The organism is Vibrio atlanticus, assembly GCF_024347315.1.
Taxonomy (GTDB): Bacteria; Pseudomonadota; Gammaproteobacteria; order Enterobacterales; family Vibrionaceae; genus Vibrio; species Vibrio atlanticus.
In genome coordinates this window covers 1,730,147-1,845,489 of the sequence record NZ_AP025460.1, presented here as the reverse complement: position 1 = coordinate 1,845,489, position 115,343 = coordinate 1,730,147, and the positions used below count along the sequence as shown (strand labels likewise).

115 protein-coding genes and 6 pseudogenes (1 of these 121 cut by a window edge) are annotated in these 115,343 nt (G+C 43.2%); 87 read left to right on the top strand and 34 right to left on the bottom strand.

Going from position 1 to position 115,343, the window contains the following annotated elements; all coding sequences use genetic code 11:
- The first annotated feature begins 34 nt into the window (after positions 1-34).
- Positions 35-3,331 (top strand): type I restriction endonuclease subunit R, encoded by a 3,297-nt coding sequence (locus tag OCV30_RS08215; protein ID WP_065679651.1) that lies wholly within the window; start codon positions 35-37, stop codon positions 3,329-3,331.
- Between the two features lie 85 nt (positions 3,332-3,416).
- Here OCV30_RS08215 and OCV30_RS08210 read toward each other — a convergent pair whose 3' ends face one another.
- Entirely contained in the window at positions 3,417-4,676 is a 1,260-nt protein-coding gene (locus OCV30_RS08210) for an adenylosuccinate synthase (protein WP_065679652.1), read from the bottom strand.
- 368 nt (positions 4,677-5,044) lie between these two features.
- Here OCV30_RS08210 and OCV30_RS08205 point away from each other — a divergent pair, with 368 nt between their 5' ends.
- From OCV30_RS08205 to OCV30_RS08175, 7 genes are all read left to right on the top strand, one after another.
- On the top strand, positions 5,045-5,956 hold the full coding sequence (locus OCV30_RS08205; RefSeq protein WP_065679653.1) for a LysR family transcriptional regulator: 912 nt from the start codon (positions 5,045-5,047) through the stop codon (positions 5,954-5,956).
- A 277-nt stretch (positions 5,957-6,233) separates the two neighbouring features.
- A complete protein-coding gene (gene dmeF / locus OCV30_RS08200; RefSeq protein ID WP_065679654.1) occupies positions 6,234-7,244 on the top strand; it encodes a CDF family Co(II)/Ni(II) efflux transporter DmeF in 1,011 nt (336 codons plus the stop codon).
- Positions 7,222-7,638 carry a MarR family winged helix-turn-helix transcriptional regulator gene (locus tag OCV30_RS08195; protein WP_017099853.1) on the top strand — a complete coding sequence of 139 codons (417 nt, stop codon included), beginning with the start codon at positions 7,222-7,224 and terminating at the stop codon, positions 7,636-7,638. Before dmeF ends, OCV30_RS08195 begins: the two co-directional genes overlap by 23 nt.
- A 613-nt stretch (positions 7,639-8,251) precedes the next feature.
- Positions 8,252-9,976, top strand: coding sequence for a methyl-accepting chemotaxis protein (locus tag OCV30_RS08190; RefSeq protein WP_065679681.1), 1,725 nt, complete (start codon positions 8,252-8,254; stop codon positions 9,974-9,976).
- 282 nt (positions 9,977-10,258) lie between these two features.
- Complete coding sequence (locus OCV30_RS08185; protein ID WP_065679655.1) at positions 10,259-11,257, top strand: acetyltransferase; 999 nt, start codon at positions 10,259-10,261, stop codon at positions 11,255-11,257.
- Positions 11,258-11,476: 219 nt separating this feature from the next.
- On the top strand, positions 11,477-12,397 hold the full coding sequence (locus tag OCV30_RS08180; protein WP_065679656.1) for a LysR family transcriptional regulator: 921 nt from the start codon (positions 11,477-11,479) through the stop codon (positions 12,395-12,397).
- A gap of 253 nt (positions 12,398-12,650) precedes the next feature.
- Complete coding sequence (locus OCV30_RS08175; protein ID WP_065679682.1) at positions 12,651-14,645, top strand: TonB-dependent receptor domain-containing protein; 1,995 nt, start codon at positions 12,651-12,653, stop codon at positions 14,643-14,645.
- A gap of 140 nt (positions 14,646-14,785) precedes the next feature.
- On the opposite strand, the gene OCV30_RS08170 is transcribed toward OCV30_RS08175, so the two are convergent.
- Positions 14,786-15,529, bottom strand: coding sequence for a class I SAM-dependent DNA methyltransferase (locus OCV30_RS08170; protein WP_065679657.1), 744 nt, complete (start codon positions 15,527-15,529; stop codon positions 14,786-14,788).
- Positions 15,530-15,825: 296 nt separating this feature from the next.
- Between OCV30_RS08170 and OCV30_RS08165 the strand changes: the two genes are divergently transcribed.
- From OCV30_RS08165 to OCV30_RS08135, 7 genes and pseudogenes are all read left to right on the top strand, one after another.
- The gene (locus tag OCV30_RS08165) at positions 15,826-16,284 is read left to right on the top strand and encodes a GNAT family N-acetyltransferase (protein WP_065679658.1); all 459 of its coding nucleotides are present in this window, start codon (positions 15,826-15,828) and stop codon (positions 16,282-16,284) included.
- Between the two features lie 14 nt (positions 16,285-16,298).
- The gene (locus tag OCV30_RS08160; protein WP_065679659.1) at positions 16,299-16,895 is read left to right on the top strand and encodes a LysE/ArgO family amino acid transporter; all 597 of its coding nucleotides are present in this window, start codon (positions 16,299-16,301) and stop codon (positions 16,893-16,895) included.
- A gap of 284 nt (positions 16,896-17,179) precedes the next feature.
- Positions 17,180-17,835: pseudogene (locus OCV30_RS08155) on the top strand (glutathione S-transferase family protein).
- A gap of 217 nt (positions 17,836-18,052) precedes the next feature.
- Positions 18,053-19,306, top strand: a complete 1,254-nt coding sequence (sbcD, locus tag OCV30_RS08150) for an exonuclease subunit SbcD (RefSeq protein WP_065679660.1) — start codon at positions 18,053-18,055, stop codon at positions 19,304-19,306.
- Between the two features lie 5 nt (positions 19,307-19,311).
- Positions 19,312-23,028, top strand: coding sequence for an AAA family ATPase (locus OCV30_RS08145; protein WP_065679661.1), 3,717 nt, complete (start codon positions 19,312-19,314; stop codon positions 23,026-23,028).
- 385 nt (positions 23,029-23,413) lie between these two features.
- The gene (locus tag OCV30_RS08140; RefSeq protein WP_076671818.1) at positions 23,414-23,557 is read left to right on the top strand and encodes a DUF2256 domain-containing protein; all 144 of its coding nucleotides are present in this window, start codon (positions 23,414-23,416) and stop codon (positions 23,555-23,557) included.
- An 89-nt stretch (positions 23,558-23,646) separates the two neighbouring features.
- Entirely contained in the window at positions 23,647-24,531 is an 885-nt protein-coding gene (locus OCV30_RS08135) for a PA4780 family RIO1-like protein kinase (RefSeq protein WP_280136710.1), read from the top strand.
- 201 nt (positions 24,532-24,732) lie between these two features.
- On the opposite strand, the gene OCV30_RS08130 is transcribed toward OCV30_RS08135, so the two are convergent.
- The 4 genes from OCV30_RS08130 to OCV30_RS08115 all read right to left on the bottom strand — a co-directional run bounded on the left by OCV30_RS08130 (position 24,733) and on the right by OCV30_RS08115 (position 29,026).
- The gene (locus OCV30_RS08130; RefSeq protein ID WP_065679662.1) at positions 24,733-25,473 is read right to left on the bottom strand and encodes an SDR family oxidoreductase; all 741 of its coding nucleotides are present in this window, start codon (positions 25,471-25,473) and stop codon (positions 24,733-24,735) included.
- The gene (locus tag OCV30_RS08125; RefSeq protein ID WP_065679663.1) at positions 25,473-27,032 is read right to left on the bottom strand and encodes a cryptochrome/photolyase family protein; all 1,560 of its coding nucleotides are present in this window, start codon (positions 27,030-27,032) and stop codon (positions 25,473-25,475) included. Before OCV30_RS08125 ends, OCV30_RS08130 begins: the two co-directional genes overlap by 1 nt.
- On the bottom strand, positions 27,029-28,411 hold the full coding sequence (locus tag OCV30_RS08120) for a DASH family cryptochrome (RefSeq protein ID WP_065679664.1): 1,383 nt from the start codon (positions 28,409-28,411) through the stop codon (positions 27,029-27,031). The genes OCV30_RS08125 and OCV30_RS08120 overlap by 4 nt, the downstream gene beginning before the upstream one ends.
- A 192-nt stretch (positions 28,412-28,603) precedes the next feature.
- Positions 28,604-29,026 (bottom strand): universal stress protein, encoded by a 423-nt coding sequence (locus tag OCV30_RS08115; protein ID WP_012604051.1) that lies wholly within the window; start codon positions 29,024-29,026, stop codon positions 28,604-28,606.
- 235 nt (positions 29,027-29,261) lie between these two features.
- On the opposite strand from OCV30_RS08115, the gene OCV30_RS08110 reads away from it, so the two are divergent.
- From OCV30_RS08110 to OCV30_RS08075, 8 genes are all read left to right on the top strand, one after another.
- On the top strand, positions 29,262-30,392 hold the full coding sequence (locus OCV30_RS08110; protein WP_065679665.1) for a PcfJ domain-containing protein: 1,131 nt from the start codon (positions 29,262-29,264) through the stop codon (positions 30,390-30,392).
- 24 nt (positions 30,393-30,416) lie between these two features.
- Positions 30,417-30,551, top strand: coding sequence for a hypothetical protein (locus OCV30_RS08105; RefSeq protein ID WP_017107965.1), 135 nt, complete (start codon positions 30,417-30,419; stop codon positions 30,549-30,551).
- A 67-nt stretch (positions 30,552-30,618) separates the two neighbouring features.
- Complete coding sequence (locus OCV30_RS08100) at positions 30,619-31,071, top strand: GNAT family N-acetyltransferase (protein WP_065679666.1); 453 nt, start codon at positions 30,619-30,621, stop codon at positions 31,069-31,071.
- A gap of 317 nt (positions 31,072-31,388) precedes the next feature.
- Positions 31,389-32,168, top strand: a complete 780-nt coding sequence (locus OCV30_RS08095) for an ABC transporter ATP-binding protein (RefSeq protein WP_065679683.1) — start codon at positions 31,389-31,391, stop codon at positions 32,166-32,168.
- Positions 32,165-33,103 (top strand): ABC transporter substrate-binding protein, encoded by a 939-nt coding sequence (locus OCV30_RS08090; protein WP_065679667.1) that lies wholly within the window; start codon positions 32,165-32,167, stop codon positions 33,101-33,103. Before OCV30_RS08095 ends, OCV30_RS08090 begins: the two co-directional genes overlap by 4 nt.
- Positions 33,100-35,076 (top strand): Fe(3+)-hydroxamate ABC transporter permease FhuB, encoded by a 1,977-nt coding sequence (gene fhuB, locus OCV30_RS08085; protein WP_065679668.1) that lies wholly within the window; start codon positions 33,100-33,102, stop codon positions 35,074-35,076. Before OCV30_RS08090 ends, fhuB begins: the two co-directional genes overlap by 4 nt.
- A gap of 399 nt (positions 35,077-35,475) precedes the next feature.
- On the top strand, positions 35,476-37,677 hold the full coding sequence (locus tag OCV30_RS08080; RefSeq protein ID WP_065679669.1) for a TonB-dependent siderophore receptor: 2,202 nt from the start codon (positions 35,476-35,478) through the stop codon (positions 37,675-37,677).
- A gap of 246 nt (positions 37,678-37,923) precedes the next feature.
- Positions 37,924-38,178 (top strand): DUF3297 family protein, encoded by a 255-nt coding sequence (locus OCV30_RS08075; protein WP_029223190.1) that lies wholly within the window; start codon positions 37,924-37,926, stop codon positions 38,176-38,178.
- Between the two features lie 105 nt (positions 38,179-38,283).
- Here OCV30_RS08075 and OCV30_RS08070 read toward each other — a convergent pair whose 3' ends face one another.
- Positions 38,284-38,784 carry a hypothetical protein gene (locus OCV30_RS08070; RefSeq protein ID WP_065679670.1) on the bottom strand — a complete coding sequence of 167 codons (501 nt, stop codon included), beginning with the start codon at positions 38,782-38,784 and terminating at the stop codon, positions 38,284-38,286.
- A gap of 177 nt (positions 38,785-38,961) precedes the next feature.
- A complete protein-coding gene (locus OCV30_RS08065; RefSeq protein WP_065679671.1) occupies positions 38,962-39,681 on the bottom strand; it encodes a membrane lipoprotein lipid attachment site-containing protein in 720 nt (239 codons plus the stop codon).
- A 511-nt stretch (positions 39,682-40,192) separates the two neighbouring features.
- Between OCV30_RS08065 and OCV30_RS08060 the strand changes: the two genes are divergently transcribed.
- The 6 genes from OCV30_RS08060 (at position 40,193) to OCV30_RS08035 (ending at position 43,955) form a co-directional block, all read left to right on the top strand.
- On the top strand, positions 40,193-40,657 hold the full coding sequence (locus OCV30_RS08060; RefSeq protein ID WP_065679672.1) for an ASCH domain-containing protein: 465 nt from the start codon (positions 40,193-40,195) through the stop codon (positions 40,655-40,657).
- Positions 40,658-40,753: 96 nt separating this feature from the next.
- Positions 40,754-41,698, top strand: coding sequence for a D-2-hydroxyacid dehydrogenase family protein (locus tag OCV30_RS08055; RefSeq protein ID WP_065679673.1), 945 nt, complete (start codon positions 40,754-40,756; stop codon positions 41,696-41,698).
- Between the two features lie 28 nt (positions 41,699-41,726).
- On the top strand, positions 41,727-42,242 hold the full coding sequence (locus OCV30_RS08050) for an HAD family hydrolase (protein WP_065679674.1): 516 nt from the start codon (positions 41,727-41,729) through the stop codon (positions 42,240-42,242).
- Positions 42,235-42,831 (top strand): class I SAM-dependent methyltransferase, encoded by a 597-nt coding sequence (locus OCV30_RS08045; RefSeq protein WP_065679675.1) that lies wholly within the window; start codon positions 42,235-42,237, stop codon positions 42,829-42,831. The genes OCV30_RS08050 and OCV30_RS08045 overlap by 8 nt, the downstream gene beginning before the upstream one ends.
- A gap of 113 nt (positions 42,832-42,944) precedes the next feature.
- On the top strand, positions 42,945-43,325 hold the full coding sequence (locus OCV30_RS08040) for a SpoIIAA family protein (RefSeq protein ID WP_017057365.1): 381 nt from the start codon (positions 42,945-42,947) through the stop codon (positions 43,323-43,325).
- A 228-nt stretch (positions 43,326-43,553) separates the two neighbouring features.
- The gene (locus tag OCV30_RS08035) at positions 43,554-43,955 is read left to right on the top strand and encodes an NUDIX hydrolase (protein ID WP_065679676.1); all 402 of its coding nucleotides are present in this window, start codon (positions 43,554-43,556) and stop codon (positions 43,953-43,955) included.
- A gap of 53 nt (positions 43,956-44,008) precedes the next feature.
- Here the strand turns inward: OCV30_RS08035 and OCV30_RS08030 are convergent, their stop codons facing one another.
- Positions 44,009-44,410, bottom strand: coding sequence for a YkgJ family cysteine cluster protein (locus tag OCV30_RS08030; protein WP_004733901.1), 402 nt, complete (start codon positions 44,408-44,410; stop codon positions 44,009-44,011).
- A 208-nt stretch (positions 44,411-44,618) separates the two neighbouring features.
- On the opposite strand from OCV30_RS08030, the gene OCV30_RS08025 reads away from it, so the two are divergent.
- The 29 genes and pseudogenes from OCV30_RS08025 to OCV30_RS07885 all read left to right on the top strand — a co-directional run bounded on the left by OCV30_RS08025 (position 44,619) and on the right by OCV30_RS07885 (position 61,199).
- A complete protein-coding gene (locus OCV30_RS08025) occupies positions 44,619-44,780 on the top strand; it encodes a hypothetical protein (protein ID WP_017059212.1) in 162 nt (53 codons plus the stop codon).
- Entirely contained in the window at positions 44,780-45,478 is a 699-nt protein-coding gene (locus OCV30_RS08020) for a pseudouridine synthase (RefSeq protein ID WP_065679677.1), read from the top strand. Before OCV30_RS08025 ends, OCV30_RS08020 begins: the two co-directional genes overlap by 1 nt.
- A gap of 58 nt (positions 45,479-45,536) precedes the next feature.
- The gene (locus OCV30_RS08015) at positions 45,537-45,911 is read left to right on the top strand and encodes a VOC family protein (RefSeq protein ID WP_065679678.1); all 375 of its coding nucleotides are present in this window, start codon (positions 45,537-45,539) and stop codon (positions 45,909-45,911) included.
- Between the two features lie 305 nt (positions 45,912-46,216).
- The gene (locus tag OCV30_RS08010) at positions 46,217-46,630 is read left to right on the top strand and encodes a GFA family protein (RefSeq protein ID WP_065679679.1); all 414 of its coding nucleotides are present in this window, start codon (positions 46,217-46,219) and stop codon (positions 46,628-46,630) included.
- A 234-nt stretch (positions 46,631-46,864) separates the two neighbouring features.
- Positions 46,865-47,116, top strand: coding sequence for a hypothetical protein (locus tag OCV30_RS08005; protein WP_065679680.1), 252 nt, complete (start codon positions 46,865-46,867; stop codon positions 47,114-47,116).
- Positions 47,117-47,444: 328 nt separating this feature from the next.
- On the top strand, positions 47,445-47,792 hold the full coding sequence (locus tag OCV30_RS08000) for a hypothetical protein (RefSeq protein ID WP_244499049.1): 348 nt from the start codon (positions 47,445-47,447) through the stop codon (positions 47,790-47,792).
- A gap of 78 nt (positions 47,793-47,870) precedes the next feature.
- Entirely contained in the window at positions 47,871-48,632 is a 762-nt protein-coding gene (locus tag OCV30_RS07995) for an IS5 family transposase (RefSeq protein WP_102552608.1), read from the top strand.
- Between the two features lie 45 nt (positions 48,633-48,677).
- Entirely contained in the window at positions 48,678-49,076 is a 399-nt protein-coding gene (locus OCV30_RS07990) for a hypothetical protein (protein WP_244499014.1), read from the top strand.
- Between the two features lie 118 nt (positions 49,077-49,194).
- Positions 49,195-50,055: an NAD-dependent epimerase/dehydratase family protein gene (locus OCV30_RS07985; RefSeq protein ID WP_065678034.1), complete on the top strand. Its 861-nt coding sequence runs from the start codon at positions 49,195-49,197 to the stop codon at positions 50,053-50,055.
- Positions 50,056-50,318: 263 nt separating this feature from the next.
- Positions 50,319-50,945: an RraA family protein gene (locus OCV30_RS07980; protein WP_065678033.1), complete on the top strand. Its 627-nt coding sequence runs from the start codon at positions 50,319-50,321 to the stop codon at positions 50,943-50,945.
- A gap of 68 nt (positions 50,946-51,013) precedes the next feature.
- Complete coding sequence (locus tag OCV30_RS07975; protein WP_065678032.1) at positions 51,014-51,502, top strand: GNAT family N-acetyltransferase; 489 nt, start codon at positions 51,014-51,016, stop codon at positions 51,500-51,502.
- Positions 51,503-51,520: 18 nt separating this feature from the next.
- Complete coding sequence (locus tag OCV30_RS07970; RefSeq protein ID WP_065678031.1) at positions 51,521-52,366, top strand: MBL fold metallo-hydrolase; 846 nt, start codon at positions 51,521-51,523, stop codon at positions 52,364-52,366.
- A gap of 40 nt (positions 52,367-52,406) precedes the next feature.
- Complete coding sequence (locus OCV30_RS07965; protein ID WP_065678030.1) at positions 52,407-52,964, top strand: nucleotidyltransferase family protein; 558 nt, start codon at positions 52,407-52,409, stop codon at positions 52,962-52,964.
- A 138-nt stretch (positions 52,965-53,102) separates the two neighbouring features.
- Complete coding sequence (locus OCV30_RS07960) at positions 53,103-53,516, top strand: nucleotide triphosphate diphosphatase NUDT15 (protein WP_012604024.1); 414 nt, start codon at positions 53,103-53,105, stop codon at positions 53,514-53,516.
- A 49-nt stretch (positions 53,517-53,565) separates the two neighbouring features.
- A complete protein-coding gene (locus tag OCV30_RS07955) occupies positions 53,566-53,973 on the top strand; it encodes a bleomycin resistance protein (RefSeq protein WP_065678029.1) in 408 nt (135 codons plus the stop codon).
- Between the two features lie 77 nt (positions 53,974-54,050).
- Positions 54,051-54,485 carry a GNAT family N-acetyltransferase gene (locus OCV30_RS07950; protein ID WP_065678028.1) on the top strand — a complete coding sequence of 145 codons (435 nt, stop codon included), beginning with the start codon at positions 54,051-54,053 and terminating at the stop codon, positions 54,483-54,485.
- 89 nt (positions 54,486-54,574) lie between these two features.
- On the top strand, positions 54,575-54,931 hold the full coding sequence (locus OCV30_RS07945) for a hypothetical protein (protein ID WP_065678027.1): 357 nt from the start codon (positions 54,575-54,577) through the stop codon (positions 54,929-54,931).
- A gap of 59 nt (positions 54,932-54,990) precedes the next feature.
- Positions 54,991-55,335 (top strand): VOC family protein, encoded by a 345-nt coding sequence (locus OCV30_RS07940; protein WP_065678026.1) that lies wholly within the window; start codon positions 54,991-54,993, stop codon positions 55,333-55,335.
- Positions 55,336-55,390: 55 nt separating this feature from the next.
- On the top strand, positions 55,391-55,837 hold the full coding sequence (locus tag OCV30_RS07935) for a GNAT family N-acetyltransferase (RefSeq protein WP_065678025.1): 447 nt from the start codon (positions 55,391-55,393) through the stop codon (positions 55,835-55,837).
- Positions 55,838-55,922: 85 nt separating this feature from the next.
- Positions 55,923-56,267: pseudogene (locus OCV30_RS07930) on the top strand (VOC family protein).
- 119 nt (positions 56,268-56,386) lie between these two features.
- The gene (locus OCV30_RS07925) at positions 56,387-56,803 is read left to right on the top strand and encodes a VOC family protein (RefSeq protein ID WP_009846821.1); all 417 of its coding nucleotides are present in this window, start codon (positions 56,387-56,389) and stop codon (positions 56,801-56,803) included.
- 52 nt (positions 56,804-56,855) lie between these two features.
- Positions 56,856-57,278 carry a GNAT family N-acetyltransferase gene (locus tag OCV30_RS07920; RefSeq protein ID WP_065678024.1) on the top strand — a complete coding sequence of 141 codons (423 nt, stop codon included), beginning with the start codon at positions 56,856-56,858 and terminating at the stop codon, positions 57,276-57,278.
- 85 nt (positions 57,279-57,363) lie between these two features.
- A complete protein-coding gene (locus OCV30_RS07915; protein ID WP_065678023.1) occupies positions 57,364-57,771 on the top strand; it encodes a GNAT family N-acetyltransferase in 408 nt (135 codons plus the stop codon).
- 66 nt (positions 57,772-57,837) lie between these two features.
- A complete protein-coding gene (locus tag OCV30_RS07910; RefSeq protein ID WP_065678022.1) occupies positions 57,838-58,419 on the top strand; it encodes an HD domain-containing protein in 582 nt (193 codons plus the stop codon).
- A 122-nt stretch (positions 58,420-58,541) separates the two neighbouring features.
- Positions 58,542-58,934: a hypothetical protein gene (locus OCV30_RS07905; RefSeq protein ID WP_065678021.1), complete on the top strand. Its 393-nt coding sequence runs from the start codon at positions 58,542-58,544 to the stop codon at positions 58,932-58,934.
- A 199-nt stretch (positions 58,935-59,133) separates the two neighbouring features.
- The gene (locus OCV30_RS07900) at positions 59,134-59,391 is read left to right on the top strand and encodes a hypothetical protein (RefSeq protein WP_017080543.1); all 258 of its coding nucleotides are present in this window, start codon (positions 59,134-59,136) and stop codon (positions 59,389-59,391) included.
- Positions 59,392-59,572: 181 nt separating this feature from the next.
- Positions 59,573-60,031, top strand: a complete 459-nt coding sequence (locus tag OCV30_RS07895) for a DUF302 domain-containing protein (RefSeq protein ID WP_029222242.1) — start codon at positions 59,573-59,575, stop codon at positions 60,029-60,031.
- 266 nt (positions 60,032-60,297) lie between these two features.
- Entirely contained in the window at positions 60,298-60,813 is a 516-nt protein-coding gene (locus tag OCV30_RS07890; protein WP_065678020.1) for a P-loop NTPase family protein, read from the top strand.
- Positions 60,814-60,956: 143 nt separating this feature from the next.
- On the top strand, positions 60,957-61,199 hold the full coding sequence (locus OCV30_RS07885) for a hypothetical protein (RefSeq protein ID WP_065678019.1): 243 nt from the start codon (positions 60,957-60,959) through the stop codon (positions 61,197-61,199).
- 105 nt (positions 61,200-61,304) lie between these two features.
- Here the strand turns inward: OCV30_RS07885 and OCV30_RS07880 are convergent, their stop codons facing one another.
- Positions 61,305-61,637: a PBPRA1643 family SWIM/SEC-C metal-binding motif protein gene (locus tag OCV30_RS07880; RefSeq protein ID WP_004733856.1), complete on the bottom strand. Its 333-nt coding sequence runs from the start codon at positions 61,635-61,637 to the stop codon at positions 61,305-61,307.
- 253 nt (positions 61,638-61,890) lie between these two features.
- Here OCV30_RS07880 and OCV30_RS07875 point away from each other — a divergent pair, with 253 nt between their 5' ends.
- From OCV30_RS07875 to catB, 4 genes are all read left to right on the top strand, one after another.
- On the top strand, positions 61,891-62,607 hold the full coding sequence (locus OCV30_RS07875; RefSeq protein ID WP_065678018.1) for an HAD family hydrolase: 717 nt from the start codon (positions 61,891-61,893) through the stop codon (positions 62,605-62,607).
- A 96-nt stretch (positions 62,608-62,703) separates the two neighbouring features.
- Positions 62,704-63,087: a nuclear transport factor 2 family protein gene (locus OCV30_RS07870; protein WP_017087144.1), complete on the top strand. Its 384-nt coding sequence runs from the start codon at positions 62,704-62,706 to the stop codon at positions 63,085-63,087.
- A 106-nt stretch (positions 63,088-63,193) separates the two neighbouring features.
- Entirely contained in the window at positions 63,194-63,925 is a 732-nt protein-coding gene (locus OCV30_RS07865; RefSeq protein ID WP_004733853.1) for a glucose 1-dehydrogenase, read from the top strand.
- 93 nt (positions 63,926-64,018) lie between these two features.
- On the top strand, positions 64,019-64,645 hold the full coding sequence (gene catB / locus OCV30_RS07860) for a type B chloramphenicol O-acetyltransferase (protein ID WP_065678017.1): 627 nt from the start codon (positions 64,019-64,021) through the stop codon (positions 64,643-64,645).
- A gap of 69 nt (positions 64,646-64,714) precedes the next feature.
- On the opposite strand, the gene OCV30_RS07855 is transcribed toward catB, so the two are convergent.
- Complete coding sequence (locus OCV30_RS07855) at positions 64,715-65,893, bottom strand: BamA/TamA family outer membrane protein (protein ID WP_065678016.1); 1,179 nt, start codon at positions 65,891-65,893, stop codon at positions 64,715-64,717.
- A gap of 118 nt (positions 65,894-66,011) precedes the next feature.
- Positions 66,012-66,377: a c-type cytochrome gene (locus OCV30_RS07850; protein ID WP_065678015.1), complete on the bottom strand. Its 366-nt coding sequence runs from the start codon at positions 66,375-66,377 to the stop codon at positions 66,012-66,014.
- 232 nt (positions 66,378-66,609) lie between these two features.
- Here OCV30_RS07850 and OCV30_RS07845 point away from each other — a divergent pair, with 232 nt between their 5' ends.
- The 3 genes from OCV30_RS07845 (at position 66,610) to OCV30_RS07835 (ending at position 67,620) form a co-directional block, all read left to right on the top strand.
- Positions 66,610-66,861 carry a Rho-binding antiterminator gene (locus OCV30_RS07845; RefSeq protein WP_065678014.1) on the top strand — a complete coding sequence of 84 codons (252 nt, stop codon included), beginning with the start codon at positions 66,610-66,612 and terminating at the stop codon, positions 66,859-66,861.
- Between the two features lie 8 nt (positions 66,862-66,869).
- On the top strand, positions 66,870-67,103 hold the full coding sequence (locus tag OCV30_RS07840) for a hypothetical protein (RefSeq protein WP_004733848.1): 234 nt from the start codon (positions 66,870-66,872) through the stop codon (positions 67,101-67,103).
- 67 nt (positions 67,104-67,170) lie between these two features.
- On the top strand, positions 67,171-67,620 hold the full coding sequence (locus OCV30_RS07835; RefSeq protein WP_065678013.1) for a GyrI-like domain-containing protein: 450 nt from the start codon (positions 67,171-67,173) through the stop codon (positions 67,618-67,620).
- Positions 67,621-67,770: 150 nt separating this feature from the next.
- Here the strand turns inward: OCV30_RS07835 and gltS are convergent, their stop codons facing one another.
- The 3 genes from gltS to OCV30_RS07820 all read right to left on the bottom strand — a co-directional run bounded on the left by gltS (position 67,771) and on the right by OCV30_RS07820 (position 70,180).
- Positions 67,771-68,994 (bottom strand): sodium/glutamate symporter, encoded by a 1,224-nt coding sequence (gene gltS, locus OCV30_RS07830; RefSeq protein WP_065678012.1) that lies wholly within the window; start codon positions 68,992-68,994, stop codon positions 67,771-67,773.
- Positions 68,995-69,195: 201 nt separating this feature from the next.
- Positions 69,196-69,384: a hypothetical protein gene (locus OCV30_RS07825; RefSeq protein WP_065678011.1), complete on the bottom strand. Its 189-nt coding sequence runs from the start codon at positions 69,382-69,384 to the stop codon at positions 69,196-69,198.
- 205 nt (positions 69,385-69,589) lie between these two features.
- Positions 69,590-70,180, bottom strand: a complete 591-nt coding sequence (locus tag OCV30_RS07820) for a glutathione S-transferase (protein ID WP_065678010.1) — start codon at positions 70,178-70,180, stop codon at positions 69,590-69,592.
- 173 nt (positions 70,181-70,353) lie between these two features.
- Here OCV30_RS07820 and OCV30_RS07815 point away from each other — a divergent pair, with 173 nt between their 5' ends.
- Positions 70,354-72,609 (top strand): peptidase U32 family protein, encoded by a 2,256-nt coding sequence (locus OCV30_RS07815; RefSeq protein WP_065678009.1) that lies wholly within the window; start codon positions 70,354-70,356, stop codon positions 72,607-72,609.
- Positions 72,610-72,736: 127 nt separating this feature from the next.
- Here the strand turns inward: OCV30_RS07815 and OCV30_RS07810 are convergent, their stop codons facing one another.
- Positions 72,737-73,201, bottom strand: a complete 465-nt coding sequence (locus OCV30_RS07810; protein WP_065678008.1) for an acyl-CoA thioesterase — start codon at positions 73,199-73,201, stop codon at positions 72,737-72,739.
- A gap of 172 nt (positions 73,202-73,373) precedes the next feature.
- Positions 73,374-75,209: an ABC transporter ATP-binding protein/permease gene (locus OCV30_RS07805; RefSeq protein ID WP_065678007.1), complete on the bottom strand. Its 1,836-nt coding sequence runs from the start codon at positions 75,207-75,209 to the stop codon at positions 73,374-73,376.
- 543 nt (positions 75,210-75,752) lie between these two features.
- Between OCV30_RS07805 and artP the strand changes: the two genes are divergently transcribed.
- The 7 genes from artP to OCV30_RS07770 all read left to right on the top strand — a co-directional run bounded on the left by artP (position 75,753) and on the right by OCV30_RS07770 (position 82,719).
- Entirely contained in the window at positions 75,753-76,481 is a 729-nt protein-coding gene (artP, locus tag OCV30_RS07800) for an arginine ABC transporter ATP-binding protein ArtP (RefSeq protein ID WP_141678265.1), read from the top strand.
- Positions 76,482-76,601: 120 nt separating this feature from the next.
- A complete protein-coding gene (locus tag OCV30_RS07795) occupies positions 76,602-77,333 on the top strand; it encodes a lysine/arginine/ornithine ABC transporter substrate-binding protein (protein ID WP_065678005.1) in 732 nt (243 codons plus the stop codon).
- Positions 77,334-77,336: 3 nt separating this feature from the next.
- The gene (artQ, locus tag OCV30_RS07790; protein WP_065678004.1) at positions 77,337-78,023 is read left to right on the top strand and encodes an arginine ABC transporter permease ArtQ; all 687 of its coding nucleotides are present in this window, start codon (positions 77,337-77,339) and stop codon (positions 78,021-78,023) included.
- On the top strand, positions 78,020-78,688 hold the full coding sequence (gene artM / locus OCV30_RS07785) for an arginine ABC transporter permease ArtM (RefSeq protein ID WP_012603999.1): 669 nt from the start codon (positions 78,020-78,022) through the stop codon (positions 78,686-78,688). Before artQ ends, artM begins: the two co-directional genes overlap by 4 nt.
- A 376-nt stretch (positions 78,689-79,064) precedes the next feature.
- Positions 79,065-79,922, top strand: coding sequence for a tyrosine-type recombinase/integrase (locus OCV30_RS07780; protein ID WP_065678003.1), 858 nt, complete (start codon positions 79,065-79,067; stop codon positions 79,920-79,922).
- On the top strand, positions 79,919-81,010 hold the full coding sequence (locus tag OCV30_RS07775; RefSeq protein ID WP_065678002.1) for an IS91 family transposase: 1,092 nt from the start codon (positions 79,919-79,921) through the stop codon (positions 81,008-81,010). Before OCV30_RS07780 ends, OCV30_RS07775 begins: the two co-directional genes overlap by 4 nt.
- A 314-nt stretch (positions 81,011-81,324) precedes the next feature.
- Positions 81,325-82,719 (top strand): hypothetical protein, encoded by a 1,395-nt coding sequence (locus OCV30_RS07770; protein WP_065678001.1) that lies wholly within the window; start codon positions 81,325-81,327, stop codon positions 82,717-82,719.
- A gap of 362 nt (positions 82,720-83,081) precedes the next feature.
- Here OCV30_RS07770 and OCV30_RS07765 read toward each other — a convergent pair.
- A pseudogene (locus OCV30_RS07765) lies at positions 83,082-84,107 on the bottom strand (IS110 family RNA-guided transposase).
- Positions 84,108-84,344: 237 nt separating this feature from the next.
- Here OCV30_RS07765 and OCV30_RS07760 point away from each other — a divergent pair.
- Positions 84,345-86,156 (top strand): hypothetical protein, encoded by a 1,812-nt coding sequence (locus OCV30_RS07760; protein ID WP_065678000.1) that lies wholly within the window; start codon positions 84,345-84,347, stop codon positions 86,154-86,156.
- A 28-nt stretch (positions 86,157-86,184) separates the two neighbouring features.
- On the opposite strand, the pseudogene OCV30_RS07755 reads toward OCV30_RS07760, so the two are convergent.
- Both OCV30_RS07755 and OCV30_RS07750 read right to left on the bottom strand, forming a co-directional pair.
- Positions 86,185-86,459 (bottom strand): annotated as a pseudogene (locus tag OCV30_RS07755) (transposase); the annotation flags it as partial.
- Positions 86,448-86,599: pseudogene (locus OCV30_RS07750) on the bottom strand (IS110 family transposase); the annotation flags it as partial. The pseudogenes OCV30_RS07755 and OCV30_RS07750, both read right to left, overlap by 12 nt.
- Before the next feature lie 108 nt (positions 86,600-86,707).
- Here OCV30_RS07750 and OCV30_RS07745 point away from each other — a divergent pair.
- Positions 86,708-87,388, top strand: a complete 681-nt coding sequence (locus tag OCV30_RS07745) for a hypothetical protein (protein ID WP_065677999.1) — start codon at positions 86,708-86,710, stop codon at positions 87,386-87,388.
- A 545-nt stretch (positions 87,389-87,933) separates the two neighbouring features.
- On the opposite strand, the pseudogene OCV30_RS22940 reads toward OCV30_RS07745, so the two are convergent.
- A pseudogene (locus OCV30_RS22940) lies at positions 87,934-88,092 on the bottom strand (IS110 family transposase); the annotation flags it as partial.
- Between the two features lie 80 nt (positions 88,093-88,172).
- Here OCV30_RS22940 and OCV30_RS07740 point away from each other — a divergent pair.
- The 11 genes from OCV30_RS07740 (at position 88,173) to OCV30_RS07690 (ending at position 95,644) form a co-directional block, all read left to right on the top strand.
- Positions 88,173-88,982 (top strand): class I SAM-dependent methyltransferase, encoded by an 810-nt coding sequence (locus OCV30_RS07740; protein WP_009846786.1) that lies wholly within the window; start codon positions 88,173-88,175, stop codon positions 88,980-88,982.
- Positions 88,983-89,085: 103 nt separating this feature from the next.
- The gene (locus OCV30_RS07735; protein WP_083994552.1) at positions 89,086-89,424 is read left to right on the top strand and encodes a hypothetical protein; all 339 of its coding nucleotides are present in this window, start codon (positions 89,086-89,088) and stop codon (positions 89,422-89,424) included.
- A gap of 143 nt (positions 89,425-89,567) precedes the next feature.
- Positions 89,568-90,263, top strand: a complete 696-nt coding sequence (locus OCV30_RS07730; protein WP_065677998.1) for an HAD family hydrolase — start codon at positions 89,568-89,570, stop codon at positions 90,261-90,263.
- A gap of 213 nt (positions 90,264-90,476) precedes the next feature.
- A complete protein-coding gene (locus tag OCV30_RS07725; RefSeq protein ID WP_065680110.1) occupies positions 90,477-91,814 on the top strand; it encodes an IS4 family transposase in 1,338 nt (445 codons plus the stop codon).
- 94 nt (positions 91,815-91,908) lie between these two features.
- Entirely contained in the window at positions 91,909-92,406 is a 498-nt protein-coding gene (locus tag OCV30_RS07720) for a DUF2867 domain-containing protein (protein WP_065680417.1), read from the top strand.
- Between the two features lie 207 nt (positions 92,407-92,613).
- Positions 92,614-93,150: a GNAT family N-acetyltransferase gene (locus OCV30_RS07715; RefSeq protein ID WP_065680416.1), complete on the top strand. Its 537-nt coding sequence runs from the start codon at positions 92,614-92,616 to the stop codon at positions 93,148-93,150.
- Positions 93,151-93,346: 196 nt separating this feature from the next.
- Entirely contained in the window at positions 93,347-93,799 is a 453-nt protein-coding gene (locus OCV30_RS07710; protein WP_065680415.1) for a hypothetical protein, read from the top strand.
- A gap of 110 nt (positions 93,800-93,909) precedes the next feature.
- Positions 93,910-94,242, top strand: coding sequence for a hypothetical protein (locus tag OCV30_RS07705; protein ID WP_065680418.1), 333 nt, complete (start codon positions 93,910-93,912; stop codon positions 94,240-94,242).
- Between the two features lie 60 nt (positions 94,243-94,302).
- Entirely contained in the window at positions 94,303-94,584 is a 282-nt protein-coding gene (locus OCV30_RS07700; protein ID WP_009846780.1) for a hypothetical protein, read from the top strand.
- A 474-nt stretch (positions 94,585-95,058) separates the two neighbouring features.
- Positions 95,059-95,391: a YnfA family protein gene (locus OCV30_RS07695; RefSeq protein WP_004733816.1), complete on the top strand. Its 333-nt coding sequence runs from the start codon at positions 95,059-95,061 to the stop codon at positions 95,389-95,391.
- 34 nt (positions 95,392-95,425) lie between these two features.
- The gene (locus OCV30_RS07690) at positions 95,426-95,644 is read left to right on the top strand and encodes a DUF6434 domain-containing protein (RefSeq protein WP_065680414.1); all 219 of its coding nucleotides are present in this window, start codon (positions 95,426-95,428) and stop codon (positions 95,642-95,644) included.
- A 103-nt stretch (positions 95,645-95,747) separates the two neighbouring features.
- On the opposite strand, the gene OCV30_RS07685 is transcribed toward OCV30_RS07690, so the two are convergent.
- The 4 genes from OCV30_RS07685 to OCV30_RS07670 form a co-directional block, all read right to left on the bottom strand.
- On the bottom strand, positions 95,748-97,268 hold the full coding sequence (locus OCV30_RS07685) for an efflux transporter outer membrane subunit (RefSeq protein WP_065680413.1): 1,521 nt from the start codon (positions 97,266-97,268) through the stop codon (positions 95,748-95,750).
- Positions 97,269-97,270: 2 nt separating this feature from the next.
- A complete protein-coding gene (locus OCV30_RS07680; protein WP_209439712.1) occupies positions 97,271-100,390 on the bottom strand; it encodes an efflux RND transporter permease subunit in 3,120 nt (1,039 codons plus the stop codon).
- Positions 100,391-100,400: 10 nt separating this feature from the next.
- Entirely contained in the window at positions 100,401-101,534 is a 1,134-nt protein-coding gene (locus OCV30_RS07675) for an efflux RND transporter periplasmic adaptor subunit (protein WP_065680411.1), read from the bottom strand.
- Positions 101,535-101,634: 100 nt separating this feature from the next.
- On the bottom strand, positions 101,635-102,513 hold the full coding sequence (locus tag OCV30_RS07670; RefSeq protein ID WP_065680410.1) for a LysR family transcriptional regulator: 879 nt from the start codon (positions 102,511-102,513) through the stop codon (positions 101,635-101,637).
- Positions 102,514-103,032: 519 nt separating this feature from the next.
- Between OCV30_RS07670 and OCV30_RS07665 the strand changes: the two genes are divergently transcribed.
- The gene (locus tag OCV30_RS07665; protein WP_065680409.1) at positions 103,033-104,715 is read left to right on the top strand and encodes a methyl-accepting chemotaxis protein; all 1,683 of its coding nucleotides are present in this window, start codon (positions 103,033-103,035) and stop codon (positions 104,713-104,715) included.
- A 148-nt stretch (positions 104,716-104,863) separates the two neighbouring features.
- Here the strand turns inward: OCV30_RS07665 and OCV30_RS07660 are convergent, their stop codons facing one another.
- The 9 genes from OCV30_RS07660 to OCV30_RS07620 all read right to left on the bottom strand — a co-directional run.
- On the bottom strand, positions 104,864-105,523 hold the full coding sequence (locus OCV30_RS07660; RefSeq protein ID WP_017097829.1) for a sugar transferase: 660 nt from the start codon (positions 105,521-105,523) through the stop codon (positions 104,864-104,866).
- A gap of 9 nt (positions 105,524-105,532) precedes the next feature.
- Positions 105,533-106,720, bottom strand: coding sequence for a glycosyltransferase family 2 protein (locus OCV30_RS07655; protein ID WP_065680408.1), 1,188 nt, complete (start codon positions 106,718-106,720; stop codon positions 105,533-105,535).
- Positions 106,717-107,817 (bottom strand): glycosyltransferase, encoded by a 1,101-nt coding sequence (locus OCV30_RS07650; protein WP_065680407.1) that lies wholly within the window; start codon positions 107,815-107,817, stop codon positions 106,717-106,719. The genes OCV30_RS07655 and OCV30_RS07650 overlap by 4 nt, the downstream gene beginning before the upstream one ends.
- A gap of 377 nt (positions 107,818-108,194) precedes the next feature.
- On the bottom strand, positions 108,195-109,619 hold the full coding sequence (locus tag OCV30_RS07645; protein ID WP_065680406.1) for a GumC family protein: 1,425 nt from the start codon (positions 109,617-109,619) through the stop codon (positions 108,195-108,197).
- Positions 109,616-110,734 (bottom strand): glycosyltransferase, encoded by a 1,119-nt coding sequence (locus tag OCV30_RS07640; RefSeq protein WP_065680405.1) that lies wholly within the window; start codon positions 110,732-110,734, stop codon positions 109,616-109,618. Before OCV30_RS07640 ends, OCV30_RS07645 begins: the two co-directional genes overlap by 4 nt.
- On the bottom strand, positions 110,727-111,512 hold the full coding sequence (locus OCV30_RS07635) for an acyltransferase (RefSeq protein WP_009846767.1): 786 nt from the start codon (positions 111,510-111,512) through the stop codon (positions 110,727-110,729). Before OCV30_RS07635 ends, OCV30_RS07640 begins: the two co-directional genes overlap by 8 nt.
- Before the next feature lie 92 nt (positions 111,513-111,604).
- Positions 111,605-112,981, bottom strand: coding sequence for an O-antigen ligase family protein (locus tag OCV30_RS07630; protein WP_065680404.1), 1,377 nt, complete (start codon positions 112,979-112,981; stop codon positions 111,605-111,607).
- A gap of 239 nt (positions 112,982-113,220) precedes the next feature.
- On the bottom strand, positions 113,221-114,327 hold the full coding sequence (locus tag OCV30_RS07625; protein ID WP_065680403.1) for a glycosyltransferase family 4 protein: 1,107 nt from the start codon (positions 114,325-114,327) through the stop codon (positions 113,221-113,223).
- A protein-coding gene (locus tag OCV30_RS07620; RefSeq protein WP_065680402.1) for a sigma-54-dependent transcriptional regulator crosses the window boundary here: on the bottom strand, positions 114,308-115,343 show its 3' portion. Its footprint extends 476 nt past the window's final position; only the last 1,036 of its 1,512 coding nucleotides appear in the window; its start codon lies beyond the right edge, outside the window — the gene reads right to left on this strand; the stop codon is at positions 114,308-114,310. Before OCV30_RS07620 ends, OCV30_RS07625 begins: the two co-directional genes overlap by 20 nt.

The following is a 115,343-nucleotide window of genomic DNA, read 5'->3' as shown; positions in this document are numbered from 1 at the left end:
AACAAACAACGTCAAACAGCAGTAGGAAAAGGCGATGAGCTTAAAATTTACTGAAGCCAAACTCGAACAAGCCATTATTGAGCTATTGGGTGAGCAAGGCTACCCACACGTAGTGGGTGAACAAATAGCGTGTGAAGACAAAGAACAAGTACTCATTGTCGATGACTTACGTAGTTACCTTGCCAAGCAGTACCGAGGTGACAGTATTACCGAGAGCGAAATCGACACTATTGTCCGTGTGATCTCAACGTTGCCTGCCAGTGATTTGTACCATAGCAATAAAACCTTCTGCCAATGGCTAACCAATGGCTTCTTATTTAAGCGTGAAGATCGCTCAAAGAAAGACCTCTATATTGAGTTAATCGATACAAGACATTTGGCACAAGCCTTACGCTTGATGTTTGTGCCGTTGCTAGAGAATAAATCTAAACCTGATAATACTGATAGAGAAGTTGCTGAAGGTAAGGTTACGTACCTAGAAACAAATCGGTTAAAAGCGACTGACACCAATATCTATAAAATCGTTAACCAGCTAGAGATTGAAGGTGTCGATGAACAAGTTCGAATCCCTGATGGCATCCTTTATGTGAACGGCTTGCCGCTGGTGGTGTTTGAATTCAAGAGTGCCGTGCGAGAGAAAGACGCGACCATTTTTGATGCATGGAAGCAAATCTGCGTGCGTTATCGCCGTGATATTCCCAAGCTGTTCGTCTACAACGCTATGTGCATCATCAGTGATGGTGTGAACAACAAAATGGGTAACTTGTTTGCGCCGTATGAGTTCTTCTACGCATGGCGAAAAGTAACGGGCAACGAGTCTACCGAAAAGGATGGTATTAACTCCCTCTATACCATGATTACTGGGTTGTTTAACCAAACCAGATTACTTGATGTGGTGAAGAACTTTGTCTTCTTCCCTGATACATCAAAGAAAGAGATAAAAATCTGTTGTCGTTACCCGCAGTACTACGCAGCGCGTAAGCTTTACTACAACATCGATAAAGAACGTAAGCCATACGGTAGTGGTAAAGGCGGTACTTACTTTGGTGCTACAGGGTGTGGTAAGAGCTTTACCATGCAGTTTCTATCTCGCCTATTGATGAAAAGCATCGATTTTGAAAGCCCGACCATTGTACTTATTACCGACCGCAATGATCTTGATGATCAGCTTTCTAAACAGTTCTGTAATGCCTCTGATTACATTGGTGATGAGATGGTGGTGCCAGTTAAAAGCCGTCAAGATTTAAGAGACAAGCTACAAGGCATCAAGAGTGGTGGTGTGTTCCTGACTACCATTCATAAGTTCACCGAAGACATCGAACTGCTTTCTGAGCGTACTAATATCATCTGTATTTCGGATGAAGCGCACCGTTCACAGGTCAACCTCGATAAGAAAGTGGTGATCAAATATCAAGATGGTGTAGCCGTCGATGTGAAAGAGACATACGGCTTTGCTAAGTATCTGCACGACTCTCTACCAAGCGCGACTTACGTTGGCTTCACCGGAACGCCGATCGATGCCACCCTTGATGTATTCGGTGATGCAGTAGACAGCTACACCATGACAGAATCTGTTAATGATGAAATTACGGTTCGTATTGTTTATGAAGGCCGAGCAGCCAAAGTCATTCTTGATAACAGCAAGCTTGAAGAGGTAGAGAAATACTACCAAGCGTGCGCAGAAGCAGGCACCAATGAACATCAGATAGAAGAGAGTAAGAAAGCTTCTGCCAATATGAACGCGATTCTTGGTGACCCTGATCGTATTGAAGCTTTGGCGAAAGACTTTGTTGAACATTATGAAGGGCGAGTTAAAGAAGGTTCTACGATAAAGGGCAAGGCGATGTTTGTCTGTGCGAGTCGTGAAATCGCGTTTGATTTTTATAAGCAAGTCAAAATATTAAAGCCAGAATGGTTCGAGGAAAAGCTATCAATTGATGGCGTCGAGCTAACTGATAAAGAGAAAGAAGAGTTAAAGCCACTTGCGATGGTGCAAATGGTGATGACGCGCGGCAAAGACGATGACCCTGATCAGTACAGCCTGCTAGGGACAAAGGAACATCGAAAATCGCTCGACCAGCAGTTTAAAAGTCCCAAGTCGAATTTCAAAATAGCCATTGTGGTCGATATGTGGCTAACAGGCTTTGACGTGCCTGAATTGGATACTATCTACATTGATAAGCCGTTGCAGAAACACAACCTGATTCAAACTATCTCACGTGTTAACCGTAAGTTTGAAGGCAAGGCGAAAGGGCTCGTTGTCGATTACATTGGTATCAAGTCACGTATGAATCAAGCCTTAGCGATGTATTCAAAGGCTGATGAGACTAACTTTGAAGATATTCGCTTTTCCGTGATTGAGGTGAAGAACCATCTCGATCTGTTAAGGCAGATGTTCCACAAGTTCGATACGTCCGGTTATTACACAGGAGAGCCGTGCAAGCAGCTTGAGTGCCTTAATCAGTCGGCAGAATACATTCTTCAAACCAAGAAAGGCGAAACCCGATTCATGGCTTTAGTCGGCCGTATGAAGGCTGCTTATGATGTTTGCTGTGGTAGTGAATTGTTATCTCAGCAAGAGCGTGACCAAATTCACTTCTATATCGCAGTTCGCTCCATCATCTTTAAGTTAACCAAAGGTGATGCACCAGACACGGCACAAATGAATAAGCGCGTTCGAGAGTTAGTGGCAGAAGCACTCCGTGCCGATGGAGTAGAAGAGATCTTTACCATTGGTGATGAGCACGCCGAAGCTATCGATATTTTTGACGAAGATTACCTAGCTCGAATCAACAAAATTAAGTTGCCTAACACCAAGATTCAGCTACTTCAAAAGCTACTAGAGAAGGCGATAAGTGACTTTAAAAAGGTCAATCAACTACAAGGCATGAATTTCTCTAAGCGCTTCCAATCGCTGGTGGAGCAGTATAACGAACGTCGTGAAAATGATGTGTTGAATGGTGAGGAGTTCGATACCTTCTCTCAAGAAATGACGGACATTATCTTTGATATCGTGAAAGAAATGGGCTCGTTTGAAGACCTAGGCATCGACCTAGAAGAGAAAGCGTTCCTCGATATCTTGAACCACATGCGCAAGAAGTACGATTTCACTTACGACGATGACAAGATGCTCGAACTGGCGAAGGAGATGAAAACTACCGTAGACAATGTCGCCCAATATCCAGACTGGGCAGGGCGCGATGATATCAAAGCCAAGTTGAAAGTGGATTTAATCTTACTGCTACACAAATACGGCTTCCCACCAGTCGCCAATGATGATGTTTACAAAGGCGTGCTAGAGCAGGCTGAGAATTATAAGAAGAATGTGTAGTCGCTTTAAATTTGATGACATTTGATTTTATCAATGAGTATTTCAGCTAAAACAACCGCTTTAGCTGAAAGATTTGAGTAGAGCTCTAACCTCGAATGATCATTTGCTCGCGCTCTGGACCTACCGATACCATTACAATTGGAACACCCATCAACTCTTCGATACGAGTTACGTAATCTTGTGCTGCTTGAGGAAGACTCTCAAACGTGCGGCAGCCAGTGATGTCTTCATCCCAACCTGCCATATCTTCATATACAGGCTTAAGCTCAGCCGTTTGTGGCCAAATCGGGTTTTCAGTGTGTTCACCTGAGTAAGCCGTACAGATCTTAAGTTCAGACAAACCAGACAGGCAGTCTATCTTAGTCAGTGCGATTTCAGTCGCGGCTTGTAGGTCAACGCCGTTGCGAGTTGCTACCGCATCAAAGTAACCCATATCACGTGGGCGACCCGTGGTTGCACCGTACTCGTTAGAGCTTTCACGGAAGCTGTCTTGCTCTTCCATTGCTGTTACTAGCGTGCCAGTACCAACAGACGAGCTGAACGATTTAGCAACAGCAATAACTCGCTCGGGGCGAAGGGCAGGTAAGCCACTACCGATACCCGCGTAAGCTGCGGTTACATTAGAAGATGTCGTCCAAGGGTATTCACCGTAAACAAGGTCACGGCCTGCACCTAGCTGAGCTTCAAACAGTAGGTTCGCGTCTTGTGATTGCAGTGCTTTAAGCGGCTCAGTTACGTTGCAAATGAACGGGCGCCACGTTTTAGTTACTTCAAGTAGCCATTCTGTCATTTCAGAAGCTGTTTGAGTGAAATCACATTGAGGGTATAGAGCCTTAAGTTGAGGCATCTTCCAATCAAGCAGGAATTGAATGCGTTGCTCTAAAATCTCAGGTTGATTCAGCCAACCCACAAGAATACCTTTCTTCATCACACGATCGCCGTACGCTGGTGCAATACCTTGACGTGTTGAGCCATAAGCGCCATCGCCTAAACGTTCTTCTTCAAGTGTATCTTCAAGCGCGTGCAAAGGTAGACACAGTGTTGCGCGATCTGAAATCGCCATCTTCACTTTGATGCCCGCCGCTTGTACTTCTGCGATCTCTTCAGTTAGCGCTGCAGGGCTGATCACCATGCCAGGGCCAAGAACCGCTGTACAGTCAGGGTTAAAAATACCACTTGGTAGTTGGTGCAGTTTGAATGTACCGAAGTCGTTTACTACGGTATGGCCGGCATTGTTTCCGCCTTGAAAGCGAATGCTAGCAGAAGCTTGGTCTGCTAAAAAATCAACGATACGGCCTTTGCCTTCGTCGCCCCAGTTTGCGCCTACAACAACAATAGATGGCATAATTTTTCTCCTGACTGATTGAGAAATCATGTTAGGCCTACAAAGTGGATAAGAGAAATTAATTATCTTTATTATCTTGATAAGGATTTCATATATATTTAAAGTCTTAACCTACAAGCGAGATTCCCTATCATGTTCGTTCCTCTTTGTAGGGAATGACAGGTTGGGCTAGTCCCTCACTTTAGGGAATGATGATAATTAGTAGAGAAACTTCAAAATAACCGTCATTCCAGAATCGAGGAACGAGGTATCAGGAATCTCAAATCACAAACGAGATTCCCTATCATGTTCGTTCCTCACTGTAGGGAATGACGGGTGGGGTAGTCCCTCACTGTAAGGAACGATGTGAGTAACATGAGAGAGAGAAAATGATGCTCGATATTAATTTGTTGAAGACGTTTGTGACGCTAGCGGAATATAAGCATTTCGGAAAAGCAGCCAACGCACTGCATATGACACAACCCAATGTGAGTTTGCACCTAAAACAACTGGAACAACAAACACGCATCAAGTTGATAGAGCGAAGTCCGTTTCAACTGACTCAAGCAGGTGAAAGGTTACTAGAGACAAGTCAAAGAACGTTACTCGAACTGCAGATTTGTCAGGCCGATCTCAACGCCATTAACGACCTCAAAATAGGCACGTTAACTATTGCCGTGAGCGACATCATTTCTCGATTCTTGCTAATTCGTCCTTTCCAGAAGTTCAAAGCGCAGTATCCCGGTATTGACCTTACGCTCTTGAATACCACCTCATCTCAGGCATCGAGTTTAGTTAAGAATGCTCAGGCGGATCTTGGCTTTGTTATCGCAAAAGAGCAGCACAATGAGTCGTTGTATTTCACAAAGCTTCAAGAGCTTTCATGGTGTGCGTTAGGCGATGGCCTAGACATGCAATACTCTGATAGCAAGACAGGAAACGAGGTTAAAGGTGACGATATAGAGACAGAACTCACCTTGATTCTACTTGGCCACGATACGAGAACCCGTGACTTCATTGATGAAGGTTTACCAAGCCTTAATCTACCCAATCATAGAGTCATGGAAGTAGGGAGTGTCGATGCTCAAATCGACTGGGCAGAAGCTGGGTTTGGTGTCGCCATCATTCCTGAGTTTGCGATATCCACCAAGCAGCATTTGAATTCAAAGGTTACGCCATTGACCAATTTCTCTAGCACCAGCCTTGGCTATATCGTGAGGCAGAACCAAGTCTTGTCTAAAGCGACCAAGCAGTTATTAGGCTGGGTGAATGATGAGATTATTTCATTACAAAACAAATAAATACAATCATTAAGTTTGATTCAATTAGCCCACCTCGCGTGGGCTTTTTTGTCCCTGCAAAGCCCATTTTTTTACTGAATCAATAAGTTCTGAAACGACCTAGAGCGCACCATCAACTATTCGTCACGCAAATCAGAGTTTCAAAATTCATCGTTGACAAAGTTTGATGATCAAACTAAATTTCAATCAATTGCTTTGATTGTCAAATTACTTGTCAATCAAAGGGCTTTTATTAACAACGATCATCTAACCGCAAACATCAGCTAAGGACGCCATTTTGAGTTTTCCAACACGTCACCAACACAACTTTTCTTCACATAACAGCCAAGGTGAGAAACGCACGCTTTATGTCTTGTTATTGACCGTCGTTACTATGGTTGTCGAGATCGTTGCGGGTACTATTTATGGTTCAATGGCATTGCTTGCCGATGGTTGGCACATGGGAACGCATGCTGCAGCGTTTGGTATCACCTTATTTGCATACCGATATGCGAAGAAACATGCCGAGAGTGAACGTTTCTCGTTTGGTACTGGCAAAGTCAGCGTGTTAGGGGGCTACACCAGCGCGATTGCATTGGGTATTGTGTCATTATTGATGCTGGTGGAATCAGTGCATCGTTTATTTAACCCACAAGCGATTCAGTTCAATGAAGCGATCATCGTTGCCTGTATTGGTTTAACTGTGAATGTGGTGAGTATGTTTTTACTCAGCGATCACCATCATGATCACGGACACGAGCATGGCCACGATCATAGTAACAATCATAGTAACAATCATAGTAAGAATCACGGTCATTCACATAGCCATGATCACGACAGCGACCATAATCATAAGCATGGTGAGCACCATCATGACCATAACCTACGCGCAGCCTACATGCATGTGTTGGCGGATACGTTGACTTCACTGTTGGCCATTGTTGCGCTGCTGTTTGGTAAGTTTTACGGTTGGAACTGGTTAGATGCAGCAATGGGAATGGTTGGCGCATTTGTGATTGCTAAGTGGACGATGAACCTTATGAAACAAACCAGTCCAATCCTGCTTGATGAGAATATCGACCAAGATTATCGCGACTCAGTGACCGAAACCTTAACGCCTTATGCGTCGGTCACCGATTTCCATATGTGGAAGGTGAGTGGGCATCACTATTCAGCAGCAATTACTCTTGAATCAAACAGTGATAAAACCGTGTCTGAATATAAACAAATGCTCTCCAAGTTTGATAAGATTAATCATCTTACTCTTGAAGTGCATTCAAACGACCATGCGAAATATAGAACAGCTTAACCAAATACTGACTGAGTTCTACGATAAAATGTCTTCGTGGGAGCAGTCTGTTGTCAAAGAGACGGGTTACTCCCTGGCTCAAGTACACACTATTGAAGTACTTGGTATGCATGGCGCGTTAAGAATGAAAGAGCTCGCTGAAAAGCTGGGCATCACCACGGGTACATTGACCGTTCAAATCGAAAAGCTGGTTAAAGCCGAATTGATTGAACGCCATGAACACCCAACGGATCGTCGTGCAATCGTGGTTGCTCTAACTGATGAGGGGCAGAAGATTCATGTTCACCACAATCAGCTTCACTTGAACCTAGTTAATGAATTAACGCAAGACATCGAAGAAGATGAGAAAGTGGTATTACTGAAGTGCCTATCTAAGATGGTAAAAGCGTTTTAGTCAGCCTTAAGTTAGAACCCTAACTTATTAGCTGCAAAGCAATTGATTAAGAAATCTAAAAATGGACCTGACTCGAATTGAGTAGGTCCATTTTTTCGCCGTTTTCTCTCGACTATACAATCACTAATCGATGGACTCACCGTTTCAAAAACAAGTCAAAACCTCCCAATATTGCTCTTCGTTCTTGCTCCGCTGATGAGCCAAAAAAATGTCATTCACAGCCGTCAGATCAATAATTGCCCAAACTGTTTTAATTCAAAGCCTTAATAGCAAGGCGTTCAGCTATTTATACCCCGTCAAATATCTGTCTCTCAGTTTTATAATTCTATTAATGTACATGTAGCGAAAATGTGTTATTGATTAATCTGTCGTTAATGGGTTGGGTCTTCTTTGTTTGAATGTATTGATGATGTCACTACTGGCGGGCAGGGCCGATGCAAAAACTCAACCCCATTACTGATAAAAAATCATAACAATAACTCGATCGCACTAGCCGTATATCCATGCTTTGATGCGATCAATTAGATACTTATAGTTAATTTAGTAAAGACGAGCCATGTATATGAATATAAAGAAAAAGCTCTATTCGTTGGGGGTGTTCTCCATCTTCGGCATGATTTCATTGTTGTTTACCACATCTCAATTTGCGGACACCACCGCTAAAATGAGCGAAGCCAAACAAATTACCAAAGAACTTGAAGTGCGACTGCTAAACCTTCGTCGTAACGAGAAAGATTTCTTACTTCGCAGTGATCTGAAATACCTCGACAAGTTCGACGTAAATTACAAAAAATTCTTAGCGTCTGAATCTGAGCTTAATGCTGTGCTGAATGATCTGGGTTTGGCCAACAGTACGCATTTGCGTGAAGATATCGAAACGTACCACACAAGCTTTGTTAACCTTGTTAAAGCCAGCCAAGTGTATGGACTAGCACGAGACAAAGGATTGTTAGGGGAATTTCATGCTGTACTCGATAACATAAGTGCTTCAGCAAGCGCCGAGCAAAAAATTGAGCTGTATCTCTTCAATGATTTGATCGAGAAGGGTGAGTTCGACCCAAGTGTTCTGTCTATTACTTCTAATGCGGGTGGCTCAGCTGCTTTGATAGAAGCAGCTCGTCAAGTCGTAGATCAGAAACGAGTGATAGGGTTAAAACATAACGAAGGGTTACTAGGACAAGCGCGTACAGGTTCGCACGTTATCGAGACTCAATTCAAAGAATTCTCGGCCGTGTTAGATCAACAGGCACAGCAAGAGATGGATAAACTATCGCTGATCAACAACACCCTTTGCGTCACACTGTTAGTGGCGATCATTCTATTCAGCTGGTTAATCGTACGTTCAATCATCGGTAAGATTGAATCTCTACTTACTGTGATCCGTAATATTGTCGATTCGAACGACGTGTCTATTCGTGCGACGGAGAATGGCAAAGACGAACTCGGTAAGCTAGGCGAATACTTCAATCAACTGCTAGATCAGCTTGAAGGGTTGATTGCAACGTCTCAATCTAAGTCACATCAATTGACACAAAGTACGTCGAGCATGCATGACGAGCTAGAATCGGTCATCAAACAGTTCGAAGTTCAAGCAAACCACACCTCAACAATGACAACTTCAGTGCAAGAGATGGTACTGACTATTGGGGAAATATCAGAAAGTACATCGGTTGCGGCTGAAGGCGTTCATCAAGCGAAAGTGAATGCCGACAAAGGTCGTGAAGTGGTGGTTGATACCATCAATAACATTACCCAGTTGTCTGAACGCCTTTCAAGTAGCCAAGAGTCGATTAGTTCTTTGAATCACCATGTCGATCAAATTGGGAGTGCCGTTAACATTATCCAAGGTATAGCGGAACAGACTAATCTATTGGCACTGAACGCAGCCATTGAAGCCGCTCGTGCTGGTGAGCAAGGTCGTGGCTTCGCAGTTGTTGCGGATGAAGTCCGAGCGTTAGCAAGCAGAACGCACCAATCAACCACTGAAATCACCAGTGTAGTCACTGCAATCCAGAGCCAAATGAATGCTTCTATGACAGAGATTGGCGAGTGTAACCAGCAAGGCCAGCTGACACTTAAAGATTCAGAAGAACTGGATGCAAGCTTGCAACTGATCTTGAGTGATATGGAAAGTATTCAAGGCAACTCAGAACGTATTGCTTCAGCGATTGAAGAGCAGGGCGCTGTAATGACGCAAGTGAGTGACTCAATTACTGAGTTGAATACCATCTCGAATGATAACAACGCTTCGGCGCAGCATTGCTTGGTCGAAGTCGATAAAGTAGCTGAGCAAGCGAACGATATGGATCAAGCGGTAGCACAGTTCAAGACGTCATAAGACTGCTAGAGCAAGTTAGAAACCAAATATGTTAAGTATTTGAAACCCAAGGCGTGAGTTCATAGAAAACAAAGGCGTGAATTATTCGCGCCTTTTTTGTGCCTGAAGGATAGGCAAGTTCCTGAATCGATAGAAATAAGAATAAGGCATTACAAAATAGACTTAAGTATCTGTGGAATAAAACTAAAATAATGACAGACTAACGATGAACGAACGCGTTGACGTGATCCATGTCTTTGGCGCGTTTCGAATAAACGTTAAATCTTACGGAAGAGGAACAGCATGCACTACGACGTATTCAATGGAGACGCAGACGGCATCATCGCGTTGTTACAACTGCGATTAAGTGAACCGAGAAAAAGCGTGCTCGTCACCGGTGTAAAGCGTGATATTAAGTTAGTTTCTCGAGTTGCCAGTCAAATCATAGATCCGGGCACTCCAAATGATGTATCTTCCGTTACCGTTCTTGATGTGTCGATGGAGAAGAACCTGCCAGCATTGCACTCACTGTTAGATGCCAACATCGATGTGTTTTACTGCGATCACCATCGAACAGGGGACGTGCCAACCTCTGAGTATTTAAACACTCTGATAGATACCTCGGCAGAGAGTTGCACGAGTTTATTGATTAACCAGAAGCTAAATGGTGCACACGTAGCTTGGGCAATCGCGGCGGCCTTTGGTGATAATTTAAAAGTAGTGGCCGCACAGTTAGCTGATGAAAATGGATTCGAACAATCACAAATTGAGTTCTTAGAAGAGTTAGGTACCTTGGTTAATTACAACGGCTACGGTACATCATTGAGCGATTTGCACTTCACGCCAGCTGAGCTCTACCAAAACCTTTATCAATATCCGAACCCGTTCGATCTTATGGATGACAAAGACTCGGTGTTCTATCAATTACGAGCGGCTTACCAGAATGACCGCCAGCAATTATCAAACCTTGCCCCTGCGTATGAAAGTGCGTTCGCACGTGTGTTTGAACTGCCCGGTGAGACTTGGGCAAGACGTATCAGCGGTGTATTTGGCAATGAGATCGTGAATCAAGATCCAAACCGAGCGCAAGCAGTATTAACGAAAAACCAAGATGGCGAATCTTATACTGTTAGCCTAAGAGCACCACTATCCAATAGAACAGGCGCAGATGAAATTTGCTCTAGCTTTGTAACTGGCGGAGGAAGAAAAGCAGCGGCTGGCATTAATCAACTTAGCGAACTTGATAGAGGGAATTTCATTTCACTGTTGGACGCTTATTATTCGCCGAGTGTTGAGCGCTAACGAAAATAGTAGCGAGAGTGAATAGGGTAAAGAGAGGCCATTTGGCTTCTTTTTTTGTGTCTAAAGTCACCCAAATAAGCCTTTCAAAAACTTAGTTAGCATCAAATTCGGCACTTCACATTGTATGACATCAAAGTAAGAGTGATTATCAATTGTATTAATTCTGGGGAAATAGCACTATACGCATATTGAATCTTCAGTATTTTGAATATCCTTATAATGAATCTTGCCCAGGTCGACCTTAACCTACTCGTTATTCTTAAACACCTTCTTGAAGAGAAGCACGTATCAAACACAGCCTTGGCGTTGGACATGAGCCAACCGACGGTGAGTCGTTCACTACAAAAACTACGAACGGTATTCAACGATGACTTGTTAGTCCGCGCAGCCTATGGTTATGAGCTAACCCCGAAAGCAGAAGTCATCAAGCAAGACCTCAATTCTGTGCTCACACGCCTTGAGAAATTGGTCCATGGAGACGTATTTGAACCGGAGACGAGTAATAGTACCGTTCGGTTCTTTGGCTTGGTTCCTCAGGTTTCACACCTTTTGCCAAAAGTCGTGGCACAAATCCGCCAACAAGCGCCGAATATGGTTGTCGATATCGACTCGATTCCTAAACGACACTTTGAACCTCTGTTATCAGGTGATGCGCACTTTGTATTGTCGACGCATGAACCATTAAGTTCTGAACAAAACCTGTATCGAATGTTCGTAATCAGTCGCGATTATCGGTTATTAATGAGCAAAGACCACCCTCTGGCGGATAAAGAGATCACCGTTGATGATTTATTGAGTAGCCAACTCGGCCAGATCTCACTGCAAGGGGATAAGAAGCTCTCGATTGAAAGTCGTTTCAAAGATTTGGGCTTGATCGATAAGCAGCGTCAGCTATCGATACCGATTCAACTGTCTAACTTTAACGTCGCTCCAGATATGGCTGAAGCGACCGATATCATCTTTCACCTACCGACACCTTTCGCTCAACAAGCAGCAAAACAGAGAAACCTTGTTTGTAAACGCGTACCCAAAGCGATCAGGAGCCCATCAGAAGACGTATATCTCTACTGGCATAAACGTTTCCACAATGACCCTATGTGTCGTTGGATTCGTGAACTATTTAAAGAGACATACTCCTAAGTTATCTGACACATGAATGTCACGGGCTCAATGCTAATGAATTGAATATATTTCGTCTGCATTATTTGATAAATGAATAATCATAATGAATTTTCAGCATGAAACTTTCGTTGATTGGAGTGATAACTGGCTGTTTAATGCAAACCATTATCATTACTAATTACATATAAGAATAAATATCATGTCTGAGAAATCTCTTTTGATTCGCAAGCCTCTTTTAGTTCGCAAATCCCTTATAGTTCGCAAACCTCTTATGATTCGTAAACCCCTTTCGGTCGCAGTAGCTGTTATTTGCACCTCACTATCGGCTAACGTGTTAGCGCAAAAAGAAGCGCAAGCGACAGATGAGCAAATGGTTGTTACGGCAACTCGTACTGAAATGGCTCTAAAACAAGTGCCAGCTTCAATGTCGGTTATCACCGCTCAAGACATCGAAGACAGCCCTGGAATCACTTTGGCTGACATCGTTGCAGAATCAACGAGTGTGGAATCTGATTTTGATAGCACACGTGCTGGCCGTCAGATGATCTCTATTCGTGGTATGGATTCAGACTATACGCTTATCATGGTGAATGGCCGTCGCTTAAGCTCTGCAAGTGCCATCATTCGTGGTAACGATTTCGATCTCTCGACTATTCCAGCTGAGTCAATCGAACGTGTTGAAATCATCCGCGGCCCAATGTCTGCACTTTACGGTTCAGATGGTATGGGTGGCACAATCAACATCATCACCAAAGCTCCAGAAAATGATTGGAGCTCAACGATTAACATGGACACTTCATCTCCATTAGACGGAGATGGTGGCGAAGAATATTCTGTTGGTTTTACCACGTCCGGTGCATTGATTTATGATGAGTTATTTGCGCGTTTTTCTTTAAATCAAACCTCGCGTGACGCATGGCAACCATATACAGGTAATGGTCGTGAGAATATTACCGCTCTAGAGGAACGCGACACTTTAAGTTTGCTTGCCAACCTGACATGGAATATGACAGACAATCAGACGATTGATTTGGACCTTGGCTATAGTGACGATAAACGTGATGGTTTAGCAGAACACGCTACAGGTTCGAACCTAGTGGATAGTAATGTTGTACGTAACAGTCAAGCGATTACACACAGCGGTTTTTGGAACTGGGGTGACACACAAGTTCGTTACTCTCGTGAAAACGTGACAGACAACGATGCCGCTGATCTAGGTAACAATTACAGTAGCGATGTAGAAGAGCTAACTCAAATAGTAGAAGCGTCAGCAACGACTTATCTCGGTGATAGTCACACCGTAACTTTTGGTATGGACTACCAGTTGAGCGAATTAACCAACAAAGAAAACTTGATCAACGGTACATCAGAAGCGTATCAAGGTGCTTTGTTTGTTCAAGACCAGTGGTTGATGACTGAACAACTCACCGCAACCATTGGTGGACGTTTAGATAAACACGAATTGTACGGTGAAGAATTCAGCCCGCGTGTGTACTTGGTTCACCAAACGACTGATGACCTCATCATCAAAGGCGGCGTGGGTAAGGCGTTTAAAGCGCCTTCGTTGACTCAAAACCAAGCCGACTACACAGTTAATAGCTGTAAGGGAGCGTGCGATTTATATGGCAACGAAAACCTGAAGCCTGAAACGAGCTTGAACTATGAAATTGCAGCAATATACAACCAACCACGTTGGAATGTTGAAGGTGCCTTGTTCCGCAACGAAATCAATGATCTTATTGATCGCGATGAAACGTACTGCGAGAACGGCGGAGTGTTTGAATCGGGTAAAGGGTGCGCAGACACTTCTAGCTCTACTGGCTATGTGAAAGGGAAGCGTACTTATACCAATGTATCTGAGGCGGTGGTTCAAGGTGCTGAACTTACGGGTCAATTCCAGATTACCGATGAGTGGGGCGTGTCTGGTAACTACACGTTCTTAGACACAGAAGATAAGTCAACGGGTGAAGAACTGCTTGAGCGTTACAAGCATTCAGGTTTAGTTAAACTGAACTGGAGCCCAACTTTCGATCTGAATACCTTTATTAGTGCGCGTTACCGTGGAGAGCGCAATATCGAAAGCGACTTAACGCAAGACGCATACACAACACTGAATATCGGTACGGTGTACAACGTTAATGATTCTGTTCGACTGCGCGCTGGTATCACTAACTTGACTGATGAAGCTGTATCACAAGAGCTAGAGAGTATGGGTTATGTTGAAGAGCCACGTACTTACTACGTAGGTATGACAGCGGACTTCTAATCAATCTGTGTTTGATTTGGTAGCAAGATACATATATAAACGAAGAACCCACATTGGCTCGATACTCTATAAAGAGAACGGCGAGTGTGGGTTGTTTTTTGTGTGCTTGTATCGGTTTAATTCGTTTGGAATTGGCTTACCTAGATTTTTACACAAGTGACCAAAGCATTACCTGATTTGGTATCCCAAGGCAGCAGCTTGTCATAATCGTGCTCAAAAATATGAACCTCAAAGTAGGGCTTCAATATCTCGATCAATTCCTTAAACGAGAATGCCACCATAGGGTGTACGTCATTCCATACTTGAGTTTCACCCGCAGTCGTTTTTTCGATACTTAGCTTTAACATTTGCTTACTACCTTCGCCGGAGTAGTACCAACCTGAGCGAAAGGTAAAGTCATCATTTTCTTTGTTGGCTGTATGTCGAACAAACAAGTCATTGCTTATCTTCTCTTTATCAACCACGTTGAAGCAGAAGACACCTTCGGGTTTCAAAGCTCGGTGCACGCTTGCAATGCACTCTTTTAGTCTCTCAATACCGTCGTTGTAATGGATGGAATACAAGAAACAAGTGATAAGATCGAGCGGTTCTGAGACCTCAAAGTTACTCATGTTTTGTACTGAAAAGTTAGCTTCAGGGCAACGAACTTGAGCAATGTCGAGCATTGGTTTATTCAGATCAAGGCCACTACTTTGATAGCCGTAATCAATAAAATGGCGAACGTGTGGTCCAGTGCCACATCCAAGGTCGAGGTGTGTTTTTCCTTTATTTCCAAAAATCTGATGTAACCTACGAACGCAGTCACTCTGCGCTTGGTAGTCAATATCGACACACATTAAATCATAGTAACCGGATAGGCCGGTATAGAGTGCGTTGGCGGACATGTTTGCCTGCAGCATTTGCTGAAAAAATTGGGGTGGCGCATAGTAAACTAGAACTTAAAAATAACAAGAAAATCTTGAAGATTAATATAGACTCTCATCGGAAGGAAAATTGGTGTTAGTGTAAACTTCAGAGTTTGCCAGTGCTCCCAATGTATTCTTTGTTGGTTACTGTAAGCTCAGTGTAATAAAGGATGCGAACCTAAGGAAGCTAGGTATGATGTTCACGGTTTCCTGAGAGTAGAGCCAGTAACTGTATCTACAATGGATTAAAAATTATTAAGGATAATTAAAGAGTTATGGAAATAAAAATTGATGATTTGTCGGGTGGAGAGGTTATTGAGCTACTCGAAGAGCATTTAGCTGATATGTATGCGACATCGCCAGTCGAAAGCGTTCATGCATTGGATCTAGAGGGGCTCAAGTCGCCAGAGATTACTTTTTTCAGTGCTTGGAAAGACAGCCAACTGCTTGGGTGTGTCGCCATTAAAGAGCTGAATACCCAACACGCTGAACTCAAATCGATGAGAACCTCGCAGTTTGCAAGAAAGTCCGGTGTCGCAAGCAAGCTATTGCAACACGTTTTGGATACGGCAACCGCTCGCCAATATCGAGGTATTAGCCTAGAAACGGGATCGGAAGACTACTTTAAGGCCGCACGTAACCTGTATGAAAAGTTTGGCTTTGGATACTGTGAACCCTTTGCTGATTATGTGTTGGATCCGCACAGCCAGTTTATGCGTATTGAGTTGCGTTAAGAGGCTAGCCTTAGATGTCGACTTACTTTGCAGGTTTCTCCCTTGGCCTTTCGTTGATTCTTGCGATTGGCTCTCAAAATGCGTTTGTTTTAAAGCAAGGGCTTAAGAACCAACACGTATTGGCAGTTTGCGCTGTATGTGCCATTTCTGACGCCATACTCATTAGCTTTGGTGTGATGGGCTTTGGTGCAATCGTTGAGCAGTTCCCTCAAGTTGAGCAGTTTGCTCGTTACGGTGGGGCTATCTTTTTAGGCGTTTACTCATTCTTGAGCTTTCGCTCAGCATTTACCGAAAATCATGCCTTAGAAGCCGGTGTCGAAACCAAAAACTCTTTAACCAAAGCAGTTACCATGTGTTTAGCGTTTACTTGGCTTAATCCGCATGTGTATCTGGATACTGTGGTATTGCTTGGTTCTATCTCTACACAATATCAACCAAATCAAATGTTGTTTGGTGCAGGTGCAGTATCGGCTTCATTCGTGTTCTTTTTTTTACTAGGCTATGGCGCTCGCTTCTTAGCTCCAATGTTTAAGAACCCGAGATCATGGAAGATGTTGGAGTTTGTTGTAGGAGTGATCATGGCATCTATTGCACTATCTTTGGTTGTTTAGTTTTACTCTGCTTTCGTTAACTTCTCCTCATCAGTTGAACGCTGTTGAGGAAAGTACGGCTTGTTAGCTTGCTAAATTAGTAATTAGTACTGTATCCCTCTGTCTTGCCTCCCTAGCTATTAATTATTCTTTGCAAAGATTTCGCATTTCTCTGTTGGTTTTAAACGTCTTGATAACAACAAATTAAATTATTTCGTGAAATAACGAATTATTCTTCGTCTTTTGGATTTTGGGTTCGTCTTAGGGGTGTAACAAGAAATTATTAACCCGATTCGGAGGCAAAAATGATTAAATTGATTAGCTTTAAAAACTGCCCATTTGTTCAACGTGTAATGGGTTCACTAGTAATGAAAAACGTCCCGTTTGAAATTGAGTATATTGAGCTGAATAACAAACCACAGTGGTTTTTGGATATCTCACCGAACGGGCAGGTACCTGTATTAATTACAGAGAACGACACCGTCCTTTTTGAATCTGATGCAATTGTTGAATACCTAGACGATAAATATACGCCGATTGAAGAGGTTTCACCCGAGCAGAAAGCACTCGACCGTGCTTGGTCTTATCAAGCGAGCAAACATTACATACCACAGTGCGGCACCATGGCGAGTAAAGACAAAGAGACATTTGAAACACGCTTAGCCAATTTACAAAAGGCGTTCCTAAAGGCAGAGAAAAAACTGGGTGATACTGAGTTCTTTAAAGGGGACTACATCTCTAACGTCGACATCGCTTGGTTACCACTGTTACACCGAGCATTTGTAATTAAAGAGCGTTCAGGCTCGATATGCTAGAAAGCTTCCCGAAAGTACAGAGGTGGCAAGCGGCGCTGATTGAATCTGGATTGACCGATAAAACCGTTCCAGCGGACTTTATTGACAAGTTCAGCGGCTTTTATTTAACGAATAACTACTTGGCTAGTCTAGCAGAAGCTCGCTAAATAAAGATTAGGTAATTTATGGCGTATAGTTTAGGCCACAGACAACTATAACCGCTCTAACGTTGAGCGGTTTTTTATGTCAAAAATAACGATTGGTCACGCTATGGGCGGAGTTGGTCCAAAGCCTGAAATTAGTTGGTTTTCACAAGCTTATAAAAGGGAATTATGTCGACTATTTTGGTAGATTAAAGGTATTACCGACTTCCAGTGAGCAGCAATGAAGATTCTTCACACGTCCGATTGGCATCTTGGCCAAAACTTCTACAATAAAAGCCGTAAGAATGAACATGAACGGTTTTTACAATGGTTACTTGAGCAAGTTACAGAGCACGACATCGACGCGATCATTGTTGCTGGCGACATTTTCGATACCAGCACACCGCCGAGTTACGCTCGTGAGATGTATAACAAGTTCGTGGTCGACTCGAACAAGATCGGCTGTCAATTGGTGTTGTTAGGTGGAAATCACGATTCGGTGTCTGTGCTAAAAGAGACACAACAGCTGCTCAAATACATGGGCGCAGACGTGATTCCTAATACCAATGAAGATCATGCGACTCAGGTTGTTGAACTAAAAGGCAAGAACGGCGATGTAGAAGCGCTGGTTTGTGCCATTCCTTTTATTCGCCCTCGCGATGTGTTGACCAGCCAGGCGGGTGTCACCGGTGTTGAACGCCAAAAACAACTCGGCGAAGCGATTAAACAGCACTACCAAAGTGTTTATGATGCCGCTTTAGAAAAACGTGCGACGTTTGAAAACAGCGAGCACATGCCGATTATCGCTACTGGTCATTTAACGGCGATGGGTGTTCAACAATCGGATTCTGTACGCGACATCTATGTCGGCAACCTTGATGGTTTTGCCGCTGATGGCTTCCCAGACGCAGACTATATTGCACTTGGTCATATCCACCGTCCACAAGTGGTGGCAAAGCGTGAATACATTCGTTACTGCGGCTCACCAATACCATTAAGCTTTGATGAACTTAAATCTCAAAAGCAGGTATGTGTGGTTGATTTTGTTGAAGGCGAGCGCACCATTTGTCAATTGCCAGTTCCAACGTTCCAACCCCTAGCTGAAATCAAAGGCGACTTGAACGAGATCGAATCTCAGCTGAACCAATACATAGGTTTAGATAGCGAACAAAGCGTGTGGTTATCGATAGAAGTGCAAGCGCAAGATTACTTGTCGGATCTACAAGAACGTATGCGTTCATTGACTGACGGTTTGAATGTGGAAGTACTTCAACTGCGCAGAGCAAGAGAGCGTCGCAATCAAGCATTAGAGCAAGAGTCGGCAGAAACCTTATCTGAACTGAGCCCGATGGACGTGTTTACGAAGCGTATTGCCTTAGAAGAGTTTGAAACCGATTCTGAAAAAGCACGTTTAGAGCGAATGACGGTGAAGTTTAAACAAGTAATGGTTGAAGTGTCTGAAAGCGCTCAAACACCAAACAAAGTAGAAGAGTAACCAGTATGAAGATTTTAAGCCTAGAATTTGAAAACCTGAACTCTTTGAAAGGACGTTGGAAGCTCGATTTTACCCAATCACCGTTTGCGGAAAATGGCTTGTTTGCGATTACTGGCCCAACAGGGGCGGGTAAAACCACCATTCTTGATGCGATTTGTTTAGCATTGTTCCACCGCACACCGCGTTTAAAGAGCATCGCTAAAGGCAACAATGAATTAATGACGCGTGGCACGGGTGAGTGTTTTGCTGAGCTGGAGTTTGAAGTACAGGGCAAAACCTACCGCTCGAACTTCCACCAAAAGCGAGCGCGCGGAAAACACGATGGCGCATTACAAACGCCAACGTGTGAATTTGCCGATGCTGACACCGACAAAGTCTTAGAGACCATGCTGACCAAGAAGACAAAGTTGGTGGAGCAGGTAACCGGTCTCGATTTTTCGCGCTTCACTAAATCCATCATGTTGTCTCAGGGTGAGTTTGCAGCGTTCTTAAACGCCAATGCTAACGACCGTGCCGAGCTACTTGAAGAGCTGACGGGCACAGAAGTATATAGCCTGATCTCTGAGCGCATCTACGATCATTTCAAGTCGAGTGAAGAGTCGCTTAATCACCTTAAAGCGAAAGCAGAAGGTGTGAGTTTACTGTCTGAAGAGCAAATCAAAGAGCTAACCGCAGAACGAGAAACGCTAGAAGCCGAGCAGAAGCGTTTAGCCGAGCAATTAAAAGAGTGGCAAGCGCATCTTAGCTGGTGGAAAGACGTGACCAAAGCTGAGCAAACTATTGCAACCAGTGAGCACGATTGTAAAACCGCTCAAGATGAACTAGGCCGTAACCAACCTTCATTAGAGCGCTTGGCAAACAGTGAGCCGGCTGAAAAGCTGCGCCCGTTGCATAAAGATTTAAAGCGTTGCGAACAAGAGGTGAACACTACTCAAGCTCACCTAGATAACAGCACCAAGTTACTTGCCGTTCGTGATGCAGAAAAGCAAGACGCGCAAACTAAATTGACTCAAAGCAGTGCAATTGTCGAACAAGTAAAAACCGAGCAACAAGATCAAGAGAAGATCATCGATCTTGTCCGTCCGCTAGATAACCGAATTGCCGTACTCAAAGATAAGCAAACTGCGGCCGTTAATGCAGCAAATACGCTAAACGAACAACATACGCAGCAGCGCAATCAACAGGTTGTTTTAGTCCAAAAAACAGATGCACTGAAGCAACAAGATCAACTCTGCACTGAGTACCTAAATACGCATCAAGCTGACCAACATCTGGAAAAATACCTAGGTCAGTGGCAAGCAAAGGTAGAGCAAGTTCGTACTCTAGAGCGTCAGCATGCAGAACAACTAAACTCAGCGAAGCAAGCTTTGTGTGCGGTTGATGCACAGCAAACGATCATCAAATCTGCGCAAGACGCTAAAGCAGCGCAAGATAAGGCCTTAGCTGAATTGGTGGTGCTAGAGAGTAGTGCAAAGCAACAGTGGGAAGCATTGCAAGGCAACACCAGTGAGCAAGTGCTGAATGCGCAAAAAGATCTGTTGGAGTTTTGGAACCGCAATACGCACTCATTACTCGAGATAAATCGTGGTTTCCTAAATGCCCAGCAACAGCTGCATGCAAAAACACAGGCACATCAAACTAACACTCAGTTGGTCGACAAGCTTTCGAAAGAACGTGAAGTGTTGGTGGAGCGATATAAAGAGAAAGAGACTTCGCTTGAGCGATTAACGCGTTTGATTGATCAAGAAGGCGAGTTGGCGAAATACCGTGCAGCTCTAGAATCAGGCTCTGAGTGCCCGCTGTGTGGTTCAACAGACCATTCGATTGAGCAGTCGCAAGATATTGCAAATTTGGTTGCTCAAAAAGAAACGGAAAACCTAGAGTTAACGGCCATCAAAAAAGAAGGCCAAGAGCATCGTCAGCAGTTGGATTCTCTTGCCCCTATGATTGCGGCGCTTAACGATGACATTCAACGTACGCAAGCGGATATTCAACAAGCTCAACTGAATTGGCAAGGCGTTGTCGGCAAGCTTCAACAGAGCTTATCGGATTTCGCAGGCACGGCTCCAGAGCTAGCACTGCTAACGGTAAACGATTTAGGCAATGAAGCTACAGTCGCGACCTTTGCTCAGCAGTGTGAACTTCAACTAAGTCAGTTCTCGCAGCAACTCAAAGCGTTGGGTGATGCTAAAGCACACTATGCAGAAGCTGAAAAACAACGTTTATCAGTGAGCGTTATGGCTGACAAAGCGCAATCTAATCTCGAGTTGGCCGAGCAACGCTTCGCTGATTTGAATAAGCAAAACCACAGCACAAATGAACAAGTGGCTCAGATTGCTCAAGCGAAAGAACAGCAATGGAACGCTCTGAAAGAGAGCATTGTTCAAACGGCTATTGAAGCGCCTGAACTTGAACATATTGATGATTGGTTTACTGCGAAATCGCAAGCATCAAACACATGGCAGCAAACTAAACAGCAACAGGCCGATATTGAGAAGCAACTGATTACTCAAAATGCCGAATTGAAAACTTTAGATGACAAGCTAAGTAGCGCAGAGAAAGAGCTCGCGACACTGACGCAACAGAGTGAGTCTCTAGCGTCAGAACTGACTCGTGTAGTTTCTGAAAGAACAGAGTTGTTTGGTGACAAAGACATTCAAGCCACCAGCAATGCGATGAAGCAAAAAGTCACTGAAGCGGTAAATGCATTTGATGCTGCGCAGTTAGTGCTTAACCGTTGCGAGCTGGAACATCGAACTGAGCAAACCAAACACATTAGCTTCTGTGAAGAGTTGACTAGCAAGCAGTCAAGTTACATACAAGCGTCGAATGCTTGGTTAGAAGCACTGAAAACGAGCCCATTCGAAGGTGAGGCTGATTTTGAAGCAGCATTGTTGGATGAAGAGGTTAGAACTCAACTTCAAATCCAGAAGAAGTCTTTAGACGAAGCGATTGTCAGTGCGAAAGCAAGGTTGAACACCGCCAAAGCGACGCAAGTGGAGCTACAAAACCACGCAAATGCTAAAGCATGGCAAGAGCAAGACCAACAGCAAGTTGAAGAAGCGACTACTGAATGCCAAAACGCACAACAAAGCCATGCGACAAAGATCGGTGCAATTTCTGCCAATCTTGAAACGGATAACCAGAACCGCAGCAACCAGCAAGATCTGTTCAAGCAAATAGACGAGCAACAGGTCGACTTTGATGATATTTCACGCCTGAATTCACTTATTGGTTCTAAGAACGGCGACAAGTTCCGTAAGTTTGCTCAAGGTCTAACACTGGAAAACTTGGTGTACTTGGCGAACAAGCAGCTACAGCGTTTGCATGGTCGTTACGAACTTAAACGTAAAGCCGATGATGGCTTAGAACTGCAAGTGCTCGACACATGGCAGGGCGATGTGATGCGTGATACTAAGACCTTGTCAGGTGGCGAAAGCTTCCTAGTGAGTTTGGCATTGGCACTCGCGCTATCTGATCTTGTAAGTCACAAAACCAGTATTGATTCACTGTTCTTGGATGAAGGTTTCGGCACGCTAGACAGCGATACATTGGATATCGCACTTAACGCGCTCGATAACCTGAACGCGTCAGGCAAGATGATCGGCGTAATCAGCCACGTTGAAGCACTGAAAGAGCGTGTGCCCGTGCAACTTAAAGTGACAAAACATTCAGGCCTTGGCGTGAGTGAGATGGAGAAGCAGTACAAGGTTATTGCTTAACTGGATTGAACGGACTTAGTTGAATTTGAGCAGAGTCAGTTCAGATAAAGCCGAATCCGTTTGGATAAAGCAGATCCCCGACTCAGTCGTTCCTCCTTCTCGAGGATGACGGAGTCGGGGGGCTGTTAGTAACCACACTGTCGTCACTCCCTAGAGTCAGGAACGATTAGAATACGACGTCATTCCCTAAGGCGAGGAACGAGCGTAATAGGGAATCTAGCTTTGTTAATATTACCTTCGTCATTCCCTCAAGCGAGGAACGAGCATAATAGGGAATCTAGCTTTGTTAGTATTACCTTCGTCATTCCCTAAAATGAGGGACGAGCGTAATAGGGAATCTTTCGTTAACGAATAGGTTAATGGATTCATCGACAAGGAAGCGGTCATGCACAAGAAACCACATTTACCCACCAAGACATGTCCCGTTTGCCTCAAACCATTCTCGTGGCGTAAAAAATGGCAGCGTTGTTGGGAAGAGGTGATTTATTGCTCTGAACGTTGTCGTCGCCATAAGACAAAACCCACATAATCTCCCTTCATTTAAGAATCTATTGAGAATAACCACTCATTTAACGAGTTAATATTTTATCTGTCAGGTAACTCATGTATAAAGACGACATGAAGATACCTAAAAGAATACAGCCTTTAGTTGACGATGGTTTAGTCGACGAGGTGAAAAGCCAACTCATGAGTGGCAAAGAAGCGTCAGTGTACATAGTACGCTGTGGTGATACGATCCGTTGTGCCAAGGTGTACAAGGAAATAAGCCAACGTAGCTTTAAAAAAGCAACGGCATATCGAGAAGGGCGAAAAGTCCGCAATAGCCGCCGCGCTAGAGCGATGGAAAAAGGCTCTGGTTTCGGTCGCGAGCAACAAGAAAAAGTATGGCAAAGTGCAGAAGTGGATGCCTTGTATAAGCTGGCAGAAGCAGGCGTTCGCGTGCCTGTCCCTTATGGCTGCTTTGATGGCGTACTTCTGATGGAGTTGGTCACTGATGACGAAGGTTATGTCGCGCCAAGATTGAATGATGTGGTGATGCCGCCTGAACAAGCGATTGAAGATCATGCGGTGATGATGACTTATGTCGTTAAGATGCTTTGCGTTGGTTTAATTCATGGCGACTTGTCTGAATTCAACGTATTGGTTGATGAATATGGTCCTGTGATTATCGATTTGCCGCAAGCGGTCGATGCATCTGCGAACAACAATGCCGAGTGGATGCTGACTCGTGATGTTAATAATATCCGTGACTATTACGCTCAGTTTGCCCCTGAATTGGCGACCACTGAGTATGCTAAAGAAATGTGGGCACTGTTTGAGAAAGGTGATTTGAAGCCTGACAGCAAGCTAACGGGTGAGTTTACCGAAAGTGACGCCTTGGCAGATATTGATGCCATTATGCAAGAAATTGACGCAGCCCGCGCTGAAGAGCAAAGCCGACGCGAGCGTGTTAAGGAAGAAAAAGAAGGTGTCGACGAGAGTAAGTTCAACTGGGCTGAGTAGCGGTAATAGTAAAGTAATGATCAGTGTTGATCCTTAGTTGAATCCTCAGAGTGCCCTTCGTTGAAACGACATTTTTAGTTTCAACCAACAGCGTCGCGTTAACTACTAAATCCAACAGAGTCACAGCTTTGTTGGGTTTTCTCTTTTTTTAGCTTTCATAAAATTTTACCATTCATCGAAGCCAGCGATTGGCATTACTCACTACCAAGTCAATTGCTCACCATCATACGCGTAGAAATGACCGCTTTTATCCGGCGTAGCAGTTCGAATGATATCCACCAACTGATGAGCTACATAACTAGACTCAAACAACTTACCTTGCGGCACATTGGTCTGAAAGGGCTTAGATAGAGCGGTGTCAGTTGTACCAGGGTGGAGCGCTAACACCGTGCCTTTTTTCAATGTACGTTGCCATTCAATCGACATGGTTTTGATGAACATGTTGAGTGCGGCTTTAGATGAGCGATAGCTATACCATCCACCTAATCGATTGTCTGAAATGCTGCCGACTTTGGCCGATACCACTGCAAATTTTGGATTGTCACTGGCTTTAAGAATTGGCGTGAAGTGCTTGGCCAGTAACAAGCTAGGTAGGGTGTTTACCGATATGTTTTTCAGAAAAAATTCTGGGTCGATAGAAGATAGGTTCTTTTCCGGCCCCAGATCTGGCGTATGAAGCATACCCACGCAATTTATTAACCAATCCAATCGCTCGAATTGAGTGCTTAGCTGCTCAATATCAGCTTCGTTGGTGGCATCGACTTGGTGCCAATTTAGACGGCTATCTTCTAATTCCGGTCGTTGTGAATGATAAGTCGCGTCGACATGGACATCGAGAAAATCAAAGCGAGACAGCTCAGACAATAGGTGCTTAACCACGGCGAACCCAATACCGCCGCTGCCACCAATGACCAATATGTGTAATCTGAGTTGTTCCACCATTATAAGTTCTCCAAGTTAGTCAGTCGTTGTTCTGCGGTATCGAGTATCGCTTGTTGGTCTTGCTCATCCATATTGTCCCAAGACCGATAAAGCATGCCCATTCGAGGGTTGCGATTTAAGGCCTCGCGATGTTTGTTCATGAAGCGCCAGTACAAGCTGTTGAATGGACAAGAACTCTCGCCACTGCGCTCTTTAATTTGGTAATGACAGCCTTTGCAGTAATCACTCATGCGATTAATGTAAGAACCGCTGGCAGAGTATGGTTTGGTTCCGACGATCCCGCCATCAGCAAAAAGTGCCATACCTCGCGTATTCGGCATTTCGACCCACTCAATCGCATCAACATAAATACCAAGGTACCAACTGTCGACTTGATCCGGAGCAATGCCTGTAATTAAGCAGAAGTTACCAGTGATCATGAGCCTTTGAATGTGGTGCGCATAAGCAAACTCGAGGGATTGATCAATCGCGTGCTTCATACAATTCATCTTGGTTTGCCCATCCCAAAAATAATGAGGCAACTGACGGTCTGCTGCGTAGTGGTTTTTGTTGGCGTAAGCAGGCATGTTCGACCAATAAACGCCACGTATGTATTCTCTCCAACCTAGAATTTGGCGTACGAACCCTTCAACTTGCGCAATATCGATAGTGGGTGCGTTTGGCTTAGAAGAGGACTGATAAGCCGACAGCGCTGCATCAATCACTTCTTGGGGGCTTAGCAGTTTACTGTTCAGCGAAAAGGAGAGGCGACTGTGATACAAACTCCATTTTGAATCGTGCTCGGTCGTCATTGCATCTTGAAACTGACCAAACAACGGTAAACAGACTTGGCAGAAGTGAGCGAGTAGAGACAGGCTTTGCGCTCGGTTGACTGGCCATAATAACTGATCACCAACTTCACCAATGGTTTGAACTTGATGATGCTCGATGCGTTTTAAAATCTCAGAAATGTCGTTGGCAAACATTAATGGTTGCGGCAAGTTCTCGATGTCTTGTTTCTTTAGCTTCTTGCGATTGTTTGCATCGTAATTCCATTTACCGCCAACCGGTTTGCCATCGTCGAGCAGGATGTCGAAACGCTTTCTCATTCGACGATAGAAGTGTTCCATCATGATGTGTTTGTCTTTTGGAAATTGGGTTTCAATCTCGTCAAACGGAAACAGGAAGTGCTCAGAATCGCTACAGCCTTTGGTTACTCCGGTTAACTTCAGCTTTGCCAATTGTTGGAGAAGTCGATATTCGTCTGGCCGTTGGTATTCAAACTTTTCAGCAGCAAACTCGTGGACGTAGTGTTGCAATAGAGCATCGAGGTTTTCAAATTGAGTGGTGTCATCCAGAGTTAGGTGGAGTACCTGATGACCTTGTTGTTTGAGCTCGTCGGCAAAGTAGCCCATCGCAGAGAAAAAAGCGGCCACCTTTTGGATGTGCGATGCAACGTAGTCAGTCTCTTGCTTGAGTTCGGCAATAATATAAATGACGTCGTCATCAACCTGTTGAAACCAAGAGTGCTGGACATTGAGTTGATCGCCTAAGACAAGGCGCACGGTTTTGAAGTTCATAACACATCCTGATTGTTAGTTAAGACAGGTTCTTTGCTGCTCGCATTCCATTTGTTGATAAACGCATGGTCTGGGTCATACATATCGGTCTGCTTAGCCAAGTCGAAATGGTGTGATTTAGGTTGTGCTTGGTTGGCATTCTTTTGTTTGTTGGTTTGGGTGTTTACCTGAGAGTTCAGGGCTCCGGCTATGTAAGCCCAATTACCCCAGTTTGATGCCACGTCATAGTCGATAAGTTGGCTCTCAAAATAGGCTGCGCCGTGTCGCCAATCGATCCCTAGTTCGTAGATCAAACAGCTAGCGGCCAGCTGTCTTCCTCGATTAGACATGTAGCCTGTTTCATTAAGTTGGCGCATACACGCATCGACAATCGGGTAGTTGGTATTGCCACTTTTCCATTTGGCGAAATTCAGGTTCGGCGTTGCTGAGGAGTTTGGGGTGTTGAGTTCTTGTTTTGAAGAATCATCGAATAACGATGAGCCCAGAGATAAACATTTCCAATAGAAATATTCACGCCACAACAACTCAAAGTAGATCCAATAGGTTGAATCGTTACTGCCATGTTCGGTTTCGAACTGTTTCAAATGGCGATAAATCGTTTTAGGCGAAACGCAGCCGAGTGCCAACCACGGCGAAAACTTGGTTGAGTTTTCGATGCCGTCAAATGCGTTTCGAGTCTGTTTGTAGTTAAGGGCGTAATCATGTGAGAAGTAGTTTTCTAAATGCGCTAGTCCTGCGTCTTCGCCACCCAAATATTCGTTTGTTACTGCTCTTTCTAAATTTGGAGAACTGAATAGTGGGGTTGCCGTTACTGGTGTTGGTGTCACTGCTGGTGGAAGGTGTGCAATAACCGTCTCGCCGCCATTAATGTTCAAGTGTTCGATTAGCTTTCTAAATTTGGTAAACGAGCTCGGGACTTTTGATAATTCAAACGGCAGCTCATGTAAGTCAAACAAGGTGGCGTGATGTGGCAAGCGTGTCATTAAGTCAGGGTGACCACTGTGTACTGTATGAATCAATTGACGCTCGTCGTAGCCGCAATGTGCATTGGCGAAAAAGTGGGTACAGTTTTGCGTAACAATGATTTTGTTGAGTGTTTGTTCAGCAGTGTCGGGTGCTAGATGGTTACTGCAGATCACAACCAGTTGCTGTCCAAGCTTCACTAAATTGGCTTCTAGATTGGCTATCGATTGTGAAATAAAGGTTTGGCGATGCGCTCCATAACTGTGCTCTTGTGCAAATTCAGCAGAGAAGCGAGAGAGCGTAGGTTCGACAATAACGCAAACGAGTTCATCGACCACCTGCGCGGCTTGGTGAAGCAACTGATTGTCGTTGATTCTTAAGTCGTTTGTAAAAAGATAGAGACCAATCTTTTTCATTGCTTACACTCGTGATTTGTTAATTATTAGACGCTTACGAGTTGATAAGCCGACAAGATCACAAATGATTTCAGCAAGTGGTTGATAGTTGGGTTGAGGTAAATAGGAAGATTGAATAGGGGATGTAAGCCAACCAATAATACCGATAGAGGTTGGCAATGCAGGAAGTTTTTAAAGTTCGAACGGCAGTATCTAATCCATTGGAACGATTAGAATATCGACTGGAGATGTGTCGATAATCTGTTTCGAATGGGAAATGATTTTATGCCAAAAATCGTGGTGATGGCCACATAGTAGTAGGTCAACGCCATTTACCTCGATGGTATTTTTGAGCTTATCATTCAAATCTCCCGTTCCCACGAATATGTGCTTGATTGGGTGTTTAGCGTAGGCCTCAAACTCTTTCAAATGTTTAACGGAATCTTCATTGATGGGTAGATCGCCTTCATTTCCCTGAATATCAACGAGTTCAGGGTAAATCTCTCCATGCGTGCCGTCGATATAAACAAACGAAATGCCAGCCTCTAGTTTGTTTGCGAAGAAGGTCGCTCGATCAATCAGAATCTTAGTGTCGTCGGACATTTCAACAGCGACCAGAATATGTCGGTATTCCATAATTAAAGCCTCGTGTTATCAGTTATATAACAAGCATAGTTTTTGCTAGCGCAAATGATATCGAAGAGATCTCATATTGCATAAAATCATCATTCAATGATCTTCTAAGCACTATCGTATTTATATCGCTTTGATTGATAAGAAATTTACAAAAGGTTGTTATAGTGGTTGAAGCGCTAGCTTATTCTGTTAGATAGGCTTTACGGTTTAATGCGCCAATAACGAAGAGGCATCAATGACAGCACTACTCACCATTCCCACTAGGACGTTAGGTTTCGACTACGATATTGAGATCCGAGATTGGTCTCAAAAGCTTGTCGGCTTTCATGTGTTTGAAGATGGTCGGCGACCGCTTGATGGGGGCATTGGGCTGAGCCTCAACCTTGTTGAGCAGTTTGACGTGAATGGTCGTTGGTTAGACTCATTGCCTGCGCGTTATCGTGAAATCACCGACGACTTTCCAGAGTATCAATACCAGATGCTTTGGCTTGCAGCAAATACCTATGAAGCCGCGCAATTGCTTGAATTAAGGCCAGTTATTTTGGCTTTGATCTGTATGAAATACAGTGTCGATAACAAGAAAGCATTGGAACTGAGTCGCCTAGGACAAAAGAGAATCTTAGCCAAACTGGGCTTAGATGGCAGTAAAGCGACCCTAAAATTCATCGATAAGCTAGAGCTTAACTACAACGTCGGTGATGAGCTCGACCACATTGTACGAATTCTTGAACCGCTACAAAGACGTGTTCTTAAATTCAAGCACTATTCCAAAGTTGGCTACACAGCGCTTCGTTTGGACCAAGTTCATCCATTTCTAACCGGCAGTCGATTGGGCATTGCGATGGTTGAAGAGGGAAGGCTCAATGCGCCTTCAAAGATGGCCATGTTCCAAGACGCGATTTTACTGGGTCAAGATTTGGAGATGGACGATCCATTACGCGCCATCACAAGTCAAAATTCCTTTGCTATGTTTGAGCAACTGCATGATAGGTGGACAGAACAGCGTCAGTTACGCCGTCTAGAAGGAAATCGGCCTATGGACATGGACATCCCTTATCCGGTTCCTTTACTCGGTAATGACAATATTCATCCGCTTACTGATTACTACGACCTTGAACAAGAGGGCGTGGAACAAAAACATTGCATTGGCGTCTATCACAATCGAATCATGAGTGATCGCTATGTGGTATTCCGCATGTTCAAACCTCAGCGTTTAACCATAGGTTTACGTCGTGTCTCGAGCAAAGCGTTTCCGTTTGAAATTGACCAGATTTGTGGGAAACGAAATGCACCGCCATCCGAGTCTGCTCGCCAAGTTATTCATGATTGGTTAGAAGCGAGTAAGCAAAAGTATCCGAAGCAATAGCTGTGACGTAGAAGGAATAACGGGATGTTTCAACAAGGTGATTTATGCCCGCATTGTGGTTTGATTATTGTGATGCCAACGGATTTGCAAGCCGAATGCTTGGGGTGTGGCGAAGAAATCAATGAAGACCCAGCAGACAGTTACGAAGAAGAAGAGTAGCTTTATCTACACTGATATAAACCAAGGCTAGGATGGCCGAATTACTCCCTTTCAAAGGATGAAAAAAATGCAGAAAGTAATCTTTAGAAATTGTGATGAAAGTTCACCTTGTTGGAGTGAATTAGAAGGCTTATTTCAAAGCCAATGGTCTGATTTCAAGTTTAAAGATACCTATAAAGACAGCGTACAACTTCCCCCAGTAATAACAGTACTTCGCGAGAATGTGGTCATTGGTGGTTTGGCATATTCCCATTTTCAGGAACCTTATCAAGTGCGGGATGTGGTGTGGATCAACGCCGTGTTTGTTGAACCTCAATGGCGCGGCCAAGGAATTGCGAGTGAATTGATTAATCGTGGTGTTGAACAAATGCCAGTTTACTATCAATCTCAATCCTCGAAGGATTCAACGTCTAACTTGTACGCCTATACCAATATTGCGCCTTTGTACCTTTCTCTTGGTTGGTCAATCGTTGAGATTGAAACCGAACCCAATCATCACGTCATGAGCGTTTCGTTTTAGGCTGAATATTCGGAAACAGCCTAACAGCCACGAAACTCTCTGCCTTCCTCATCTATCGGTTTATGAGCGCATTTTCATAAATTCTTAAACTTCGTTGCGACAATATCTTGAATCAACGTCAGATTACCTTCTCTAAATTAAGCTTCTAACTCTCTAAAATATAGGGATAAATTAGTATGACATTCAGTTTAATCTAAATGAAAATCGTTTGCGTTAGCGTTTTTGCAAGTGTATAAAAGCGTGTCTGTTAATGATTTTATGAATATGTTCGTATTTCATTAATTCTTTAGTGAATGATGTGTTTTAAGGTTGAAGGTATGCTCGAAGCAAAGGGACTCGGTTTTAGCGTAGGGGATAAGCAACTGCTCAAGACATTTGATGTGTCGTTTGAGCAAGGAAAAATCTACGCTTTGGTTGGGCATAACGGCTCGGGAAAATCGACTTTATTAAAGTTGTTAGCGAAGCAGCAGCGCGCCACTTCAGGTGATATTTTCCTGAAAAATAAAGCGGTCGCTAAATGGTCTGATAAGGACTTCGCACAACAAATTGCTTACTTACCTCAACATTTACCTGCAACCGACAGTTTATCCGGCAAAGACCTGGTGAGCTTTGGTCGCTACCCTTGGCACGGCTTATTAGGTCGACTTTCAAGTAAAGATAAGCAATACGTTGAAGAGGCGATGCAACTTACCGACACAACGCAATACGCTGATCGTTTGGTGGATACTTTATCGGGTGGTGAACGCCAGCGTGTGTGGCTTGCGATGTTGTTGGCTCAACGCACCAAATACCTTTTGCTGGATGAGCCTTTAGCAGCGCTCGATATTGGTCATCAGATTGAAATGCTGACATTGATTAAGCGCCTGAGTGAAACATTGGAAATTGGCGTGATCATTGTGATACACGACATCAATATGGCTGCACGTTTCTGCGACCATATTATTGCCTTACATAGTGGCGAGCTATTAGTCGAAGGTGAGGTTGATGAGGTGTTCAAAGAATCGACATTGAAAGATATCTATGGTGTGCCTATGCACATTACTCAACACTCTGCGGGTTACCCAGTCGCGATGCCTGGTGATTTGGAGCCAGCATGATGCTTAAACAGTCTTTCCAATCAATATTACATCGCTCGCATGTCACTCGTACTCTTATCTCAAGTGTTGTTATCTCTAGCTTACTGGTGTTTTCTCCACTTTCGTCAGCTAATCAAGATGCGTCTGAGTTGAATGATGACGATCGACCTCGATTAGTTTCCATCGATTGGACTCACACTGAAACGCTTTTGGCGTTGGGCGTTACACCTATTGCTGTCGCGCAAATACCCGATTACAACTCGTGGGTAAAGTCTCCTCAAATTCCCCCAACTGTTGCGGATGTTGGCTTACGAACGCAACCAAACCTTGAACGTATTCATGAGCTCAAACCCGACAAGATATTACTCTCTCCAATGTTTTCAACGTTGGAGACTCAACTAAGCAAAATTGCCCCTGTCACGACCATTGGTTTGTATCGAAGTGGTGATGTCGATTGGTCAGCGTTAGAAACGGTTACTCGAAAGCTAGCAGAGGTCTCTGAGAAACAACCTCAAGCTGAAGTTTTGATTCAGAAAGCGAATGCTGAAATGGATCGTTTAGGATCTCAGCTCCCAAACAATGCGCCTGCAATGTTGATGGTGCAATTCATGGACACTAACCATGTTCGCGTCTTTGGGGACAACAGCCTATACAAAGCTTCAGTAAACAAGATTGGCCTTGAATCAGCATGGAAAGAGCAAACCAACGCTTGGGGTTACAGTTTGGTTGGTGTCGATCAGCTCATTGGTGTTAAAGGACAAATCGTGATCATTTCTCCAATGCCAGCGGGAACAGAAGAGAGCCTTAAAGCAAATCAGTTTTGGCAATACATTGTGAAAGAGTCGGGCTACCCCGCGTTACAAGTACCAGCGGTGTGGAGCTTCGGCGCGATACCTTCTGCAACACGCTTTGCGCGCTTCATTGTCTCTGAATTGAACCAAGGAGACGTGCTATGAGAGTTCTCTTGTTAGGTGTTATGACTCTTTTATTGGTTTCTACACTGGTGTTAATAGGCCAACACCTATCTGTCTCTCAGTTCGGATTGAGCCGACTTTCTAGCTTGTGGAGTGCTGATTTCACTTCTCCAGACTCAGTGAAACTGCATTTGGCTTGGTGGCCGAGGTTATTCACTACATTGCTATCTGGCGCAGCGTTGGCAGTGGCGGGAGTTTTGATGCAACAAGTGCTCAGAAACCCGTTGGCTTCACCGTCTACGTTAGGTGTTGCGAGCGGTTCGAGCTTTGCACTTATGTTAGCGACGCTTTATGCCCCTTGGCTTTTAGAGTGGTCTTATTCGTTGGTGGCACTTGTTGGTGGCGTCACTACGATTGGTTTGGTGTTTGCTTTGTCTTGGCGACGTGCTTTGTCTCCAACCGTAGTGATTGTGTCTGGCTTGGTCGTGAACCTCTATTTTGGCGCTGTGAGTACTGTCTTGTTAATGATGAACCAAGACAAACTGAATGGCTTAATGATTTGGGGTGCTGGTTCATTGGTTCAAACCGGGTGGGAAGATGTTCAGTACTTGGCTCCACGCTTAGCGATTGCGACTCTCATGGCGTTTCTGTTCGTAAAACCACTGAGCTTGCTTCAGTTATCAGAACAGGGCGCTAAGAGCTTAGGTGTTTCGTTACCAAAATTAAGAGTCGCTTGTCTCGGTTTGGCGGTTTTGCTGACGGCTTGGGTTGTGAGTGCTGTCGGTGTTATCGGTTTTGTCGGTTTAGCAGCTCCTGCGTTAGCACGCTTGATGGGTGTGCACCGTTTAGTGCCTAAGTTATTGGTATCTATGCTGTTAGGTGGCTTGTTGTTAAGCCTTACCGATCTGCTTATTCAACAGTTGCCGGGCATCATGTCTATGTTTGTCCCGACAGGGGCTGCAACGGCTGCGTTAGGTGCTCCACTGTTGTTGTGGTTGCTGCCCAAGTTGTCCATGAAAAGTCAGTCACAAACACAAACTGTATTAACGCGTCATAAGGAAGTAGCTTCTCGCTTAAACAAGCATTCAGTGGTATTGGCCAGCTTGTTTATTGCGATGTCGCTGATCGTGTTTAGTTTGTTCTCTGTACAAACTGAAGGTTGGCGTTGGTTATTTCAAACTCAAGACTGGGCAATGCTCGAATGGCGTTTACCTCGATTAACGGCAGCGGCATTAGCGGGCAGCATGTTGGCAGTCGCTGGTACGATCGTTCAGCGTTTGAGTGGCAACCCAATGGCCAGCCCAGAAGTGATTGGTATCAGTTCTGGTACGGCATTAGGTTTGATTCTCGCAATCTTTGCGGGCTTTGGCAGCAGCGTGGTTGGCCTTTATGTCGGTGGCTTTATTGGCGCGGTCTGTACTTTGGGCATCATTGTTGTGCTTAACCAAAAGTCGGGCTTCCAACCGGAAAGAGTACTATTAACAGGCGTTGCGATAACGGCACTGATGAACGCTGTGCAAAGTTTTGTATTGGCAGGCGGTGATCCAAGAAGTTATCAAGTTCTGGCTTGGTTGGCAGGTTCAACGTATTACGTCACCGAGGTAACACTCGTGCCGTTACTGATATCTTCGGTTGTATTTATCTCGTTAGGTTTTCTCTGTGCGCGATGGTTGGATGTGTTGCCATTAGGGCAGGCGAGTGCCCAATCTCTTGGTATCAATGTATCAAGATCTCGAATTCTATTGTTGGTGCTGGTGGCATGTTTAACCGTGAGCGCAACGCTGGTAGTTGGTCCATTAAGCTTTATTGGTTTGATGGCTCCACACATGGCGAGATTATTTGGTTATAGCCGTGCTAAAGAGCACCTGATCTGTTCTTCGTTAATTGGTATGGCACTGATGTTGCTCTCGGATTGGCTTGGTAGACAGTGGCTTTACCCACAAGAGGTCCCAGCAGGATTGGTGGCTTCGATTATCGGTGGCATGTACTTGATGTGGGGTTTGAGAAAGCTATAGCTTAGTTACTTATAGCCATTAGCAATAGCTCATTAACGAGTATCAGCCGAATGAGTTTCTAGAGAATAGGCCCAGAGTAAAACATAGTAATCAGGTTGCTGCGTTGGGTTTATACGGGATTATTTTACTCTTTTAATAATAATGATAATCACAATAATAACTAGTTAGCCATTTCAGCGAAGAAGCTGAACGTATTCTAAAAATGGATACCGGCAATCTTATTGAGTTGAGTAAAGGGAATTTGGCTCAAGCGCACCAAGCACTAGAAAGTGTTGTCGCTTGAGTTTTTAAGAGCCTAGTTAGGTTCAAGAACAAATGATTTAAAAGTAAAAATCATTTGTTCTTTTTTGCAATTGGTTCATAGCCGTATTGAAGGAGAAATATATGAATCGGCACTTTATGCGTACCCCAACAGCACTTGCGGTCGCTTTAGTTATATCGTCAGGAATGGCTCAAGCTAACGAAGATGAAACCGTTGTTGTTATTGGACAGCAACTTGAAGACAGCTCAGTAGGTCCTGATTTTAGTTACGTAGGATTAAGCAGTCGAACAGCAACAAAAACAGACGTTGCGATAGGTGAGACACCACGTGCAATTTCTATTGTTACTCGTGAACAGATGGACGACCGAGCGTCAATCAGTATTGCCGATGCATTACAGTACACGCCTAGTATCCAAGCGAACTATTTTGGTGAAGACAACAAGCAAGATTGGTTTGTTATCCGCGGCTTTAAGCAAGCTAACAGTGGTTTATATCAAGACGGAACGCGTTTGTATTCATCGGGCTTTTACAGCTGGCAAATCGACCCGTTTGGCTTGGAACGAGTAGAAATCTTGCGTGGTCCAGGATCAGCGCTATATGGCCAAACTCCTCCAGGTGGTGTTATTAACGTAATCAGTAAGCGTCCACAGTTTGATGGTGGTTCGGGTAAGTTTGCTATCGAATACGGTACTGATGATCGAAAGCAAATTAGCTTAGATGTGAACTCTGAAGTTAACGATAAAATGGCGTTTCGCCTGCAAGCGCTTGGTCGTAAAAATGGCAGCCGTGTCGATGGTGTAGAAGCTGAACGCATTTTTATCGCTCCTTCTCTGGCTTATAAATTCACAGACGACACAAAAATCACACTGCTAACTAGCTACCAGAAAGATGATTCCGACCCGTACCTCCAGTTCCTACCAATGGAAGGAACGTTAACGTCGAATCCAAATGGAAAAATCAGTGATAGCCGGGCATTGGGAAATACAGATTGGGAGACGTTTGAGCGTGAACAAATCTCGATAGGTTATGAATTTGAACATCACTTTAATGACCGTACCTACTTAATGCAAAACGTTCGTTACAGCCAAATGGACATAAACCTACGTCAAATGTATTACTCGCGGTATATTGGTGACACAGCTCTAGCACCTTACGATCCAACCCGTTCTTCTATTATCCGACAAGCATCGACGGAAGAGGGGACATCCGATGCGTTTAATATCGATAATCGTTTGATCCATAAATTTACAACGGGTTCGGTAGAACACACCTTGTTGACTGGTATTGATTACCAAAGCATCGATATTGATAGTAAAGATTACGCGGCTGATCCAATTATTGGTGACGGAAACCGTCTTCTACCTGTCCCCGGTGTGGGAAATATTCCTAGCCCTATTTTTAACGTGTTCAATCCGTCATATAGCACAAATGTAGCTTTGTTGAATCCAACAACGTTTGCGCCACTTGATGAATCAGATCGTCAAACCACTAAAACGAAAAATAATCAATTAGGCCTCTATTTACAAGACCAAATGATGATTGCGGATAAGTGGGCAGTACAAATCGGTGTTCGTTACGACGATTCCCAAAACAAGACACATAACACGACTACTGGCGCCAAAACTAAGGTCGATAGCGAAGAGTGGACAACCAACTTCGGTGTTGCTTACCTGATGGATAGTGGTTTTACACCTTATGCGAGCTATGCTCAGTCGTTTAACCCTATTATTCAGCTTGACCAAAATGGTAATCCAGCGAAACCGGAACGTGGCGAGCAATATGAAGTGGGTTTGAAATATCAACCGCGTAGTTTTGACGGTTACTTCAACATTGCTGCGTTTGAAGTATCGAAAGAAAACTTAGCACGTCAGGTTGCCGGTCAGCTAACGCAAATTGGTGAAGTTCGTAACCGGGGCCTTGAATTAGAAGCCGTTGCAAACGTGACTGAAGCATTAACTTTGATTGGTAACTTTTCATTCATCGATTCTGAAATAACAGAAGATGCTACAAGCAGCAATGTAGGAAATACGCCGTCACAAATTGCTGACCAACTGGCTTCTGCTTGGGCAAACTATCGTTTCCTAAATGGTCCATTAGATGGCTTAACTATTGGCGCGGGTGCTCGTTATGTTGGTGATTCTTACGCCGACAACACTGAGACGAACAAAGTGTCTTCTTACACATTGTTTGACGCAACATTGAGCTACCGTATTGAAGATTATAAGTTCCAAGTTGCAGCGAAAAACTTAGCAGACAAAGAGTACGTTGCGACGTGTGATTACTATTGTTTCTACGGTGATCGTCGTAACGTCATTGCAAGTGTAACGTACGACTGGTAAGACTTACCAATAAGCACTCAGCCTGTGGGCTGGGTGCGTTTATTAAGTTCATCATTTTTCTCTTTATTAACAATGTTTAATCTTGTTAAATTTTCGTTTGAAAAAGTGCTTATATCGCTTTTAAATCAAACAACTCGCTGTTGATTAAAACGATCTCTACGATTTATTGCAGCAGTTGTTGAGCACAAAGCCTATATTGACTAGAATGACGCACTTTTTTTATTTACGTACATACAGGTAATGAACATGAGCGATACTAATTCAAGACCAGCTTTACCAGATCATCTTGCAGGCAACCCACGCAGCCCACACCACGTGGCTGAGTGTTTCGAATACCCAATCGGCATTCGTCTAAATGGTAAAGAGCGTACTGATGTTGAAGAATACTGCATCAGCGAAGGTTGGGTTAAGATCCCTTCTCCTAAAGCGCTAGATCGTTTTGGTCAGCCAATGCTTATTACTCTTAAAGGCACAGTAGAAGCTTTCTACATCGAAGATTAATCACTTCGTGTAACTCGATAATGTCGAGTACAAAACGCTGTTCATATAGAAGGGTCTAGAGAAATCTAGGTCCTTTTTGTTTGCGTATGATTCCTTAAGTCGACTTTACCACGCGATACCTGCACCAATCGAAAACTCGATGTCTTCACCTTCTGCTTTATCGAAACCTGCGGTCACAACAAAGCCATTATCCATAATATAGGTTGCATCTAAGCCACCGACTTGTTTGGTTGAGCTATCAGAGAACTCGCGGTTATCCAAAGTGACGTCTGTATGGGTACGCTTAATCCCGTAACCGGGAGTGATGTACAAGTTTTCTGTGATTCCAATAGGGGCGTGAAACTGATATTCGTTGTCGCGTTGCTTGTATTCGTATGATTCCTCATCTTCGTTATAAGCCGAGCGAGTAAATTCAATGCCATAACCTATGCTTCCCGGACCACGATATTTGATGTAAGAAGCAGACCAATCTCTCCACCCTCGTTCAGCTGATAGGCCAAATGTTATCGCAGTTTCTTCTTGGTTTTGTTCATTGGCTTGTGCGTTAGACATAGTGAACAGCAAGACAGCGGCTAATGTCAGAAGGGGGAACTTTTTGATGGTCATTGGATCTCTCGCTTATGTATACAAAATATCGGCGAATTCAAAGTACTGAATGCCAGTAAATTAGTAACCTAGTCCGGATCTTCCTTGAGCTTTTTAGTTATGTATTCTTGGTTGATGCTTGATCGGCATCCTCTTGGATTTGAGGATGCCTTTTTGATATGGGATTGGTGATAAGTATTACTTCAAAGTACGTAGCTTATTAACCTGCATTTTTGCTCGCACTTTGGTGGCTTGTGCTTGCGACGGCAAGTTGTCTTTAACCTTGTTTTTAATGTCTGCGACAGGGATGAAGTTCCACTGACCGTCGTGATACTTAACCACAAATGTTTCACGGTTCATTTCTTCACGGAACACCCAAACACCATCGTCGAGACGCTTAAAGTCACCAACTACATTGCCGTTCGTACCTCGAATAGTCCAAAAGGTATGTTCAGTATCAAGATAAGACTTCTGCTCACCTGAGATCATCTTGTCTCCAGAGCTAACTTTGACATAGTTATCACGAATGATGATTTCACCAACACGCTTATCATCCACGTAGATGCTGTATAGCGTTTCGTTATCATCAGAACGTTGTTTTACGGCGCTTATATGAGCTTCACCTGTGTCTTTATTAAAAAATGGTACATCACCGATATCTGGGATGTAGACGAAGCCTAGATCAGCTTGTTCAATGGTATCAGCAATATTTTTTGAATCGTCTTTGCCGTATCCAGGGTCGATATTATCAAACCCATTGTCGACATCACTATCAGAGTCGCCGTTTCCAAAACCTGGGTCAATATTTTCGAAACCGTAATCACCATCAAATTGAGGTTGTGCCGGTTCAGAACCACCGCCAGATGAACAACCTGCTAAAACAGCAGTAAGAACGAGTGCGATAAGTGATTTGTTCATGATATTTCCTATCGTTATTTAATTTCGTAAAGGCAATGTGTGGCTAACCAATCCCACTAGTCGCTGGCCTAACGTACTTAACGCTGTAGGGCTGCTGCATTGCTTGAGGTTGTACGATACGTAAAAATCGATGTTGGATAAATAAACTGAACAATAGATTTAACATCACGATTGGTTATGTGTTGTGACTTCGAAAGAATGCTGGTGGGTATGGATAGTGGGCGAAAACTGAGCGTGTAATCGTCTTGCTATGTGGATCTTGAGTGGCTTCAATAGTTCATTAACTGGACAACGTCATACTAATAAACAACAGAGGCAGGTATATCCTGCTTCTGTTTTATTTGGTATCTATTGACAAACATTCCCACCAATATTCTTCTTTCTCAGCCCACATTTTGATATTCACTCGGTTTACAGCAATAACCTGACTTGATAGGTTACTCCCAATGCAGCCAGATGCTTAATCTATAAGTATTTATCGGCTCAACCTAATATTGAATTTGGAAAGATCATGGAAGAAAGAAGCAAAGCTTATCTTGATAGCTACCTCAACACATTGCCAGCAGACGTTGCTTCGCAATACACCTCTTTTAGTGCCGACTATTACTGTGCTGATGAATACAACGCCAACCTCTGCGCTCAGTTAATTCTCAAGGGTGAAAAACGAGCGTCCTGCGGCCTTGAATACTGGTATACCCATGAAGGTGAGACGAGACCAGTCGTTGGTCACTTGCAAGTCGTCACCGATTGGGATGGTAAGCCAGTTTGCATTGTAGAGATCACGTCGGTGTCGTCGTGCCAATACAACGAAGTGACCGCTGAGTTTGCTGCTGCAGAAGGCGAGGGTGACAAAACACTAGAATGGTGGAGAGAAGCTCACTGGAATTTCTTCTCAAGTGAATGTGAAGAGCTCAAGATCTCACCAAGTGAAGACATGTTACTTATGTTGGAGCGTTTCAAAGTGGTTTATCAATAGTGAAGTCCCTGTGAGTGCTATGTTGAATCTCGAGGTATGGCACTTTAGTCTTTATTTGAACAATACAAGATAACTAACAATCACAAGGAGAGTGATGTGAAAATAGCGATATTGGATGACTACCAGAACGTTGTAAAAGACCTCGATTGCTTCAACAAACTCGAACAACACGATGTCACGGTATTTACCGAGACTTACTTAGAGCAAGAGCTCGTCGCTAAGTTGGTCCCGTTTGAAGCCATTGTGCTCATTCGTGAAAGAACCGAGATCACCGAATCTCTGTTATCGCAGCTCCCAAACCTTAAGCTTATTAGCCAGACGGGCAAAGTGAGTAACCATATCGACCCGCAAATGTGCGAACGATTTGGTGTTACCGTTTTAGAAGGCCGAGGCTCGCCAGTTGCGCCCTCTGAGTTATGTTGGGCGTTGATTATGGCCGCCTCTCGTCATATTCCTACTTATGCATCAAACCTGAAACAGAATCAATGGCAAGATTCAGGCTCACTCGGCCTAGGCAGAACGTTGAAGGGCTTGAAGCTAGGTATTTGGGGCTACGGTAAGATCGGCAAATGCATTGCACAATATGCCAAAGCGTTTGGGATGTCTGTTGTGGTATGGGGGAGCCAAACCTCACGAGATCAAGCACAAGCAGATGGCTTCAAAGCTGCTACAACCAAAAAAGACTTCTTTCGAGAAGTTGATGTGCTCTCCTTGCACTTACGTTTGAATGATGTCACGAGAGGATGTGTTACAGCACGAGACCTGAGCTTGATGAAACTGAACTCACTGTTTGTGAACATCAGTCGTGCCGAGTTAGTCGAACCGATGGCCTTGTATCATGAACTACGTGGCGTACCGACCAAAACAGCCGCTATTGATGTGTTTGATTGTGAGCCTGCAACAGAGAACACTGAACCGTTACTATCTCTGCCTAACGTCACTGCGACCCCACATTTGGGCTATGTTGAACAAAATAGCTACGAACTCTACTTCGATATCGCCTTCGACAACATTCTGTCCTATCAAAAAGATAGCTTGTAGAAGAGTTATGACCAATGCAGGAGGCAAGATGAACAAGACGACAAAGCTAATCGAATTAACAGAAATAGTCTTATTCGACTGGGGCAATACGCTGATGGTCGATTTCCCAGACGCACAAGGGAAGATGTGTGACTGGGAAATCGTACAAGAAGTGAGTGGTGCTCGTGCATTACTGGCTGAACTCTCCAAAAATCATCAAGTCTACGTTGCCACCAATGCTGGTGATTCCAGTAAAGACGACATCATTCGTGCCTTCGAGCGTGTTGGCCTGTCTCAATATATCTTGGGTTACTTTTGTAAGGCGAGCATTGGCTTTTCTAAGTTCGATTCGGGCTTTTATCCTGCCATCATTTCCAAACTCGGTGTAGCACCACAAGATATCACCATGGTGGGTGACACCTTAGACAAAGACATTTACCCAGCACTTGAAGCGGGTTTGAAAGCGGTGTGGTTGAACACGGAGGGCGCTGATCTTAAGTCAGGGCATCCGAATGTCATGCAAGTTCAATCCCTAAGCGAACTGTTGGAGAAGTACCATGGATGATCACTCTGAGATCTGGCGTCAGTATTACCAAAAAGCACTAAGCAAACCTCATTTAAAGAGAACTGAATTCGCAATCAAACTGAATGAGTCAGGCTTAAATGTTGCGATTGATTGTGGTTGTGGAACAGGTAGTGACATCGCCTTTTTAGAACAACAAGCGTATCAAGTGTATGGCTTCGACGTTAATCCTGATTCGATTGCTATATGTCGGGATCGTTTTGGTCGCAAATCTTTGGTCAAAATATCTGAAAGTGGATTTGAACACTATGATTACCCTAAATCTGGCGTAGTGATTGCCAATTCGAGTCTGTTTTTTGCTGACCCAACCCGTTTTGACGGGGTTTGGCACAATATTGAAAACTGTCTTGAAATCGGTGGTGTATTCGCAGGCGATTTCATGGGCGTCGATGACAGTTGGGCACATGGCTATCGAACCCCAACAACGCCGTTAACAAAAGCCAAAGTACTTAGCTTATTCAACGACTTTGAGATAGTACGATTCCATGAGCGAGACGAACAAGCACTCACGTCGCTGGGTAGGGTGAAGCATTGGCACACTTACTCGGTCGTTGCGATTAAACGCCGTTAAAATGTCAGTAACTAAAACTCGTTCGGATGCTTGTCTGTTTTGACGCCAACGTCTCATCTCTTTGCTGTCTAATCCTCTAAGCTAAGTCTAGTTTCCACTATGAGGGCTAGGCTATGAGTATCGAACGTCACGGAATATCGGTTGGAATTGAACGTGTTAGCGGTGAAACCATCGTTGTGTTTAAAGCGAAAGGCAAACTCACACACGATGACTATCAGGCAATGATGCCAATTCTAAATACCACGCTAGAAGAACTCGATTCATCTAAACTCAAGATGCTGGTCGACATCTCCACCTTAACGGGTTGGGAGTTACGTGCTGCTTGGGATGATTTCAAACTGGGATTAGAGCTCAATTCGAAGATAGACAAAATCGCGATTTATGGTGATAAAAGCTGGCAAGAATTCGCTTCAAAAGTAGGGAGTTGGTTTGTGTCTGGTGAGATTAAGTCATTCGAAGACCACGACTCTGCGCTTAAGTGGTTGGTCGATTGATAATATTCGCGAACAGCTAACGAACAATCAGTAAACATCGCGAATGACAGTTGACGAGCATTGTCTCGAACGCTGTCATTTTTCGGTTTGGCGATGATATTTCCTATTCGATTCAATAGAGTATATTCATTGCAGCGTGTAACATACCAAGGCTTTGTTTGGTCGCGACTAATGGTGTGGCTAGATTCAGTAATAATGAGAACTAAAACAGAAATAAGGTCTAACGACATGCATAAGGTAATTGATAAGCTGGCTTGGATATTCATCAAAGACGGCAAGCTGTTGATGGTCAGATCAAAAGGCAAAGAACTGTTCTATCTACCGGGTGGTAAGCGTGAAGCTGGTGAAAGTGATGAACAAGCACTGGTTCGCGAAATCAAAGAAGAGATCTCAGTCGATTTAGTGCCTGATTCCATCAAATACGTCGAGACGTTTACAGGCCAAGCTGATGGCAAAGCGGAAGGCGTATCAGTGCAATTGACTTGTTATCTTGCTGACTATACTGGTGAATTGTCTCCAGATGCCGAAATCGAAGAGCTTAAGTTAGTTGATGGCAACGACAGAGCAGTATGTTCATTGGCAGCACTGGTTGCGCTTGATTGGTTAGAAGCGAACCAGTATTTGGCTTAAGGTTTTAGCGGCTATTAACTAATGCTGAAGATTGATCTTCAAGAGATCATCGCTTACGAATAGCTTGAAGGGCGGCTGTCTTTCATCAATAGGTCGAGTTTCCTTTGAGCTTTCTTCGTGTCTTGTAAATCCACCACCTCAATCATTTCACACTCATCTCGTACCATCTCATTAATTAGGCTTGGGTAGTGTCGGCAATCTTCTGGTCGGTCTAAGTAAATACTACATGTATACTTGGCTTGAGCTTTGGTGTCTTTCGTCGGAACCAGCTCCAGAAAAGGGCAGCGAGTTAAACGTTCGCCAGATTCAGGGTCGAACCAGATCTCGCTTCCTCGAACATATTCAAAGATGTCTGGGTTGAACAGCTCCCACAAATCGATCTCTTCTTGAGTTGCGGCAAGGTCACCATCTCCGTATTTGATACAGCATTTCCCGCATTGATTACAATTTTTCATTAGTGACTTCATTGGTTGGTGAGCTTTTATCATTTTACCACTGATAGGCGTGGCACGTTGACTTTGTTGTTCATGGTTAAGCCGTTACGGGGCGAGAACATGGAATGGCGGCGCTTAAAAACAATTTATCTATGCACCACCACTCCAATCAAAGCTGTAAACAGTGATACAATTTGCGCCTAGCAAGTTATTAAAACAAGGCATAAAAATGAGAACCGTATACACCACCGAAGGCAACATCAACGCAAAGAAACAAAAAGAGGCTTACCCCAAGCTCGCTTTATGTGACAAGTGCGTTGGTGACTATGTGGTTATCGAGCAAGGTGAACGAACTTACAAGCCTTGTGCTAAATGTGGTGCCGACGATTAATGCGCCTTGATAAATACCTTTGTAAAAGCACAGAACTAACAAAACTCGAAGCCGTTCAGCGAATCCAAAACGGTGAGGTGAGTGTGAACAGTGTGGTTGTGCTAGACGAGTCTACTCAGATTCATGAAAGTAACGCTATCCTGCTTAATGGTGATGCATTAACGCTACGAGAGTTTAGATACATCTTAATGCACAAGCCTGCGGGCACCATCTGTTCCAATATCGACGAAGTGTACCCATCGCTTTTCAATTACCTAGAGTTAGAGAAAGCATCAGAACTGCATATCGCAGGGCGCTTAGATGCCGACACTACAGGCTTAGTCTTGATTACTGATGACGGGCGCTGGTCATTCAACATCACACTGCCAACCAAGTCATGTAAGAAGGTGTACCGCGTGACATTGTCACGAGATATCAAAGACGATGTCGCTGATAAGTTCAAAGCGGGCATTCCATTGCAAGGCGAACAAAAACTGACGCGTCCGGCAGAGCTCGAAGTGATTACCAGTAAAGAGGTGCTGTTGACCATTACAGAAGGTAAGTTTCATCAAGTTAAACGAATGTTTGCCGCGGTAGGTAATCGAGTTGTTGGCCTTCACCGTGAACAGATTGGTGATGTTCGTTTAGATGTTGAAGCAGGTCAGTGGCGTTACTTAACCCAAGCCGAAGTCGACTCATTTCAGCAGGGCTCAGAATAAACGTTTTAATCGTTTAAAGCGTGTCAGCACAAGAATATCAACACTATAAGGATGTAGGATGGAAAACCTCAAAGTCTCAGAAATTAAGTCTTTCGTACCCGCGAAAGACTTCGATTTATCTAAGCGTTTTTACCAGTCAATCGGCTTCGAAGTGATGTCTGAATTTCACGATATCGCGTATCTAAGACACGGCAGTTGTGCGTTCCTTCTGCAAAACTTTTACGAACCTGCGCACTGTCGCAATTACATGATGCACTTGCTGGTTGAAGACGTAAAAAGTTGGTATCAACATATCCAAAACTCTAATGTAGTGTCGGAATTTGAAGTTACCGTTTCCGAGGTTGTTGAGCAGCCTTGGGGAATGCTTGAGTTTTGTATCATTGACCCAAGTGGTGTGTTGTGGCGTGTCGCCGAAAACATTAGGTCGCGCTAATTCACCCAACTTGCATTGATAGTATGTTTAGGCTCACGGTGATTTTCTTAACTATTTGCTAGAGTGACATTTAAATGAGCATGGAGGTTTTGTTATGGGAACTGTAATCGGTTTGGTGATTCTGGCTGCTATAGATTGGTATCTTTTTCGTAAAACAGGGCTTCATATTCATAAATGGATCTCTAAAAAGTATGCCGCGTATCTGTCGGAGAAGGGAAATAAAAATAACCTTTCTTATTAAGTCATCGGTATAAAAAGCGTTATCAGCTATTCATTTCACACACATTGCAAAGATTGGAGGATTCATGAAAGGTAAAGGAAAGTGCCTATGTGGCTCGGTTGAGTTGGAAGTAGAGTACGCCAGTAATGAATTGGGGGCTTGTCATTGTAGTATGTGTAGAAATTGGTCTGGCGGTCCGATGTTAGCTATTGATTGCGCTGATTCAGTTAAAATATCAGGTGAATCAAATGTTGTGAGATATCAGTCATCCGATTGGGCAGAAAGAGGTTTCTGCAGTAAATGTGGTACTCATTTGTTCTACTTTTTAGTGCCAAATAATCAGTATCACCTTCCTGTCGGATTATTGATGTCAGGGGATGACTACAAGCTAACTCATCAGATATTTATTGATGAAAAGCCCGAATACTACGAATTTAAAAATGAAACACAAAATATGACTGGTGCAGAAGTTTTTGCTCACTTTGAAAGTGGAGAGTAGCACTTAGTTTTTATTAGCTTAATACTAATTCCCAACGCTCGGCATTTTTTAGTTTCGGTCGATTTTTGTGTTTGCGGTGCAATGGTTTTGGTGAGGTGGTAGCGTTTCTCACGCTTAACCTCCCAGCATCAACCCCAATTTGAAGTGACTCGAAACTCGATTGTCTGAACTCCGAATAGCTGAATAGTTACTCTAATATACACTGAGTTTTCTAATGGCTCTTAGGGGGCGGAAATGACAGATATGGCAATATCAAGTTACCTAGGCTGGTTGTTACTTCTTATCGGTTGTTATCCGTTCTTGCTTGTTGGTATCAGTATGTTTTTCTATGATGCAGAGCGTAAACAGGCATTAAGGTGGTTGAACGGCGTTAGTTTTCTATTGGCTGCATTCCTTCTTTACATGCATATGCAGACTGAAGTCATCTATGGTCGGGAACTGCTGGAAGCTTGGTATCGTGATAACCCAGAAGATAGGCCTCAATAGAAAGCAATTATTAAGTGCTTATTATCCATATCTGCATTTAAGAGTGATGCTAAACACTTGGCATTTCTCGTTCGAGTCACTTTAGTGTTTCGACACGATGGTTGAGGCGAGGTGGTTGCGATGTCAGCCACTTAAAGCGGCGATAACTCGTCTATCCAATGATACCTATCCGAGTGAACCATGTTCTCTTACAAGTGTAGCTCACCATTTTTGGCATCATATACGTACGGTTTTTGACTGGTTAAAAGAGTTACTTAATGTTGGTAATTACTTAGGTTACTATTTAGCTCAGTATTGATTTGATATACAAAATTTTTGGACGAAGGTTATGAGAAAAATAATATTAAACATTGTCTTACTATCGGTGTTTGTTGCGTCTTTATTTCTAACAATTTCATCAGCAATCGACATTTCAAAAGAAGTGACAGTAAAGCTCCATGAGTTTGATTGGAGTGGTGTCTCCGGTGTAATGGACATGGTCATGGTTATTTTAACCTTCGTCTTACTGGTTGGACTGAAACAAGGTTCGAAATCTATTGAGGAATCGACCCGAAGTCGTAACGCCGAATTGTTGAATTGGGCAATGGAAGAGATGTCAGCATTAAAACCTGCGATTAGGTTGGTGACAGACGCTCACAAAAGAGAGCCTTATAGTCAGGTAACTAGGGCGTGTTGATCTTTCGTGAGTGTTTTTTGAACAGCATGGTAAAGAGTTATAATTTGCTTCGCCAAAAGTAAAACCATAACCAATACCATGCCAAGAACAATGCTAACTGATATTCGCTGGGAACTGCTACTCCAAGTTATGAAAAGTACAGGTCGTATTTACGATAAAACTGAACATCGAATGACATTTGAAGGAATACTTTATCGAATGAGAACAGGTATTCCTTGGCGAGATCTACCCTCTGAGTTCGGAGAGTGGAGTACCGTTTACAGACGATTTAATCTTTGGTCAAAGAAAGGGATTTTAGATAAACTTTTCAAAAGCTTATCTAGCATGGCTGATTTTGAATGGGTCTTTCTTGATGGCTCTATAGTTCGAGCGCATCAGCATAGTACAGGTGCAGCTACTGAAAGCTCAGAGCAAATAGGAAAAAGTCGCGGGGGCAACTCAACCAAAATTCACTTAGCCGTAGATAGTGGTGGTCTGCCGATTTGCTTTGATTTATCAGAAGGACAACGCCACGATATAGTGCATGCCGAAAGCTTAGTTGAACAACTCGATGAAGTTAATACTATCGTTTGTGATAAAGGATATGACAGCGAACCTTTCCGTACTTTTGTTAAGGAACGTGGCGGAGAAACGGTAATTGCTAAACGCAATTACGGACAAGATATAGACAAAGACAGTATGGATTGGTGTCTATACAAGTATCGTCACTTGGTCGAAAATGCCTTTGGGAGAATTAAGCATTATCGAGCTATTTCAAGTAGATATGACAAGCTAGAAAGGAATTATGCCAGCATGTTATCGCTGGCATTCATGTTAATGTGGCTACCGATGTATTGTTGAACACAAAATGTACAGCAAAGATCAACACGCCCTAGTGACGTTAGTGTGGATTATGTATCGACATGGAGTAAAGAAGAATTACAAGCCGCTCAAGCTGTAAGTGTTGCGTTGCAGAGAATGGGGTACTTTGCTACTCATGATTTGGTATCAAAAAAGCATTTTCTGAATCTTTGGGGGCCGTTATATCTATCATGTTGGTATTCACTCGAAGGTTGGGTTAAACATAAGCGACTTCAACTTGATGAACCTTTTGATATCGCTGATGGCGCATACTCGAGACTGTACTTTGAAAAATACGCCATGTACTGTGAAGAAAAATTACCGCCTTTGTTATTGAATAATACGAGAAAGCAGTTTGGCTTAGATCCAATGGTTCAACCCAAAGCCCACATTAAGTTGGGCATAAAATTGAAAGCAAGGCTCACAGAAAAGGTTGATATCTAACTACTCACCTCACAATACTTTTTTGAATCAAAGGGGCTTGTTAGCTTGATCAACACATAAATGCCGAGAGTGTATTGGCTAATCGTATATTGAAGAATGTTTCTTTAAAGGGAGATGCATGTCATTGGTTATGTGTAATGTCGAGAATAAGGGAGTAACGAAAGTATTAATTGCAGGGGCTAGTGGATACATTGGCCGTCACGTTACATCGCTATTCACAAAAAATGGTTTTGAAGTATTCACATACGGTAGGGACAAAATCGTCATGCCTCTTGCCGTAGGTTCGACACTAGATAGGGTCGATTTTGAAGATTACTTTGATGTGGTTGTGAATTGCGCGCGTCCACATTGGTCACAATTCTCGGTACATGAAATTGCCGATGTGGAGCAGAAGTTACTCTCTGAGTTAGACCTACTTGCCGCTAAAGGCGCAACAAAGATACATACATCGGGTGTTTGGCTCTTTGGTAACGCTTCTAGCGCTGATTTGAGTCAATTTCGGCTGCAACCCTTAGACGCCGTTAGATTAGATGTAGAAACAATACATAGCGCTATTAGAAACAGGTGGCACGTCGTTTACTGTCCTAGTTTGGTTTATGGCGGTGAGAGCTGTCAGTTAAAGCGAATTGTTGAATCTTTCGCTAGCCAAACGATTGAATTAGGTATGCCGTCTATTGGTTTTAACCAATATGTTCATGTCTACGACATTGCGCGGTTCTATTTACTTTTGGCGCAAGGCAGAACCACAGAAAAGCAACATTTTATAGCAGAGAGTCAAGGTTATAGTCCTGCAGAATTCGCTCAACTCTTATTGGCGGCCAAAGCTGTAACAAAAGTGAGAAAGATCCGTTGGGAAGAGTTTGAGTCAGAAAATGGTTCGATGGCTGTAGAAGTCGAGAAGATGAATCTTACACTTCCAATTAGTTATTCGTTTGAGGCTACTAAGTCAATTAGTGAATATATTGAAAATTACATATAGTTGAGTGCTTATTTCTAATTACCAATCCTCGGTACTTTTAGTTGAGTTTAGTCTTTTCCGACGTCTGAGCTTAAGTTAATCGGTAGCGTCACAATAATTTCCTTTCGCAACAGATGTGAAGCTACCGAGTCGCAGGAATAGATCTTTTTGTAGAGCTGAGTTCGAGGTCAACGTTATCTTTGAGTTAGCTCTATATCATTGAACGACAGCGTGCGTCACACCTTTGTATGACGTGAGGATTAGTTCAAACATGGAGTGCAAATATGAAGCCTGATTTTTCTAAATTAGCGACAACCGATTACGGAAACATATTAACTAACGACCATTTTATTAACTTTAGCATTGGTCCTCTTTGGCAGGATATACCGCGAATCTTTGGAGACGCTTTTACTGTTCAGTTAACGTCTGGTGATAATTTAATGCTTCATTCAGCCATATACGAAGCACCAGAAGGTTCCATTATTGTAGTGGATGGAGTTGATAGCGAATATGCAGTAGCCGGCGGTAATGTATGCGCAGTCGCTAAGAGTCGAGGCATTAAAGGCTTTATTATTGATGGTGTCATTCGAGACTTGAGTGAAATTTCAGATATGAAGTTTCCAGTTTTTGCGAAAGGTGTCCATCCTGTACCGGGAAAGAAAGAGATCTATTCTGAATTGGGTGCTCCAATCATTTGCGGGGGAGCAAAGGTCTCTACGGGAGATATCATTGTTGCTGATGTAGAGGGTATTGTCGTTATTCCTAAATCAAAGAAAGATGAAGTGTTTTTAATGGCTTCAAAGAAAGCAAGTGACGAAGCGTCATTAACGCTCGCTGAGTGGGAAATGAGTCATAGGGCTAAAATAGCCCAAGCAATAACGTCTGCGAAACAAAAATCTGAAAGCACTTAAACCTGATTCGTAATGCGCGGCATTTTTATCGATTAACAAGCGTTAGACAATAACGAATAAATTCACCCATGGAGAAGATCGTGATCGTAAGGACTGCGACGAAAGAAGACTCAAGTGTCTTGTTAGAGTTTATTGAACAAAAAGCTGACTTTGACCGAAGTATGAGAGGTTTTAGCGGCGAAATCTCAACAACTGTACAGAAAATCGAACGTACACTATTTGGTGATTATCCATTTGCCCATGCTTTAATCTTGGAATTGAATGATCAGCCTCTTGGCTTCGCGCTGTATCACTATCGATATTCATCTTTCCGTGGAGAGCCATCAATCTGGCTTGACGACCTATTAGTTAAAGGAAAGCAAAGATCAAAAGGGTATGGCCGTGAACTGATGTCGGCTTTAAAGTCACAAGCGGAGTCCTCATCTGCTTCGCACATCTCATGGACCGCAAGTCCGCACAATAAGAAAGCCCATGATTTCTATAAAAGGTTGGGTGCAGAGGTTGAGCGAATGGATGGTCAGAGGCCTTATTTCCGTTGGGCAATGTCCGACTCGTGATCAAATAAAAAGAGAACTATGAAAATAACGACGCTGGTTGACAACTCTCGACTGGATGACAGGAAAGACTTAGCTGTTGAGCGCGGGCTATCACTGCATATTGAAACTGGTTCGCTAAAGATCTTGTTCGATATGGGAAGTGGCGATACGTTTTGTCAAAACGCACCGTTACTGGGTATTGATATCAAAGATGTAGACCTCGCCGTCATATCACACAGGCACCATGACCATTGTAATGGTGCTGCCGATTTTGTTGCTCATAACTCTAAAGCCAAAGTGTTTCTGAAAAATTGCGAGCAGAAAAGCTATCATTTCCGGGCTTTCGGTTTCAAAAGTGATGTCGGGATCAATACGGACTTGCTAGAAAACAGCAACGAGCGGTTAATCTTAGTCAATCGTACGACCGAGATCGCCCCGAATGTCTTTGCTATTACTGATATTAGCGCGAAACACGAACAACCTAAGGGCAATAAATACCTATATACACAGTCGAAGAATCAACGAGAGCGTGACTCATTTGATCATGAATTACTGTTAGTGATTAAAGAGCCGGACGGTTTAGTTATATTTACTGGATGTGCGCATAGTGGCGTTCTCAATATGATTGATACCGCGGTTACTCTGTTCCCGGGAGAGAGAATAAAAGCGGTTGTCGGGGGCTTCCATCTAGTGGGCTTACCATTGTTCAATAGTATTGGTGGCAAAAAGCAAGACATTAGAGATCTTGGGTTGACGTTGTCTCAATACCCCATTGATAAACTGTATACAGGGCACTGCACAGGCAAGAAAGCCTTTGACTTGTTGAAAGAAGTATTAGGCGAGCGTCTGGAAGCAATGCCGACAGGTCGATGTATTCATGTGTAACGTTGGTAAAAAAACTCAGCTTGATGTTAGTTAGGTCACGATGAATAAACAAAAACTAAAGAATCTCATTCAACAAGTTCCAGAGCTAATCGAGACAGCGAAAGCATGTCATGAAGTCGGCTTACCCAACTTTTATATTGCAGGCGGTGCAATCACTCAAATAATCTGGAATGATATTGAAAACAAACCGCTTCTAGAGCAAGTTAAAGACTTCGATGTTGTCTATTTCAATAGTACCTCAGCTATCACCGAAGGTGAGTTCAAAAACCGCATTCGTTCGCGGTTAAGCCATCGTGTCGACGTGGATGTAAAGAACCAAGCGATCATCCATGAGCGTTACGCTAAGAAGTTTGGTTGCGCCATTCAGCCATACGAACGTGTTGAGCAAGGTATCGAGTCTTGGCTTTCTGCGTTTGCTATTGGGTTTACTCTGGATGATTCAGGCGATATAAATTTGTTTGCTCCATACGGTGTGGAAGACGCGTTTGATATGCTGATTAAACCGAATAAGCGAGCAATGACTCAATCAAATTACAATAAAATGACCACTGGATATAAGGTTCGATGGCAGCAAGTTAACGTACTCCCTTGGGATTGAACGATAGAGTTTGCGAGATGATTCTCAACATTTGGTATTTAACTCGGCTTGGCGTCAGTGGTAAGTTTGAAAGCAATCTCAGCATTGTTAGTCATTTAGCTGTACGTTTGTCCCTTGGTAAGAATTAAGGAGTTTTAAGTGAGTCATGAAGTAAGAGTAGGTGTCGCTGCGGTTATTCTACGTGAAGGACGAGTACTACTTGGAGAGCGAATTGGTTCTCATGGGGCTCATACGTGGGCAACGCCGGGCGGACACCTTGAATGGGGTGAGAGCATTGAAGAGTGTGCCAAACGTGAAACACTTGAAGAGACAGGCCTAGTTGTTAGTGGATTTGAAAAGCTCTCTTTTACCAATGATATTTTTGAGAAAGAGAACAAGCACTATATTACGCTGTTTGTTGTTGCTTCTGACGCTAGCGGCGAACCGCAGGTGACAGAACCTGATAAATGTAAGCAATGGAAATGGTTTAAGCTAGATGAGTTACCTGAGCCATTGTTTCTTCCTCTGACGAATCTGTTGAGCGATCCAGTCATCTTTGGGAAGCTGGCTTAGTAAAACAGATTCTCCTCATATCTCTAATTGAATGACTAAAGGATCAATGATGACATTACGAGTAGTTCCTGAGCTTTATTGTTTCGATATTAATGTGAGCCAATCCTTCTTTGTCGATGTGTTGGGATTTGAAGTGAAATACGAGCGCCCAGATGAAGAGTTTGTTTATCTAACGCTTGATGGTGTTGATGTGATGCTTGAAGGGATTGCGGGCAAAAGTCGAAAATGGCTTTCAGGTGACCTGGAATTTCCTTTAGGGCGTGGCGTTAACTTTCAATGGGATGTTATCGATATCGAACCACTTTATCAGAGAGTTAACGAAAGCGCCGCTGATTCTATTTACTTAGCGTTAGAGTCGAAGTCTTATCAATGTGGAGAGTCCATAGCGATTCAGAAGCAGTTCATCGTTCAAACTCCAGATGGTTATCTCTTTAGGTTCTGCCAAGATATTCGTTAACACATAAGTATTATTAGCTACTCATTTAATACGAGAAACACGGCTAACTAAGTACCCGTATAAACAAGGAGAGTAGAGTGGTCAACATTCGGGAAATGGACATTTCAGACTACGACTCAGTGATCGCGTTGTGGTGTCAGACAGAAGGCATGAGTATTCGCGATGCCGATTCGAAAGAAAGCATTGCGAGCTATTTAGATCGTAACCCTGGTCTGAGTTTTGTGGCTGAAAGTAACAACGAGATCATTGGCGCTGTGTTAGTCGGAACGGATGGACGTCGTGGGTATTTACAACATTTAGCTGTCTCGGCCAACTTTAGAGGGCAAAAGTTAGGTTGTAAGCTTGTCGCAGAGGCGGTCAACGCACTTGCAGGGTTAGGCATCCCGAAGACCCACTTGTTTGTCTATAACGACAACATCAACGCTCAACAGTTTTACGAAAAATTGGGCTGGTTTCCTCGAGATGAAGTTCGAATGTACTCGTTTAATAGCTCGGATAATAGTAACGTTTAGCCTTAAAGGTTAGTGTTGGCTGAGCGTTAATTTGTAACAGGTTCGCGCGCATCTTCCCAATATCAAAACAATCCTTGGAGTATTTAGAAATGTTGTTTTTTAGTTTGTCTAAATCATTGATTCATGGCTCCGAGTTATGTTCTGAGCTGCTCAATTTCTTCACCGAGCATAAGAGTGATTTCGAAGAAAAGTTAATCCCCGATCTGTCATACATCGATGATATGGCACATGTGGTGAACGGCATTAAAATCAAAGACGTTCTACACATCAATACGAATCAATACCGACTTCAATATTCGTTTGATTGGGAGCTGTTTCTAGGTTGTTCGGATAGGAACGAAACCGGTGTAGAGAATGGAAGTGTTCTATTCACACTTGAGGATGATAACGTTCTTAATATCAACTTCCCACACTACGGTTCTCGAGACACTAGCGATGAGCTTTAGTCGGTTCAGACTAACTTGTTTTATCCTGAATAATCGGTAACAACGAAGAAGAGGTAAATTTGAGTCCAATCGCTATCCTTGTCCATGTCGCAAATATTGAAGAAGGGCTGAACTGGTACCAGAAAGCATTTCCACATGCCGTTGCCATTTATCATCCAGATTCTGATTTTACAGTTTTGGATCTTAATGGGTTCTCTATTGAAGTTGTGCAAGCTGACAATAAAGTTAATGCAGGTAAAAAAGGAACAGTACTGTATTGGTCAGTCGACAGCGTTGAAGAATCTCTTGTTTATTTTCAGTCAATTGGGGCAACGTTATATCGTGGTCCAATGGCCATAGAAGGTGGGCTAATCATGTGCCAAGTAGAGGACCCATTTGGTAACCTAATTGGCTTACGAGGTTAGAACTTCTCCCGCCTCTCAATAAGGGACTATGTGGTTTATATAAAAAGGAACAACAATGATAACTATCGAAAGGCTTGAAGAGTCACATGTGGCGTTAGTTCAGGCCATCCAATTAGCCGATGAACAGGTCAAGTTCGCTGGCACAGCTGCAGAGTTTTTATTAGACGGCAGTCAAACCACGCACTTGCACGTGATTAAGTCTAATAAGGAAGTTGTTGGTTTCTTTAAGCTGGATATCGCTTACGCAGATTCTTATGAGTTTTGCCCTGAAGGAAGCATTGGGCTAAGAGCTTTTGGTTTAGGAACAGGCACGGTGAAGGCTTTGTTTCCGTATTTAAAAGCGAATTACTTAGCGTATGAGTCGATTTACTTAACCGTGAATTGCAAAAACCCCGCAGCATTCAACTGTTATAAGAAAGGCGGCTTCGAAGATACCAATGAACAGTATTTAGGTGGCGCAGCAGGCCCGCAATTTATCATGCGCGGTCAAATCGCTTCGTAATATTAAACCGATTAATTATTGATGAGAAACACCTGCACAGCTGTATGCAGGTTGAGAGTCTTAAAGAGCACGAGAAGGAAATTTGATGAAAGTTCAATATCTTGAAGTGGTTACCCCAGAAGTCGATGTTGTTTGTGCAACATATGCTCAGCTCTACAACGTGAAGTTCAGTGGTGCAGATGTGAACCTTGGTGGGGCGCGCACTGCAAAGCTATCTAATGGTGGGGTAATTGGCATTCGAGCACCACTTCGTGAAACTGAAGAACCAACTGTTCGTCATTACACGCTGGTTGAGGATATTCAGTCTGCAGTAAATGCAGCCTAGAAACTAGGTGCCGAAGTCGTGGTGCCGCCAATGGAGTTACCACGTCACGGCATGTGTGCCATTGTTATTCAAGGTGGCGTCGAGCTCGGATTCTGGCAGTTATAGGTGGTGCATAGCTTTTAGATTGTGACGGACGAGATACTACGATTTATGATGAGACACCTAGTGTCTTTGCCTGCTTCATGGCATCATTCCACGCAGCTAAAACCCCAACAAGGTATGTTATGAAACAGAATATTGTCCACATTGCACTCGTGGTAAAAGACTACGATGAAGCGCTTGATTTCTATGTAAACAAGCTTAAGTTTGATCTTATCGAAGACACGTATCTACCAGAAGAAGATAAGCGTTGGGTTGTTGTTGCTCCACCAAATTCAACCGGTGTGAGCCTGTTACTTGCTAGAGCTTCCAAGCCTGAGCAACACGATTTCATCGGCAACCAAGCTGGTGGACGCGTATTCCTATTCTTAAACACCGATGATTTCTGGCGTGATTACGAACGTATGACGTCTTTGGGCATTAACTTTGTCCGAGAGCCTAAAGAGCAAGGCTACGGCACCGTTGCTGTGTTTGAAGATCTTTACGGTAACTTGTGGGATCTGCTTCAGTTAAACCCTGAACACCCTATGGCTAACAGGTAGAAAAGCTTAGTCAACAACCTTAATTCTAGTCATACGGATAGGCAGGAGCGACATGGAAGTCACAAGGTATCAACCCAAGTATTTAACCGCTTTACAGGCGCTCTATCTAGAATCAAGACAATACACCTTTCATTGGGCTGATGCCGACGCTTTTGAGTTATCCGATTTCGAATTAGATACAGAAAGTGAGCAGATATGGGTGGCTGTTTCTGGCGACAAGGTTTTAGGTTTTGCCTCTGTTTGGGAACCTGAGAGTTTCATCCATCACCTCTATGTTTGCCCGCGAACGCTACGTTCTGGGGCTGGTTCTGCTTTACTAAATACCTGCAAACAACATTACTCTGGTCTGACATTGAAGTGTTTGACTGCCAATGAAAATGCGATTGGCTTTTATCAGTCGCAAGGCTTTGTTATCTCGTCCACAGAGGGAGAGGGATTAGAGCGTTATCACTTAATGACGTACCAAGCTTGGTAATAATAAGCTTAGTAATAATAATCATGGCAATCACAAGCGCTGCAATTACAACAAGGGTCATCAAGTCGGGAGTTAAACCGAGAATATGGAAATAAAACAGCTTTCAGCGACGGAGGTACTTCCGGTTAGGCATCAAGTGCTTTGGCCTGATAAACCGATGTCGTTTTGTATGGTGCCAGATGACGAACAAGCAACGCATTACGGCGCGTTTGTTGGTGAGCAGTTGGTTTGTGTCGCGTCTATCTATATCCAAGGCCATGAAGCGAGGCTGAGAAAGTTTGCCACGCTGCCTGATTTCCAAGGGCAGGGAATAGGTTCAAACGTGATTGAGCATGTAATCTCTAACCTCAAAGATTTAAACATCCAATATTTTTGGTGCGATGCGCGTACAACGGCTTTAGGTTTTTATCAAAAGTTTGGGATGGCTGTAGAAGGCTCTGAATTTGAAAAATCGGGTGTTGCGTATTACAAAATGTCGGTTCATTGGGAGTAACGCTTCTCTTTCGTGAGGTTAACCCTCCGCACCGCTAAATCACAACTTAAGTTAAGGAAGCTCATCGTGGAAGAAATCAAAGGCATTCTGCAATTCATGGTCGAAATTGAACAATTAAAGGATGTTCATCGACAAACAAAACCGGTTGGATTGGACCGATATGAAAACTCGGCCGAGCACAGTTGGCATGTCTGTTTGAGCGCACTTATGTTGAAAGACTATGCCAATGAAGAAATCGATATTACCCGAGTGATGAAGATGTTGCTGATACATGACCTTGGGGAAATCGATGCCGGAGACACCATCATTTATGCCAGTGAAACCGAAGAAAACAAGCTCAAAGAGAGAAACTGCGTTGAGCGTTTGCTGAAATCATTGCCGAGCCATTCAAGAAGCGAGTATTTGGATTTATGGCTTGAGTTCGAAGCGGGTGAGTCACCGGAAGCTAGATTTGGTAAGGCGATCGATAGAGTGCCACCTTTGCTTCATAACATCCATGGTGGTGGTCACAGCTGGAAGAAGCACAACATATCCAAAAACAAAGTACTGACCTTCAATGGCGAGCGTATTTCTAAAGGCAGTCGTGCTTTATGGAATGAACTAGAAGTGCAACTTGAAGGGGCTGCGGACAAAGGGTTATTAAAGTAAAAATTAACTATCTTGCCAAGTAATGACAAAGAAGTTTCAACCTAACAACGTTTAAATTAAACTCAGGAATTCATAGTGTTACTTCAGCGTAGCAAGCCCATTGTTAAAGGAATAAGAACCACATGAAAACCACTGCTTTAGCTTTATTGTTGCTTAGTGTTTCTGGTAGTGCATTTGCAACCAATACCAATATTGAAGCGATCGATTACCAAGTGTCGGTCACTATCGAGGATTCTGAATCAAAACTCAACTTCCCAACCTTTAAGTTCGACTCTTTCGGACAGGAAGTCTCATCTCAAACTGAAGAATGCATTTATTCGGGTGTTCTTTCTAAGCATGAAGCTAACGCTATTCTATTAGAGGCCAAAATGTCATGCGATTATGAAAATGGTGAGTCTAGTAGTGAGATGCCTGTTTTTATTCTTGATAAAGAGGGTGGAGAAGCAAGTATCGAGCTTGGAGAAGATGAAGCAAACCTGTGGAAATACACGGTTCTAATTAAAGCGCTTAACTAAATTTCAAACGATACACGGTTACTCTTTTTGTTCTGCTATTGAACACCGCAATGCCAATTAAAGTAGATGCATGACACATGGTATTATCTTGTGTCTCATTTCTTTCTAATAAAACTCTAATGGACAACAATAAGTTCGAGAACCGAGTGATAAGTTGTTAGTATGCATCAACTTTATAAATGTTAGTTGGCTTATATAAATGCTTGATAATAAGTATATTAAACACCCTTATCACTGTGAGCAGTGCAACGCACTTACCCCGCACCTTGCTGTTAACGCTTCCGATGCTGAATCTAAAGCGGACGCTGAATCTGAAAAGAAACAATGGAAGCTAGGCGTGTTGATGGAGTACCTGATGACGTTATTGTTTAAAGGTGATCATAATGTTCCTGGTTTTTATGTCGACAGTGATTACGAATACCAGTGTGAAAAATGCGGGACTAAGTCGTGGCACTGATTGTGTGTTTAGCTTTTGAAACAATTCCTACCTAAACCGATGATAATAAGACGCATTAGAAAAGTGATCCTCTCTGCAAACTGAGAATGGAAACGCGTCTATACTGACATGGGTTGCGTCACTGATTTAAGAAGTGGCGCTATGAATGTAAGTTTGATTAGGCTAAATCTCAGAGGTGACGATGAAAAAATTACTACCACTATGCGCCATTTTACTCTCGGCATCATTTTCAGCTGCGGCTTCTGATGGTTTGATTAAATACCAAAGTAATTACTCAGTGAAAGAGACCGCTGACCGCTTTGAAGAAATCGCCAAAAGCAAAGGTTTGACCTTGTTTGCGAGAATCGACCATCAGAAAAATGCGAGTAAGGTCGATCTTGAATTGAGACCAACGGAAGTCATCATCTTTGGTAACCCAAAAGTAGGGACACCATTAATGCAATGCGCTCAAGATGTCGCGATAGATTTACCGCAGAAGGTATTAGTCACTGAGGATTCTAATAAAGAAGTATGGCTATCTTACAACGATCCTAATTACTTGGTAGAGCGTCACGCAATCAATGGCTGTGACGAAGTGGTTAAGAAGATATCGGGTGTACTAAGCAAGCTTTCAGAAGCGACAGTGGCGAAAGCTGAATAACCGAGCCAATAAGCACTCATTTAGACCATTAATGGGTGCGACTTGACGATGATATAGCTTCCCAATCAACGTTTGGCTGCATTGACAACTAAGCAACAATATATAAAAGTAGTGTTATGAAACTGAATTTAGCGTCATCTAACCAACGAATTATCATCATTCCATAGGAATGGTGGGATTGTTGATGCGCTTTGTTTATCGAACCCACCCGTAAGGTGGGTTTTTTGTCGCTGTCTTATGGGTTTTATCTGAATAGAGGAAGTCATATGAAAAAGGTCGCGGTTTTTGGCAAGCCTGGGAGTGGAAAGTCCACAATCAGCAAAGCGTTAGCACTAGCTACAGGCATAGAGCTTCACCAGTTGGACTCTATTGTTTATAAGGCCAGCGGAGAGTTTGTTGAGCGTGAAGTGTTCGACCTAGCACACGACAACATAATCAATTCTGAAAGCTGGATCATCGATGGTTTTGGCCCTCTAGGCTCATTCAACACACGTTTAGAAGCCGCAGATACTTTGGTTTATATCGACCTTCCTTATCCAATTAGCTACTGGTTTGTTACCAAGCGAATGCTCAAAGGGTTGTTCGTTAAACCTGAAGGCTGGCCTGATGGAAGCTCAGTGATAAAAGGCACGATACAAAGTTACAAGACACTAAAACTGTGCCCTAAGTTTTGGAATGACGACTTTAGACTACGGTTAGAATTACGCGCAAAAGAGAAAGAGGTTCACATCATCAGAAGCGTGAGTGAATTGAATAACTTTGTCCGCCAACACGTCACTTAACAGGTGAGAACTTACCTTTCTTTGAAACGCTTTAATTTGCTCATAACTTCATGAATATATTTAGATTTAACTCAACATGTGGCATATTTGCCATGTGTTTAATTTGTGTTTAATTTGTGCTTTGAGTTAAGGCTATAGATATTATGTATGGAAGTGAGAAGACGAGAGCGTTCTGCTGTAACTGTAAGGAACTTACACTGCATAGGTACACGATGTTCAGTAGCCAAATGCAAAAGGCACCACAAGCTGAAGATAAAGAACCGAGCTTACTCCAACGAATTTTATCGGAGCTTCTATCTTTTGGTGTAACAGGTTCGGGCGCAACAGGTGATTACAAATGTACCCAATGTGGAACATATCTGAATACACCAGACAACCTCGACTGAGTTTGTAAGTTTGGCTTAGGCAAATAAAAACGGGAAGATCATCAATGATCTTCCCGTTAGGTATTACTTAACTCATCGTGCTATTGGCAGTTTGAGTGAGAAGCCTTATGCACAACACTTCTTGTATTTCTTACCGCTACCGCAAGAACATGGGTCGTTACGGTTAGGTGTCTTTTCGAACGTCATTGTTTTTGGCTTGTTTAGCAACGTGTCGAACTCAAGCGTGTTTTCTTCTTTAGTTGCATCAACAGATACAGTAACAAAGATTGAATGCTCGGCCGCGATTGCTTCAACTTCTGCTTTACGAGCTTCAGTTTGAACCATTACAGCAACTGGTGACTCTTCAGTACCCACTTTAACATCGCGGTTTACATTGTAGCCAGCAAGAACGTGGTTCTGTCTTGTTTCGATACGGCCTTTGAAAAATAGTTTCGACATTGGGTACTCACAAAATTTGGGATGACGCTATTCCTATGCTAGGTAGCGTTATAGAGCGGGGGATTATACGCATATATTCCAATTGATAAAGCAGTGATGTGAGTAAAGATTGTTGGTTTTTGTTTGCCAGCAATTATTTGTTTTATTGCTTTGTTCTAATTAGACTAATTTTGAAACTCAAGACAATAAGATTTCCCTTAACAGGGCCTCAAGTGATAAATTGAAATCGTCAATTTAAACAACGAGATACCCCATGAAGTTAGATGCCATCCTGTGGGATTACGATGGAACCTTAGTGAATTCAGTTCCAAAGAATATCGCAATTACTAAAGATATTATCTCTGTGGTCGCGCCACGCTTATCAGGTGAGAACTTACCTAAATATCTGCTGAGCGAAACGCTTTATCACGAAGCCAACCATGGTGCTAAAAACTGGCAAGCTTTATATGTCGATTATTACGGCCTATCACATGACGAAATGTTGATCGCCGGTGGAATGTGGGCAGAGCATCAAGAGAAAAACCAAACTGCGGTCGCCTTGTTTGACGGGATGAACACTGTGGTAAGTCAGTTTGCTCATCTCCCTCATGGGATCTGTTCTCAAAACTCTCAATTGAATATTCGTGGTGTACTAGACAGTTATGGCATTGGCGGTTTGTTTAAATCGGTAGTGGGCTATGACGATGTCTCGAACGGCCACCAAAAGCCACACCCGTTTGGTGGCGTGAAATGTGTTGAGAACATATTTGGCGCCGATCAGTCTAACGAGCTTTGTTTGATGTACATCGGTGACCATGAAGCGGATACACAGTTTGCTCGCAATATTGAAGCAGCATTGGGTAACAATGCAAAAGTGATTGCGGTGGCTGCCGGTTATAGCCGATCTGAGCCTGAAAACTGGCAAACCAAGCCCGATTACATTGCCAACCATGTCGATGATCTTTTAACGATCATCGGTAAGTATACGTAGAGGTATATAGTTTAAGTACGCTTAAAGCGATCTCTTCACGTACCTAAATAGCTATGTAAAAAATTCGTTATAACTGAACGATTTTAAGGAAGAATAATGACACCAAAAGAAGTGGTATTAGGTTTTTGGGATGCAATGCGCAGTAATGATTTTGCCAAGGCAAGTGAATGGCTAGCCGCAGATTTTGAAGGCTATTGGCCTCAGTCATCTGAACTCACATTAGGGCGCGATAACTTTACGGCAATCAACTCTGAATACCCAGCCAATGGTGTTTGGGAATTCACCCTGAATTCGATTGTCTGTGAAGGAGATTCCGTAGTAACGGACGTTTCGGTTACTGACAGTGTATTGAAAGACCGAGTGATTACCTTTCACACGGTTGTTGATGGTTTAATTCAAAAGCAAACTGAGTTTTGGCCAGACCCATTCGAAGCGCCGGCGTGGCGATCGCAGTGGGTTCAGGTTGTATCGAGCAATTAGTTTGTATCGATACGATCAGTTTGTAACGAAAAATCAGGTTATATCGAACGATCAGGTTTCATCGAAAAATCAGGTTATAACAAACAAGTGGCATTAGGAGGTTTCATTGAGCAAGGTAGTGATTGTAACAGGCGGAAGCCGAGGGATTGGCGCAGCGACGTCTAAATTATTGGCCAGTAAAGGCTATGCCGTATGCGTTAACTTTATACACAATGAATCGCGAGCTGAAGATCTAGTGAACGAGATTCGCGAACAAGGCGGAACCGCTATCAGTGTTCGGGCGGATGTGTCTGTTGAATCGGATGTGAAATCCTTGTTTGAGATTGCTCGTAACAAGCTAGGTCCAGTCACTCACTTGGTCAATAATGCCGGGATCTTGTTTACCCAGTCACCATTGGTTGATATTGAATTGGATCGCTTTGAAAAGGTGATGAAATCCAACGTATCAAGCTGCTTTCTGTGCAGTAAAGCCTTTATTAAACAAGCTGATGGCGCGGGTTCGATTGTGAATGTATCGTCTGCCGCTTCTCGCACAGGTGCGCCGTTTGAATATGTGGATTACGCAGCATCCAAAGGTGCGATGGATTCACTGACCAAAGGCTTATCGCTTGAATTGGCTTCACGTAATATCCGAGTGAATGGCGTAAGGCCAGGCTGTATTTATACTGAGATGCACGCAGACGGCGGAGAGCCAGATCGCGTAGACAGACTAGCTTCGCAACTGCCGTTACAACGAGGTGGCACGCCAGAAGAGGTGGCTAACTCTATCGCGTGGTTATTGTCAGACGAAGCTTCTTATGTAACCGGCTCATTTATTGATATTGCGGGCGGTCGATAGGGCACGTTGGCCTTTACACTAAGATAAACCAGTTAAAACCATAAACACGCAACAAAAGTACCTAACTAAAAGAACGAAACTAAGAGTACAAACATGAAAAATTATTTCGAAAGCCCGTTTGTTGGAAAGTCACTCAAAGAACAGGTGACCAACCCAAACATCATCGTGGGCGAGCACAGTTATTACTCAGGTTACTACCATAACCACAGCTTTGATGACTGTGCGCGTTACCTATTACCGGATAGAACCGATATCGATCAGCTGATCATTGGTAGCTATTGCTCGATTGGTTCTGGCGCCGTGTTTATGATGGCGGGCAACCAAGGTCACCAAAATCAATGGGTGAGTACCTTCCCGTTCTTCTATCAAGACGATGAGAAGTTTGAAGGCGCGATAGACGGCTTTGAACGCTCGGGTGATACCGTGATTGGTAACGATGTGTGGATTGGCACAGAAGCCATGATCATGAGTGGTGTTAAGGTCGGTGACGGAGCCATCATCGCAAGTCTAGCAGTTGTGACTAAAGACGTAGCGCCATACTCGATTGTTGGTTCAAACCCTGCGCGTCACATCCGCTATCGTTTCAATGAAACTGAAATTGCTCAGTTGTTAGAAATGAAATGGTGGGAGTGGAGCGAAGAACAAATCAAAGGCGCAATGTCGTTGATGTGCTCTTCAGATATCGATGGACTTTATCAATACTGGAAAGCACTCAAGTAATTATTGTTACCGGAGCGCTTTGTCTTAACGCTACTGCTTTAGTTTATCGGGTAAGCACAGCGTAATGAATTAGATACCCGCACCGACTTGGAAGTAGAGCGCGGTATCTTCTTCACTGAACGCAATATCAATCCCTGAAATCAAACCATAGCGCCTTGCGATAAGGTATCGGAAACCGACACCGTAAGCCGCGTGAGAGCTTTGACCAAACATGTCTTTATCGCTGTCACCCGCATAGCCAATTCCCGTAAACACCGCGGTTGACCAACGTGGTGTCCACTGTTTGCTTACTTGAACTTCTGCCGCGACCGTGTGTTCACCTTGATAACGATTACGGGCGATACCCCTGAGTTCAATGTCTGGGTAATATTGAGGTGAAAGCACTCGTTCGTTGGTCGACAATGATTTGTACTGTCCTCGCAACGCTAAGTTCCACTCCTTGTTTAACTCCCAATAATTCAGCCCTTCCAAATTAAACGTTTGATAGGTGTAATCACTGCCAATGGCATCACCAAACCAAAGGTATTCCGCGACATAGTTGTATCCTTGCGTCGGATTCAAGAAGCTGTTCTTGCTGTCGTATTCAGCGATTAGACCCAAACCGGAAGAGGTCGGTGACGTGTTGCCAATGTTGTTTAAGATTTCTTGCGCTTTAGGATGATTATTAAGTGAGAGTGTTGGTGCGAAGAACTGTTGAGAAACCCCCAGTAACCATTGGGAGTCGGGTACTCTAAATTGGAGTTTCTGTATCCCGCCCATGCCTTTGAGTCCTAGCTCAACACCTTCGTTTGGATCGAGTGGAGACAAGGCGTTCGGAGAGCTTTGTCTATAAAAGGTCATGTTGATATCGCCATAACCTAATCCACCAAGATAGCGTATTGAGTCCTCATTCCAACTGCGCTTGTGACCAACAAACGCCATCCAAGTGCCATTCTCTGTCGCAAAGCCGCCAATCGCAGTGATTGCAGGGGTGAGAAGCTGGGCGCCACCATCGATGGATTTTTCGGCGAGTTCTTTACGTGTGTTTTTTTGCTCTTCAGATTCGTGCATGAAGATACCAGTGAAGCCGCCACCGTATCCTACCGCAGGCTCTGTAATTAGAATTGGAACAGGAAGAAAACCGTAGGCATTTTCTGCGAGGTATTCTCCCATATCGAGTTGGCCATCAATTTCATCGATAAAGCTGACGGCGTGTGTCGTCGTAGAAACAAGTATCAGGCTACTTAGTGCTAAAGGTTTAAAGGTCATAACATTCCGTATTATTCACTATCCATTAAATTGAGTGTAATCAATCAAATAGATAGCGCAATAGAACGAGGAGTATTAACCGATATATCTGTTCAAAAGGCGAATGGAACAGCGTTTACTATTGGATAGTTTCTACGTACGTCAGAATATCCAGAGCATCTTGCTTGGTAATTGTCCCTTTCCACGCTGGCATACCTTGTTCTACGTTACCTTCTAAAATGTCATCCGCCAAAGAACTTGGACTGGTAAAAAAGCCGCCTAGTTTATTAGCGATATTGGCGGGCTTGTGTGGCAATGAAGCGGCAGTGGGGCCATCACCGTGTCCTTTGTCGCCATGACACACCCGACAAAGCTGCGTGTATTTGGCTTTACCATTGGCAAAGTGCCTCGCATCGATTTCTGAGGCGGCACTTGCATTAAACGTCATCATTGAAGCGACTAAACCTAAAAAAGCTAACACGTGTAAATGGTTCATGGTTTTCATTGTTTTGTTCTCGATTATTATTTAACAATGAAAGAATAAGCAGGCGTGAGTAGAAGAAACGTGAATGGGTTAAGCTGGATTAAGCTAAGTTTAGAAGTAGGTTTAGAAATAGGATTAGAAGCAAGTTTAGTTGCGGACGAACATCAATGTGATGTAGGTAAATGATTGATTATATGCATATTGCATAGTATGGCGTGTCGCATTAGCGTGGTGGATGAATTGGAGGGGTATTATGATTAGTTGCAACGATTACGATTATATTGAGATTGTGTGTATGCACCGATACCCAATCAAATTAACGCTGAAGTCTGGCGAGCAGCTTGAATGTGTCGGATTAGATACTCAACGCAATGATAGCCGTGAAGAGTGCATTAAGGTCAGTATTCAAGGTGTAGAACAACTTGTCGTACTCACTGATCTTTCCACACTAGAAGTCTGTGTCGACAATCCTCATTTTCAGCAGATTTCATTCAAAACGTCATAGGCTTTCAAATGAATAACACCATAGAACAATGCTATTGCACCGCGTGCAGAGAAGACACACAACATGTTGTTGTGTTGGTCAGAAAGACGAGTGCGTTTGCAGACAAACCTAATCAAAAGCGAAGCGAGTTTTGGGCAGGCATGATAAAAGGTTGGTTCCTTGGCCCGTTTATCGCGTCAATGGATGAGTTTTCTCGTCACCTTGTCTGTGAAAAGTGCGGCCATAAAGAGATACAAGATTAGTCGTGTTATTTTACAAAACATTGGATTCAATACAGTTAGATCGTCAATTGGCTTAGGAATAAAACGAATGAAAGTAGAAACGATTGAAGCCGTAAAGGCGTATGGTTTTTCAGTAAGAACCACTAATACCGATGAGATGGACCAAGCCAAAGCCAAGATAGGGCAATTGTGGCAGGGCTTTTTTGACCAAGCGTTTCCAAAATTAACGCCGGATTCAAAAGTGTATGGTGTCTACACCAACTACGAGTCAGACTTTACGGGTGAATTTGATGTTATCGCTTGTACTAACGCACTCACCGATAACAATTTAGATGCGCTTGTCGAAACCGAAATACAAGCAGGCAAATACTTAACGTTTTCTGCTGAAGGTGAACTCCCTCAAGCAGTGATCGACCTATGGGGTGAAGTATGGGCGTATTTCAACGCAGCGGATTGCCCACATGTTCGAACTTACACGACAGATTTTGAATTCTACAAAGGCGAAACTGAAGTCGAGATTTCGATAGCGATTCAATAAGCTTTGGGTTGTCGTTAGTGATAGTCAAATTGAGTCATTAGCAAAAGAGCCGCTCTGTACGAGCGGCTCTTTTTATTGGGGTACACCGCCTAAATAAATTGCGGTACACCGCTTTAACAAATTGTGGTGTACCGTCTTAACAAAGGTCAGCTACATCATTCTCATGAAGTAAGGAATAATCAGGGCGTTCGCTAAATCAATGAAGAACGCGCATACCAATGGCACGATGATGAAGGCTTGTGCTGAATGCCCATATTTCTGACTTACTGCCGACATGTTTGCCATGGCTGTAGGTGTTGAACCTAACGAAATCCCTCCGAACCCAGCACATACAACAGCCGCATCATAGGTCTTACCCATTGATGGGAACACGATGAAGATATTGATTATCACGGCCAGTAGCAGCTGCATTGCCAATATCGCGAAGATAGGACCCGCCAAATCAATGAGCGTCCAAAGCTGCATGCTCATTAATGACATCGCCAAAAATGTACCCAGAGAGATTTCAGCAATTAAGTCGATAGCGGGCGAGCGTGTCGGCCATTTTGCGCCCGAGATTCTTGGGTAGGAGTCTGGCATTACGTTGGTGATCACGATACCCGCAAACAAACACGATACGAACAGTGGAAGTTGTAATCCTGTTTGACTGATCAATTCATTAAGCAACGCGCCGACAATGACACAAATATGGATCGCTAATACGGCGTCCAAAAATTGAAATGATGTGAGAGCTTGTTGTTGCTTTTTGGCCTTTGAATCGATTGAGCCTGATTGCTCATCGGTAGGTTTGAGGTTATGACGCTTGATGAGAAACTTTGCAATAGGACCGCCCATCAGGCTGGCTAAAATCAGCCCGAACGTTGCACTGGCGATACCAATTTCCATTGCGCTTTCTAGGCCGAATTCTTCTGCAACCTTGGGTGCCCAGGCAATCGCGGTGCCATGTCCGCCAATCAGTGAAATACTTCCGCTGAGTAGACCAAAGACAGGCTCTAGGCTAAACATTGATGCGACAGAAATACCGACGATGTTCTGCATGATCATGAAGAAGATAGTGATTGCTAGCAAAATGACCAAGGGCTTTCCGCCTTTGAACAGGTCTTTCAAACTTGAGTTAATACCAATCGTGGTAAAGAAGTAGACCAATAATACATCGCGAGCAAACAGATCAAACTGCACTTCGATTGAGGTCGTCGCGTAAAGAGCCGCGAACAGGAGCGATGCCAAAATCCCGCCAGATACAGGTTCTGGAATACTGAACTCTTTCAAAAAACCGATGACCTGATTGAGCCTCCGACCGATAAATAGAACCACGATCCCCATGGTCACTGCAAAGAATGACCCGAGATGTAAGATGTTGTTTTCAAATTCCATAGTGATCCTTGTAAAGGTGAAATTATGACGTGATTTTTGATCGCCAGATTGCGCTTTAATAAGCAACTAGATTAACATCATTTGTTATATTCAAATGATAAGAAGTTTTGAAATTCCGGATCGGCAACAAGTTGTTTGTTACCTTCTTCAATCAATAGGTCGACGTTTTCTTTATCTATCATAAAGTCCGTCGGAATTTGATTAGTAAATAACGTTTGTTGGAATGTAGGTTTGATTCTGCTGCGCAGCAGATGGGCTTGTGTTGGTTGCTTTGTTTTTCGCGCTACAGCCTGAAAGGGCAAGCGAGAAGGCCACTAACAGTGAAACTTTCGCGAACCCTTTAAAATCGGGGCTAGGTGTGTTGAATGTGTTTACTTTGTTTTTTGGCATAGCGCATTTCAAACTAACGTTGTGATTGAGTGAAAGGCGATTTTCGTTGATATCTAATATGCCATCAATAGCATCGCTTGTGATTCAGTGTCACGATTTTCATAACAATAGAGAGCTGTCTATGCTTATTTAGAACTGTTTACAGTCATCTTCGGTAATCTTCAGCAATATGGAGTTATCTCCAGCAATTCATGGCGACTTAATTCTACCCAAAAAAACAATCTTGCTTGGTTTCATTCCACAAAGGATATTGCTTCATGACTTGGGTGTAGAGCTTACTTTCAAGGTGCGCTCTTAACCAACGTCCTACGTTTTGATATTCAGATTGCACAAACCACTTCTTCTCAACTCTTACGAACTGGCTAACAAACGGCATCACGGCAAAATCGGCTAAGCTTGGGGTTTCTCCAAAAAAGTAGGGCTGATCGGTGAGCAGCGCTTCTAACTGACGAATGAACGCTTCGCAGGTTTGTCGACGTTGTTCAACATCGATGTTTCGGTAACGAACAGACGCTCTGTACTTTTCTAAGTGGCCAATAAACTCATCATCGTTAACTTTAATGAGCTGGTGGATTTGTTGATTAAGTGTTGGGTTACTTGAACGTAGAAGATCTTGAGGATCGTTTTGTTGAAGCGCCCAGTTCATCACATCTAAGCTCTGCTCGATGATTTGACCATCAGGCAATACCAATACTGGAACAGTGCCTTTTGGCGAACTGGCCAATAGTTCGCTAGGCTTATCTTTGGTAACAATTTCTCGAAGTAACACTTTCTGCTGTGATAGTGCGATGCCCATCCTTCCTCGCATAGCGTAAGGGCAGCGTCTTAAAGAATAAAGGATAGGTAAATCGAATTCGTTTGGCATTATTGAGGTCATTTAGTTTGGAAAGTGTTGTTAGGTGGTAAAGAGATCGTGTTGTAGGTAGAATACGCGCCTTAAAAATTATAAGTAAGTGAGCGACTTCAAAAATGAGCAGAAAGATTGAGTTATTAGCCCCAGGTGGCGATGTCGAGGCGATTAAAGCCGCTATCGTGGCCGGTGCCAATGCGGTTTATTGTGGTTTAGACACCTTCAACGCTCGTAACAGAGCCTCTAACCTTTCGTTAGATGAGTTGAATGGTGTGATTCGCCTTGCTCATGAATATGGTTGTGAAGTGTTTCTGACTCTTAACGTTGTGCTGCTGGAGCATGAAATTAAGACTATCACTAAATTGCTGAACCAACTGGTGAACACCAAACTAGACGGCATCATCGTTCAAGATCTTGGTTTGTTTGATTTGGTGAAAAAGCATTTCCCATCGTTAGATGTTCACGCATCGACTCAGTTAACGACGCACAACGAAGGCCAGATTAAGTTCTTGTCTAAGATTGGCGCGACGCGCGTTAACTTGTCTCGTGAATTGAACCTACCAGAAATCAAAATGCTGACGGAAGTGGCACATGATCACGATGTACTGACTGAAGTGTTCGTACACGGTGCTTTGTGTATCGCATTCTCTGGTCAATGTTACTCAAGCTCAGTAAGTGTGGGTAACTCAGGTAACCGTGGCCGTTGTAGCCAAGCATGTCGTGATGAATACGAAATCACCAACGCAGGCAACAAGTTCCCACTGAACTTGAAAGATAACTCCGCTTACTACGACCTACCTGAACTGGTTGACGCGAAAGTTGACTCGTTGAAAGTAGAAGGCCGTATTAAAGGCGCACACTACGTATACACTGTGGTAGACACGTGGCGTAAACAGATTGATAGCTTTGTAGAAAGTGGTTTGTTGATCGAAGACGATTCGAACTTACACAAAGTATTCAACCGTGATTTCACCAACTCTTTCCTTAAGGGCAACCTAACGAAAGACATGTTCATTGATAATCCTCGTGACAACAGCATGAACTACGCCGTTGATAAAGCGACGAAAGAGAACAATGAAATCTCTGTTGTGCAAATTCAAGAAGTGACCAGCGATCTTTATGAAGCTAAGAATGCGCTAGGTAGTGAAATGCGCGACAAGATCGAGTTCCTTGATATTCGTAAAACGCCGGTGTCATTGTCGTTTAGCGCTAAGGTGGGTCAACCATTTACGGTGACAGTGAACACACCAAAAGAAAACTTTACGGTTCAATCTCAATCGTTATTGGCAACAGCTAAAGAGACTGCGATTACTCAGGCGTTACTTGAAAAGCGTTTCAAGTCAGTGAAGAGTGCTGTTCATACGCTTGAAAACTGTAACTACGACAACTTAGATGAAGGTCTGATTCTTCCTTTGAAAGAAGTGTCGGTCTTAAAAGACGAAATCGATTTCATCTTAAACGGTTCTGTGAAAGTGATTAAGCACGTTGAAGTGCCAGCACTGCCTCAGCACCCGAAGGTGAACGAGAAGCCAACTATGTCGATGCTTATCGCGGATGTGGAAGACCTACACCTGTGTGACGTAACTGACGCGGATGTATACTTCAAACTGCCTGAAAGCTTCAAGAAGCGTTGTAACAAGTACATCGATATCTTGGCAGCAAACTCACGTTTGATTCCTTGGTTCCCTGCAGTATTGATCGGCAAAGATTACGACGAAGCAGTTCGTATCCTTGAAGAGATCAAGCCAGCTCGCATCGTGACCAACAACACGGGTATTGCCTACAAAGCTTACGAGATGGGAATTGAGTGGGTAGCAGGCCCGTTCATGAACACCACAAACTCTCACGCATTGGTTACGCTGAAAGAAGAGCTAAACTGTGCTGGTGCTTTCATTTCGAACGAGATCAACAAAGGTCAGATTCGTCATATTCGCCGTCCAGAGAACTTCAAACTGTTCTACAGCATCTACCACCCAATCTTGATGATGACCAGTCGTCAGTGTTTCTTCCAAAGAACGGTAGGTTGTAACAAGCCAAGCATTGAAGCGGGTTGTATGTTGAAGTGTGAGAAAGCGACCACGATTACTAACGTGAAAGGCATCTCTTTCGCGGTGGATAAGCAGAAGGGCGGCTACCCAAGCATTTACAACCACGAGCAGTTCTTAAACCATGACGCTGTAACGGATTTCTCAGGTCTGTTCGACGAGTTCTTCATTGACCTGACCAACATCGGCGCGGGTTCGAAAGAAGTACAAGACAAAGTAGAGCTGATTAAACATTTCCAAGGTTTGATTAACGGTGTTGATGGTTCACAACAGAACCTAGAGCAGATGGTTGAAGTTCGAACTAACGCTCAATATGTGCAAGGTCTATAGGCTGCAAGGCTTATAGGTCTATAGCCAAAAGCTTATAAGCCCAGAAGATCAAACAAAAAGCCACTCAACAATCGAGTGGCTTTTTAATGTCTGAAATTTTCTGAGTCTTTTTCAATTAGCGAATACGTTATTCCGTCACAGCTTCCTGTTTGAAGCATGGGTTTTTCAACGTGTTCATCTTTTCAATTTCGTTGGTTAAGCGCAGCGAGAGCAGGGCTTTTTGGTTTGAAGCGAAATCGAACATAACGATAGTCGCAGTGCCGATTGTCGTCAGCTTCTGCTGAGCCTTACTGACGATCGCGTATTCCATGGTGAAGCGGTCGTCTTGAATGTCTGTAACACGAGAACCGATCATCAGCGTGTCTGGATACGTGACTGGTCTGAAATATTTACAATAAGTGTCGCCAAGAACAGGGCCAACTTTGGTAATTGCCATCTCTTCCATCAGCTCGACATGCTTGAAAAAATCTAAGCGAGCAGTTTCGAAATAACGAAAATATACGGCGTTGTTAACGTGATTAAGCGCGTCCATTTCTCCCCAAGCGACAGGGATTTCTGTTACTACCGGGTAGTCAGATAATAGTGCTTCCATGCGAACTCTCTTATTGTTATCTGCGGGATAAGTTGTTATTGGAATAAAAACCCTACCGTTAAATTAACAAAACTGCAACACGTGTGATTTAAGTTTTTGAAGCTTGAAACCACACAATGTCAGGGACTTAGTCTTTCATTACTTAATGACTTGAACGCATTTGCTCCATAACTTAGCTATTAAGGTGTTTGAACTGCAGTTCAACTAAGCGTTGGTACAATTCGCAGCTATTGATGAGAGACTGGTGGTCGCCGATGTCTACTAGCTGCCCTTTATCGAGTACCGCAATCTGGTCGGCGTGTTTAATTGTTGATAATCGATGGGCGATAATGATCGTCGTTCTGCCACGCATTAACTCTTCTAAAGCTTGTTGAACATGATGCTCACTTTCACTGTCTAGCGCACTGGTTGCTTCGTCCAACAATAGAATATTCGGATCTTTTAAGATGGCACGAGCGATTGCGATACGCTGACGCTGACCGCCAGACAATCTCACGCCACGTTCACCAAGAAAACTGTGATAGCCTTCAGGTAAGTTCTGAATGAACTCGTGCGCGTGCGCTTTTTTCGCCGCTTCGATAACTTGCTCGTCCGTTGCTTCTGGGTTCCCGTATCGAATGTTATGGAACACATCGTTGCTGAACAGAGCGGGTTGCTGCGGTACAAGCGCCATCTGCTTTCTTAGCTCGTTCGGATCAAATTGATTCAGTTCAACACCGCCTAACGTTACTTTGCCTATTTGTGGGTCGTAGAAACGTTGCAGCAGTTCAAATAGGGTGGTTTTACCTGCGCCAGACGGGCCAACCAATGCCAACACTTTACCTTCATGGGCCGTTAGCGTGAGGTTGCTTGTTGCGGGCTGGTCGGGTCTTGATGGGTAACAGAAGGTCACATCATCAAAAGCGACTTCTGGTGTCACGTTATCGAGTGATGTTGGTTTTTCTACAGGCGCAACAATATGGCTTTCAACTTGCAGAATTTCAATTAATCGTTCTGTCGCACCTGCCGCACGTTGCAATTCACCCATCACTTCAGAAATCGTACCTAGCGATGAAGCGACCATAATCGCGTAGAAGACAAATGCAGCTAGATCACCCGCCGACATCGTGCCGTTAATAACATCACTGCCGCCAACCCAAAGCATGCCTGCAATCGCACTGAACACGATAACAATCACACCAGAGATAAGAATCGCGCGTTGTTTTACACGTTGGCGACCAATCTCATAAGCCTTTTCTACTTCAATTGCGAACGATGCTTTCTCTTGCGCTTCTCGGCTGTAGCTTTGCACCGTTTTGATGTGTTCAATCGCTTCGCCAGCATAAGAACCCACATCAGACATCGAATCTTGGCTTTGGCGAGATAGGGCTCTCACTCGTCGACCGTATACCAAAATCGGAATCAGGATAAACGGCACTGAGGCCAACACGATCAGCGTTAGCTTAATGTTGGTCGCGAACAGCATGATGATTGCGCCAATACACATTAATCCACTGCGCATCGCCATAGAGAACGACGAACCTATGATGCTTTGAAGCAGAGTTGTGTCGGTTGTGATGCGCGACATGATGTCGCCACTGCCATTGGTTTCAAAGTAACTCGGGTGAAGTGTCACCACGTGATTGAAAACCGACAGGCGTATATCCGCACTTACTCGCTCACCAACAGAAGAGACCAAATAGAAGCGAAAGAAGGTGCCAATCGAGATCAGCACGACTACAACCATGATGAATTGAATCGCACTGCCTAAATCTGATAACGATTGTTGACTGAAGCCTTGGTCGATAAGAAGACGGATACCATGCCCGACCGAAAGGGTTAAGCTCGCCGTGAAGATCAAAGCGATCAGCGCTGCAATCACACGGCCTTTATAGGGCTGAATAAATTTGCTGAGCTCAAATAAAATACTGAGGCTTTTCTTCTCAGGTTTGGGTTGTGGCGCCTTTTTAGTCGATCGTTGAACCGTTCGCTGAGTAGAGTCACGCGTAGAAGAGACATCGTTTTGCATATGACTGCCTTAATGTGTTGTCGCTTTAAGAGTAGATGGCTTGTTGTTTGTACGTACTTGTCACGAATTAAGTGCTAGTCGTTCGTAAATGTTTGTTGCTTACAAGAGAAACCATTAAAGCACGCATCACTGACGGATGCTTCCTACGATACTCAATTTTCGGACTTTGATGCCTAGCAAGTGACGGAGTCGATACTGTTCAAAAGGAACATTAATCATTTAGTGGCGCTTGAAATAAAGATCAAATGAGCTATTTGATTCTAATTTTTATGCATGTGAGCGTAAGCCAATGGCGAATAGAAGCTACAGGTTCTTAGATCTTGTACTGATTTTTTAATTGGAAGAGAAACGTTTGCTATTTATCTCGATATTAACTTTATCAATGACTTGCGAATTTTGGTTGTAAGACCAGTTATAGCGACTGTTTTTTGTGCAATATTTGTTACAAAAATTCAACAAAGTAGTTTTTTATACATTTTTCTTGCATAAAACCTCGGATTGAATAGAATAACCAACAAATGACAATTAATGCAGTATTGTGGCATGAGTATTCAAGTAAAGAGCGTCAACAAATCATACGGTGATACCCAAGTTCTTCACGACATCAGTTTCGACTGTGAGAGTGGCGAAACCTTGGTATTGCTTGGCCCAAGCGGCGCGGGCAAGAGTTCATTACTGCGTGTATTGAACCTGCTAGAAATCGCGGACAACGGCGAATTAGACATTGCGAACGAGCAATTCGATTTTTCAAGCCAAATCCAAGAGAAGCAGGGGCTTAAACTTCGTCGTAAAGTCGGCATGGTGTTCCAGCAATACAACTTATGGCCACACATGACGGTGATGGAAAACTTGATTGAAGCACCAACCAAAGTGGCGGGTTTGGATAAGCAAGAAGCGATTAAGCAAGCGCAAGAAGTACTAAAGACACTTCAACTTGCAGACAAAGCCGACGCTTGGCCACTTCAACTGTCTGGCGGTCAACAACAGCGTGTTGCGATTGCACGTGCGCTGATGATGAAACCGGATGTGTTGTTGTTTGATGAACCAACAGCGGCGCTTGATCCTGAGATCACCAACCAAGTCGTGAGCATTATTAAAGAATTGAGCGGAACGGGCATTACCCAAGTGGTCGTGACGCACGAAGTCGATTTCGCGAAGAAGATTGCTAGCCACGTTCTGTACCTAGAGAAAGGGTACATCGTTGAACACGGCACCAGCGATTCATTCGTTAATCCGCAGACACCTGAGTTTGCTGAGTATTTGACTCATTAAGTAAGTCTCTTATTAAAAGAAAGTTGACTCACTAGATTTAGCTAAACACAACATCAATTAAAACAATCAAATTATAAGAATGGCCACAGGCCGCTACTACACAGTATTCGGAGTAACAAAATGAAAAAGATTCTACTAGCTTCACTTATCGGCCTTGCTTCTTTTAACGCAGCGGCGCAAGAAGAAATCAAATTCGCAATGGAAGCAACTTACGCACCATTCGAATACATGGATGAGAACAACCAAATTCAAGGTTTTGACGTAGACCTAGCAAACGCACTTTGTGAAGAGCTGAAAGCAACGTGTACTTTCCACAACCAAGCATTTGATAGCTTGATCCCTGCACTTAAATTCAAACGTTACGATGCGGCTATCTCGGCAATGGACATCACAGAAGCGCGTCTTAAACAAGTGAACTTCTCTAACGCATATTACGACAACTCTGCAGCATTCATCTCTTTCGAAGGCAAAGTAGCAGACCAAGCAGCACTAGAAGGTAAGCGTGTTGGTGTTCAAAACGGTTCTACTCACCAGAGCTTCCTACTTGAGCAAATGACTGGCGTAACAGCGGTACCTTACTCAAGCTACCAAGATGCATTCATCGACATGAAAAACGGTCGTATTGATTCTGTATTCGGTGACACAGCCGTTGTAGCAGAATGGTTCAAGAAAGAAGACAACCTAACGTACGTTGGCGACCAAGTAACAAACCAAGAGTACTTCGGTAACGGCTTTGGTATCGCAGTAAACAAGAGCAACCAAGAACTTGTAGACCAGCTTAACGTTGCACTTTCAGCTGTGAAAGCGAACGGCGAATACGACAAGATCTTTAACAAGTACTTCGGTAAGTAATTTATGGAATTAACGGGTTACTCTTTAGGGCTCGTCGAAGCAAGCTGGATGACTGTTCAGCTTGCGTTCGTAAGCCTATTGGTTGGATTGGTTCTAGCAGTTTTGTTTGCAAGTGGTGAGATGTCTCGTCGTATTGTAATCAAATGGCCAACGACTGCATTTGTGACGATTGTTCGTGGTTTACCAGAAATTTTGGTCGTACTGTTTATCTACTTTGGTTCGACACAAGTTCTGTTCATGATCACTGGCGACTTCATAGAAGTGAGCCCGTTCTTATCTGGTGTTGTTGCACTGTCACTTATTTTTGCTTCTTACGCTTCGCAAACTATTCGTGGTGCGTTGAAAGCAGTAAGCAAAGGGCAGAGAGAAGCAGCAAGTGCGCTTGGTATTTCACAATCTCGTGCTTTCTTCAGAGTCGTATTGCCACAAGCAGTAAGACACGCTCTACCAGGGTTAACCAACCAATGGTTAGTGTTATTGAAAGACACCGCATTAGTATCGCTGATTGGCGTAACCGATCTATTGAAACAAGCGCAATTAACATCAGCGGCAACGCACGAAGCATTTACTTGGTACGCGACAGCAGCTGCAATCTACTTGGTCATCACTTTAATCACACAAAGATTGGTAAAAGTGATTGATGGTAAGTTCTCTATTCAAGGTTTGGGTAACAAAGGGGCAATGGCATGAATCAACAATACCTCTCTCAAATGCTTGAAGGCTTAGTGACCAGTCTTCAACTCACAGGTGCTTCATTGCTTGTTGGTTGTATCTTGTCATTGCTGATGACGGTAACGCTAATCCTAAGAATACCGGCGATTCACTGGTTAACACGTGGCATCATTACGCTGTTTACCGGCACACCATTGTTGGTTCAGATCTTCTTGGTGTATTACGGCCCGGGTCAATTCGATTGGATTCGTGAAAGCTTCCTATGGACATGGCTTAGCCAACCTTGGTTCTGCGCAATGTTAGCACTCGCACTGAACACCGCGGCATACAGCACGCTACTGTTCAGAGGCGCATTCAACGCGATTCCAGCAGGGCAGTGGGAAGCATGTCGTGCATTAGGCATGGACAAAATTGCGACGCTTAAAGTGTTACTGCCATACGCACTGCGTCGCGCCGTTCCAGCTTACTCGAACGAAGTTATTCTAGTCTTCAAAGGTACATCACTGGCAAGCACCATCACCATCATGGATTTGATGGGCTACGCTCAGCGTATCAACGGCCAAACCTACGACACGCTCACAGTGTTCGGCATTGCTGGCGCATTCTACCTAGCAGTGAATGGTGTATTAACGCTGATTTTCCGTCAGGTAGAGAAGAAAGCCCTCGCATTCGAAGCGGCGTAAGCTAGCAATTCACAAGTTAACTAACGTATAAAGCCTGCCATTTATGTTCGCATAAATGGCAGGCTTTTTTGTGTTTGGGTATGTGCAGGGTACTGTGATTACATACAGTGCGGGCGAGTTTTCGCTAAAATCATACTATATAGAAATATTCTGCATTTTGTCATTCAATGAGTTTATCTATGTTTTAAGTCACTGAAATACTGTGATTAATCATGGTAGAGTGCCGCACATATGAAACTAGATAGAAAAATTCTATATTTAAATGCAGAATTTTTCTGCCTAAGAGCTGTTGAACTAAGCCGCTTCGCGGAGGACTTTCCTCTCACTTATCCGATAGACCAAACTTATGATGTATCCATAGATTAAGGAATACATCATGAGCCCATTAAGACAACAACTTATCGATGAAATGGCGGTTCGCCGTTTTTCTCCGAAAACCCATGCTAGCTATTTACGTTGGGTTAAAGATCTATCTACTACTTACGATCTATCTCCCGATTTACTTACCGATCAACAGATTAGTGCGTATTTGCGCACGCTCATTAAAGAGCGGAACTTAAGTAGCAGTACTTGTGCTCAAGCGTTGAATGCCATCTTGTTCTTTTATCGTGCCGTTTTGAATAGGGAATTTGAAGAGCGACTGGTTCCCCCGATTAAACGTGCCAGTAAAATACCGGAGCTGCTTAATCGCGAGGAAGTAAGAAGTATCATTAGTCATTGTCGAAGTCTTAAATATCAGACCGCACTTGAAATGTGTTACGGGTGTGGCCTACGTGTCAGTGAGGTCGTCGGCTTGTACGTGAAAGACATCGATGGTACGGCGAAACGACTGCACATTCATTGTGGTAAAGGTAAAAAAGATCGCTTTGTTCCACTGGGTGATAGCCAACTGAATCATCTTCGAAATTACTGGCGTCATTATCACCCAACCGTAGTGCTGTTTCCCAGCCTAGAGCCCGAAAAGCCATTGGGTATTAGCTCTTTGCAGAAGTGCTTCAAAGCAGCAAAAGTTGAGGCAAACGTCAGAAAATTAGGAGGAATACACGCCTTGAGGCACGCTTATGCGACTCATCAGCTCGAATCGGGCATGCCTTTGAATGTTCTGCAGCGTTACCTCGGACATTCGAATATCAAAACGACATTGAGGTACACCCATTGGATAGGTCATCACAACGAAAGCTCGGACGGAAGTAAGTTCGACTTAGTTGCTCAACTATGGGAGGAGAGCGAATGAACGCATTATCTCCTTACCAAGCCGTATTAACACAAGGCTTAGAAGAGCTTGATAAAAGCAAAGTCACACCGAGGCAGTGGCAAGTACTCCATCATTTAAGAGACTGCCGAACAGAGCGTATGGGCACTTACGACTGGCGTTGTCAGCAATGTGGCCATGAAACTCGTTGGTACTGCTCTTGTCGAGATCGTCATTGCCCCAATTGCCAAGAGCAGATGAGACAGCAATGGCTAACAAAGCGAAGCCAAGATATTTTACCTGTGGCCTACCATCATATGGTTTTTACCTTACCTCACGAGTTCAATGCTCTGGTTAAAGCGCATCCTAAGGTGGTTTATCAATGCTTGTTTCATTCAGTGTGGGCAACATTATGCGCGTTTGCTAATGAGCGGCATCACCTTGTCGGTCAACTTGGAGCATTAATGGTTCTTCATACTTGGGGAAGAAATCTGAGTCAACATACTCATATTCATTGCCTACTACCGAGTGGGGTGCTTACAAAAGATCGGCAATGGCAACCGACAAGAAAAGAGAGTTACCTGCTTCCGGTTAAAGCCTTATCCGTTCGCTTTAAGAAAGAGATGTTATGTCGAGTAAGCGAGTTAATAGCAACGCACAGTAATTTATTAGAGGAAGCCGCTAGTAAGAGATGGGTTGTGTACAGTAAACCTGTACTCCACGAGCCTACAGCGGTAGTGGGTTATCTATCGCGGTATTGCAATCGTATCGGGTTAAATCCCAACCAATTAAGTTATAACGTGGATGGCCGTATCACGATGAGTTACAAAGACTACCGAACCAATGGGACGCAAAGAATGTGTTGTAATGCGGGCGAGTTACTTCGACGCTTACTTTTACATGTGTTGCCTAAAGGGCTAATGCGAATACGCTACTATGGCTTTCTAGCTAATGCGGTACGGGTAAAAGCGATAGCGGAAATTAGGCAAAGCTTACGAAAGCGACCCGCAGAGAAATCGGAAGTGCTGAAAGAGAAACCGTGTTGTCCGAACTGCCATAGCAACAGCATGGTACTCGTGTGCATCAATATTAGACCTAGGATAGTCGTTTCAGAGCACCGACTGACCTAGTTGTCTGATTGTAATGAATAAAATTATCGTTGCGTTATGGCGAGAGGGGCATTGTTCGCTTTTAAAAAGATTATGCAACGGGTATAGTCGCAGTAGATAAATTGGTGGCTAGAAGTGAAAAATGGACGGCTGACGGGGTACCGGTCTTAATGATAATAGTGGAACGTAAGTCAGTCCTAAAAAGCAAATTCCATAGATAGAAGCGGCCAAGTCCAACAGGTATTTATCCATTGTGCTACGACAATGGATAAATACTTAAGCGTTATGCATTTCATCTAGTTTTGCACACTATGTAAGCCATTAAGGAAAATAACTTGAAACAACATTTAAGTAACTTGGACGAACTGCTCCAAAAAGTTAGAAATACTCATTCAAAGAACTATTTAAATGAAGCCATTGCTTCATACAGAATAGGTGCATATCGTGCTGCATTGATTACGACGTGGATTGCTGTATGCGTTGATATTATAGAAAAAATAAAAGAGTTAAGTTTAGGCGACGATCCAATTGCGAAACGATTAGAAGAACGTTTAAACGGTATTAATTCAAATGATCCTGCTTCGATGCTTTCTTTCGAAAGAGACATTTTAGATATGGCATGTGATGAACTTCAGTTGATATCTGCAATCGAAAAATCTCACCTTGAAAGACTTAAAAATGATAGAAATGTTTGTGCTCACCCAACGTTTTCTGATGATGGAAATCAGTTCACACCATTAGCAGAACTTGCACTTTCATATATAGTTCAAGCATCAAATTACCTTTTAATTCATGCGCCAGTTAAAGGCAAGGTGGTGATCCAACGTTTATTTGATTTAATTAATGAAGCTTGTTTTCCTGAAGACTCAGAAAAAGCGTTTACTGTTCTTTCATCCGAAAATAACTTAGGTCGGGCAAGAGAAAGTAGTGTTCGTAACTTATCTTTAATTTTATTAAAAAGAGTTTTTCGTGACGAAAACGGAATTAGCCCTGAACTTTTAAATCGTATATCTGCTTCTTTGGGGGCAATAGAGCGAATTGCACCTGATATCTACAATGAAGTTATGGAAAATAAATTTGGAACAATGCTTTCAACAGCCACAGATATTCAATTAATGCGTGTGTTTCCATTCCTTATCACAAGAGATGTTTGGGGAAATATTGATGATGCCGAAAAAATCAGAATTGAAGGTTTAATTCAATCAATGTCTGTTGATGACCTTGTCAAGTATGGGGTAACAAAGCTCACAGAGTCAAATTATGAAATTAAGTCTAAATTAACGCCAGTAATTCAAGAGCTTAATAACTCTCAAAAGTACACTTTATTTTCATCATACCCATCTAAAACCTTTAAAAAAGAAGCTATACATTTATTCGCTGATTCAAGAAGTTTTGATAGTGCAGAATTAAGAGGTTCAAATATTTTAATTCCTATCGCGAAACATTTTAATGATGATGATTTTAATCAATTATTTGATGGAGCTTTATCTAACACTGGTTCTTATGGGCACAACCAGATACTTTATGCTGGTGATATAGGTTCATTCTTTACAAATTTATATCAAGAGTCGAAATCCTGTGAGGCTGACTACAAAAACCTTTGGAAAGGGTTTAGAGAAAAATTAGCAGCTAGAGGTGTAGACTATCCATCTTTAGATAAATTACTTATTACCGACAATATAATTGAAAAAGAGGAAGAACAAGAGGAAGCTGTAATTCCTGCGCTCTAAATGCATAACAAGCTGTTAAACAAGGACAAAATATAGTTGGCTTTTGCTCCTTCGTCGCTAATTTTAGCCAACTATATTTTGCCTGTTAACAGGGCTACATGGATTCCCCCCAGGTTGTCAAACATCCGCTAAACTTATGTTGATGGGTTTTGGACTGCCGCTCTACATTCGGCCTACTTATCGACGATTCGCATACGTCGTGGCCCTGATGACTTGCGCGACTGCGGTGCCTTATTCGTTAGATGACATCTAATGTGTCCGCCGCATTAACAGGCTCTCCGCAAGTGGTCTTAACCTATCTCCATCATTAGCGTTTGCAATGACCCGGTGGGTTTAACTCTTTATACTGCTTAGTTTTTTACTTAAGCAGCATAGTTTTCGTATTCTGTTTGATTGTGTAAAAGCGACCATATAATTCGTGCGTTCTTCGCGGCAAGTGCCACTATCGCTCGGTTCATACCTCTTCGTTCTAGAACGCCTCTGCACCACTGACTTAACTTATCTTGCTTGTCGCCAAGGTTGGCAATGACGGTCCTCGCCCCGTGAACTAATAGTGTTCGTAAGTATTTGTCGCCGTGTTTGGTTATCCGACCTAACCGAGGTTTTCCTCCCGTCGAATATTGTTTTGGTACGAGTCCTAGCCAAGCTGAGAAATCACGGCTTTTATCAAATTGAGAGCCATTGCCTATCGAAGCAAGTATCGCAGTAGTGGTTTGCGGCCCAATGCCTCGAACTTTCATCACTCGTTGAACATTAGTGCTGACCTTGGCGAAAGAATCGAAGACTTGTTCAGTATTGGCGATACGTTGATTCAATTCTCCAAGGTGGTGATAAGCATCGGCAATCACCGTTCTTGCGAGATGTGGCAGTTAATTTTCTGCATCTTCAAGCATTAAGGGAGCGTGTTTCATCAATGAAGAGCGACCAACAGGAATGATTAATCCGAATTCAGAAAGCAGGGCACGCATGCGATTCATAAGCGCGGTTCGTTCACGAACCCAATGCTCTCTTATTCTATGTACCGATAGGATGGCTTGTTGCTCGGGGGATTTTATGGACACAAAGCGAGTAGATGGACGCTGAACAGCTTCGCAGATAGCTACTGCATCATTAAGGTCGTTATTCCCTTTAGTTCGATAAGGAACCACGTATTTAACAGCCATAATGCGGGTGTTGTGACCGAGTTTATTGAGTGTTCTTGCCCAATAATGTGCGCCACCACACGCTTCAACGCCTATACGCATGAGTGGCATATTTGCTATTGTAGTCAGTAGTTTAGAGCGGGTTACTGACTTATGAAGTAAGACTTTACCATTTTGGTCTACGGCATGAAGGCTAAAGTGGTTTTTAGCTAGGTCGATACCGCAGAAATAAGAATAATCAGATATGGTGCCTCCGGTGCAATTTAGTACCACATAAGTGTGGCAGATCCTCGGAAGGGGGAATCCATGTCATTCGTTATATTTGTCTTCAGACTCCTGATGTTAAATGTGATTTGATTCATATCTTTGAACGTATAGTGTAATTACCCTAACTACTAAATGGTCTTTGTGATAAATGTATTAATCAAATAAATATTAAATCTCTATTGCATAGCTTGTATGCTGTTGTGATGAGGAGGCTAGGTGGAAAGTAATACTATCGCAGTTGAGAAACATAATGTAGCACCCTACTTATCTGTCCTATTGGGCGCAAAATCAACTAAGGAAAAATCATGCTCAGTGCATGAAGTGATTCTCCAATTATTGAAGGAAGAGTCTTCTGATGAAATGACTGTTGGTTCAACAATCAACGATGAAGTTGGAGAACTAGGAACAGTAAAAATTACATCATATACAATCGCTAAGGAACCTAGCTGGGCAAAAGGTTTGGATCTTAAAGATCTAGAGCACCATGTCTTCGTTAGCTTTAATGTTAGAGACCACCTTGCTTTTTATTTCTCTGAAAAAGGTAAAAAAGATACTATCCGAGAGTTTTTTGGGAAAAAGCGCTTACCAAACCTCTTCCCCATCCCAATTAGCAAGCTGAATGGCAATTTCATTAACGAAGACGAAATTAAAATGCTATGGCTATCGGGAATACACGGTAGAGATAACTTTAAAGCAGATTCCAAAGTTTTAGGTGGTAAAAGTGTTGCAGACACTCTAGATCCTTTGATTGATCAGTCGTATATGATGTCAGCAGTACGCACTGAAGTTTGGGGAACAAAATCAAAAAGCTCCGTCGGAATTAATCCATTTAAATCGTCAATATGGCGTGGACCTTGTAAAGATTGGATCACTTTTGAGAACAGGGTGTTAGAAATCTTAGACATACTGTCTATAAATAGTGTCGAATCAGAGAGTCCTATCGGGATATTGTCTTATCCAATATCTAAGCCCGATGATTTAAAAAATCCATATGATTTTTCTCTCGTAGATTACGATTTTTTACCAGAGGAAGACGGGCAACATCGTAAAGAACTGTTAAAAAAACTACAGTATGACTTTCATGTTGAACTCGTGAATAGTTTCGTTGAAAGTGACATTTCACTCGACATTTTCTACTCAGGGAAAAAGGTAGGACATATATGCGTAGAAGTTGAAGTTGATGACTATAAAGTAAGCTTTAAAGTAAAAAGTGAAACACCTTTAACTAAAAAGTACTTTGACTTATATAAACGAGTGTTTGTCTATCCTGAACTTGTTAAGTGCTGGTTTGAGTCGGGACATGCTGTTGTAAATGGCATGGTATTCAGAACTGGTTATCAAGATGTAGAATATGACAAGTTTTTATGGGCTGATTTTGAAAAGTACGACATCAAAAAGGAAAAACCTGGAGCAAATGCCCAAAAACCTTCATTAAAAGATATTGGTAAAGAAAAATCACTATTTTGTTGGGTACAAAAATGTTGGAGTGGAAACTGGCTAACATCAAATGAATTTAATACTACAGAAAAGCCACAAGGTTGGCTTTATTGTGATGATGGCGCAGGGGAAAAAGCCGACTTCATTCATTATGTTCAGCATGGTTCACTTCATCTAATATCGTTAATTCACGTCAAAGCGTCAAAATCTGATAAGACATCTCGGAAAATATCCGTAGGTGCTCATGACGTTGTACTTAACCAAGCTGTTAAGAACCTCAGGTATACAGCTAGGAAAGTCCTCGTTGAAGATCTGAAAGCAAGGCATGACAATGCAGATCATAAGGGATGCTGGCATAACGGAATTGAGGCAAAAGCAGAAGATTTCTTTAAAGTTCTACTGGGTTTAAAAGATAACAAGCACGTTAAGAATCGTGTTGTAGTTGTTCAACCACACACTCAGAAAAGCGTTTACCAAAATAGTGCAGGTAGCAAAATCAAAACTCAGTTAGACGTGTTATTAGTCAGCGCCGAGAATGCTATTAGATCTTCTGGAGCTGATTTCCATATCATTGGTTTAGCCGACAATTAAATATAACAAACGACTATGGCGTCAATGATTAGCTTTTGGCTGTATTTTCATTCCACATGGCGCCACCTCTCAGCATAGAGTTAACGGTTACAACCATCTTTCGAACACACGCGATTATTGCGACCTTCTTAGGCTTTCCAGCAGCTAAAAGCCGATTATAAGTTACTTTGAATCGGGGTTACATTGCATGGCTGACATCATTACCATATATAACACCGTGCGTTCTTGTGCTCGATCGCCTTGGATCACGCGCTTACCTTTGTAGCGTCCACTTTCGCGTGTTATTGGAGCGACACCAATGAGCGGCATATTTGCTATTGTAGTCAGTAGTTTATAGCGAGTTACTGACTTCTGAATATAACTTTACCATCTGGGTCTACGGCATGAAGACTAAAGTGGTTTTTAGCTAGTTCGATTCCGCATAAATAAGAATAATCAGACATGGTGCCTCCGGTGTAATTCAGTACCACATAAGTGTGGCAGATCCTCGGAAGGGGGAATCTATGTCATTCGTTAGCCCTCGTTGCCACTAATAATTAGGAAGGAATACTATGAAAACACTAATACCTTTTCACTCAATATCTTTGTTAAATAAGACGAAAATTGAAGGTGTGAATAAAGATGGTATGGTTTGTACAGTTCTAATTGGAGCTGCGTTAGAAGCGTTCTTACATGATCTGCAAGCTTGGTATAAGTCAGTTTTTGAGTCCGAACTAGGCGTCAATCGTAACTTAAGAAATGGTGTTATTAGAGTTGATAATGAGTACTTAGAAATTACAAGTGATGAAGTCGAATTGATGAATTATCTTCAAAAGCTTGAACAAAATAGAGAGCCTATCTCAAGTAAGTATCTAAAAATTAGTGCTAAATTAGATGTTAATCCTTATCAAATGGGAATGGCTCCATTTCAAGATTTTAGTGACCTCATAAAAATCAGAAACTTGTTAGTTCATCTAAAGACAGAGCCACTAAGAGTTGGTAGTGATAACAAGTCAATTTTGAAAGAGAGTTATCCAAAAGTGATCAGAAACTTAGTTCAAAGGAAATACATAGATGACTCGCTAGTTAATGATTCATGGATAAATGCCTTAAACTGCGAATCTTTTATAAATTGGTCACGGAAGACTTACGCAGAGATTATTGCTGATATCCTGTTTAGTCTTCCAGAAACTGACATTAGTCAATTTTTCAAAGAGCAGTATTGTTTTGCAATTGGCGCTGATCGTTATTAGGGCTAACAAACTGTTTAAGGAGGATTCGCAACGCGTGGCATTTTTACTGTGCGTTGGTTTTAGTGATTAAGGTTTTTTCAGTAGCTTCGGTATTGCGTTGTTCACGCTTTAACTTTTCGTTATAAGCTATTGCATTTGTTAAGTATTTCAAAGTATGCGTAAAAGGTTCTCAGTAATATTCTTTCTTTAGTTATGTAAAGCGGGTTACTTATGGGCTCATCATCTCGCAGCAAATCGGTTGCACTTATATCGAGTGTATTTTTTGTTCTAGGTCTTTTGTCAACGAACATTGATGGGTTAGGTTTAGCGCCCATATTTGTTGTGTTGATATCCTTCTTTATGCTTATTATTCATAGTTTTCTGCACTTTAGCGGTCGTAAAAATAGCGATGTATTTAATGCTTATGAAGAGTCAGCTAAAACTAAGGCAGCAGCACTAGAGTCTGGGCTGAACAATAAAAATAAGTAATACGGTCAAGCTAGTTCGCTTATAACAAGCGATAGCAATTTTATAGACCAGCTAGCTATTTTTCGCTACTCGCTACTCGCTTCAACGCCTATACGCATGAGTGGCATATTTGCTATTGTAGTCAGTAGGTTATAGCGAGTTACTGACTTCTGAAGTATAACTTTACCACCTGGGTCTACGGCATGAAGACTAAAGCGGTTTTTAGTTAGGGCGATACCTTTAAGTATCGTTCTAATAACAAATTTAAGTCGACTGTGTAGTGGTTGCGTTGTCAGCTACTTAACGCAGCGCTAACTGGCAAAAGGGATGTTGACCAATGGAAGAATTGATAGCCCAATATACGGGTGCAAACGAAGATGAAAGGCTAACTCGGCAATATATCGCTCAGCTAGAGTTTGATACTACGATACATAAACTCACACCTTATTTACTTAAAGGAAAATCAGTATGTGAGTTAGGAGCGGCAACGGGGCGCTATTCCTTACATTTTGCAAAATTAGGTTGTGATGTTACAGCAGTAGAACTTGCGCCTGACCAAGTGAAGATTTTAAATACTAAAGTAAAATCTGAAGGTCTTGAGTTAAAAGTGTTTGAGGGTAATGCTTGTGATGTGTCATTTATCGAAAGTAGTTCTCAAGACGTTTGTGTAATTCTTGGGCCCTTGTACCACCTAAAAACTCTGCATGAAAGAGAGCTTGCGGTTAATGAAGCACTAAGGATTTTAAAGCCAAATGGTGTACTAGCCATAGCCTATATTTCACGTTTCTTTGTCGCTGGTATGTTTGCCCAACAATTTCCAGAGCTAGTCACTCCGGAGGTGCTTCTAGAGTTAAATAAACATGGCACGGTATCAAACGCTAAAGCCGATAGTTTTTTCAAGGTCGGGTATTTCGCAACGCCTAGTGAAATTGAAAATCTTGTAAACAAAAATGGGTTTAATGTAATTGGACACGCAGCAACAGATGGATTTGGACGTTACATATCTAACGGTGTTAATAACTTTACGCCATCTCAATATCAGACATGGTTAGATTATCATTTAGCAAATTGCGACGAAGCAAGCCTTTTGGGATCAAGTAATCATGGTTTAGTGATCGCTAGAAAAGCCAGTTCACAAAGCAGTTAAGTCGGATTCATAAGCGTGTGCCGATTCCGTTTCGCTTCATTATGGCACACGTACACTCACCGTTTATTGGGACGTTAGCTGTTCTATTAGTATCAGAGGGAATATGTTTAAATTCGTAAGGTTGATAGTGCTATCAAATTTATTAGCACTGCTAATTGTGGTTACTTTCGAGTATTTCACAGGCTATTTGAAACTAGCATTTTCTAGTGATTATGCGTTCTATTCAATGCTAATTCTTCTTGCTCTGGGTTCACTTTTGTCTTTTTCCGGTCATAAGGTCGGATATAGTGACCCTAGTAACATGGCTGGCGTTTCTGCTAGTTCGTTAATTGAAAACGAGTCTGCTAAATCAACCATTGTGACAAAATTAGAGAGTACGTCTGTTGGGCACAGCTTATTGCTCGCTAGTTTGTTGCCACTACTTTATTGCCTACTATCGTAGCCATCACCTAATAGATTGTTTAACTGGATTCCAAAACGCTCGGCACTTTTGTAATGGTCGGCTTTTGTGGGTAAGGTAGTCATATTAGTTTGGTTGCATTTTTCACTAGTTAACTAGGCTTATACGAGCTTGAAAAATATAACATGGAGAGTGAATTGAAAGATTACGAAGTTTATCTGTTCGATATGGACGGAACATTAGTAAATTCAGAGCCTTTAAAGGGCAAAGCGTTAGCATTAGCTTGTTTAGATTATGGCGCACACGTAGACCACAACATTTACAAAGATGTTATGGGGGAAAGTTGGCAGGTTGTAACGGGTCACTTTTTTGAAAATGCAAATATTGCTCCTGACTTAGAAGAGTTTAATTGCCACTTTCGAGCTTATTACGAACAGATGCTCAATGATGATCTTGAGCTAAATGTTGGGGCTAAGGCTTACATAGAACAGTTAAAACTAGCAGGGAAAAAGTGTGGAGTTGTTAGTTCAGCAGCAACATGGATGGTTGATAATATTTTAACCTCGTTGCAGCTAGAGAATGCTTTTGACCTTGTTATCACACAGGAGCATGTAACTAAGCATAAACCGGATCCTGAAGCCTATACTTTAGCTCTTGGTAGATTAGCGGCTTCACCTGGCCAAACAATTGTGTTTGAAGATTCCACAGCGGGTATTCGTGCTGGTAAATCTAGTGGCTGTGACGTCATTGCTGTTAAGCATAGCTTTAATGGTAAAAATGATCTAAGCGGTGCAGTTAAAGTAATCAGTACATATGAGGAATTGCCCCGTATAAAAAACGAGTATGGGATTAGTAATTTAGACCGAGTAACTGACTTCTAAGTATTGCTTTGCCATGTTGGTCTGCGGCATGAACGCTAAAGTGTTTTTTAGTTAGAGCGATACCGCTGAAGTAAGAATCATCAGACATGTTACCTCCGGTGTAATCCCACTTAAGTGTTAACACTGATCATTTAAGCATTTTCCTGATCAGTTGAACGATCCTACAGATGGTTAACAATACCCTTAAGCACTTTTGTTTAAGGGTATTTTTTTATGCTGTCACACTGGTTAATCGATGTTGACGATTTTGCTAATCCAGAATCTCTTTCTTTGTTCCAAAAAGACCTTCCGCTAGATTGGATAAACCAAGCTTTATCTGAAACGAACAAAGCGAGCATGCGCCGTAGAAAGTTACCTGCCGAACTTGTTGTATGGTTAGTCGTTGGTATTGGTCTATATCGAGATAGACCGATTACTGATGTACTCGATAAACTCGACCTCAAATTGTCTAATTCATTGGGTGAAACAATTGCACCTAGTGCAATTCCTCAGGCAAGAAAACGCCTCACCGCTAAGCCTTTAAAGTCATTATTCTCAATCACAGCAAAGCACTGGACACAGTCGGAAGATGCGGGTGATAAATGGAATGGTTTGAGCCTATTTTCAATCGATGGCACACAGTTTAGAACTCACGACAATCCAAGCTTAGCTGAGCATTATCAATATGTTTACTACCGAAAAGACAGGCACACTGAATATCCAATCGTTCGAATGTGCGCACTCACATCACTACGGAGTCGACTTATTCATGATGTGGCTTTTGGGGAAAGTTCTAAAGGTGAAATCAGCTATGCAAAAGATTTAATTTCATCAGCAGTCCCGAATTCATTGACCATTTTTGACCGTTGCTACTTGAGCGCAGAACTTATGCTTAACTGGCAACAAGAGCATGGGACAAGTCACTGGATGACGCCAATAAAGTCGAATGTGAAATATGAAACCATCGAGCAACTCGATGATGATGGGCGAGATCTGATTGTAGAGATGAAAGTCTCTCCACAAGCTAGAAAGCAAGACCCGAGCCTCCCGGAAACGTGGAAAGCTAGGCTGGCTCTATACCCCGATGATGGTGAACAACAACCCAATCATATACAAGGGCTGCTGACTTCTCTAACAGATAGAAAATACAGTTTAAAATCATTATTAGATGTGTACTTCGAAAGGTGGGAAATCGAGAATAGTTATGGCGAGATTAAGCATGACATGCTTGACGATGAAATTCTGCTCCGCAGTCAATCTGTAGAGGGTGTAGAGCAAGAGATATGGGGTATCCTTATCGCGTATAACTTAATCCGCCTGGAGATTAGCCGAATAGCAAAAGAGGCTGAAGTCTCACCACTTAGGATAAGCTTTACGATGGCACTTCGAGATATTCAAGATGAGCTAATGTGGTGTGCTATCGCCTCCCCAGGTTCGGTTCCCAAAAAGCTGCGAGCTATGAGAGAGCGAGTGAAACGTTATATTTTGCCCGAAAAACAAAAACGGCCCAAAGATAGGACCGTTCGTTTTAGTAAGACTCGCTACACTGTGCGATCTAAACACCTTAAATGATAGGTGTTGACTTAAGTGTGGCAGTTCCTCAGGAGGGGGAGCCCATATTATTCGCTATGGCGCATTGTCGACTTTTCATCATCAAGGAGAGTTTATGTCTATACCCAAGAAGTCACTATTGAGCGAGTATTCTAAAAACTCATATTTCTGTGATAGCTTTTCGAAAAAAATAAAATACAACAACCAAACTGCTATTGAAGTATTTCTTGAAATAGCAACTCAAACACCGACTTGGATTTCATTTCTGATGTCTACGAGAAACTGGGTTGTATCTAAACTCGGTTTAAAAAACTTGGGGGGTCTACAAGATGTATCCCGAGATAAATTAGGTTCAGAATATGTAGTAGGCGAACGAGTCGGTATTTTTACACTGGTCAGTTCAACTGAGAATGAAGTTGTATTAGAAGACTGTGATAAACATCTTAATGTCCGAGTTTCTTTTCTTATTGAGCCTGAAGGAGAAACCGCAATTGTTCACGCAAATACCGTGGTTCATGTGAACAATGTGTTTGGTAAGACCTATATGTTCTTCGTTACGCCATTTCATAAAATAATAGTACCAAGCTCCCTGAAAGGGTTAGAACAGGCATAACAAATAGGGATTGAGTATGAATACGATACTTTAATTGGGCAGGTGAAAGCTATAAATCAAGAAATATAGCTAGTAATTTGAGCAGACAGTTAACACTTGGCCGTTGCCGTTGCCGTTCGGCTTTGCTTTAGTGATTTAGATGGTAGATTTGAGTGTGTTTGGTTACGTTATTGGGCGTTAGCTTACAAAGATGAAAAGGAACGTTCGATGTTTAAAATTGAGACAAAGAGACTGATTATTAGGGATATGAATCCTAGCGATGAAGATGCCTTCGTAGCGATGTCTCAAGATGCTAAATATCAGCGTTTCTATGATGAAAGTGACTGTGATCCTATTAAATATAAAGAGTTAACCAACTTGTTTATAGCCCAGGTTTCTGAAGAACCAAGGAAATCATATCAACTCGCAGTTGAATATAAGAGCACAGGGCAGTTCATTGGTACTGTTTGTTTGCGTTTAGAAGACAATCAGCAAGCTTCAATGGGGTGTGCGTTTTCAAGATCGTATCAAGGTCATAAGTTAAGCAATGAAGCGGCTCTCGCTTTGGCTGATTTTGGTTTTTCAACATTGGGTGTACACCGCATTTATGCGGAGACAATCAGTAAGAATTTACCTGCCATTAAGCTCTGTAAGTCTTTAGGTATGCGTCAAGAAGCGCACTTTAGAGAGCATCGTTTTTTCAAAGGGCGGTGGTGGGATACCGTAGTTTTGGCTGTCCTGCGATCCGAATGGGTCAAGGCATAGCCAAGTGGCTAATGTAGATTCGATGTACTTTATAAACAAGGCTTAGATCCGGAACAAGGTTATTCTGCTTTGATACTTTGGTTAGGTAGTATCAAGGTGAAGCTACTTGGTTTTGGGGAATCTGCTTTCATTACTTGCCACGATTATTTAGAAAGGCCACAGTAAGATAGCTGTTGGCTAGGTAATTGGTTGTTCGTTGTCTATAGGAGGTATAACTGTGTTTTATAGTAAGGAATACAACAAGGGGTTACTGCTCATCCTTGTTTCGATAAGTGCTTTCATTGTCATTACGTCTGATAATAACTCCGGAACATTCATCGCTCACGCCATCAACGGGTTAATTGCTTTGCTCTTTTTCTCCATGACAATTGAAGTCAAAGGCAATGTATTGAGCTGGTATTTCGGTTTTGGTTTTTGGCGTAAGAATGTAGAAGTGTCAGACATAACGGAGACATCGTTTTATCAAAGCAAGTGGTATCAAGGTATTGGCATCCGCATGTTGAGCGATGGTTGGTTGTATAATGTATCGATAGGTTCAGCGCTGAAGTTAAGTTTAAGCAATGGAAAGCACGTTTATATCGGTTGTAAGGATACAGACGGTTTAAATACGGCCTTGAAAGCTGCTAACGAACAGATAACTCAAAAGTGATTTACAAGGCTTGGCACTTTTCATTTAAAGTTTGACTAATGTTTAAGGTCATATGGTTTTGGGGCAGTAGTGTTGCTCGGACCATAAACGTGAGGCGGACAGGGAAAGTTATGAATCAACAAGAAGCCTTTATAGGATTTGCGGTCTATGGGGTTATCAGTAGTTTAATCGGATTTTTTACGTTTTTTATTATCAAAGGTGCGAAGTACAAACAAACATTGTGGACTTTGGAGTCTGTTATGTTTGGTATCTTCGCGATTGGTTTTATCTATTGTTCAGGTGGTAATGGGCCAGAATTGTTGGTCTGGATTCCGCTTGTTACTTTAATGTCTATTTACAATGTCCACTCTTTGAAATTTTGTGGTTCTTGTGGGAAAACTAACGTAAGAAAAAGAGGGTTATCATCCATAAAATCATGTAGCGGATGTGGTAATGCTTTATAGTAAAACTACGATATGCCAGACGTTTGTTCATTTTTAGTTTCAGCCTTAAAAGGAAGTTGTATGAATTTAGATAAAGCTAAAAAACGTATCGCAAAGCAGGTTAAAAAAGGCGACAACGGATACCCAAAAATCACGCTAGCGTATTACGGAACGACAAAAGATCTCGCAACGGAAGTTTCGGTTCAATTTATGTTGGGTGAGAGCGATGGTGTTCAAGAGGAGCGTTTCTCTTGCGAAACAGAAATTCGAGATAATGAGTTAATCCAGACAACGTTACTCAAGATAATCGAGCGAGCGAATGTTAACTCAGTGATTGAAGTTGAAGGCGTGACGGTTCTTTAGTTTGCTTTGAGTCTAAGCGTTTGTTTATTAATGTCGGTTTGGAACCTAATTCAGTCAGCGAACTTAGGTTATAACGAAATTGTCTATATACGTGCTTAAAGGAATAGGGAAATGCAAGAAAATGACACTGTATTACGATGTGGAAACTGTAATAAGAAAACGTCACACATCAGGTTAAGCGCGTCCGAAGTGAAGTTAAAACAGCAGGAGAAAAACACCCTCAAGTCACGAATTCTAAATATTGCATTCGGCGTGTTATTGGGTTCACATAAATCAAAATCAAAAATTAGCTACTTCAAGTGCTCGGTTTGTCATGCTGAGTATGATGATAGCGAAAGCGCTCCCCATGGTTGGGGCTAATTGACCTTGTTGTTATGAACAGAGGAAACGTTTAAGGCAGATTCCCAGCCTTTCTGGTTTGTCGAGCCTAGACGTTAACAGGGTATTCTGGATTTAAATAGGTAAAGGTAATTTGTGATTGAATTTAAAACGGTCGGTCTTTTTGTACTGACGGCAGTAGCTGAGATTGTAGGGTGCTATTTACCATACCTTTGGTTGAGAGAAGATAAGAGCATTTGGTTACTGATTCCCGCTGCGATAAGTCTCGCGTTATTTGCTTGGTTATTAACGCTTCATCCTACCGCGACAGGGCGTGTTTATGCTGCGTATGGCGGTGTGTATATTTCAGTTGCTTTGATATGGCTGTGGCTTGTTGATGGCGAAAAGCCAACAACGTGGGATTTAGTTGGTGGTTCTGTGGCACTATTGGGTATGGCGATTATTATGTTTGGCCCTCGAAACGCGTAACTCGTGCGTTAAGTGACAGGAAGAGATTAAAACCATGGAAAAGGTTGATTGGCACAAAAATCAGATTGATGATAATACAGTGATTACGAACAGCTACAAAACGACTCAGAACGTGCGTCGATATTTTAAGTCCAAGCTTGGTAAGCAGTTTAAATTCGACCGTGATTTTATGCAGTGGATGAACAATGCGACAGGGTTGACTATGGGTGATGCCTTGCAAGAGTGGGCGAAGCGTAATCACGTCGATAGTTAAGCTTTACGAGAATACAGTAAAATACCTACCCACAAAAATACCGCCGATAATATCGGCGGTATTTTTTATTGAGCTTATCGTTCATGTTCTTAGGGCAATTGCCCTAGTTGATTGAAGCTAAATCAACTGTGTCAATCTCACCTTTTTGCTCATTAGCTACTTTCCAATCTCCACCTAAGGCTTTATATATTGCAATCGTAGTATTGGCGGTTTGCAGCTTGGCCGCTACTTGGCGATCTTGCATCGCTTTTTGTTGTCTTTGTGCGTCTAACACCGACAAGTAATCGACTAGCCCCGCTTTGTATAGCGACTTTGCCTTGCTCACCGCGTTATCAACGGCAAGGGTAGCTTCATCGATGCGTTTTTGGTTCTCTTGGCTACGGCCATAGGCAAACAAGCTTGAATCGACTTCTGCAAAGGCGCTGTCGACAGAGTGTTGGTAGTTAAGCGCTGCAGAACGGAACCTTGCTTCGTTCATTTCTACCATGGCTTCGCCTCGGCCACCATCGAATACATTCCAACTGATACCGGCAGATGCAGCCCAACCGAATGAGTCGCTACTGAACAGGTCATCAAAGCTTCCAGCCGTCACACCTGGCGTACCCGTTAGGAAGAACTTTGGATAGCGATTAGCAATGCTTGCACCAAGTTCTTCGTTAATGGCTGCCATTTCGCGTTCTGCGATTCGGATATCTGGGCGTCGTTCTAATAAGTCAGAAGGTAAGCCTGTTGGAATTACATCGTTCATTCGCGGAAGGGTGAATTCACCGACTAAACGTCGGTTTACGCTCGTGAGTGATTCGCCTAACAATACCGCCATACGTTGTTTGTGAACTTGCTCTGCTATTTCAAGTTGAGGAACAATAGATTCAGTCGCCGCAAGCATGGCTTTAGCTTGAGCAAGATCTAACTCAGCCCCGTAGCCGCTGCGAACCACTTTGGTGACCAATTCTAAAGTCTGCTTTTGGTCGGCTATGTTCTCTAGTGCGATCATTTTTCGCTCTTGCGCGCCACGATATTGCAGGTAGTTGTGAATGATATCGGCAGTGATCAAGGTGTTCAAGCCTGATTGGAATATCTCGGCTTGTTCAACTCGAATCGTCGCTGCGTTGGATTGTTTGTCGATACGTCCAAACAAGTCCATTTCCCACGCGATGCTCGCACCTAAGAATCCACCATCGTGTTGAGCTTCCAGCAACGACATGCCCGTTGCTGACTCAACCGCATCAGAGGCACCAAATACCGGGCCGAGTAGGGAGTCGTTCTCACTCAGTTGGTAGTTGTAATAACCACCACCGACGTTAATGGTCGGAACCTTGAATGATTCGACCACGCTTTTGTATGAGTTCGCCATGTTGATTCGCTCGGCTGCCAGTTTAAGTGGGATGTTCTGGCTTTGAACATCGGCCACTAACTGATTGAGCGTTGGATCATTGAACTGTGTCCACCAATGGTTGTTCTGTTCGTTTTGGCTCACGCCGTCTTGGTTCACATCAGCTTGGCTATATAAGAACGTCTCTGCGATAGTCGTTTGCGGTTCTTCGTAATCTGGGCCAACCGCGCAACCTGTCAGCAACAAAGCGAGCGCTATAGGAGCGACTTTAAACTTAGTTAATGGATGCATGTTTATTGCTCCTTGTTGAATGAAGTTGTATTGCCGCTGTTTGAAGGCTGAGGTGTTGCATCAAGCACAATCACGGCGTCTTTGATTGCTTCTGCTACTGTCTTTTTTTCTTCAGTTCGATAGAAAAGCTTGTACAGCGCAGGCATTACAAACAGAGACAACACGGTTGCTGCAGCTAAGCCACCGATAATGGTTGCTGCCATCTGGTCAAACAGTAGGTCGCTTAACAACGGGATCATGCCAAGTGCTGTAGTAAGTGCCCCCATTGAAATCGCCATTGTGCGGTTCACGGTTGCTTCTTTGATGGCGTCAGATAGTGAGCGCCCGTTCTTACGTTCAAGTTCTATTTGGTCCATCAATACAATGCCGTTTTTGATGATCATACCTGTTAAGGTTACGGCGCCAATCAATGCCATAAATCCGAATGGTTTATCCAATAGCAATAAGCTGAATGTGGCACCCGTCGCTGCAAGCGGTAGGGTAGTGAAGATGATTACTGGTTGTTTGAAGCCGTTAAACATCGCCACCAAGATGATGATCATTAACAAGATTGCTTTAGGTAGCTGTTTAAGAATATCGCTGACGGCTTTGTGCTCGTCGTAATATTCGCCACCCCATTCAAGGCTATAACCATCAGGCAAATGAATCGCTTCAATTTGGTCTTTGATTGAGTTCCTCACCGCTGCTGGTGTGGTGTAACGACCGACACCTGCTTGTGCTGTGATGGTTTTTACACGGTCACGGCGCCAAATCATGGTTTCTTCGCTGCTTAATTCAAATCCATCGACAACTTGGCCAAGTGGAACACTGTGGATGCCCAACAGAGATCGAACGGGCAACGTTTCCAATGACTGAATCGAACTCTTTGTGCCTCGCAGTTGAATTGTGACCAGTTCATCGTTTAAGTTCATACGACCCAAAGGCATGCCTTCCGAAGCTCGCTTCATCGCGAACGCAATATCCGCGCGGTTTATACCTGCAGAGCGCATCTTTTCTTGGTTGATGACAGGCTCAAATACTTTACTTTTCTGTCGCCAGTCGTCACGAACGTACTTGGTGTCTGGGTGTTCTGCGAAGATTTCTTTTGCTTGCTCAGATAGATCGTGTAGAACGTCTACATCAGGGCCAGAGAAGCGGGCTTCTACACTGAACTTATCTGAGGTTGCTAGTTTCAAACCTCTAAAGCGGGGATCAGCGCTTGGAAACTCTTCCGTTAACCATTTATCACCGCGGGCAATCAATGGGCTCAATGACGGGAAGTCTGTCGCGTTGATTAGGATCTGGCCGTAAGCTGGATCGAATGGTTCTGGCTCGATCGTCACAGAAAAACGAGGAGCACCAGCACCGACATAAGTCGAGATACTTTCAACTTCTGGTTGTTCTAATAACCAAGCCTCAATGCGTTTCATGTCTTCAGATGTTTGTTCCACTTTAGCGCCATTCGGTAACCAGTAATCCAAGAACAGGATTGGTCGGTCAGCTTGTGGAATAAAGTTAACGGCAATGCTTGGGATTGCAAATGCGGTCACTAATATCAATGGTACCAAGGCACTCAACGCCTTCAGTGGGTTATCTACTGTCCAGTTAACACTCTTACGGTATAAGCTGACTTTGGTGTTTTCGCTCTGTTTGGTTGGTTTAATGAATATCCAACACATTAGCGCCGTGAAGGTCATGGCAACAAACCAAGACAACAGTAACGAAGAGGCGATGATCAAAAATACAGAGCTAGAAAACTCGGCGGCATCTGTTTTCGAAAAGATAACCGGGCTGGCACCCATGATAGCGATAACGGTCGCACCAAATAGAGGCGTTCCTGTTTCTTTTACTGAATCTATCGCCGCTTGAGTGCGATCAATTCCTTTGTTGATCTTTACGATCATCATATCGGTGATAACGATAGCATTATCAACCAACATACCTAACGCTAAGATAAACGTGCCTAACGACACCCTATGCAGGTCTATAGACGCTAAGTTCATATAGATTAGAGTGAGTAGGATAGTCAGTATAAGACTGGTCCCAACGATATTCGCACTCTTCAAGCCCATAAAAACGGCAAGAACAATGAATACTATCGCGACACTTTCAACCAAGTTGTTGACGAAGTTGTCGATCGATTTTTGTACTTCTTCCGGTTGGTTCGCTACGGTGGCAATATCAACACCGAGTGGGAGAGTAGCTTGGAACTCGTTGACAATACGATTGATGTCGTCGCCTAATGAAACAACGTTGACGCCAGTAACAGGGCTCATCGCTAAGGTCACGGCTGGTAAACCGTTGTAGCGGTTCTCTGTCATCATTGGTTCTTGGTAACCCATGGTTACTTCAGCAATGTCACCTAGGCGAATCAAGCCTGTGCCTAGCTCACTCACACCGCCTTTAAGCATCAAGTTCTTGATGTCTTCTAGAGATGAAAACTCACTTGATTGTTGAACGCGGATTCTCTCGCCACCTGCTGCGAATTTACCGGCATCAAAGGTGGTGTTTTGTGTGTTCAGTTGGCTCCATACTTGCGCCATCGATAGGCCGTATTGAGCCAATCTTTCATCTGGGATATCAATATGTACAACGCGAGGTTGAACACCGTGTAGCTCAACTTTCTTAATACCATCAACGGTTTTAATACGTCGTTGCAGCTCTTCTGCGTAACGGCGCAGTTCGACAGGTGATGCATCTTCACTGTGTATCGAGAAAAGCATCCCATACACTTCAGAGAACTCGTCTTGTACGACACTGATCTGTGCAGTCGAAGGCAATAACAGTTTCATGTCAGATACTTTGCGACGCAATAAGTCCCACTCTTGAGGAAGTGCTTTTGAATTAAGAGACTCTTTGAGATCGACAAACACCATCGACATGCCAGGGCGAGAGAGTGAACGAAGTCGGTTTAATGATCCCATCTCTTGCAGTTTAGTTTCGACGGTATCAGTAACTTGCTGTTCCACTTCTTCCGCAGAAGCACCGGGGTAGAGCGTTACTACGACGGCCGTTTTGATGGTGAAGCTTGGATCTTCGAGCTTGCCAAGATCAAAATAAGAAAACAGGCCTGCGATGACACTCAGTGCAGTGAAAAACAGGATGAAGGTGCGTTGTTTGATTGCAAAATCAGCTAGATTCATCATGGTTCACCTACAGGCTTTTAACTTGAATATTGGAGAAGTATTGTCCTTCCACCACGTATTGCGCGCCACTCACGACCACGAAGTCGCCATCGTTGAGCGTCGATTCAACACACACAGTGTTTTTGGACATAGAAATCACATCCACAGTCACGCCATGAGCTTGTTCATTTTTAACCGTGAATACTTGCTCGATACCCGTTTGATTGACTAACGCAGAATATGGCAAACAGAAATTACTGCTCGCTTCTCCAAGTTGAGTCGTCAATGTGACCGCTTTTCCAGGTAATACCGATTTGTCAGTGGAGTCGACATGGTAAGTAACCGCATAGGTCTGCTTGATTGGGTGAGGTGACGTCGAAATTTCAGCGGCATAACCAATTAGTTTAGTCTCTGAACCATACCAATCTATGACAGAACTTTGATTTGGTTTGAACTCATGAATCAAATTTTCAGGTACTTGAATTTTAACTTCAAGTTTATCTGGATTGTGGATTGTGAACACCGAGATGCCCGGCATTACTTGTTCGTACTGGTCAAAATTGGATGCCGCAACCACACCATCGAAAGGGGCGAGCAATTGGGTATAACGAATCGAATCTTTCGCACGGCGTATATTCTGTTCTACGACTTTAACCGCCGCTTCACTTCGCTCGTACCCGCTAATAGCACGGTCTAGGTTAACATCGGCAATCGCATTATCAGCGATGGCTTGTTTTACGCGTCCAAGTTCGGATGTCGCCAATTTGTGTGCAGATTTAGCTTCAAGGGCTCGTGCTTGTAACTCTTCTAACGCGACTTGATAGTCATGAGGGTCTAACTGCGCAAGTGGTTGCCCTTTTTTTACTGAATCACCAACAGAGACCATCATATTTTGAATAGTGCCAGGCACACGAAACGCAACGCCAGCCGTTTCCGATGATTGTATCTTGCCAGTAAAAGACTTTTCAGCCGTATGTGAAAGAGGCTCAAGTTGAATCACTTGAATTGGTCGAGCTTGTTTTTGAGGCGCAGTCGCCTCTGAGTCATTACAGCCAAACAGGGCGGTTAAGCTTAGTGCAATGACTGTATATTTGAATATAGGTGTCTGTTGAAAAGTAGACGAACGTTGAAAAATAGATGAATGTTGAAAGATAGGCTTCATGGATTGCTCCTCTTGAATTTATGAAGCGATTCTATCTTTCTATTTCGTTAGGATAATCTAGCCTGCTCGTGAAACACTGTCACAATATTCATTACAATAGTTAGAGTTTCGGAAGTTCTTGTAATAGAAAATCAATCAAAAGCTGCGCTGAATGGCTTAATGCTTTACGTTGAGGGTAGAGCAGCCATGCTTCTTCTTTTTGAAGATCCTCGTCGGGGAACAGGTTAATCAAGGAGCCGTCTTTGAGTTGCTGTCGTACCAATAGTTCTGGTAACAACGCGATGCCTCGATGTCGAATTACGCCGCCTTTCACGAAGCCAATGCTGTCGCTCACAACCGAAGGTTCAACTTTGATGGTGTGATCTTTGATGTCCCATTGTTTATCGATGTCCCCACTTGGCCACCTGAAGCAAACAAATGGGTAATTGGTGAGCTCTCTTAGGTTTGAGGGCTTACCTTGTTTCTCAATAAATTCTGGGCTTGCGACAAAAATACGTTGAAGAACCATCACTTTACGAGCAACCACGTTTGCGTCGCTCAACGTACCACCATGCATAGCGAGGTCTAACCCTTGACGGTACATGTCGACAAAGCCGTTACTAATGTTGCGAATATCAAGTTCAACCTTAGGATACATATCTTGGAATTTAAACAGAGTCGACTGCATGATATCGCTGGTTTCAGGCAATAGACCAATCTTAATTTGTCCATGTGCAACTTCTGAAAGGTTGGAAGCGACATAGTTCGCTTTGTCGAACGCACTTAATGCATTGAGTAGTTCTTTGTAATACAACTCGCCAGATTTGGTTAAGGAGAGGCTTCGTGTGGTTCTAAAGAACAGTTGAATGCCGAGAGACTTCTCAAGGTCATTAATTCTACGGCTAACATTAGCACGGGGAAGGTCAAGTGCGTTGGCGGCGGCAGTAAAACTACCCAGCTCGACGACAGTGGTAAATAACTTAAGATCTTCGATTTTCATAATGATAGGTTCGAATATGAGGTTGAGTGTCTAACCGATATCGTATATCAAACTGCACATTAAATCGAAAACAACAAACCATGATTAAGCATTTATTAGCGCTGTATCAGAAGTTTTAACGTAATGTTCCAATGGCACTGTGATCCACCATTCAAGAACGACCTTACTTATGCTTACATTTTGCTAAAACGAGAGAATAACCAACTTTTGAAGACATGCATGAGCGACGGTTGCATAGAAAGTAAAACACCGTAGTACAGAGTAATGGAAAAGGAACAGAGTGCGCCTAGTTTAATAGTGTTTTTAATCAACAGGTTGCTGTGAACTGTTTTTGTGCAGAGAAGTCAGGCAAGTGAATAAATATTGCCTTAAAAAACAATAAATAATACTTAGCTAAGTCGTCAACATATAGCGTGTAAATTCGAATCGTTCTCCCAATAGATCCAATCAATAATATGGCGTTTATTTAAAATTTTTCATGGTGTAATATCTTCGCGAATAAAATGTTTGAGACTATTTATGTATAATTTATCTATGAAAATGAAGATGCTTTTGTCCGCGATTGTACCTGCGATATTGGTTGCGATTGTGACTCTAGTGATTGTTGTTAACTCCCAACTATCGGCACTTGAATACGAAGTACAAGATTACCAAACTGTACTAACTGATGAGCGTAAGAACAATATTGAAGATGCAGCTACTATTGCTCAATCTGTAGTTGAAGATGTAGTACGACGTTTTGGTACAGGGCAAGAAGCGCAAGAAGCCGTTAGGTTCGCTTTAAAAGAAGCACGTTTTTCTAATGGCAGCGGCTACTTCTTTGTATTCGACGAAAATGACCACTACATTGTTCACAGCCTAAAGCCACAACTTGAAGGTAAAAATGGCGGTGGTTTAAAAGATCCTAATGGTATCAAAATCACGGTTCGCCTACATGAACAGGCGACAAGAGGTGGTGGTTTCATTGAATACATTTACGACAAGCCAGGATCGTCGGTCCCTCAACCAAAAATTGCGTACGCTGCTCCTATTTCTGGAACGGGTTGGTTCTTAGGAACGGGTCTGTATATTGATGACATTGCTAAGGCTACAGAGGTTTACCGTCAAGAAGCCAGTGAGCGTATGGAAACGCAAATTTCAACAATTGTCATTACTGCGCTTGCATTAGTAGCCCTAACTTGTCTGATCATGTCTTATGTCGCTTCACGCATGATTGCCCCAATCAAAGATATGCTAAATACCTTTATCGACATTGCGAATGGTGAAGGTGATCTTACCCATAGAATTAATGTGTCGGGTACAGATGAAATTGGTCAATTAGGTAAAGCGTTTAACCAGTTTGTCGGCAAGCTTCACAATATTATTACTGAGGTTTCGAAAGCTACAAATAATGTTACGACGGCCACTGATCAAATAAGTAGCCAAACGGTTCATCTAAGTAATCAACTTCAAGAGCACAACCACGAGACAGAACAGGTGGTGACAGCGGTTACAGAGATGAGTAGTACAGCAAACGAGGTGGCACAAAGTGCTCATCAAGTGGCTAGTGCAACGAATGAAGCTAACAATGACGCTCATAATGCACAAAACCTTGTGCAAAAGTCGACGCAATCTATTGGCTCTTTAGAACAGAATGTAGTGACCACAAGTCAACACATGAATTCACTCCACGACCAGTCTAAAAAGATAGATGGTGTGTTACAGGTTATTGGCGAGATTGCAGAACAAACTAACTTACTAGCACTAAACGCAGCAATCGAAGCCGCACGAGCAGGTGAGCAAGGTCGAGGCTTTGCTGTAGTAGCAGACGAAGTACGTAACCTTGCAAGTAGAACTCAAGGTAGTACGTTAGAGATTAAGACCATGCTTGATGAACTTCATAAGTTGGTTGAACAAGCAGTTTCTTCGATGGGTGAAAGTAGCAATACTTGTCAGGACGTTGTGACTTCATCAAATGATATTTCTGCGGGTTTGAATGATGTTAGCACTGCTGTAGCCTCAATCAATGCAATGACCGACCATATAGCAACTGCAGCAACAGAGCAAAGCTCAGTAACGGAGGAAATAAACCGTAACTTGGTGACTATACGTGACATTGTAAGTTCACTGCTGATATCGAGTGAAACATCAAGTACCGCTGTGGATGAACTTAAACAGGCTGGTGGGCAATTAAGCCAACTTGTTGGTCAATTTAAGCTTTAGATACTAAATAAGCATAAACACTCCAATATAAATTAAAAGTGGCGACCAATTGTTAAGCAATTTGGTCGCCACTCTCTATCAAGCGTCAAGAGTTACATATCCTTAAGTAGACTATAAAAAAACATCCATCACCGCGAACACATCTCACCTATTGTCCACGTCCATCGACCATTACTATGATTGTTTTAGAAATGATGCTGAGATCAGCCACAATCCAAGATTTCATAGAGCACAGACTCAGTGCATAGCTGTGGTCAAAGCCCACTTTACGACGTACATCATCAATACAGGTATCATAACCTTGATTTACTTGTGCTAGTCCCGTAATACCGGGCATTACGCCGTATGTGCGGTCAGCAAAGTAGGGGATTTCGTTCTCTAGTTTGGTGTAAAAAGTAGGGCGTTCAGGACGTGGGCCAATTAGAGACATCTCGCCTTTCAATACATTGATCAGTTGTGGCAACTCATCAAGACGCGTCTTTCTTAAAAATCGGCCAACGGGTGTGATTCGAGGGTCATTCGCCGTAGCCCAAACTGCACCAGAACGCGTTTCTGCATCTTCGTACATGCTACGGAATTTCATGATCTCAAAGATTTCCATTTTCTCCGGTGTCGATTTACCAACACGCAGTTGACGGTAGAAAATCGGGCCACGAGAAGTGAGTACAATAGCCATCGCAATCAATGGAAATACTGGCGCTAGCAAAATCAAAGCAATCAGTGAACTCACGAAATCGAAAGTACGTTTAGCACGTGAGATTTTGTATTGGTATAAGTTTTGAGTAGATAGCTGTTCAATGTTCATCATAATAAGTCCTTAATGATTCGCTCGTGTCCAAGGTGAGTTTTCTAGCCCGATTAGGTAACGAATGCCACCAATGAAGTTGGCATAGTGTCCAACTATCAAATAAGAGATTAATGAAATAGGTTTGTTTACGAGACGCTTTGGCAAGATGCAGCCAAGTACGCCAATGGTATAAACGGCAACTTGAGCCCATAACAGCGCTTCAAATACCAAGTAGTTGTTAAGTAAGATTGAGCACACCAAGCACACAATCATTAAATATGGAGTGAGTAGACGAAGTCCTTTTCCTGAGAAGAACGCAAACGCGATGCCTTTGAACTTCGGGCTGAACAAGCCAAACAATCGAATCGCTTGTTGCATGTTACCCGCTGAAATACGAAGTCTCCTTTTGAAATCTGTTTCTAAATTTGATTCTTCTAGTTCCAGTGCGACCATTTGTGTTTCGTATTCTGCAATGTAACCTTGTTTAACGATTTGCATCGGTAGGATGAAATCATCATTAATAGTGTTGAGTGGAAGCAGTTCGAACAGGTGTGTTCTAAACAAGTAGAAAGCGCCATGAGAACCTAAGCTAGAACCTAATGAAGCTTCTGACTCTTTAACGGCGGTTTGATACTGCCAATAGGTATTTTCACCTTCGTTACCTGTTGGGAAAAGCTGATACGTTGCGTTTACCACGCCAACCTTGTCACTTTCAAAGTGAGCGGCGGCAATAAGCAGCGCATCCAATGAAATAAGAGCTGACACATCACTCAGTGCCGTGATGTCGCTGTTTATGCTTGTCACTTCTTCATTGATAACCGCAACTTTCCCTCGGTTGGTTTTGTGGTCATGTATCTCGAAATAGATATCGCTGCACATCGCTTCTTGAATCGTCATTTGAGCGATTTTTACCGTGTCATCAGTACAACCATCACAAGCAATAATCACTTGTAACTTCTTTTTTGGGTAATCGAGTGAAGCAAGATTACGGATCTTGTCTGCGATCCATTGCTCTTCGTTAAATGCCGGTACAAGAATGGTGATGGTGGGTAGTGTGCAATCTTGTTGTTCGTCTTTATAACAACGATGGCTCTCTTCAATCTGACGCGCCGGGTGACTTTTCGCATACCAACGTAGTAACAGTGGATAGGCGGCGTGATGGTAGACAATCAGCGCACCGGAGAATAAGCAAAGTCCTGCAAGCAACCAGTCGATCATGCGCAAACTCCTTCTGAGATGTCGTTGTAAGACGAAACCATTTTGATGATATCGAAGTTGTCGAGAACGTAACGACGAGGTGACAAAAAGCGTTCATTTTGTTTTTCTAATAGCGCACTGGCTAATCCGGCAATGCTGCCACTTTTGACGAGGGAACTGCTGATGGGACATAAGGTTTCATCAACCGCACCGACGTTCATCGCGACGGTTGGAATGTTACATGCTTGGGCTTCGAGTGTAGAAAGAGGAAGCCCTTCGTGGCGTGAAGGTAGGCAGAAGGTATCCAGCGCTCCGTAAAAGGTGGTCATGTCATCCACTAAGCCAAGAAAGATCACACGGTCGCTGAGATTCAAGCGGTCAGTGAGTTGTTCCAGTTGATTGCGTTTTGAACCATCACCAGCCAGTGCGACAACGGTGTTTGATGGCAGTAGAGCAAGTGCCTTAATCAGCTGATCTTGACCTTTCACGTGCTCTAAACGCCCCGCACAACCAATGATGTATTTGTCGGTTGGTAGGTTGTGCTTTGCTCTCGCGTCTGCTTTTGACATCGGTTTAAACTTCTCACAATCTACGCCGTTTTTAATCGTGATGATGTTTTTGTATGAAAACGCACAACGCAATTGATTGTAAACGCGTGTTGCATCGGCCACTAACGTTGGTTGAGCCGCTTTCAATGCAAGGGCTTGTAAGCGACGACGTTTGTTATTTTTCAAATGCCAAGCATCATGCTCGGTATGAATTCGAGTAGGAACCCCAGTTACACGGGCAGCGTAACCCGCGTAGAGCAGTGGACCGATGTGATGGGTATGAACCACATCGGGTCTAATCCCATTAAATGCTTTAATCAATTTGATGATGATATTGAATTGTACGCCTGGTGCTTTATCCAAAAAGACGATTTGATTTTGATACTGCTTTAATTTAGGCCAGTTGTTGATCGAGTCTTCTTTTGTCCCTTCTAAACTGACAATCAACACTTGGTCTGTTGGTTTAGCAAGGCGCAGCAAATCTAACGTTAGGGTTTCTAACCCACCCGGTGCAAGGTGTTGAACAACATGTATGATCTTCTTGCCATGCTTTGTTATCTGGTTATTCATAATTTGGGCCCTGCCTTTATAATTCTTGTTTCGCCATTCTTACGTTTATCTTGAAGTAACTTCTTTAAAACGTTTAGCTACACATTGAGATTGCAGGAGTTGTGCCAATTTAATAATTGTTATGTTTCAATGATTTATGTTTTATTGCTCTAGGGCGGTTTTCATTTCTCAAAATGGGAATCAAAACAGAATACGAATGAATGGCTGTTTGAATCGTGGTGTTAAATCAGGGGAAAGGTCTGGGGAAATCTAAAGTGGCATTAGAACTTGAATCTTTAGACAAACAAAACGCCAAGCGAATGTTGGCGTTTAGTGCTAGGAAGCTAAAAAGATAAGAAGCTACGAGGTTGGTAAGTTAAAAATGGCTTTGAGGCTGACTAGCTCATTTTGGGGATCACCGTAATCACTGGGACGCCTAAGATCTCTTCGATTTCGTCTTTACGCTTGATTGAAGAGTCAAACAGCTCAAACAACACCGCTAAGCCAATACCCAATCCGATACCTGCAACGAAACCAGCCAGAATAAAGATAAAAGTCGGCATGTTAGATTTCATGCTAGGCGTGAAGGGTAAATCGATAATCTTCACACGTTTGTTTTGCTCGAATACACCAAGTGAACCCGTTAGTTGAGCCATTTCATAACGCTCGGTCAGTTCATCGGATAGCTGACGCTTGATTTCAACTTGACGTTTAAGGCGGTACATCTCTTTTGCATTTTCGCCGAAGTTATTTGCCTTTTGTTCTAATTCGAAAATCATAGTACGAAGGCTTTTAGTCTCTTCAGTTAAAGACTCGAAGCGAGCACGAACCAGTTGTAGGCTGTGTAGTTGAGTGACCAAAAGAGGTTGGGTATCGGAAAGCTTGTTCAATGTCGTGCTACTCGCGATGTCCCAAAGCTGGTCGCTGTTCATCGTTGGTTGGGTTACCTCGAGCAAACTCTTTCGTTCATTTTCAAGTCTGTCTAGTTCTCTCACTTTTGCTTGCACAGCACTGTGTTTGTCCGTGTATTTAGCTTGTAACAAGGTAAGGTCGCTACGAATGTCGATGATCTGATCTTCTATTCGACCTATTACTGGATTGGTTTTAGAAAGTTGCTGGTCAATTGACCCTAAACTTTTTTCAACACCCGATAATTCCGCCTCTTTTTCCGCCAGTGTTTGTTTAAGTGACGCCAAGCGATTCAAGCTTTGGCTTTGCACTTCTGGCGTTGATTGGACGTTTTCGTTCATGTATGCGGCTAGCGCTTCTTCTGCCTCTTCAAGTTCTGCGCTACGTTTGTCTATATGGATTTTCAGGAAATTACTTGAGTCCTCAATTGACGAACGTTCCGGCGCTAGCAATTGTTCAATGAAATGCTCACTCACTGAACGAAGCGTTTGTTCCATTCCATTTGGTGTGTTTGACGTTAAGCTAATTTTTAGAAAGTCTTTTCCAAGCTGAGTAACTGATAAACGCTGAGACAAGTCAGTAATGATCTCTTGTTTCTCAACCTCAGGCATATCTGACGTGGTTAATTGCAGTTCATCAGCGACCGAGTAAAGTACATGTCGACTGTGAAGCAGTGTTCTCAACGCGTTAAGTCGGTCTTTGAGCATGGTAGATACGGCGATGTCTTCCAGGAATGGATTCATCTTGGCCGTTTCTTGAATCAACATACTGGTATGCGCGTCATATTTAGTCGGAGCCAATTTGCTCACACCTAAGCCTACAAAGGGCAAAATAAGGATTGGTAGAACAATAACGTAGCGTTGGCGCCACATGGCATTGATGATGACTAATAACCGCAATTTCAGATTATTCATAATAGCTCCAACATCCAATGTACGAAGTTACCGCGGTTCTGCCAACTGTCTTTGGAGACAACAGATACTGGCGAGTTTTCAAGGTGACGGCTTTGCTCGAGAGCTTTGACCATCTGTTGTCCATTATCAACGGACGTAACGTGATTCTTATAAGGAACCATCGCAGGAAAAGGGGTGGTCACGATAGGAGTTCCCGCGGCTAGGTATTCCATCAACTTTAATGGACTGCATGCTCGGATCTGTTCGTTATCCACGAAAGGTAATAGGCTCACATCCCAGTGTTGTGAATAACTTGGCAATGTGTGATGTGGACGAGGCCCAAGGTAATGTACGTTATCCAACTTAGGCAGCATGAACGTATCAAGCTCATTTGGACCAATGAAAACAAAATCCCATTCCGGCATTGCCTTCGCAACATGATCAATCATTTCATAATCAAGCCACTGAGAAAGGCTGCCGTAAAAGCCTGCAATCGGGCGGTGGTTGCTTGGTAAATCGTGTGCTCTTGGTACTGGTGTAGAAAATAACCCGACATCGACTCCATGTGGTAAGAGTTGGGCTTTCTCGCTAGGGAATTTGTTCATCAAGTTTTTACTAGCAGCGAAGATCAAATCTGATTTTTCAATGAGTTCCAATTCGTGCTGTGCGACTGTATTGTGGTCTACGCCCGCAAGTGCGCTAAAGTCATCCCCGCAGTAATAAACAACCGCTGATTCACCTAGGTGTCCGCACAAATCAACAGCGGTCGGAAGCGAAGTCCATAAGATAGGCGCGTTAAGATTAAGCTCTGCAATCACTGGTTTTAGTTGGTGCAACATCATTTGCTGAGCCAACTTTCTAGAAAATTGAGAAGCAGGCGCAGGGATTGTCTTTAAGTTAACGATAGTAATGTTATCGTGTCCCTCAGAGTCGAGCATATTTTGAGTAACGGCTTTGGTTTTGCCAAACAATTTGTTGAACGCTCGTGTTGCATCTTTAGCGGACAGCTTCGGTTGTCTTAGGCCAATAGAGTTGACCCATAAGACTTTGTGTTGCTTAGCAAGGTGACGCACTAAATGTTGAGTTGATGACGGTAGGCCGCCAAAGTCTTCACCAAATACGATTAAATCACGCATGGTCACCTCCATGAGTCTCTAATGAATCGAATACATCGGATTCAGTCACTTCAACGGATTTAATCTGTCCGACTACTCGAGCTGGGTTACCACCTGCGATTGCAAAGGCCGGGATATTCTTTGTTACCACGCTGCCTGCGGCTATTACGGCACCTTCGCCGATGGTTACGCCGCCTTTTACAGTTACATTGGTTCCTAACCAAACGTCAGGTTCAAGAATGATGTCGCCGATTTGCTGAGGGTCATCACCTTCACCTTGCGCTCGACGTTTTGCATCTAGCGGGTGACCAGAGTATCCAAATAGGAACGCGCCGCCAGCGATACGTACGTTGTCAGAGATAACGACTTTACCGCCAACAGCGATAGTCGACTGCCAACCGATGTCGACGTTGTTGCCAATCGACAATAGTGGGTGTTCCAAGCCTTCAAGTGGCTGAGTACAACCAGAGAATGTCGTGTGGCCAGAGATACGGCAGTTATCGCCAATCGAAATTTGCACCGGACCGCTGACGAAAGGCAGACCACCATACAAATACAGGCGCTTGCCACATTGAGCCACACGACCTTTGAAAGCCGGTGTCCAGTAGAAGAATCGCGTCAAGCCAGAAACCAAACTCACCACTAGCTTGTGCGCTTGATAGAGGCAACGATTAAGTATTTGAGGGGTAGGTAGCTCTGCGCTTCTGATGTCTTTCAAAATGAAAAACACATTTCTAATTCGAGAATTGGGATGAAACTTAAGCCAATGCTTGAATTGATGTATAGATACTGACGTCATAATGAAAATCCTCTATTTTGTTATATAGAAGTACTTTCATATACTGTGCCATTTAATAAATATAATATTTTCAACGAGTTAAAATGTGGCTTTTAGGTTTTCTCATTTTGACAGGCAGTTTGAGATACGTTAGAGACGCAAACTGTGAGCGCTGCGAGGATATAAATCGGCCAGTTGAAGCCTTGAGTCAAAAACGTACCCGACACGATTGTTCCAATCAGACCTGCATAGATCGCATAGGCGACCGAATTTAGTTCAGGTGCGATTTCTGTAGTTGAGTTTTTTAATCTGGTGAGTGTGGATCGGGAGGTTTTGATCAAAGAAACGATAAGGCAGACAAAAATGATAAGACCAATGAAGCCAGTCTCTGCTAACACACCAAACCACGTACTGTGAACGGCGTGATTCAGTCCGTCCCAGTGCGAACTGTAAAAGAAGTAATTCGAGAAGAAGTTGTTCAACCCTACGCCAGTCAGTGGATTCTCAACTGCCATTTTTACTGCCGCTTCCCAGGCATATATTCGTCCCATCGCAGATTCATCGATACCTTGTTCAGCGGCACCACCAGAAGCTCTGTCTGAGATCCCAGCAACTAAATAGAGCACCACGGCCGCGATGGTTCCTACGGAGATTAACAGGACTTTAGAACGAACTAGTTTCCACGCAAAAATACCAATCACCGCTATACAACCCAGTAATCCGCCACGGCTTTGAGTCGCAATAATGGCGGCAAGCAGTAACAGGCAGACTAAGGCACTGATTAAACGTTTGGACCGTGAAATGCCAGATGTGGTGGCTTGGCTTATCGTAAAGGCAAGTGGGAACATCAGTACCAGTGCTAAGTCGTTAGGGTCACCTAACATAGAGCCAAAATCGCGTCCAATAGTTACGCGCGAGCCTTCAACAAGCCCAATACCATTTACTGAGTTGTACACGGCAATAAAACTGACTAAAGCGCCTGCGTAAATAATCGTCATCGCGGTTTTTGCAAGATTTTCCGTGGTGTTTACTAACCAAGTAATCGCAAGCGTCATGACGATTATTTTCCAATAAACACCTTTGAATTCTGCAAATGCTATGGGCCTGTTAGACGCGAAGATAATGCCAATGAAAACTAAACCCCAAAATATGGCGAGCCAATTCAAGCAAGGGTGCCAAAAGATTTTAAGCTCTTTACTGATTAATGCATGCCAGAGCAGGGCTGATAGAGCGCCTAGTGAGAGCATCAGCGGTATTTTTAGTGAATAGAGTTGAGGTATTGCTTCGTGAATTCGGAAAAATGAAAAGACAACGAACAGTAACACTAACCAAAATGTCTTGTTTAACACGAATAATCCGGCTAATGGCAGAAGAGCTAGCGCTACAATAACGGCGGGATGAGGCACAAAGTACCAAACAACACCAAGCCCAACACACAAGGTGCTGATCATTATGATGACTGGTAATCTATTGGCTTCTGGGTTGATCATTGTTACCTCTATTCGCAAATAAACCGGCTCGCAAATTTTTTAGGCGTAGTGACGCCTGATGTTAAATATTGCAAAGCGAGTGCCAGCTATGCATTTTATTTAACCAACTGATTTTATTTGGATTATTAAGGTAGGGCTTATCCCTGAAGTGAGGTTTTTCATTTTGAGAATCAGTATGGTACTGATTAGAATGCCCAAATCGTAAAGCTTAAATGATCAGTTATTTACTACGATCAGTATTAGCGATTGAGTTTATAGATTTCCAACAATTGCGGAACAACAGCTTGTGGCGAGTATTGGTTTTTGACGGTTTCTATCGCGTTATTCTTTAGAGAGTCGCGTCGTTCACTCGTCAATGACATCCACAAAGATAAATGCTGTTCTAATTCGGTTTCTGAATTGGCGAGGTAGCCGTTAACTTCGTGCTCGATGAGTTGAGGTAAGTTACCGACTGAGGTAGCGAGAACGGGGATGCCACGAATCATGGCCTCTAATGCCGCCATCGGCAGACCTTCAAATCGAGAAGGGATGATTAACAAGTTGATTTGGTTCCAAACGGCATCCATATTCGTTTGATGTCCGTGAAAAGTGACATTATTAGGCTGATATTTAACTAACGTGTCCATTTCTGGTCCGTCACCAAAAACCTCAAACTGAACCTCGGGAAACCGTTGAGCTAATGCAACAAATCTATCCGGTGCTTTTTCATGGCTTAATCGGCCCACAAAACCAATGTGAATTGGACTTGATGAATGGGAGCGTGATGATTCGGTTGGGACTTTAACAAAGTTATTCAATTGATGGGTTTTACTCGGTACTTTGGTTTTAATCTTCTCACTGACCACAAGCGACTGGTCGGAAAGGAAGCTGCTGTAACGGTCGAGCCAGTCATAAACCCAAATCTTGCCGGTTGGGGTTTCGCCTGCGTGAAAAGTGGTGATTTGTGTTGTGTTGTTTAGACGCGGTAGGAGCTTTATAAGCTTACTGACCAAACTCGCTTTGTAACCATGGGCGTGTATAAGTTTAGGCTGATTATGTTCGACGGCGCGTTTCAGCTGTATGGCACTATTGGCGCTTGAATCTGCAGTACATGAGGCTAAATCGGAGAGGTAACTATAAGGAATGTTCAGTGTTTTCAATTTTTTAACGATGAGCGCTTCAGGCGTAAACTTGGTCAAAAGTACGACTCGAACAGCTTCTGAATACTGAGCGCTTTCTGATATCAGGCCTTGCGCAAGCTCTAAAACGTGAGTTTCTATACCTCCAAAAGTTTGGCTGTCGATTAACAGCCAAATCTCGTGAAGGTTAGTCGTAAGTACACCTTGGCTAGGCTTGATTGCACTCATCTTCCGATTCCCAAGCCTGTTTCTTACGGTAAACAGTAGAAGGGCTAAGCTCTAACAACACGGCGGCATTTAACACATTCCCATCGCAATGATTGATGGCATGTTGAATAGCTTCGCGTTCTATTTGCCACATTGGACGAATAGCACCTTCGCTTGTGGTGAATACAGGCGTCATCGAACCGTTGCTAGTTGGGACAACTGACGATTGCTCCAACTCTTCTGGTGTAATAGGTGGTAACTTAGCTTCTGGATCTTCTACAACAGCAGGTTGGGGCACCGCGACTCGAATAGGCGTCACTGATTTCGATGTTGGAGCAGCATCTGCTTTATTAATCGGAGGCGGCAACATGTCTTTGGTTACGCTTGTTTCATTGTTCAACACCACGATGTTACGGATGATGTTTTGCAACTGACGTACGTTGCCTGGCCACGCATAACGTTTAAGTAGATTTTGCGTTTCTTTGTCTATTGATTTGAACTTTTTCTTGTCTTGTTTCGCATACAGTTTCAAAAAGTGATTAGCCAAAGTCACAATGTCACTTCCTCGTTCGCGTAACGGTGGCATTTCGATAGGCACAACGTGAACACGATAGTAAAGATCTTCTCTAAAACGTCCTTCTTCTACCTCAACCAGTGGGTCGCGGTTGGTTGCACAGATAATTCTGACATCAACTTTGATTTCACGGTTACCACCGAGTGGAGTAAATGTACCGGTTTGCAGAAATCGTAGGAGCTTCTTTTGCATCTCCAGTTCCATTTCACAAAGCTCATCGAGAAATAGGGTACCACCATGCGCTTGCATGGCTGCGCCTTTACGGTCGGTTGTTGCGCCGGTAAACGCACCTTTAACATGACCGAAGATTTCACTTTCCATTAGATCTCGAGGGATAGCGCCACAGTTAATGGCAACGAAGGGTTTACCGTTACGCTGGCTCTCCTGATGAATGGCTTCTGCACACACTTCCTTACCCGTGCCACTTTCGCCGTTGATGAACACGCTGGCAGTCGTTGGTGCC

Coding starts and splice junctions, on each gene's coding strand:
- OCV30_RS08215 (WP_065679651.1), top strand. CDS start 35: ATGAGCTTAAAATTTACTGAAGCCAAACTCGAACAAGCCATTATTGAG.
- OCV30_RS08210 (WP_065679652.1), bottom strand. CDS start 4,676: ATGCCATCTATTGTTGTTGTAGGCGCAAACTGGGGCGACGAAGGCAAA.
- OCV30_RS08205 (WP_065679653.1), top strand. CDS start 5,045: ATGATGCTCGATATTAATTTGTTGAAGACGTTTGTGACGCTAGCGGAA.
- OCV30_RS08195 (WP_017099853.1), top strand. CDS start 7,222: ATGCGAAATATAGAACAGCTTAACCAAATACTGACTGAGTTCTACGAT.
- OCV30_RS08190 (WP_065679681.1), top strand. CDS start 8,252: ATGATTTCATTGTTGTTTACCACATCTCAATTTGCGGACACCACCGCT.
- OCV30_RS08185 (WP_065679655.1), top strand. CDS start 10,259: ATGCACTACGACGTATTCAATGGAGACGCAGACGGCATCATCGCGTTG.
- OCV30_RS08180 (WP_065679656.1), top strand. CDS start 11,477: ATGAATCTTGCCCAGGTCGACCTTAACCTACTCGTTATTCTTAAACAC.
- OCV30_RS08175 (WP_065679682.1), top strand. CDS start 12,651: ATGATTCGTAAACCCCTTTCGGTCGCAGTAGCTGTTATTTGCACCTCA.
- OCV30_RS08170 (WP_065679657.1), bottom strand. CDS start 15,529: ATGTCCGCCAACGCACTCTATACCGGCCTATCCGGTTACTATGATTTA.
- OCV30_RS08165 (WP_065679658.1), top strand. CDS start 15,826: ATGGAAATAAAAATTGATGATTTGTCGGGTGGAGAGGTTATTGAGCTA.
- OCV30_RS08160 (WP_065679659.1), top strand. CDS start 16,299: ATGTCGACTTACTTTGCAGGTTTCTCCCTTGGCCTTTCGTTGATTCTT.
- sbcD (WP_065679660.1), top strand. CDS start 18,053: ATGAAGATTCTTCACACGTCCGATTGGCATCTTGGCCAAAACTTCTAC.
- OCV30_RS08145 (WP_065679661.1), top strand. CDS start 19,312: ATGAAGATTTTAAGCCTAGAATTTGAAAACCTGAACTCTTTGAAAGGA.
- OCV30_RS08140 (WP_076671818.1), top strand. CDS start 23,414: ATGCACAAGAAACCACATTTACCCACCAAGACATGTCCCGTTTGCCTC.
- OCV30_RS08135 (WP_280136710.1), top strand. CDS start 23,647: ATGAAGATACCTAAAAGAATACAGCCTTTAGTTGACGATGGTTTAGTC.
- OCV30_RS08130 (WP_065679662.1), bottom strand. CDS start 25,473: ATGGTGGAACAACTCAGATTACACATATTGGTCATTGGTGGCAGCGGC.
- OCV30_RS08125 (WP_065679663.1), bottom strand. CDS start 27,032: ATGAACTTCAAAACCGTGCGCCTTGTCTTAGGCGATCAACTCAATGTC.
- OCV30_RS08120 (WP_065679664.1), bottom strand. CDS start 28,411: ATGAAAAAGATTGGTCTCTATCTTTTTACAAACGACTTAAGAATCAAC.
- OCV30_RS08115 (WP_012604051.1), bottom strand. CDS start 29,026: ATGGAATACCGACATATTCTGGTCGCTGTTGAAATGTCCGACGACACT.
- OCV30_RS08110 (WP_065679665.1), top strand. CDS start 29,262: ATGACAGCACTACTCACCATTCCCACTAGGACGTTAGGTTTCGACTAC.
- OCV30_RS08105 (WP_017107965.1), top strand. CDS start 30,417: ATGTTTCAACAAGGTGATTTATGCCCGCATTGTGGTTTGATTATTGTG.
- OCV30_RS08100 (WP_065679666.1), top strand. CDS start 30,619: ATGCAGAAAGTAATCTTTAGAAATTGTGATGAAAGTTCACCTTGTTGG.
- OCV30_RS08095 (WP_065679683.1), top strand. CDS start 31,389: ATGCTCGAAGCAAAGGGACTCGGTTTTAGCGTAGGGGATAAGCAACTG.
- OCV30_RS08090 (WP_065679667.1), top strand. CDS start 32,165: ATGATGCTTAAACAGTCTTTCCAATCAATATTACATCGCTCGCATGTC.
- fhuB (WP_065679668.1), top strand. CDS start 33,100: ATGAGAGTTCTCTTGTTAGGTGTTATGACTCTTTTATTGGTTTCTACA.
- OCV30_RS08080 (WP_065679669.1), top strand. CDS start 35,476: ATGCGTACCCCAACAGCACTTGCGGTCGCTTTAGTTATATCGTCAGGA.
- OCV30_RS08075 (WP_029223190.1), top strand. CDS start 37,924: ATGAGCGATACTAATTCAAGACCAGCTTTACCAGATCATCTTGCAGGC.
- OCV30_RS08070 (WP_065679670.1), bottom strand. CDS start 38,784: ATGACCATCAAAAAGTTCCCCCTTCTGACATTAGCCGCTGTCTTGCTG.
- OCV30_RS08065 (WP_065679671.1), bottom strand. CDS start 39,681: ATGAACAAATCACTTATCGCACTCGTTCTTACTGCTGTTTTAGCAGGT.
- OCV30_RS08060 (WP_065679672.1), top strand. CDS start 40,193: ATGGAAGAAAGAAGCAAAGCTTATCTTGATAGCTACCTCAACACATTG.
- OCV30_RS08050 (WP_065679674.1), top strand. CDS start 41,727: ATGAACAAGACGACAAAGCTAATCGAATTAACAGAAATAGTCTTATTC.
- OCV30_RS08045 (WP_065679675.1), top strand. CDS start 42,235: ATGGATGATCACTCTGAGATCTGGCGTCAGTATTACCAAAAAGCACTA.
- OCV30_RS08040 (WP_017057365.1), top strand. CDS start 42,945: ATGAGTATCGAACGTCACGGAATATCGGTTGGAATTGAACGTGTTAGC.
- OCV30_RS08035 (WP_065679676.1), top strand. CDS start 43,554: ATGCATAAGGTAATTGATAAGCTGGCTTGGATATTCATCAAAGACGGC.
- OCV30_RS08030 (WP_004733901.1), bottom strand. CDS start 44,410: ATGAAAAATTGTAATCAATGCGGGAAATGCTGTATCAAATACGGAGAT.
- OCV30_RS08025 (WP_017059212.1), top strand. CDS start 44,619: ATGAGAACCGTATACACCACCGAAGGCAACATCAACGCAAAGAAACAA.
- OCV30_RS08020 (WP_065679677.1), top strand. CDS start 44,780: ATGCGCCTTGATAAATACCTTTGTAAAAGCACAGAACTAACAAAACTC.
- OCV30_RS08015 (WP_065679678.1), top strand. CDS start 45,537: ATGGAAAACCTCAAAGTCTCAGAAATTAAGTCTTTCGTACCCGCGAAA.
- OCV30_RS08010 (WP_065679679.1), top strand. CDS start 46,217: ATGAAAGGTAAAGGAAAGTGCCTATGTGGCTCGGTTGAGTTGGAAGTA.
- OCV30_RS08005 (WP_065679680.1), top strand. CDS start 46,865: ATGACAGATATGGCAATATCAAGTTACCTAGGCTGGTTGTTACTTCTT.
- OCV30_RS08000 (WP_244499049.1), top strand. CDS start 47,445: ATGAGAAAAATAATATTAAACATTGTCTTACTATCGGTGTTTGTTGCG.
- OCV30_RS07995 (WP_102552608.1), top strand. CDS start 47,871: ATGCCAAGAACAATGCTAACTGATATTCGCTGGGAACTGCTACTCCAA.
- OCV30_RS07985 (WP_065678034.1), top strand. CDS start 49,195: ATGTCATTGGTTATGTGTAATGTCGAGAATAAGGGAGTAACGAAAGTA.
- OCV30_RS07980 (WP_065678033.1), top strand. CDS start 50,319: ATGAAGCCTGATTTTTCTAAATTAGCGACAACCGATTACGGAAACATA.
- OCV30_RS07975 (WP_065678032.1), top strand. CDS start 51,014: ATGGAGAAGATCGTGATCGTAAGGACTGCGACGAAAGAAGACTCAAGT.
- OCV30_RS07970 (WP_065678031.1), top strand. CDS start 51,521: ATGAAAATAACGACGCTGGTTGACAACTCTCGACTGGATGACAGGAAA.
- OCV30_RS07965 (WP_065678030.1), top strand. CDS start 52,407: ATGAATAAACAAAAACTAAAGAATCTCATTCAACAAGTTCCAGAGCTA.
- OCV30_RS07955 (WP_065678029.1), top strand. CDS start 53,566: ATGACATTACGAGTAGTTCCTGAGCTTTATTGTTTCGATATTAATGTG.
- OCV30_RS07945 (WP_065678027.1), top strand. CDS start 54,575: ATGTTGTTTTTTAGTTTGTCTAAATCATTGATTCATGGCTCCGAGTTA.
- OCV30_RS07935 (WP_065678025.1), top strand. CDS start 55,391: ATGATAACTATCGAAAGGCTTGAAGAGTCACATGTGGCGTTAGTTCAG.
- OCV30_RS07925 (WP_009846821.1), top strand. CDS start 56,387: ATGAAACAGAATATTGTCCACATTGCACTCGTGGTAAAAGACTACGAT.
- OCV30_RS07920 (WP_065678024.1), top strand. CDS start 56,856: ATGGAAGTCACAAGGTATCAACCCAAGTATTTAACCGCTTTACAGGCG.
- OCV30_RS07915 (WP_065678023.1), top strand. CDS start 57,364: ATGGAAATAAAACAGCTTTCAGCGACGGAGGTACTTCCGGTTAGGCAT.
- OCV30_RS07905 (WP_065678021.1), top strand. CDS start 58,542: ATGAAAACCACTGCTTTAGCTTTATTGTTGCTTAGTGTTTCTGGTAGT.
- OCV30_RS07900 (WP_017080543.1), top strand. CDS start 59,134: ATGCTTGATAATAAGTATATTAAACACCCTTATCACTGTGAGCAGTGC.
- OCV30_RS07895 (WP_029222242.1), top strand. CDS start 59,573: ATGAAAAAATTACTACCACTATGCGCCATTTTACTCTCGGCATCATTT.
- OCV30_RS07890 (WP_065678020.1), top strand. CDS start 60,298: ATGAAAAAGGTCGCGGTTTTTGGCAAGCCTGGGAGTGGAAAGTCCACA.
- OCV30_RS07885 (WP_065678019.1), top strand. CDS start 60,957: ATGTATGGAAGTGAGAAGACGAGAGCGTTCTGCTGTAACTGTAAGGAA.
- OCV30_RS07880 (WP_004733856.1), bottom strand. CDS start 61,637: ATGTCGAAACTATTTTTCAAAGGCCGTATCGAAACAAGACAGAACCAC.
- OCV30_RS07875 (WP_065678018.1), top strand. CDS start 61,891: ATGAAGTTAGATGCCATCCTGTGGGATTACGATGGAACCTTAGTGAAT.
- OCV30_RS07870 (WP_017087144.1), top strand. CDS start 62,704: ATGACACCAAAAGAAGTGGTATTAGGTTTTTGGGATGCAATGCGCAGT.
- catB (WP_065678017.1), top strand. CDS start 64,019: ATGAAAAATTATTTCGAAAGCCCGTTTGTTGGAAAGTCACTCAAAGAA.
- OCV30_RS07855 (WP_065678016.1), bottom strand. CDS start 65,893: ATGACCTTTAAACCTTTAGCACTAAGTAGCCTGATACTTGTTTCTACG.
- OCV30_RS07850 (WP_065678015.1), bottom strand. CDS start 66,377: ATGAAAACCATGAACCATTTACACGTGTTAGCTTTTTTAGGTTTAGTC.
- OCV30_RS07845 (WP_065678014.1), top strand. CDS start 66,610: ATGATTAGTTGCAACGATTACGATTATATTGAGATTGTGTGTATGCAC.
- OCV30_RS07840 (WP_004733848.1), top strand. CDS start 66,870: ATGAATAACACCATAGAACAATGCTATTGCACCGCGTGCAGAGAAGAC.
- OCV30_RS07835 (WP_065678013.1), top strand. CDS start 67,171: ATGAAAGTAGAAACGATTGAAGCCGTAAAGGCGTATGGTTTTTCAGTA.
- gltS (WP_065678012.1), bottom strand. CDS start 68,994: ATGGAATTTGAAAACAACATCTTACATCTCGGGTCATTCTTTGCAGTG.
- OCV30_RS07825 (WP_065678011.1), bottom strand. CDS start 69,384: ATGCCAAAAAACAAAGTAAACACATTCAACACACCTAGCCCCGATTTT.
- OCV30_RS07820 (WP_065678010.1), bottom strand. CDS start 70,180: ATGGGCATCGCACTATCACAGCAGAAAGTGTTACTTCGAGAAATTGTT.
- OCV30_RS07815 (WP_065678009.1), top strand. CDS start 70,354: ATGAGCAGAAAGATTGAGTTATTAGCCCCAGGTGGCGATGTCGAGGCG.
- OCV30_RS07810 (WP_065678008.1), bottom strand. CDS start 73,201: ATGGAAGCACTATTATCTGACTACCCGGTAGTAACAGAAATCCCTGTC.
- OCV30_RS07805 (WP_065678007.1), bottom strand. CDS start 75,209: ATGCAAAACGATGTCTCTTCTACGCGTGACTCTACTCAGCGAACGGTT.
- artP (WP_141678265.1), top strand. CDS start 75,753: ATGAGTATTCAAGTAAAGAGCGTCAACAAATCATACGGTGATACCCAA.
- OCV30_RS07795 (WP_065678005.1), top strand. CDS start 76,602: ATGAAAAAGATTCTACTAGCTTCACTTATCGGCCTTGCTTCTTTTAAC.
- artQ (WP_065678004.1), top strand. CDS start 77,337: ATGGAATTAACGGGTTACTCTTTAGGGCTCGTCGAAGCAAGCTGGATG.
- artM (WP_012603999.1), top strand. CDS start 78,020: ATGAATCAACAATACCTCTCTCAAATGCTTGAAGGCTTAGTGACCAGT.
- OCV30_RS07780 (WP_065678003.1), top strand. CDS start 79,065: ATGAGCCCATTAAGACAACAACTTATCGATGAAATGGCGGTTCGCCGT.
- OCV30_RS07775 (WP_065678002.1), top strand. CDS start 79,919: ATGAACGCATTATCTCCTTACCAAGCCGTATTAACACAAGGCTTAGAA.
- OCV30_RS07745 (WP_065677999.1), top strand. CDS start 86,708: ATGAAAACACTAATACCTTTTCACTCAATATCTTTGTTAAATAAGACG.
- OCV30_RS07740 (WP_009846786.1), top strand. CDS start 88,173: ATGGAAGAATTGATAGCCCAATATACGGGTGCAAACGAAGATGAAAGG.
- OCV30_RS07735 (WP_083994552.1), top strand. CDS start 89,086: ATGTTTAAATTCGTAAGGTTGATAGTGCTATCAAATTTATTAGCACTG.
- OCV30_RS07730 (WP_065677998.1), top strand. CDS start 89,568: ATGGAGAGTGAATTGAAAGATTACGAAGTTTATCTGTTCGATATGGAC.
- OCV30_RS07725 (WP_065680110.1), top strand. CDS start 90,477: ATGCTGTCACACTGGTTAATCGATGTTGACGATTTTGCTAATCCAGAA.
- OCV30_RS07720 (WP_065680417.1), top strand. CDS start 91,909: ATGTCTATACCCAAGAAGTCACTATTGAGCGAGTATTCTAAAAACTCA.
- OCV30_RS07715 (WP_065680416.1), top strand. CDS start 92,614: ATGTTTAAAATTGAGACAAAGAGACTGATTATTAGGGATATGAATCCT.
- OCV30_RS07705 (WP_065680418.1), top strand. CDS start 93,910: ATGAATCAACAAGAAGCCTTTATAGGATTTGCGGTCTATGGGGTTATC.
- OCV30_RS07700 (WP_009846780.1), top strand. CDS start 94,303: ATGAATTTAGATAAAGCTAAAAAACGTATCGCAAAGCAGGTTAAAAAA.
- OCV30_RS07690 (WP_065680414.1), top strand. CDS start 95,426: ATGGAAAAGGTTGATTGGCACAAAAATCAGATTGATGATAATACAGTG.
- OCV30_RS07685 (WP_065680413.1), bottom strand. CDS start 97,268: ATGCATCCATTAACTAAGTTTAAAGTCGCTCCTATAGCGCTCGCTTTG.
- OCV30_RS07680 (WP_209439712.1), bottom strand. CDS start 100,390: ATGAATCTAGCTGATTTTGCAATCAAACAACGCACCTTCATCCTGTTT.
- OCV30_RS07675 (WP_065680411.1), bottom strand. CDS start 101,534: ATGAAGCCTATCTTTCAACATTCATCTATTTTTCAACGTTCGTCTACT.
- OCV30_RS07670 (WP_065680410.1), bottom strand. CDS start 102,513: ATGAAAATCGAAGATCTTAAGTTATTTACCACTGTCGTCGAGCTGGGT.
- OCV30_RS07665 (WP_065680409.1), top strand. CDS start 103,033: ATGTATAATTTATCTATGAAAATGAAGATGCTTTTGTCCGCGATTGTA.
- OCV30_RS07660 (WP_017097829.1), bottom strand. CDS start 105,523: ATGATGAACATTGAACAGCTATCTACTCAAAACTTATACCAATACAAA.
- OCV30_RS07655 (WP_065680408.1), bottom strand. CDS start 106,720: ATGATCGACTGGTTGCTTGCAGGACTTTGCTTATTCTCCGGTGCGCTG.
- OCV30_RS07650 (WP_065680407.1), bottom strand. CDS start 107,817: ATGAATAACCAGATAACAAAGCATGGCAAGAAGATCATACATGTTGTT.
- OCV30_RS07645 (WP_065680406.1), bottom strand. CDS start 109,619: ATGAATAATCTGAAATTGCGGTTATTAGTCATCATCAATGCCATGTGG.
- OCV30_RS07640 (WP_065680405.1), bottom strand. CDS start 110,734: ATGCGTGATTTAATCGTATTTGGTGAAGACTTTGGCGGCCTACCGTCA.
- OCV30_RS07635 (WP_009846767.1), bottom strand. CDS start 111,512: ATGACGTCAGTATCTATACATCAATTCAAGCATTGGCTTAAGTTTCAT.
- OCV30_RS07630 (WP_065680404.1), bottom strand. CDS start 112,981: ATGATCAACCCAGAAGCCAATAGATTACCAGTCATCATAATGATCAGC.
- OCV30_RS07625 (WP_065680403.1), bottom strand. CDS start 114,327: ATGAGTGCAATCAAGCCTAGCCAAGGTGTACTTACGACTAACCTTCAC.